Source organism: Bernardetia aquimarina, assembly GCF_042180575.1.
Taxonomy (GTDB): Bacteria; Bacteroidota; Bacteroidia; order Cytophagales; family Bernardetiaceae; genus Bernardetia.
This window is the reverse complement of the sequence record NZ_CP170094.1, coordinates 5,303,700-5,419,042: the sequence shown is the minus strand read 5'-3', so window position 1 is coordinate 5,419,042 and position 115,343 is coordinate 5,303,700. Positions and strand designations below refer to the sequence as shown.

General features: G+C 32.8%; 62 protein-coding genes (2 of these 62 cut by a window edge). 31 read left to right on the top strand and 31 right to left on the bottom strand.

What is annotated here, in order from left to right:
- The 3 genes from ACE193_RS23255 to ACE193_RS23245 all read right to left on the bottom strand — a co-directional run.
- Positions 1–636, bottom strand: the 5' portion of a protein-coding gene (locus ACE193_RS23255) for an AEC family transporter (protein ID WP_375560578.1). 312 nt of this gene lie to the left of the window's left edge; 636 of the gene's 948 nt are visible here — the first part of the coding sequence; the start codon lies at positions 634–636; its stop codon lies beyond the left edge, outside the window.
- A gap of 238 nt (positions 637–874) precedes the next feature.
- Positions 875–1,399, bottom strand: coding sequence for a hypothetical protein (locus tag ACE193_RS23250; RefSeq protein WP_375560577.1), 525 nt, complete (start codon positions 1,397–1,399; stop codon positions 875–877).
- A 54-nt stretch (positions 1,400–1,453) separates the two neighbouring features.
- Positions 1,454–2,086, bottom strand: coding sequence for a hypothetical protein (locus ACE193_RS23245; RefSeq protein ID WP_375560576.1), 633 nt, complete (start codon positions 2,084–2,086; stop codon positions 1,454–1,456).
- 426 nt (positions 2,087–2,512) lie between these two features.
- Between ACE193_RS23245 and ACE193_RS23240 the strand changes: the two genes are divergently transcribed.
- The 5 genes from ACE193_RS23240 (at position 2,513) to mltG (ending at position 6,015) form a co-directional block, all read left to right on the top strand.
- On the top strand, positions 2,513–3,100 hold the full coding sequence (locus ACE193_RS23240) for an RNA polymerase sigma factor (protein WP_375560575.1): 588 nt from the start codon (positions 2,513–2,515) through the stop codon (positions 3,098–3,100).
- A gap of 66 nt (positions 3,101–3,166) precedes the next feature.
- Complete coding sequence (locus ACE193_RS23235) at positions 3,167–3,676, top strand: hypothetical protein (protein ID WP_375560574.1); 510 nt, start codon at positions 3,167–3,169, stop codon at positions 3,674–3,676.
- A gap of 61 nt (positions 3,677–3,737) precedes the next feature.
- Complete coding sequence (locus ACE193_RS23230) at positions 3,738–4,214, top strand: hypothetical protein (protein WP_375560573.1); 477 nt, start codon at positions 3,738–3,740, stop codon at positions 4,212–4,214.
- A 169-nt stretch (positions 4,215–4,383) separates the two neighbouring features.
- Positions 4,384–4,875 (top strand): YcxB family protein, encoded by a 492-nt coding sequence (locus tag ACE193_RS23225; RefSeq protein ID WP_375560572.1) that lies wholly within the window; start codon positions 4,384–4,386, stop codon positions 4,873–4,875.
- A 60-nt stretch (positions 4,876–4,935) separates the two neighbouring features.
- Entirely contained in the window at positions 4,936–6,015 is a 1,080-nt protein-coding gene (gene mltG / locus ACE193_RS23220; protein WP_375560571.1) for an endolytic transglycosylase MltG, read from the top strand.
- Between the two features lie 167 nt (positions 6,016–6,182).
- Here mltG and ACE193_RS23215 read toward each other — a convergent pair whose 3' ends face one another.
- Positions 6,183–6,893 carry a M24 family metallopeptidase gene (locus ACE193_RS23215; protein WP_375560570.1) on the bottom strand — a complete coding sequence of 237 codons (711 nt, stop codon included), beginning with the start codon at positions 6,891–6,893 and terminating at the stop codon, positions 6,183–6,185.
- 442 nt (positions 6,894–7,335) lie between these two features.
- On the opposite strand from ACE193_RS23215, the gene ACE193_RS23210 reads away from it, so the two are divergent.
- On the top strand, positions 7,336–9,378 hold the full coding sequence (locus ACE193_RS23210) for a SpoIIE family protein phosphatase (protein ID WP_375560569.1): 2,043 nt from the start codon (positions 7,336–7,338) through the stop codon (positions 9,376–9,378).
- Positions 9,379–9,880: 502 nt separating this feature from the next.
- Positions 9,881–10,729, top strand: coding sequence for a hypothetical protein (locus tag ACE193_RS23205; RefSeq protein WP_375560568.1), 849 nt, complete (start codon positions 9,881–9,883; stop codon positions 10,727–10,729).
- A gap of 497 nt (positions 10,730–11,226) precedes the next feature.
- On the opposite strand, the gene ACE193_RS23200 is transcribed toward ACE193_RS23205, so the two are convergent.
- From ACE193_RS23200 to ACE193_RS23165, 8 genes are all read right to left on the bottom strand, one after another.
- Positions 11,227–11,493, bottom strand: a complete 267-nt coding sequence (locus ACE193_RS23200; protein ID WP_375560567.1) for a hypothetical protein — start codon at positions 11,491–11,493, stop codon at positions 11,227–11,229.
- Positions 11,494–12,966 (bottom strand): RHS repeat-associated core domain-containing protein, encoded by a 1,473-nt coding sequence (locus ACE193_RS23195; RefSeq protein ID WP_375563379.1) that lies wholly within the window; start codon positions 12,964–12,966, stop codon positions 11,494–11,496.
- A gap of 117 nt (positions 12,967–13,083) precedes the next feature.
- A complete protein-coding gene (locus tag ACE193_RS23190; protein ID WP_375560566.1) occupies positions 13,084–13,497 on the bottom strand; it encodes a hypothetical protein in 414 nt (137 codons plus the stop codon).
- A 46-nt stretch (positions 13,498–13,543) separates the two neighbouring features.
- A complete protein-coding gene (locus ACE193_RS23185; protein WP_375560565.1) occupies positions 13,544–13,858 on the bottom strand; it encodes a hypothetical protein in 315 nt (104 codons plus the stop codon).
- 24 nt (positions 13,859–13,882) lie between these two features.
- The gene (locus tag ACE193_RS23180) at positions 13,883–14,311 is read right to left on the bottom strand and encodes a hypothetical protein (RefSeq protein ID WP_375560564.1); all 429 of its coding nucleotides are present in this window, start codon (positions 14,309–14,311) and stop codon (positions 13,883–13,885) included.
- Between the two features lie 219 nt (positions 14,312–14,530).
- Entirely contained in the window at positions 14,531–14,959 is a 429-nt protein-coding gene (locus ACE193_RS23175) for a hypothetical protein (protein WP_375560563.1), read from the bottom strand.
- Positions 14,960–14,971: 12 nt separating this feature from the next.
- Positions 14,972–20,947: a DUF6443 domain-containing protein gene (locus tag ACE193_RS23170; protein ID WP_375560562.1), complete on the bottom strand. Its 5,976-nt coding sequence runs from the start codon at positions 20,945–20,947 to the stop codon at positions 14,972–14,974.
- A 73-nt stretch (positions 20,948–21,020) separates the two neighbouring features.
- On the bottom strand, positions 21,021–24,620 hold the full coding sequence (locus ACE193_RS23165) for a hypothetical protein (RefSeq protein ID WP_375560561.1): 3,600 nt from the start codon (positions 24,618–24,620) through the stop codon (positions 21,021–21,023).
- 478 nt (positions 24,621–25,098) lie between these two features.
- Here ACE193_RS23165 and ACE193_RS23160 point away from each other — a divergent pair, with 478 nt between their 5' ends.
- Entirely contained in the window at positions 25,099–26,619 is a 1,521-nt protein-coding gene (locus tag ACE193_RS23160; protein ID WP_375560560.1) for a magnesium chelatase, read from the top strand.
- A 71-nt stretch (positions 26,620–26,690) separates the two neighbouring features.
- Positions 26,691–27,719 (top strand): aldo/keto reductase, encoded by a 1,029-nt coding sequence (locus ACE193_RS23155; RefSeq protein WP_375560559.1) that lies wholly within the window; start codon positions 26,691–26,693, stop codon positions 27,717–27,719.
- A gap of 101 nt (positions 27,720–27,820) precedes the next feature.
- Here the strand turns inward: ACE193_RS23155 and ACE193_RS23150 are convergent, their stop codons facing one another.
- Positions 27,821–33,886, bottom strand: coding sequence for a T9SS type A sorting domain-containing protein (locus ACE193_RS23150; RefSeq protein WP_375560558.1), 6,066 nt, complete (start codon positions 33,884–33,886; stop codon positions 27,821–27,823).
- 283 nt (positions 33,887–34,169) lie between these two features.
- Positions 34,170–46,988 carry a BspA family leucine-rich repeat surface protein gene (locus ACE193_RS23145; protein WP_375560557.1) on the bottom strand — a complete coding sequence of 4,273 codons (12,819 nt, stop codon included), beginning with the start codon at positions 46,986–46,988 and terminating at the stop codon, positions 34,170–34,172.
- Between the two features lie 654 nt (positions 46,989–47,642).
- Between ACE193_RS23145 and ACE193_RS23140 the strand changes: the two genes are divergently transcribed.
- Positions 47,643–54,665: a BspA family leucine-rich repeat surface protein gene (locus ACE193_RS23140; protein WP_375560556.1), complete on the top strand. Its 7,023-nt coding sequence runs from the start codon at positions 47,643–47,645 to the stop codon at positions 54,663–54,665.
- Positions 54,666–54,830: 165 nt separating this feature from the next.
- Here the strand turns inward: ACE193_RS23140 and ACE193_RS23135 are convergent, their stop codons facing one another.
- From ACE193_RS23135 to ACE193_RS23105, 7 genes are all read right to left on the bottom strand, one after another.
- Positions 54,831–55,697: a hypothetical protein gene (locus ACE193_RS23135; RefSeq protein WP_375560555.1), complete on the bottom strand. Its 867-nt coding sequence runs from the start codon at positions 55,695–55,697 to the stop codon at positions 54,831–54,833.
- Between the two features lie 269 nt (positions 55,698–55,966).
- Complete coding sequence (bamD, locus tag ACE193_RS23130; protein WP_375560554.1) at positions 55,967–58,243, bottom strand: outer membrane protein assembly factor BamD; 2,277 nt, start codon at positions 58,241–58,243, stop codon at positions 55,967–55,969.
- Positions 58,244–58,373: 130 nt separating this feature from the next.
- The gene (gene pruA / locus ACE193_RS23125; protein WP_375560553.1) at positions 58,374–60,068 is read right to left on the bottom strand and encodes an L-glutamate gamma-semialdehyde dehydrogenase; all 1,695 of its coding nucleotides are present in this window, start codon (positions 60,066–60,068) and stop codon (positions 58,374–58,376) included.
- A gap of 132 nt (positions 60,069–60,200) precedes the next feature.
- Positions 60,201–61,100 carry a glycosyltransferase family 2 protein gene (locus tag ACE193_RS23120; protein ID WP_375560552.1) on the bottom strand — a complete coding sequence of 300 codons (900 nt, stop codon included), beginning with the start codon at positions 61,098–61,100 and terminating at the stop codon, positions 60,201–60,203.
- A 262-nt stretch (positions 61,101–61,362) separates the two neighbouring features.
- Positions 61,363–63,099, bottom strand: a complete 1,737-nt coding sequence (locus ACE193_RS23115) for a DUF6029 family protein (protein WP_375560551.1) — start codon at positions 63,097–63,099, stop codon at positions 61,363–61,365.
- A gap of 103 nt (positions 63,100–63,202) precedes the next feature.
- Positions 63,203–64,741: a S41 family peptidase gene (locus ACE193_RS23110; protein ID WP_375560550.1), complete on the bottom strand. Its 1,539-nt coding sequence runs from the start codon at positions 64,739–64,741 to the stop codon at positions 63,203–63,205.
- Positions 64,742–65,165: 424 nt separating this feature from the next.
- Positions 65,166–66,569 (bottom strand): cyclic nucleotide-binding domain-containing protein, encoded by a 1,404-nt coding sequence (locus tag ACE193_RS23105; protein WP_375560549.1) that lies wholly within the window; start codon positions 66,567–66,569, stop codon positions 65,166–65,168.
- Positions 66,570–66,741: 172 nt separating this feature from the next.
- Between ACE193_RS23105 and ACE193_RS23100 the strand changes: the two genes are divergently transcribed.
- The 6 genes from ACE193_RS23100 to ACE193_RS23075 all read left to right on the top strand — a co-directional run bounded on the left by ACE193_RS23100 (position 66,742) and on the right by ACE193_RS23075 (position 76,883).
- Complete coding sequence (locus tag ACE193_RS23100) at positions 66,742–67,566, top strand: Nif3-like dinuclear metal center hexameric protein (RefSeq protein WP_375560548.1); 825 nt, start codon at positions 66,742–66,744, stop codon at positions 67,564–67,566.
- A 140-nt stretch (positions 67,567–67,706) separates the two neighbouring features.
- Entirely contained in the window at positions 67,707–69,059 is a 1,353-nt protein-coding gene (locus ACE193_RS23095; RefSeq protein WP_375560547.1) for a stage 0 sporulation family protein, read from the top strand.
- 43 nt (positions 69,060–69,102) lie between these two features.
- Positions 69,103–69,441, top strand: a complete 339-nt coding sequence (locus ACE193_RS23090; RefSeq protein WP_375560546.1) for a carboxymuconolactone decarboxylase family protein — start codon at positions 69,103–69,105, stop codon at positions 69,439–69,441.
- A 201-nt stretch (positions 69,442–69,642) separates the two neighbouring features.
- Positions 69,643–70,359, top strand: coding sequence for a hypothetical protein (locus ACE193_RS23085; protein ID WP_375560545.1), 717 nt, complete (start codon positions 69,643–69,645; stop codon positions 70,357–70,359).
- Between the two features lie 200 nt (positions 70,360–70,559).
- Positions 70,560–74,579: a PAS domain-containing protein gene (locus ACE193_RS23080; protein ID WP_375560544.1), complete on the top strand. Its 4,020-nt coding sequence runs from the start codon at positions 70,560–70,562 to the stop codon at positions 74,577–74,579.
- Positions 74,580–74,741: 162 nt separating this feature from the next.
- Entirely contained in the window at positions 74,742–76,883 is a 2,142-nt protein-coding gene (locus tag ACE193_RS23075) for a 7TM diverse intracellular signaling domain-containing protein (protein ID WP_375560543.1), read from the top strand.
- A 162-nt stretch (positions 76,884–77,045) separates the two neighbouring features.
- On the opposite strand, the gene ACE193_RS23070 is transcribed toward ACE193_RS23075, so the two are convergent.
- Positions 77,046–79,700: a M14 family zinc carboxypeptidase gene (locus ACE193_RS23070; protein ID WP_375560542.1), complete on the bottom strand. Its 2,655-nt coding sequence runs from the start codon at positions 79,698–79,700 to the stop codon at positions 77,046–77,048.
- 335 nt (positions 79,701–80,035) lie between these two features.
- On the opposite strand from ACE193_RS23070, the gene ACE193_RS23065 reads away from it, so the two are divergent.
- From ACE193_RS23065 to ACE193_RS23050, 4 genes are read left to right on the top strand one after another with little or no spacing between them, the layout of a single operon-like run.
- Positions 80,036–81,505: an AAA family ATPase gene (locus tag ACE193_RS23065; protein WP_375560541.1), complete on the top strand. Its 1,470-nt coding sequence runs from the start codon at positions 80,036–80,038 to the stop codon at positions 81,503–81,505.
- A gap of 3 nt (positions 81,506–81,508) precedes the next feature.
- Positions 81,509–82,072, top strand: coding sequence for a hypothetical protein (locus ACE193_RS23060; protein ID WP_375560540.1), 564 nt, complete (start codon positions 81,509–81,511; stop codon positions 82,070–82,072).
- Between the two features lie 28 nt (positions 82,073–82,100).
- Positions 82,101–85,859, top strand: a complete 3,759-nt coding sequence (locus ACE193_RS23055) for a hypothetical protein (RefSeq protein WP_375560539.1) — start codon at positions 82,101–82,103, stop codon at positions 85,857–85,859.
- Between the two features lie 39 nt (positions 85,860–85,898).
- A complete protein-coding gene (locus ACE193_RS23050; protein WP_375560538.1) occupies positions 85,899–87,803 on the top strand; it encodes an AAA family ATPase in 1,905 nt (634 codons plus the stop codon).
- A gap of 29 nt (positions 87,804–87,832) precedes the next feature.
- Here ACE193_RS23050 and ACE193_RS23045 read toward each other — a convergent pair whose 3' ends face one another.
- The 3 genes from ACE193_RS23045 to ACE193_RS23035 form a co-directional block, all read right to left on the bottom strand.
- The gene (locus ACE193_RS23045) at positions 87,833–88,615 is read right to left on the bottom strand and encodes a hypothetical protein (protein ID WP_375560537.1); all 783 of its coding nucleotides are present in this window, start codon (positions 88,613–88,615) and stop codon (positions 87,833–87,835) included.
- Positions 88,616–88,699: 84 nt separating this feature from the next.
- Positions 88,700–89,494 (bottom strand): queuosine precursor transporter, encoded by a 795-nt coding sequence (locus ACE193_RS23040; protein WP_375560536.1) that lies wholly within the window; start codon positions 89,492–89,494, stop codon positions 88,700–88,702.
- A gap of 78 nt (positions 89,495–89,572) precedes the next feature.
- Positions 89,573–90,487, bottom strand: coding sequence for a ribonuclease Z (locus ACE193_RS23035; protein ID WP_375560535.1), 915 nt, complete (start codon positions 90,485–90,487; stop codon positions 89,573–89,575).
- A gap of 502 nt (positions 90,488–90,989) precedes the next feature.
- On the opposite strand from ACE193_RS23035, the gene ACE193_RS23030 reads away from it, so the two are divergent.
- From ACE193_RS23030 to ACE193_RS23020, 3 genes are all read left to right on the top strand, one after another.
- Positions 90,990–91,223, top strand: coding sequence for a hypothetical protein (locus ACE193_RS23030; RefSeq protein ID WP_375560534.1), 234 nt, complete (start codon positions 90,990–90,992; stop codon positions 91,221–91,223).
- 356 nt (positions 91,224–91,579) lie between these two features.
- The gene (locus ACE193_RS23025) at positions 91,580–95,230 is read left to right on the top strand and encodes a T9SS type A sorting domain-containing protein (RefSeq protein WP_375560533.1); all 3,651 of its coding nucleotides are present in this window, start codon (positions 91,580–91,582) and stop codon (positions 95,228–95,230) included.
- A 221-nt stretch (positions 95,231–95,451) separates the two neighbouring features.
- Complete coding sequence (locus ACE193_RS23020; RefSeq protein ID WP_375560532.1) at positions 95,452–96,465, top strand: aspartate-semialdehyde dehydrogenase; 1,014 nt, start codon at positions 95,452–95,454, stop codon at positions 96,463–96,465.
- Between the two features lie 129 nt (positions 96,466–96,594).
- Here ACE193_RS23020 and ACE193_RS23015 read toward each other — a convergent pair whose 3' ends face one another.
- Positions 96,595–97,035 (bottom strand): YybH family protein, encoded by a 441-nt coding sequence (locus tag ACE193_RS23015; protein WP_375560531.1) that lies wholly within the window; start codon positions 97,033–97,035, stop codon positions 96,595–96,597.
- 150 nt (positions 97,036–97,185) lie between these two features.
- On the opposite strand from ACE193_RS23015, the gene ACE193_RS23010 reads away from it, so the two are divergent.
- The 3 genes from ACE193_RS23010 to ACE193_RS23000 are packed head-to-tail and all read left to right on the top strand — an operon-like array spanning position 97,186 to position 98,497.
- Positions 97,186–97,551, top strand: a complete 366-nt coding sequence (locus ACE193_RS23010) for a DoxX family protein (protein WP_375560530.1) — start codon at positions 97,186–97,188, stop codon at positions 97,549–97,551.
- Between the two features lie 59 nt (positions 97,552–97,610).
- On the top strand, positions 97,611–97,985 hold the full coding sequence (locus ACE193_RS23005; protein ID WP_375560529.1) for a hypothetical protein: 375 nt from the start codon (positions 97,611–97,613) through the stop codon (positions 97,983–97,985).
- Complete coding sequence (locus tag ACE193_RS23000) at positions 97,982–98,497, top strand: hypothetical protein (protein ID WP_375560528.1); 516 nt, start codon at positions 97,982–97,984, stop codon at positions 98,495–98,497. Before ACE193_RS23005 ends, ACE193_RS23000 begins: the two co-directional genes overlap by 4 nt.
- An 86-nt stretch (positions 98,498–98,583) precedes the next feature.
- Here the strand turns inward: ACE193_RS23000 and ACE193_RS22995 are convergent, their stop codons facing one another.
- Both ACE193_RS22995 and ACE193_RS22990 read right to left on the bottom strand, forming a co-directional pair.
- The gene (locus tag ACE193_RS22995) at positions 98,584–100,704 is read right to left on the bottom strand and encodes a BatA domain-containing protein (protein ID WP_375560527.1); all 2,121 of its coding nucleotides are present in this window, start codon (positions 100,702–100,704) and stop codon (positions 98,584–98,586) included.
- Positions 100,705–100,867: 163 nt separating this feature from the next.
- Positions 100,868–101,800, bottom strand: coding sequence for a right-handed parallel beta-helix repeat-containing protein (locus ACE193_RS22990; RefSeq protein ID WP_375560526.1), 933 nt, complete (start codon positions 101,798–101,800; stop codon positions 100,868–100,870).
- Between the two features lie 243 nt (positions 101,801–102,043).
- Between ACE193_RS22990 and ACE193_RS22985 the strand changes: the two genes are divergently transcribed.
- The gene (locus tag ACE193_RS22985) at positions 102,044–103,261 is read left to right on the top strand and encodes an ABC transporter permease (protein WP_375560525.1); all 1,218 of its coding nucleotides are present in this window, start codon (positions 102,044–102,046) and stop codon (positions 103,259–103,261) included.
- Between the two features lie 237 nt (positions 103,262–103,498).
- Here ACE193_RS22985 and ACE193_RS22980 read toward each other — a convergent pair whose 3' ends face one another.
- Entirely contained in the window at positions 103,499–103,954 is a 456-nt protein-coding gene (locus ACE193_RS22980; RefSeq protein WP_375560524.1) for a hypothetical protein, read from the bottom strand.
- Positions 103,955–104,292: 338 nt separating this feature from the next.
- Here ACE193_RS22980 and ACE193_RS22975 point away from each other — a divergent pair, with 338 nt between their 5' ends.
- Positions 104,293–107,937, top strand: coding sequence for a helicase-related protein (locus tag ACE193_RS22975; RefSeq protein ID WP_375560523.1), 3,645 nt, complete (start codon positions 104,293–104,295; stop codon positions 107,935–107,937).
- 47 nt (positions 107,938–107,984) lie between these two features.
- Complete coding sequence (locus tag ACE193_RS22970; RefSeq protein WP_375560522.1) at positions 107,985–108,404, top strand: hypothetical protein; 420 nt, start codon at positions 107,985–107,987, stop codon at positions 108,402–108,404.
- Positions 108,405–108,667: 263 nt separating this feature from the next.
- Here the strand turns inward: ACE193_RS22970 and ACE193_RS22965 are convergent, their stop codons facing one another.
- A complete protein-coding gene (locus ACE193_RS22965) occupies positions 108,668–111,214 on the bottom strand; it encodes a LamG-like jellyroll fold domain-containing protein (protein WP_375560521.1) in 2,547 nt (848 codons plus the stop codon).
- Between the two features lie 166 nt (positions 111,215–111,380).
- Positions 111,381–113,069, bottom strand: coding sequence for an AMP-binding protein (locus ACE193_RS22960; RefSeq protein WP_375560520.1), 1,689 nt, complete (start codon positions 113,067–113,069; stop codon positions 111,381–111,383).
- Positions 113,070–113,510: 441 nt separating this feature from the next.
- On the opposite strand from ACE193_RS22960, the gene ACE193_RS22955 reads away from it, so the two are divergent.
- Together ACE193_RS22955 and ACE193_RS22950 are read left to right on the top strand one after the other, a co-directional pair.
- Positions 113,511–114,911, top strand: coding sequence for an FAD-dependent oxidoreductase (locus ACE193_RS22955; RefSeq protein ID WP_375560519.1), 1,401 nt, complete (start codon positions 113,511–113,513; stop codon positions 114,909–114,911).
- Positions 114,912–115,013: 102 nt separating this feature from the next.
- Positions 115,014–115,343 carry the 5' portion of a PLDc N-terminal domain-containing protein gene (locus ACE193_RS22950; protein ID WP_375560518.1) on the top strand. It continues 78 nt past the right edge of the window, so 330 of the gene's 408 nt are visible here — the first part of the coding sequence; the start codon lies at positions 115,014–115,016; its stop codon lies beyond the right edge, outside the window.

Below are 115,343 nucleotides of genomic sequence, written 5' to 3'. Positions count from 1 at the left end.
AGCCAAAACTACTAAAGGAGCAGCCAATTTTATCAAAACATTTTCTAAAACAGTTCCTACTTGTTCTAGTCCATTCATATCAAGAAATAGTTTTTCTATTCCACCAAAAGGAATCAAAAGCAAAGCCACCAAAAAAGCTATAAAAGGAGGAAAATAAACCAGTTTTTGAAAAATAAGTCTTGATGTGGGTTTGTCGCCTCCATAATTCATTGCCACAATTACGCCCACAGTAGCCACCACCAAAAACGAACCTGCTTGGTCGCACACAATGGCATATTGCAAAGGTTGTTTTGAATTATACAAAAATTCTAGAAGAGGAAAACCCACAAAAGAAGTGTTACAAAGCCCACATGCCAAAACTAGACAACCTTCTGTTTGTCTATTCCAGTTGAAAACCTTCGCCATTACTTTGAAAAACAAAATGCTTAATCCAAAAACTATCCATGCCATAAGAGCCAGCCAAATAAGAGAGATAGAAAATTCTAATTTTGGAATATAAATAAGCGCAAGACAAGGCAGAGCGACCCAAATAATATAGGTATTTATTCCTTTGTGTGTATCTTTTGGAAAAATAGGAATTTGTTTGAATACAAAACCTAAAAACAGACAAGCAAAGATTAATAGAAGGTTTTCCAATGTGTTTTTTGTTAAGATTTATACAAAACTAAGCATAAAAAAGCCTTAATTCATTTTATTGAAATAAGGCTTGTGTTTTTTAATAGTTTTTTTGAAGTTGTTTAAGAATATTCATTTTTCCATAGAATTAGATTTGCAAACCCAATTCTATGGAAAAACAACATTGCCTTTGTTGGTATTTTAGCGTAGCGACCCCAACAAAAATACGTACAAAACTCATTCTTAAACAACCTCTCTATTAGATTCCCATTAATGGACTACCATATACTGTGGTTTGGTCATAGAGTAAATCGTGGTCATAATGTTTTTTAGTACGACCAATATAAGGTTCTAAATGAATATCTGGATGTTTCGAATAATATCCGTGCAACAAGTATTCATAATCCATTTTGATATCAGAGCCATCATAACGAGGATAAGTTACAAATGCTTCTGCATCGATGGATTGCACATTTACAGTTTCTGCATCATGGTCAAGTGTTGCAAGTCCGATTGGAATAAGAATATATAAATGACTTTTGTTGTCATTTACATGAATTTCTTGGATTTCGATATCCAAATAGAGTATTCTTTCAAGCTCTTTTGAAGCTATAAGTCCTCTTACTTTTCCAATTTCTAATTCATTGTTTGCCATTACCTTCCAACCTACTACATTATCATAACCATCAGCTACTTTGTAGTTATCAAGGTTTTCTAAGCGTTCTAATGTAAGTTCTTCGTGAAAGTCCGTAGTATCTACGGTAATATTTTTGTTCTTTTCCATAATAAAAGTATAGTTTAAAAAATGAGATAATAAATTTGAATCAACTAAAAGATATTATTCCATAGCTAATTGTTTCATTACAGAAGCTGTTTTGTCGATAAAATCTTGTACATCAGCTTTCTGTTCCAATGTCAAAGTATTTGGGTCAATGTCTTTTGCCTCTTTCTTTAGGCTCTCATTCATAGAACCATCAGCAAGTTGATTCAAAGCACCACTTACTTGCAAAAATGCGTTTCTGATGTGGTCTGCATGGTCAGTTTCTTTCCAATTTTTTTGAATTTCATCTGCTGCTGTATCCAATTTTTTATGTAAATCTTGCACATTCATTTGGTCAGCCATTCCTCTTTTGATTGCAATAACCTCTAAAGCATCTCCCATGTGGCGAAGCGCATTAGCTGTATATTCGTGATGAACATCCATCTGAGTAGCTTCATATTCTCTGTTCTCGTTTGCAAATGCTATAAAAGTATTTACTTCGGCTGGAATCATTTCTGTTTCTACCACAACAACTTCATCAGGAACAATTTCGTTTTCATTCATAGTTATCTCATTAGCTATTGCTTCTTGTTCGGCTTTATTTCCATAAAAAAATGCAAAATAAACACCTGTACTTACTGCTAAAAGCAATAAAAGACCAAGTAACCAAGGAATAATCGGGGTTTTCTTTTCAATTTTAATTTCTGCCATAATAGTTTCTAGTTTAAAAAGTTTAGATTAAAAAATAAATTTCAATTACTTGAAATTGGTTAAATTCGTTACTTATATAACATACGTAATTATATTTTGTTTAATAAAATTCAAATTTACAGTTAATTACAATCTGTTTTATTAGTCAATAAAATTATTTATTTCTGATAAAACTTAGAATAATACCAGTAAAAACATATTTTTGACTATAAATGGTCTGTTCTACGAGACTGACCTATACCATCTACTATTTTTGTCTAGTAGTATGCTTTTTTGATAAAAAAATGTTCATTTGTATCACACAGAAAAAAAATAATTTCTAATTAAACCTTTGCTATTTTTTTGTATCTAATATGCAAAAAGAAATCAGAAAACACTTTATTTGTACTGTTTTCATCAAACCAACTAACCTTAATCTATTTTTCTTTGTCAGAAACAGCTCAACCCAGTCAGGCAGAACAAGAACAAAAGTGGATTCAACAATTACAGAACCCACAAACAACTTCGAAAGAACGCACCATTGCTTTTGATGGAATTATGCGTCTGCACCGACGAGCCATTTATTCTCATATTCGAAAAATGGTAATTGATGCTGATGATACTGATGATTTGTTGCAAGAAGTATTTGTAAAAGTGTGGAAAAACATAGAAAAATTTAAAAATGAATCTAAACTTTATACATGGATTTATAGAATAGCAACCAATGAAACGTTACGTTTTCTAGATAGAAAAAAGAAAAAACAAGGACTTCCAATGAATGAAACCTCGGAGCAGCTTATGCAAAACTTAGAAAGTGATGAGCAGTTTTCAGGAGATGAAGTACAGTTAATTCTTCAAAAAGCAATCTTGACTTTGCCTGACAAACAGCGTTTGGTTTTTAATATGAAGTATTTTGATGAGATGAAATACAACGAAATTTCGGAAATAGTAGATACTTCTGTGGGAGCTTTAAAGGCTTCTTATCACTTGGCAACCAAGAAAATTGAAAGTTATTTGAAAGAAAATTATCAATAAAAAATACTGTAAAATACACGTCAGTGCATTTGAAAAAATATTCAGAATAATTAAATAAAATTTACAATGAAATTAGAAGATATACACAAAAAACAACCTTTTGAAATGCCTGACGAAGCGCATTTTGATAGTATTTCTAGTAAAATTTATGCTCAACTAGAAAAGGAAGAACAAAATAAAAACTTGAATAAAGAAGCTAAATCAGTTTCTATTGATTCACAAAAGGCTAAAAATACTAATTTTTGGGTAAGACCTCAAATTATGGGAATTGCTGCGACACTTCTTTTACTATTTATAGCCATAACAGGAATTTATACTTATTCTTCTAAATCAAATATAGATTCTCAAACTACTTTAGTGATGGAAAATAATCAAAATTCAAAATTAGATTTTTCAAAAATTCCGACCGAACAAATCAATGATTTTTTATTAAATGAAGATATTTCTGAAAATGAATTAGTGAGTTTTATTCCTCAAAATTCTAATTTGGAAAGTAATAGTCTTTTTGAAGAATCTGATTTGAACTCTATTGATGCTGAGTCATTGGATTTGATGTTAGAAGAGGAATACCTGTAAATACAAATTGTGAATTATAAGTAGTAAATTAAAACTCAAAAAAATAAACAATCAAACCTATATGAAAACTAAATTTTATACCTTATTCATTTTATTCTTCTGTTTTTCTATTTCTGTTTTTGCTCAAAAGGGCAAAGGTCATGATATAGAAATGAGTGAACAATTAAAAGCGATGCGAGTAGCCATGATTACTCAAAATCTTAATCTTTCATCAGAAGAAGCAGCTAAATTCTTTCCTATTTATAATGAATATTCCACCAAAAGAGAAAGTATAAAAAAACAACTCAAACAAAACCGAAGAGAAGGAAGAAACCTAACAGGCACAAAACTAGAAACATCTTTCAAACAATCATTTGAACTAAGAGAACAAGAATTAGCCTTGGATAAACTCTACTTCGAAAAATTCAAAACTGTTGTTCCAGTAGAAAAAATAATGGAATTATACCGAACAGAAAGACAGTTTAGAAGAATGCTTTTAAGAGAGCTTTCGAAGCGAGGAGGACACCACCCTCCAGACGACGAAGATGAAGATAATTAACTTTTTAACCCATGAATAAATTCGTGGGTTTTGTTTTTTATGTTATTTTATCCTTAACTGATTACTATTTACTGATAACTGGTAACTGATTTAGATTATTTTACTTAATTTTGCATTCAAATTAAAATAGTAATTCAACTCACAAAAAATTCACTACGAATTCATTTTTATGATTGTAAAAACAAAAAAATATAAAATCGATCCTGATGTTTACGTCAAAATTTCATTTGTAAATGCCCTCAAACACTGGTGGTGGGTGTGGTTTATTCCACCTGCTATTTTTCTTATCTTTCTTGCTTTTGGTTTGTGGGGATGGGGTTTAGGCGTTTCGCTTGTTCTTTCAGGTTTGTATCTTCTTTTTTGGTATATCCAATTTAAAGGACTTACGATGCACGAAAAATCCAAACCACTTTTTGACAAATATGCGTATGACATCAACAGTCAGCGAATTATGATGATGGTAGATGCCAAAAGAGGCTCTGAAATAAAATGGGACAAAATTATTAAGGTAGAAAAAAGAGAAGATGCTTTTGTTCTTTATCTTTCAAAATACGAATTTTTGTATTTCCCTTTTACTATCTTCAAATCTGAAAATGAAATCAAATTTGTAGAAACAGTTATCCGTCGCAAAGGGTATTTGAATACAGAGATTAAAAAATAATTATAAAAAAAAGACCCTAAGGGTTTCTGAAAACCCTTAGGGTCTAAATTATATATCAAAATGGCTACTTCCAAAAAAGAAAATTCTGATAAAAAAATAAGCACAAAATACAAAGTCTTTTTAGGGCTTTTTGCAGGTTTATCTGTTTTTATTATCGGCACAAGTTATTATATTTATCAAATGGCTTATACGCCAAATGTTCTGACTAGCAAAGGAGCAAAAGAGCAGGTTTTGTACATCCCAAAAGGAATGAGTTATGATGTTCTTGCCAAACAGCTTCGTGAAGACGGAACGATTCAGCACCCTGTCGCTTTTGGTGTCTTTTCAAAATGGATGAATTATGTGGACAATGTAAAAGCAGGTCGTTATATTCTTACTCCAAAAACAAATACGATTGATTTTGTTCGTCAGCTTCGTTCTGGAGCTCAAGCTCCTGTCAATGTTACTTTCAATGAAAATTTACGTTTTTTACCAGAGCTTGCAGGAAAAATAACAACTAATTTGGCTATTGATTCGGCAGCATTTGCGAATTATTTACAAGATGAAAGTACAGCAAAAGAGTTTGGATTCGATAAAGATAATTTTATTTCGATGTTTATTCCTAATACGTATGAAATGTATTGGACAGATTCAAAGGAAGAAGTTGTCGAAAGAATGAAAAAAGAATATGATAAATTTTGGACAGATGAGCGCAAAGAATTAGCTAAAGCACAAGGACTTTCTCAAAAAGAAGTCGCTATTTTGGCTTCTATTGTAGATGCAGAAACTCGTTTTAAAGATGAAAAACCTCGTGTTGCAGGTGTTTATCTCAATCGTTTGGAAAAAGAAATGTTACTTCAAGCTGACCCAACACTTGTTTTTGCTCACAATGATTTCACAATAAAAAGGGTTTTAAATCGTCATAAAGAAATTGAATCTCCTTTTAATACCTACAAATATGTAGGTTTGCCACCTTCGCCTATTCGTTTGCCTTCTATTTCTGGTTTGAATGCCGTTTTGAAACCTGAAAATCACGAATATATATTTTTCTGTGCCAAAGAAGATTTATCTGGTTACCATGCTTTTGCCAAAACAAATGCAGAACACGAAGCAAATGCAAGACGTTATCATAATGCTTTGAATGCTAGAGGAATCAAGTAATCAGTTATCAGTTATCAGTTATCAGTTATCAGTTATCAGTTATCAGTTATCAGTTATCAGTTATCAAAAATTACTTTCTAAATTGATTGTTTTTAATTTCTCGTCTTTTATGAAAAAAATTCGTAATTCGTAATTCGTAATTTATAAAGAAATTAACTGATAACTGTTTACTGATAACTGCCAGTAAGTAGTTGCTCATAAAACCCACCAATTCCCAATTCTCTATCCACTAAATGAATTTCTAAGATAAAATTTCTAGTATTTCCGTCTTTATCTTTACTCAACATAGAAGAATGATTTTCTGGGTGGATATAAAGTGTTTTGTCTTCTTGTTCTAGTTTTTCGTGTGGAAACTGTCCGACAATATGTCCAGCTATTTCTCCTCCAAACTCCCAACCAGCATCATTCGCCATTTGAGTTGCTTTTTGATAAAGCTCTGCGCCTGTGATTTCATTTCCTTTTTCTACTTGTTCCAAATACCAGTTTCTGCATTCATCCCAAATTCTTTCTACATCATTTTTGAGTTTGAGTTTTTTTGGATTATTTCCAATTACATAGGTTCTTCCCAAATCAGCTTCCCATTCTTGAAAAATAGGACCTAAATCTAAAAACAAAATATCATCTTCTTGCAATCTCAACAAAGGTGGGTTTTCGTAGTAGGGCAAAAGAGTGTTTATTCCTGCCCTTACGATGCGTGTATGCCAATGGCGAGTAGTTCCGAAAAGATTGTTTGCTAGTTCATAGATTTCTTGACTTAGTTCTTCTTCTGATTTTCCCGTTTGTATGAGTTTTCGTTTTTCTATTTCAGAAAATAATTGAATTGCCTTTTTTTCGGCTTCTATTAGTGATTGTAATGGAGATTTAGTAATAGATGACATAAAATAAATGAGTATATGTTTTTAAATGAATAGCATTTTTTTGATTAATGGTAAAAATACGCTAATTGAGCGAAAAATAGAACCTTTTGGTATAAAAACTATTTTTTTTTAGGGAATAGGCACGAATTTTCAGTATAATTAGGAAATAAACTCTTTATTCTTTGGAATACATTTCTCAACTATACAAGTAATCATCTATTTTATAGCTCTTTGACTTCTATTTTTTAAAATTCCTTGTGTTTTTTGATAAATTTTACGGATATTGCATAGTCATTTGCCTAGCTCAAATAAAAACTAGAATAAAATCTATTCCGTGCTATAAATTGCTTATTGATTTTATGGAAAAGATAATAAAACACTGTTTTTTATCGTTCTTGTCTTCCTAGTTTAGAACCAGAATAATCCGTCCAAAAAAATTGCTATTATATTGCCTTTTTGAATAATGAATATATATATAAAACTTGTATTACTTTGTCTTTTTATGGTTGCTTTTACAGGAGGAACTGTTTTCTACTTTGTAGATCTTGAATCACGAGAGACATTAGAAAGACAAATTACAGCACGTATCGAAAAGCAATCTTCTTTTGCTATTAGCAATATTGACCGTTTTATTTATGAACGTGTTACAGATATTCAACAGCTTTCTCAAGACCCCATTCTTGCAGACGAATCAATCAATCAAGCTGAACTTACTGACCGTATCAAAGAACTTCAACTCAAAAATGGAATGTACAAGAGTATTTCATTTTTTGACCCTACTCGTCTTCGTTTGGCAGACTCTCGCAATCTAAATATTGGAAAAATACATGATTTAAGTACTTACTGGGAAAAAATAGACCAAGGACAACAAGAAGTAACGATGGATATTTCGCCTTCTGCTTCACTAGGAATTCCTGTTATGCACTTTGCAGCCGTTGTGAGAAGTGATATGGGTACACGTGTAGGTACAGTTGTTACTCGTGCAGATTTATCTTGGATTAATAGTATTTTTGAAGAATCTATTGCTACTGACTCTTTAATGAGAAATGCAGATATTGACTTGTTAGATAAAGAAGGAACAATTTTGTATTCAAATACCAACCCTGAAGGTGTATTAAAAGAGAAATACCATAACATGGAACGACTTGCTTATTTTGCAGAACATGATAAAGAAAAATACCATGTCTTTGGAGATAAAATCTACTTTTATACGTTAGAAACAGGTTATTTAAGTTATGCTGGTAATAATTGGATTCTTTTAATTGCCTTACCAAAAGATGTTGTTTATGAGCCTGTCTATGATTTACGTGAGAAAATTGGATTTACATTAGGTCTTGTTATTTTAGTTGCTTCAATTATTGCATTTATTGTGGCTCGCCTTTTGGCAAAACCTATTTTGAGCCTTACAGCATCAGCAAAAGAAATGGGAGAAGGAAACCTAGAAGCAGTTCCAAACATAAAATCAAAAGATGAAATAGGAAAACTAGCGCAGAGTTTTGGACAAATGGCAAATAAACTCAAAGCCAAAATGAGAGAACAGGATGAACTAAATATAGAATTAGCTGCTATTAATGAGCGTATAGAATCAAAATATGTACAAATTAATGAGCAAAAAGTAGAAATTGAGCTTTCCAAAGACCAAATTGAGATGCAAAATAGTGCGCTCGGTGAGGCTTTCAAGGAAATTGAAAAACAAAACAAATCTATTACTTCAAGTATTCATTATGCCGAGCGTATTCAGCGTTCGACTCTTCCAGAACACGATATTTTTAATAAATATTTTCCTAATTCTTTTGTTCTTTACAAACCTCGTGATATTGTTTCGGGTGATTTTTATTGGTTTGATGAGATTAATAGAGATGGCAAACGTTATTTATTGATTGCTGTTGGAGATTGTACAGGACATGGAGTTCCAGGTGGTTTTATGTCTATGCTTGGAAATAATTTACTGACAACCGTAGTAACTATTGGAGGACAAATAGAACCTGCTATCGTTTTGGAAGAAGTAGATTATGATATTAGAAAGGTATTGCACCAAGACGAACACTCTGACAATAGTCAAGATGGAATGGAAATTGCCTTCTGTACGATTGATTTGGATACTCTTAAAATGAAATATGCTGGAGCGCACCGTTCTTTGTATTTCTTTAGAAATGGAGAATTTACTGAAATAAAAGCTGATAGAGCCTCATTGGGTGGTGTTAGTAGAATTCGCAAAAAAAGAAAACTTGCAAATCTACAACTTACAACACACGAAATACAACTTCAAAAAGATGATATTTTTTACCTTTTTTCTGATGGGTATAAAGACCAATTTGGAGGAGAACTTGGACGTGTTTTTTCAAGTAAACGTTTTAAAAATCTTCTTTATAAAATTCATCAAAAGCCCATGGCACGTCAAATGGAAATATTAGATGAAGAAGTAATGGCATGGAGTAAAATTTCTGACCAAAAACAAACTGATGATATTATAGTAATGGGTGTAAAAGTCGGAGATTTGGATTAAATAATAATTAAAAACTCATTTTTTGTTCCTATTCACTATTAATTTAATAGATATTTAATCATCTTTTGTCGATAATATAGCTTATTACACCTTTAATAGAAAGAATATTTCAAGCCTTTTTGTATAAATTAGCTATTTGGCAAGACAGTTGTAATATAGGTAGTAACTTTAAAAATTTAATTAAGCAAAACTCACAAAATATCATTTATCAATTTTATTGATTGATAAGTTATTTTTAAGACAAGCTGGAAATAAACTAAAAAGAAATAGTTATTTTTATAATTTTCAAGTAGTTTCTTAATAGAATAAAAAATTGGTAATGTATTTGTATATTCTCTATATATTCCTTTAAATAATATAAGAATTTATTAAAATATATCAAAAATATATTCTCCATCTTAATTCATTCTAATTAGTTTACTTTAGCTTGATTCTACTAAAAATAAAACAAGTTAATTCCAAAAATAATCTTTATTCTAAACTTTAAAACCGTATAGCCATTATGACAAAAGTATATGCTGGTATTGTAGGCGTTATTTTCTTGATGTTCAGCACTGCTGCAACACTAAATATGAGCCCAAAAGATGATTTTATCAAATCAATCATTGAATCGATTCCTAACCCATTAGAACTTACTACTCTTATCAAAGAAACAGGTACAGAGTATGTAAAAAGTGAGCTTGCAAACTCTTCTTCTGCTAGTAAATACACAGATAGTTATGAGCGTGCGCTCAACTTGGGTGTATATGGTACAGACTTAGGTTTCGCTAGTATTTACAACAAAAACCAAGACGTATTAGATTATCTTTCTGCTATCAAAGAACTTGCAAACGGTCTTAATATCGGACAATTCTTTGACGCTGAAACATTAAAAGACCTTACTTCTAATAGCGATAACTTAGAAGAACTTATCCGTAGTTCTACTCGTAACTTACAAGACATCAACGAACAACTTCAAACTGAAAAGCGTGAACACTTGAGCGTTTTGTTTGTAACAGGTGGTTGGATTGAATCTACTCATTTGCTTGCTGATATGCACAAAAAAACGAAAAATGCCAAATTAAAAGAGCGTTTGGCAGAACAGAAAATGGTTCTTGACCGTCTTATGATGGCTTTAGATGCACACAAAACGCAGCCTAAATTCAATTCTCTTATTGCACAACTTAAAGAAGTGCAAAAAGTATATCGTAATGTAACAGAAGAAAATACTGAAGTAACAAGTGAAACAGTAATTACAGAAAATGGTCCTGAAGTAAGAACTACTGGTGGAACAACTTATACAATGAGTGACAAACATGCTGCTGAACTTGGCGCATTATTAAACGGTATTCGTGGTGGATTTGTAAAGTAATCTTCAAATCAAGCGTTTATCCTCATTAAGATAAAAATAGAAAAGTCTATCAAATTAGTTTTTGATAGACTTTTTTTTGTGTAAAATTTTATCTAAACTATTTTGTTTTATGGGTTCTACAATACCAATTACAAATCTAATCAATTCGTTTGGCGTAGCCCCTCCAAGTCGATTTGATTCTGTGATTCCAACATGGTAAAATTTAGGCAGTAAAAAACAGACTTATTCTAATTTAAAATTGTCTTTTTTTACATTGATAAAATCACGTTGTAGAAAGTCTGCGACTACGACCTATCAGTTTATCAAATCCTTCACCTTTGTTGGTCTTTAACTTCGGCAACACCGTTGTGATGAGCAACAAAAAAACATTCCTACAAATCTATAATTTACCACGCAAGACCATTAACAAAAAATAAGTCTTTTGCCTTAGTTCTATCTGTGATAGTAACGGCAAGCCGAAACTAAACACCAACAAAAAAGCAAATTTAACATTTTTTCTAAAGGATAGGCTTGGTTTTACCATAGAATTCTGGGTAATAATGATTTTCTTGAACGACTACGGCTTTTGTAGCCTCTGTTTTTTCAATAATAAATTCATCAAAATAAACTTTATCAGAGCTAGAGTTATCAATGTAAACAGATAGATTTCCGTCTTGTGAAATATCAAGATTAGAAACTAATTTTTCCCAAGATACAGCCGAAGAAATAGTTAGTTTTTCTCGTTTCTCAAAGATAAGACTATCTGTAGAATCTCTTAGCTCCAATCAATAGTGTTCTAAATTCACTTTACTTTTCTTAGAAAGTTTCAAAGGACACTTTGTAACTAAGTTATTGTTACTATCTAAAGCATAAAGTTTCTTTCCTTTGATAATATAAGCATCCCTCCCATGTACACTAGTGTTTTTAACCATTTGCATAATATCCTCTTCTTTTTCTAATAGAAATAAAGGAGACTCTAGTATAAGTGTATCTTTATGTACCTTCCACTTACCACTAATTTTTTTAGGAGCATATATAAAACGATACGTAAAATTGCCATTTTTAAATATTTTTAAATATAAGCTTGGTTCTCCGTACAATAGGCACAGATCTGAATAATATCTGTCTGTACGCATTCTCGTACAAGAAAAACATACTAAAATAATTAATATATAATAATAAAAAAATTTTTTTTTCATGATGTATTTATTTAGGATAATAGTAGTTCCATTAACTCTAAAGGCATGTTTAAATACTCTTGCTATTCTTTGGAGTTCTTTTTGAGGATTAGAGCTATTTATAGCACTTTGAATCTCTGGTATATTCTTATAGGAATACGGTCCAGTAGCTAAAAAATCATAAGTTGGAGAGGGTAAATTATGTAAACCATATGCACTACCTCCAAAAATTGCTTGTCTTTCGTAGGCTTCTACCTCGTCATGTCTGTCATAAAGTAGATTAAAATAAGAAGAAATATGTGATATTTCTCTTCCTACACTAAAACTTCCTGTTTCAAATTGATAGGCATGTTTTAATTCATGTGCAATCAAACCTACAGAGGCAGATGATGTCAGTTCTATAACTACTGTTCCTGTGTTAAGGTCGAATCCTGTTAATCCTTTATTATCTAAAGAATTATTCTGCTTAAAATCATATACTTGAGAGGACGCTTCTAGAGTATTAAATTCTGAAATTATTTCTTGAGAAGTCGAAACTACGTCATTTAATTTCTCTTTTCTACGAGATAAGCTATTATTTTGGCGTGCTAATTTACGTTCTAACCTTTTTTCTCGTCTACTACCAGCTTCTGCTGTTGCTAATTTTCCTTTCGTATTATTAATAGAATTTTCTTTTTTAGATACTCTATTTTCCTTATGTTTAATTCTACTATCTAATTCAGAGATAACTTTATCTACTAAATTTCTTAACGCATCTGTAAACTCATTTCCATCTATATCAAGATTAGAAACAGGATTATTCCCTGCATAATGATAAGTCGATTGAGAAATATATTTTTCAGCCATTCCATCGATTCCGTGCCATCTACCCAACTGAGTATCCATATTACGCCACCCATAATCTGTCCAATACAACCCAAAAGATTCCTCTTTTTCCTTACCATTGTATTGAAAACGATGCTCATCTGTATTACCTAAACTCTGCAAATCCAGCTCCTCAATCCCTTTCATATTCATACCAAAAGGATAGTAATGGTTTTCCTGTACAACGACTGCAACGGTAGCCTCTGTACGTTCTATTTCGAAGTTATCAAAATAAACTTTATCTGAACTACTATTATCAATATAAACTTTCAGATTGCCATCTTCTGAAACATCAAAATCTGAAACTAACTCTTCCCAAGCTATTGCAGAATGTTAAAAATCTTTTTGTAAATCACAATCCGAGCTAAGAAATGATATGTTACCTATGAAAATAGGTGAATTTGCATAAGTATGTTCAATCAACTCTGTACTCCTCACTTGTATTAGACCAGAATTAGAAGTTGTATCATAAATATTAAATATAACATTATCTCCTGTTTTACAATCAGCATTTTTAAAACTAAAAAACTTGATAATATTACCTGTAACGATATTTTTACAAATATATTGGTTATAGACTAAGGAGTCTTCAACCTTATCAACCTTAAAATCTACAATCTCATAAACTTTACACCTATTATCCAGTAACTTATACTTTATAATAGATGAAGGAAAGGAAACAATTATAGTATCTTCTACACAAGAAGCAAGAATAATTATTATTAAAATAAAAAAATATTTTTTCATTTTTTATAAAATTTATAATAAAAAACAATTTATATAAACTAAAATATTAAAAACTTACAAAAAAAACACTTGCTTTTATTTGGTCGCCTTTTTTGACTTTTATAGTCTTCGAAATGGCTTGTTTAGAGTTTTCTAGTTCTGCCGAATAATGTCCTTCTTTGTCTTTTTGGTCGCTTCGTGCTGCTGCTACATTCTCAAACTGTGCTTCTTCTTTTTGTGCGCTGTCGGCTTCCATTGTTAGAGAAAAACGCTCTCTTTCGCTGTCTTCCTTCGCTTGGAAAGCTACACGTAAGTTGCCCAAATGGTCTTTGTAGTGGTATTCATACGTCCAAACAGATAGAACACCAAATACAAAAACCACGGCTGGAAGCCGAATACATAGCCGTCACTTGGCTTGAGACAAGCGACAGCCATTTTTTTTATTCTTTTTCCGACAGCCGAGATGCAGCAGGGGAGGTTGTATAGTTTCTGTTCGGGCAGGTGTTATTTCTGGATTTAATGGAATTTCTATTTCTTGTTGGGTAGGATTGGTATTTATACTACCAGCAACCACACCACCAAGAGAAAGTAAAACATCTTTTTTTGCTTCTGCAATCGCTTTTGTTGGGTCAGTTTCAGCAATGGCTGGGTCGTGTGTCGCAAAAACACTCGCCTTTATTTTATCCCCTTTTTTGACAGTTATTGTTTTCGAAATTGCTTTATCTGCATTGGTAAGTTCTGCCGAATAATGCCCTTCTTTGTCTTTTTGGTCGCTTCGTGCTGCTGCTACATTTTTAAATTCGGCTTCTTCTTCCGTAGCTTTTTCGTTTTCCATTGTCAAAGAAAAACGCTCTCTTTCGCTGTCTTCTTGTGCTTGGAAGGCTACACGTAAGTTTCCTAAATGGTCTTTGTAGTGGTATTCATACGTCCAAACAGATAGAACACCAAATACAAAAACGACGGCTGGAAGCCGAATACATAGCCGTCACTTGGCTTGAGCCAAGCGACAGCCGTTTTTTTATTTTTTTTCCGACAGCCGAGATGCAGCAGGGATTTACTTATTTTTTACTAATACAAACTCTTCTTTTTCGCAATCATACTTAAAAGTGAATGACTCTCCCCCTACATTTACATAATTTAATCCTCCTCTCTTGTATTTAACAAAAAAATCTACTATGTCTATGATAAAGGTGTCATTTTCAAATCTCACATGTTGTATAACACTAATAACAAAAGATTTTTTCTTTGCTTTTTTTACTATGTTTTCGCTATTTAGAATAACTATATTAAACTCTTTAATACTTTTGAGTGTAAGAAGATTAGGTTTGTTACTTTCTTGTACATATATACACCCTTTTTCAAGAACATAATTTTTTGATAGGTATTCAACATGAGAAGATATACTTGTGTCATATGGATTTAGAGTTTGAGCAATAGTTAAAGAAGGAATAATAAAAAGAATGATAAAAAATAAATGTTTCATAATAAGGTTAATTTAATCTTGTTTAGGTTGTACAAATCTTTTAAAAGGTATAACAGCTTGAACTCCATCAGAATTATATATATAGACTTTGCCACTTCCTCTTCCAAATACATAATTTGTTCTCCCTTCAGCTCCTGATATATCTTGTGGAGAAGGGTTTTGAGTAAAACTATATGTATTAGGAGTACTACTACTTATTGTATTGAGATCAACATTATCTGTCACAGTACCACTTTGATGACTATGAAAAACAGATTTAGTTTTAGAATTTGATGTTAAAGGTACAGTAGCGGTATTTTTATATTTAGGGCTAGTTACCTCCCCTGGCTCAGTTGGAACAACTTCACCATCATTTTGAACTGTTCCTCCATATTCCCTATTATTTGCATCGCCTGTACCCCCACTTCCATCATCTTGAGAAACTATATCTGCCATTGCTTGTCTTGTTTCTTGCGATCCTTCTATTTCTATAGAATTATCATATGCTATACTGTTCTTTTCAAAGGCATCTGAATTACCAGAGTTAGCTTTTATAAATTTTTCTGTTTCTTTTACTTTTTTCTTAGACAATCCAGCACCCTTCACAGTAGTACCATCTAAACTTACAAATGCTTTTGTTTTAGTCTTGATTACATATACTTTTTCATCTGGTTTTCCATCATTACCAATAATATTGCCTTTGCTATCTAAAAAATCTCCAGCCAAACGTCCATCCAAATCCACAAAACGAATAGGATTATTCAACATTGCAACATAAGAAGAGGTAGAAACAAACTTCTCAGCCAAAGGATCAACTCCCCACCAACGACCAAGCTGTAAATCTACATTTCTCGCCCCATGGTCATTCCAATAAAGACCAAAAGATTCCTCTTTCTCCTTACCATTGTACTGAAAACGATGCTCATCTGTATTACCTAAACTCTGCAAATCAAGCTCCTCAATACCTTTCATATTCATACCGAAAGGATAGTAATGATTCTCTTGAACTACAACAGCAACAGTAGCTTCGGTTTTTTCAATAATAAATTCATCAAAATAAACTTTATCAGAGCTACTATTATCAATGTAAACAGATAGATTTCCATCTTGTGAAATATCAAGATTAGAAACGAGTTTTTCCCAAGAAATAGCCGATGAAATAGTCAGTTTTTCTCGTTTCTCAAAGATAAGACTATCCGTAGAATCTCTTAGCTCCAAAACTAACTCGCCTTTCGGTACAAAATAAGTATCAGGTTCTAAACCTTTTGCTTTTTTGGCTCGGTTCAATGCTCGCAAGTTACGGATTACTGGTATAAAATCCAATAGATTTAATTGTACTTTTGGAGGTTGTATAGTTTCCGTTCGGGCTGGTGTTATTTCTGGATTTAATGGAATTTCTATTTCTTGTTGTGTCGGATTGGTATTTATGCTACCAGCAACCACACCACCAAGAGAAAGTAAAACATCTTTTTTCGCTTCTGCAATCGCTTTTGTTGGGTCAGTTTCGGCAATGGCTGGGTCGTGTGTTGCAAAAACACTCGCTTTTATTCTATCGCCTTTTTTGACTTTTATAGTCTTCGAAATGGCTTGTTTTGAGTTTTCTAGCTCTGCCGAATAATGACCTTCTTTGTCTTTTTGGTCGCTTCGTGCTGCTGCTACATTTTCAAATTCTTTTTCTTCTTCCGTAGCTTTTTCGTTTTCCATTGTCAAAGAAAAACGCTCTCTTTCGCTGTCTTCTTGTGCTTGGAAGGCTACACGTAAGTTACCCAAATGGTCTTTGTAGTGGTATTCGTAAACAAAATTTCTTTCTTTTTTTACGATTCTGCCCTCTGCTGTGCCGAAAAAGGCTAGTTTCAACTCTGGATCTGTACTGTTTTGTTCGTAAATAAAACCGTTTTTGTAATACGTAGTACGCAACGTAACGCCTTGTTCTACAATCTCACTTTTTAGTTTTATTCCTGCTGCATCATACGTATTGATGATTTCATTTCCTGTTTCAAAAACAATTCTTTCAGGTAGATTTAGATGATTATAGATAATCTTAGCAATACCTTTATTATTATCAATAAGTAAGTTTCCATTTTTATCATAACCATAATCAGGTGCAGAACTTTGGTTGTTATCTTGAAAATCGCCTGCTATACCAGAGTTTTGACCTGCGCCATCTGCTACATCCATCAAACGATTGCTACGAATTCCGTTTCTGCCTACACTATACGTATAGTACAAATCGTCTATCTGACCGTATTGTTTGTCGATTTGAGTAGGGTCTTCTTCTGAAATTTTCATCTCTAAAAGTCCATTACGAGCCAAACTCAAAATATTTCCATTGTGGTCGTAATTGATATTTTCGACAGAATAATCTTCACCTTCATATTTTGAAGTTCCATCATTGAAATATTTTGCTCCTTTCAAACGGTTGAGTTTGTCATAATCAAACTCATATCCACGCTGTACAGCATCTGTAACCGTTTTCCATTGTACTGCACCAATATTTCCATTATACTGGTTAGCTTCATCGTAATAAATTTGAAAAGCAAATAATTTGCTCTCTTCGCTTTGTTTTATGTTTTCTAATTCATTGATATGCGTAAGCCATCCTCTGATATTATACTTAAAAGTAATATCTTGTAAAGGCGTTTGTCTATGCAACCCTTTGCCTTTTACCTGTCCTACTTCGTTGTAACGGACATTTGAAAGCAAAATCGTTTCTTCTTGATTTACTCTGTGATAGGTTTGAAGCAAACGTCCTGCGTGGTCGTATTCAAACTTTTGTTGTACCACAACTGGCTCAATCTGACTTTGGTGTTCTTGATACGTATTCAAAACTTTTCCACTAAAATCATATAGATTCGTCATAATATCCCAATCGCCACCTGTTTGTTGCGTCTGTGTTTGGATAGAACGGTGGTAGTCATCGTAATAAATCACACTCGCCAACCACTCACCATTATCATCCAAAACTCTCGTTTTGCTTACTGTGGTTAGTCCTCTAACGGTTGCAGCTTGTTCTTCTTCCAAAACTAAAGGATTTGATGCAAATAAGAAATTTTCTGCTTCTGCTTCTTCATCAAAAATATCACAATAGCCATCGTAATAAATTACGCTAAGTACTTCTTTTGTACTTTCCAAAATAGGAAAACTGATATTTGAATACCCAAAAGGAACATCAATTTCTCTATACTCATACATATTTTGTTCGTCTTGGTCTTCAATTTCGCTTTGAAGTTCTGCTACTGTTTTGTTAGACGAATACAAACCAGACATTACAGGACGATTAAGAGCATCATATTTGGTAAATGTCCATTCATTTTGTTTCATCTGATTTGGCGTTTGTGCCAAAATCATTCTATCACGCTCATCATAGATAAAAGTAGATTCTCCTTCTTGCCCCGGAATCCATTTTTTGTGTACTCTTCCTCTTCCATCGTACTGATAAGAGAATGTCCAGTTTGTTACTTCTTGTGGGATAAGATATACTACTTCAATGCCATAGCGATTTTTTACACCTTCTGGCTGAATGATAAATTGAGGTTTTTTGAGGAAACGTTTGTGATAAACATAGTAGGTTTCGACAGGAGTTGCTGTGTTTTCCTCACTTCCTCTCTTTTTAGGGTCTTCTTTAGGATCTTCTTTAGAAGCTTTTCCCATTTCAGTACGCTGCAAAATAAGTCTTCCTAATTTGTCGGTAAACTGCCATGTTTTTGTTCCATGTTCATCTTGCGTTTCATTTACCCAAAGCTCGCCATCTGCATAAAAATTATCTGACATTAATTGTCCAGAAGATGCATCATAATACCATTGATGAACTACATCTGCTATTGTATTTGGTCTTTCAGATGCTTTTATGGTATTTCCAGTTTGCAAACTATATGCTTCTCCTTGTGCTGCTTGTTCCAAAACACGGCTGTATGGAGAGTTTTCAAATACCTTTTCTGAGTATGGAATTTTTGTAGTTGCATAATCTGCTACTGGGTCAAGATAAAAAGCTGCTTGCTCAGTCGCTGCATTTTGTTGGAACGGATTACTATTATTTGTTCCTGTGTGAGGTAAAAACCCTTTCGGCATTCGTCCAAACTCATCGTATTCTATGTGCTGAATGATATTATTTCCATTTGGAGATGCTTCTAGTTGTACGGTTTGCTCGTCTCTTCCCAGTCCATCAAAGAAACCAAAGGCTACTGCTTTTCCATTGTTATTGATTGGTAAAGCGTCAATCTCTGCTTGTGTTTTGACAGGAGAAAGCATCGTTTCCGAACGAATATAATTTTTATCATAGTCAGGATTCGGAACACTATAATTTTCAGTAGGAATAGGCTCAAGAGTTTGGTCTTTGAATGGAGAACAGAAAACTACATCTCTTTCTATTCCTAAAAGTGCATGTACTTGTTTTGATACCTCACAAACTCCATTAGAAGCTACAAGTGTATAAGTAGTGTTTTCAGTAGGTGTTTGTGTAAAAGTAGCTCCTGTTCCTAATTGCGTTGTTTGAGTCTCATCATACCATGTATAAGTAACTGGTTCTGCTGAGGAAGCTGTGAAAGTTACGTCTTCTCCTAACAAAAAGTAGGTAGTTTCTGGAGTTACATCTACATTTAATGCAGGCGCAACTGAAAGAGTTATTTGGTCATACGTTTCATTTCCACAATTATCTATACCTTTCAAATCCACGACAGTAGGCATTGTAACAGACATTTGCACATTTTGAGACGTGCTAAATACTTGACCATTCACGCTCCACTCATACGAGTTTACTCCATTTCCATACAACCAAAAATCATTTCCACTACAAACTGTTGTAGATGCTGTAGAAATAGAAACACCTCCACTAGAAACAATTACCCCTCTACTTGCACTAAACGAACAGCCATTTTTTGTGCCTGTTACTTGTACCACAACACTACCAACAGGTATTATGGTAGCACCTGTTCCTCCTCCAGAAATAGAACCATTTCCACTAACAATCTGCCAAGTATATGAAGTTTGAGCATCTCCTCCCACTACTGACATATTTGCAGTTTCTCCAAAACAAATATGTGTTCTATCTACGCTAAGACTAAAAGAAGGAGCTTGACCTACAGAAACGGTTGTAGAAGTTGAAGCACCTGCTGCGTCAGTAACTGTAATGGTTACATTTCCTGCTGAAGTAGGATTTAGAGTAGCAAAACCAAAAGTTCCATTTTGAGAAGCTATTGGAATACTAGCCGAAAATGAATAAGGAGGTGTTCCACCACTTGCATTTGCTCCGATAGATTGTCCTGTACAAGCATTATTTGCACCAATGGAAAGAGGTGCCCCTGTTACTGTAACATTAGTAGATAAACTTGTAGAACCACAAGGTGTAGTTATTTGTACAGAATAAGAAGTATTATTCGCAGGCGAAACAGTAATACAAGAACTTGTTGATCCCCCTGGACTCCAAGAATAACTTGTACCACCACTTGCACAAAGTGTTGTAGATTGCCCTGATTGGATAGTAACAGGATTTGTAACTGTTGCTGGAGGATTTACTTGGATAGTTACCGAACTTGTAGTTGTACAGTTTCCACTTGTACCTGTAACAGATACAGTATGTGATCCTGCACTTGTGGGTGTAAAAGTAGCCGTACTTCCACTTCCACTAGCTCCTGTCCAAGAATAACTCGTATATCCTGATGCTGTGAGAGTTACTTGTTGTCCAATACAGGCTATGGTAGTAGATGGTGATATGGATACAGGAGCGCAAGAAACTTGTACTTGAAAAGTTGCTGATTTTCCACAACCGTCATTTACAGAAATGGTATGAGTTCCAGGTGTTGTCCAACAGACTTCTATACTAGATGTATTTGTAGTCGTTCCAGCTATTGTTCCACCTGACGCACCCCAACTAGTAGTAACACAAGCATTTCCCCAACTTCCTAAGGAGTAAGTGCTACATTGCGCAACTGTTCCAGTAGAAGAACCATTAATTTGAGCAGAAACGTGAAAGAAAACTAAAAATGAGAATAGTAACGTTAATAAATATTTCATTGTAAAATCAGATAAAATAGTAAATACAGTTTTTTTGAATGTTTTTTAAGAAAGCTCTGTGAGCTTTTCATTTTTAGTTTCCTTTATATTCGTAATCGGTACGTTTAATAATATTTCCTTCTTGGTCACGTATTATATGTAAGCGTTGTAGTTCATCATACTCATAAAAGGTAGAGTTATGATTGACATTTGTTTCAGAAGTAACTCCAATAAGAGGTGTATAAGTACGTGTAATCATGTGTGCTTCTAGAGGATGTAAACGTACTTCATCTATTAAGAAACCATCTTGCCCAGAACCACTTCCAATTATAACAATACTTCTTTCAGTTTCAGTTTCAAGTCTAAATTCTATATGTAACCATTCATTGGGGGAATTAAAAGTTTTTGTTTTATCTAAAACTGTAATTGTTCCTTTACCTTTTACCCACACAGAAAAGAGATACTTGCCCCTTGGTAAATTATCTTTTACATTAATAAAATCTAATAACTTAAAACTTTTTGTTCCTGTACGTGCCTCTGAGCTATTTCCACCTTCTTCCTCAAAAGATGTATGAAAGATTTGGTCTTGAGAAGCATTTATCACTTCTGCAATAGGATAAGTATTTTTATATCCCCAAATATAAGATTTATGTACATCTTTTACTTTTCCAAACTCTAATGGGTTTCCAAACTCATCGTATTTGTAATATTCTAATCGTTTTTCATAACGAGAGTCACTCAGAAATTCTCCTTGTGCATTAATAAAAGAAGGAATAAAATTTACTATTCCATCGTCTGAAACAGCAGAGTTTGCTTCTAATTGATGTATTTCTTTCAAATGAGGTTTGTCTGAATTATAGACCATTCTTTGAGCAGAAATAGTCTTTTCTTGATTTGTTGAGTTATCTAATTCTGTTGTATAAGTTTCGACAGCAGCACCTACCACATTTTTATCTTGCAGATAATAAATACCTTTACTCACATTATCAGAAGTAGGCAATACATTCCCATAATCAAGAGGGTATTTTGTATAGGTAATTAGCGTTTTTCCATCTACTATCGTTTCAGTACGAATGGGCAAGGTATGGCGAGCATCTTCATTATAGAAATAATTTGTAGTTTGTTCTTTTAGTAGTTGGGAGTTATTTGGATCATATGTTTTCTGGGTAGTGCTATATAGGCGTTGCCACGATGATATTGTTTGATAATTCACATAGGCAGCAGTACCTGATGCTCCAGACCCTAATACTCTTTCTATCTTTATGTTCAATACTTGTTTAGTGCCACCTTCCTCATAGTTATTAGTTGTTTGACTTAATAAATGATACTCATCACTGTCATCTTTTGAATAACTCTCTGTAGATAGTAGTTGCCCTCTATGAGACTCGTATGAAGTTATAGCAAAAGGTTGCTCATATAATTCGTGTTCTACTAAAATATCCTCAGTAAATGAATAATTATTAACTACTTTTCCGAGTTCCTTATTCAACCCAGTATAAGTAGTTACTCTTTTATACCCTACTTGTCCTCCTTGTGTACTTACGATTGGATAATGACTACTAGAAGACAAAGTAAATCCCCAACCTCTACAAAAAGGAAAGTAAGAAGGAGATTTTACATTCCTCAACTCACTTGCCATTTTGCCACTACTTGTACCATTTTCAGCTTTATATTCATATTGTTTAACAATAGGATCTGAAAACTCATTAGCATAAGATTTTATTTCTTTTATTCTTAATCCTCCAGCCATTTTTTCTTGTGTGTAGATCCCTTCTTCCCAGTTATAGTTTATCGAAAACTCCCTAACTTGTGTTGGATATTCATCATAAACAATATTACAAATGAGTTTATAAGTTCCATTTTGTAATTGTACATAGCCTGCTTCTTGACGTATAATAAAAGGAATAAATGTAGGGTCTGTTAGACTTTCAATTCTTACTTCTACTCCACAAGTAAGAGTACCAAATCCATCTGAACAGTTCAGTTCGCTAATATTCCAATATAAGGTTGTTTTATGTATTCCTTGTGATGGTTCAGGAACATCATTTATCTCAAAAATCTGCTCTGTAATAGGGTTCAAATTATCTTCTATTACGTTCATTGTTTCACTTTTATAAACATGTTCATTTCTATATCCTAAAGGAAACTTATCTATATCTGTAGTAGTATTTGCTTCATATTCAAATTCTGTAAAACCTCCTGTAGGATAAATTATTTTTTCTAATATCCCTGCTTTCATATACTCTTGACTAGGTAATCTATTTGCACCCTTATCATATACTACACTAACATCAGATACTCCAGGGAAGTATACTTCTACTTTTGGTATTAATGTTAATATATCTATCCCATCATTTTCTCTTCTTCCATTATAAAACCCCCAAAAGTCCATTTGACAAGAGAAGCGTTCAGGAAGTGGAAGTGAATTATATTGGAAAATATGAGGAGGTAGATGCAAACCTTCATTACTTTCTTGAATTTTATCTAAACGTAATTTTTTTGAACGTTGTAAGTCGGATTCAAATACTCCATCGTATTGACTCAACCCAGCAGAAGCAAAATAACTATAAGACAAATCAAATTCTTTTATAGGCTCGTTATTATTATTACTAACTATGATTTTAGTCAAAGCATTTGCAGCATTTCCTCCTCCATTCAACATGGAGTTTAAATCATCTCTTTCAAAATTTGCTGTAAATTCTACTTTTTGATGTTTGCTGACTATTGATTCTAAAATTGGAGTCTCTGCCGATGATCCCGTGGAATATCTCTTGAAACCGAAGCCATTACTACCACAATCTAATGATTCTACTCTCTTTGTATATTTTTCTCCACTTCTATATTGACTTTGAGATTGTTCTATTCTATAATTAAACTCTATCTTACTATTTTCAGTTACATCTTCTATTTCTGTAATGTACCAAGCTGAGATTATACTACGACCATTATCGTCAGAAAGAGTACTAGTAGCAAATTCAATAGCTGATCTACTTCCATCTTTGGTACTTCCAAAATAATATTTATTACCACTAGCATCAGTCAATATCCAAGCAGATGCATAATTATCTACCTTTTCCACTTTAAAATCTTGTTTGTTTGTAAACAAGATTTCATTATTTTCTCCAAAAAAGAAAGTACCTGAAATACCATTTATATTATATATATATAAATCCGATTCTATATCTCTACTACCCCAAATCGCATCTTGCATTAGAGGAATACTTGTTTGACCTCCTCTAAGAATACCAAGTATATTACTTCTTCTTTCCATATCAAACTCATCAGGAATTCCCCTTACCTGTCTAGTAATAACTCCACCTGCATTCAAACTCCAGCCTAAACCAACCCAACTTGCTATCTCTTCTACACGCACACCACCTGCATGATAACTCAAACTAATAGGCAAAGAAAGACTACCATCTTGAATAGAAGTAAGTGGAATAGAAATTTGTGGAATTCCTGTGTATAAACCCACAGGTACTTCTCCGTATTTACCTAAACTAGCTGTATTAGGAGAAGGGGGAAAGATTTTTACTTCTAAAGGATCAGGTTCTGCACCTGTTGCACCTCCACCACGCTGTGCATTTGCAACTGTGTAAAAAGATACTAAAAATACAATAAGAGAGAGTAGGTAATTCTGAAATAATTTCATGGTCGTGCCTTTACAAATAAAAATAGAGTTAGTTGAAGGCACAAATGTATTACATTATAAATCAGCTTCAAACTCAATAGCAAAAATAGATATAAAATAGCTTTTTTTAACAAAATAATAATCTAAAAAACCCACTACACACCGAATTTTACTTTACATTTTTCTAAAATATCAGAACTTCATAAAAAAACATATTTGCGTAAAGTTGCATTTTAATCAGTTTTAATTAAACTATTTTGAAATAAAAGTTCTAAATAAAAATTACTTTTTACAACTGGTTTATTTTTACTCTTTTTTGAATTTCTAAAACACGTCATTATTTACAAAAAAATAACTTTTACACTTTATTTTTGCTATTGAAATAGTAATACTAATCGTAATCAATGAACTATTCCATTAGCCTATTTGGTAGGTTTTTTCGTGCAAAATTTTGTCTAAACTATTTTTCAAACGAATCGTTCTTAGAGTTTTAAAGCAAGAATAAAAATTACTTTTCTATAAAAATATTTTCTCAAAATATATGGCTTACAACGAACTAAAAAGCAATCAACTTTTAGAACTCAAAACTATTAAAGACCTCAAAAATGCAGGTTATCAGTCCAAAACAATTAAAGAAGAATTAAGAGATAATCTAATCCAAAGCCTACAAAATAATGGAAACCCATTTGAAGGTATTTATGGATACGAACAAACAGTTATTCCAGATATAGAAAGAGCTATTCTTTCACGTCATAATATCAATCTTTTGGGACTTCGTGGACAAGCAAAAACTAGAATTGCTCGTTTGATGGTCGGTCTTTTAGATGAATATATTCCTTTTGTGAAAGGTTCAGAACTCAACGACGACCCTCTCAATCCTCTTTCACGCTTTGCAAAAGATTTGATTATAGAAAAAGGAGACAGTACAGAAATTGAATGGCTTCATAGAGACGAACGCTACGCCGAAAAACTAGCAACTCCTGATGTAACCGTTTCAGATTTGATAGGCGATGTCGATCCTATTCGTGCAGCAAATTTGAAATTGAATTATTCTGACGAACGAGTAATTAATTTTGGTCTTATTCCACGTTCGCACCGTTGTATTTTTGTAATCAATGAACTTCCTGACCTTCAAGCACGCATTCAAGTTGCTTTATTTAATATTTTACAAGAAGGAGATATTCAGATTCGTGGTTTCAAATTGCGTCTTCCTTTAGATATTCAGTTTGTATTTACTGCCAATCCAGAAGATTATACCAATCGTGGAAGTATCGTAACTCCTCTAAAAGATAGAATTGGAAGTCAGATTATTACACATTATCCGACCACTTTAGAGATTAGTAAAAAAATTACGCATCAAGAATCTAGGCTTGCAGAAGAGCAAAAAGAAAAAATACACGTAGGCGAAATTGCAACCGATTTGGTAGAACAAATTTCTTTTGTAGCAAGAGATAGCGAATATGTCGATGAAAAAAGTGGTGTTTCGGCTCGTCTGACCATTTCAGCGTATGAAAATTTGGTTTCTGCTGCCGAAAGAAGAATGCTAATTAATAATGAAAAATCTACTTCTGTCAGAATGAGTGATTTTAGAGGTGTTGTTCCTGCCATTGCTGGTAAAATAGAATTGGTATATGAAGGCGAACAAGAAGGAGCAGGAATTGTAGCCGAAAGTTTGATAAATAAATCTATTCGTGAGCAGTTTTTAAAATTCTTTCCAGACCCAGAAAAGCAAAAGAAACTCAAAGAAGATGGCTTATATTATATGATGCTCAAATGGTTTGGCGATGGAAATACAGTTGATATAATGAATGATGCTTCACAAAAAGAATATGAAAAACAGCTCAAACAAGTTCCTTTATTAGAAAAAATTATAACACAAAAACATCCAAAAGCAAAAGGCGATGAAAAACTCTTTTTGATGGAGTTTTTGTTACACGGTTTGGCTGAATATTCTGCTCTCAATAAAAATGTATTGGCAAATGGTCTTGTATTTAAAGATTTATTTAGTTCTATGTTTTCGATGCCTGAAAATGATGACGATGATGAATTTGATGAGTATTAGGAGTCTAGAAATTGGAAATTAGAGAATACATTTAACTGCTTTGATTTTAAATATTACAAAATACAACAATTATGAATTACAAACTTTTTGGAAAAAGTGGTTTACGTGTATCTGAACTTTGTTTGGGTACAATGACTTTTGGCGAAGAATGGGGAACAGGTGCAGATAAAGAAACCAGCAAGAAAATGTTCGAAACATTCGCTAACGCAGGTGGTAATTTTTTAGACACAGCCAATCGTTACACAGAAGGAACAAGTGAAAAATATGTAGGTGAATTTATCCATTCGGATAGAGATTATTTTGTTTTGGCTACAAAATATACACTCTATGATAATAAAAAAGACCCAAATGCAGCAGGAAATCATCGTAAAAATATGATGCGTTCTATTGAAACAAGTTTGAAGCGTTTGAATACAGACTATATAGATTTGCTTTGGGTTCATATGTGGGACGGAACAACACAGGAAGAGGAAATGATGCGTGGACTTGATGACCTTATCAGTAGTGGAAAGGTTCATTATATTGGAATTTCGGATACGCCTGCTTGGGTAGTTTCGAAGGCAAATACATTAGCTCATTTTAGAGGTTGGTCGCAGTTTGTGGGCTTGCAAGTTGAGTGGAGTTTGATAGAACGCACCGTAGAACGTGATTTGATTCCGATGGCTAAAGATTTTGAACTTGCCATTACTCCTTGGAGTCCGTTGGGTTCTGGTATCTTGACAGGAAAATATAATGACAAAATGATTGAAAATGGTCGTCTTTCATCTGAAAGTGTCAAATACAATGAGCATAATCTAAAAATTGCTAAAAAAGTAGTAGAAATTGCTAATAATTTACGAGTTTCTCCTGCACAGGTTGCACTTGCTTGGCTCAAAACACAAGATTCGTGTTTTTCTAAGGTAATTCCGATTATTGGAAGCCGAAATGTAAATCAATTAGAAGATTCTTTGGGTTGTTTGAAGGTAGAACTTTCATCAGATATTTTAGAAGAGTTAGATAAAGTAAGTGAAATTGATTTGGGTTTTCCTCATAAATTTTTGAAATCTGATAATGTTCAAAATCTTGTTTTTGGAGATAATAAAGATAAAATTATTCGATAGACAAAACCATTCATTGAGACTCAAATGAAGTTCATCAACAAAGAAAAAGCTCCCTTATTCTGCAAAGAAAAGGGAGCTTTTTGTATAAACATTTTACTTATTTACTCCACAATAATCGCTTTAGAATAAGTGTTTCCATTTTGATTAAAATGAATGAGATATATTCCTTTCGGCTGATTTTTGAGGTCAATGGTAAATTTCTGACTTCCTTTTTCAAAAGTTTGTGTTTTGATGCTTCTACCGATGCCATCAAAAACAGTTACTTGCGTATCTGCTGATAAAGAAGTTCCAAAACGAACATTGAAAATACCTGTACTTGGATTTGGATAAATACTAAATGTATCTTTTTCTAGTTGAGTTGTTGCTTGAATTTTGTTTGGAATTCTAGCACCACTTCCACAAAAAGAAACTACAAAACTACCTGCTGATGCATTTGGTGTATGAATCGATACATCACCTACAAGTGCATCCATAATCGCTGATTCTTGATGAATAAGAACATTATTTTTGAAATATTTAATCATATTTCCATCTCTTGCCACACTAAATTTATCCCCTACTTGATAAGTTGTACTTCCACCTGAAGTAGAGTTATAACCTGAATAAGCAACACCACTTGAAGAAAGATACCACGCATATTTGATGGAAGTATAGCTTGCAATCGTATTTGGAATAGCCAAACCAAACATATAAGATGCCTTTTGAGCAACTGTATTGAGGATAGAACCTGAACTACTGGCTGCTAACGTATTACTCGTTGTTGCGCCTGCTGACCAAGAAGCTGCAGATGTACTTTTAGTAACTGTTGAACCACTGACTGAAACCTCTGTTTGATTCACAAAAGTATTTTGGTAACTCAAAAAGACTGTTTTAGTCAATGTTCCATAACTACCTGTCGCTGTTACTGTATAATAGCCTCCATTAGTTTGAGGACTCAACGTTGCTGATGAACTTACTGTGTTATTTGCAGCATCTTTCCATTCATACGAAGTAGCAAAATTACCTCCACTTAGACTGGCTGTTGCACTTACACCAGCACTAGGACAAGAAGCAGCAGAACTTGTTACATCAATAGATAAAGGACAATCCGTAAACAAGACTTGAGGTAAAACACCACTTCCTGTATGCATAGTTACATCAGCAAGTAAACTTGAGTTACTTGGTGTGCTACTTGTATAAAAAGAAGAACCATTTTTGGAATAATGAATACTACTTCCAGAACGTTCTATTTTGAAAACATCATTGGCTTGATAGGTTCCAAAATTACCTTTAAAAACACCTTTTTCATAAATGGAAACACTACCTGATGCTGCCAAGTAAATTGCATAATCAATAGAAGTATAACCTGCACCACCTTCTGCTTTAGAAACGCCTATCATATAAGATGAGTTTGGTTGAGCAAGGAATAAAATACCTCCATTTCCAGCAAAAGAAGTTGTAGAGTTTGCAGAGCTACTCCAGTTATTAGAAGTACCTGTTTTCTTTAAATTATCTCCTTCTTGAGTAAAATCTGTCAAACCTGTCCAACTGAGAGATGCTCCTACTAAATAAGAAGAACTATAATCTATTCCTCCTTTTGAAAGTGTAAGTGTATAGCCATTGGCTGGTAGATTGGATATATCTTCTGTGCTAACGGTTGAAAATCCAGGAGCTGACCAAGAATAAGTAAAACCTGTGCCTGTTACATCAATACTACCTAAACTAGAACCACTGCCACAATCAAAATCAGTAACAATAGCCGAATAGGCTTCTCCTCCTGTTGTTCCACAAAATGAATTTTGTAAAACTCCTGCTGTCCCATTAAGTGTATGAATGGAAACATCAGCTACCAAACGTTCTCCTGTAAACACTGCAGACTGATAAACAACAACTTCATTTTTATAGAATTTGATTTGACTTCCCTCTCGTCCTACTCTCAAATTATCGCCTACTTGATAAGCTACACCTGCTCCTGATTGAGCATTATAATTAGGATAAGCAATCCCACCTTTTGAAACATACCACGCATATGTAATGGAAGTATAGCTTGCATCTGTGTTTGATTTGGCTAAACCAAACATATAGGAAGTGGAAGTGGAAGTGATTGTGTTATTGACCCATCCATCTACTGTAGGACTCAACTGTTGGGTAGAATTAGCTCCACTTGTCCAGCCTTGTGTACCTGTTTTGGAGACAACATTACCTACAACAGAAACATTATTTTCATTTTCCCAAGTAATGATATTACCAATAACGACAGATTTACTAAGAACCAAACCAGCACTTGCAATAGTAGCTGTTACTGTATAAGTGCCATTCGGTTTGCCTGTGATACTAGCTGTAGTTTCTCCACCACCTGACCAACTATAGGTAACAGGAAGAACTTCTCCTACTAAACTTGCCACTGCACTGCCTGAAGTAGTAGCAGGACAACTATTTGAAGTCGTAGAAACGACTAAAGAAATAGGACAACTCGTAAATTGAACTTGAGGAATTGATGAAGAAGCATTGTGTAGAGTAGCACTCACAAATAAATCTGTACTTTTAGCATTGGTCTGAGTGCGAAAAGGAACACCATTTTTAGAGTATGTAATGGTTGTGCCACTACGAGTGATACGGAAAATATCGCCAGATACATAATTACCATGACTTCCTATATAATTTCCTTGTTGATAGACTTCTACTTCTCCCAGTCTATTTAGATAAATAGCATATCCAATATCCGAAAAACCAACAGTATTATTGAGATAAGAAAGACCAACAATATAGGAGTTTGTTGTTTCAGAGGCTGTAAATACAATACCTCCATCACCTATTACTCGTTCTACTGAATTTGCATCACTATCCCAACCTGTAGTAGCTCCTTTGACTAATTCTTTCTCTGCATTCACTGTAAAATTAGTCAAATCTGTCCACGTCAAATCATAGCCTACTTCATAAGTCGCTGTATAATCAGTTCCACCATCACTAATCGTAACTGTATATTCGCCTGCTGCTAATCCAGAAATATCTTCTGTCGTTGCTCCTGTATTCCAAAGATAAGTAGGACTTCCTGTGCCTCCTGTTACTGTTAAATCAATAGCTCCTGTGCCTCCTCCAGAACAGCCTATACTTGTGATGGTCGAAGTGAAGGTAGGAGGAGTTATAGTAGTTCCTGCTTCTCCAGTACCAGTTGTTTCAAATGTATTTGTTCCTGCACAATCATTGTAAGCATAAACTCTAAAGAAATATTGTGTACTAGGGTCTAATCCTGTAACTACAATATTAGGGTTAGTAGAAATACCTGCATAAATAACCTGTTCCCCTGCATCATTCCAACTCAAATCTGCTGTTGGAAGAGAAACTGCATTCGTAGGAGCAGTAAAGCTATTTGTACTATTTATTTTAATGACATAACCTGTTGCTCCTCCTGTTGGTGCATCATAACTTACAATATCTAATGTACTAAGTGTTGGGTTATTTCCTGCTAATAAAGTTGTAACCTGTGCTGTTGGGGCAGTACAAGCAGAAAGTGTCGTAAAACTAATTTCATTTCCATAAGAAGTTCCTTCGCTATTAATGGCATACGAACGAACAAAAACAGTAGTAGCAGAAGGTAATCCTGTTACATTTTGATTGAAAACTCCTGTTCCTGTTCCTATTTGTACTTTATTATTTGAAGTAGTAGGTGCTGTACTTGTTCCCCACACAATGCCTCTTTCGGTTACTGTTGCTCCTCCATCATCTGTTACATTTCCTCCTAAATCGGCTGTAGTGGCTGTTACATTGGCTTGGGCTGTGGTGGTTACTGTGGGAGGGGTAAAAGCTGCAAATTCTAAATTGTCAATTCCTACATAACTTATACTTCCTGTAGTTTGAAATTCTAGTTCATCAATAGTGAAGCCTGCATAGATGTCCATATTAATAAATGTAAAACCTTCATTTATAGATTGTTGGTCATTAAGTTCAGCAGATAAAATGGTTCTTGTAAATTGAGTTACACCATTATTCTTTCCTCGCACAATAACAGTTCCGTTAGTTCCATTGACAACACAAGTTTCTGAAGGAAATAACCAAAAACTTTGTGTGTAAAATACACTACTTCCTCCAATTAATAAGCTGGCTGTTAAGTTACCTGTTGAATTACAATTTGCTACATTATCAAAAAGTTTATCACTTCCTCCAATTCCAAAACCAGCAAATTCAGTTATTCTGAATGTATTTGATGTAAATGAAAAATTTTGGTGTGTGACAGCATTCGTAAATGTTAAGTCATTATTTGTAAAAGATTCGAAGGTTTCAGTTGTGGAAGTAGCTGTTGATGGATAAACTCCTATCACTATACTAGAAACTCCTGATGATACCATTCCATCATTTGTATTTATGGCAATCGTATGTTGTCCTACTGATGAGGAAGGATCAAAACTAGCTCCATTGAGTGCAGCATTAATATTTACCAAAGAACCACTTAGGGTTAAATTTGCTGTATTATTACCTGAAACAGTTAGCCCAGTTGTTGTAGATAAAGAGAATGTTCCCCCACCTGTTACATCAATAGCAACAGTTTGGGCATTTCCTTCTCCATCTGAAATACTAATTAGATTACTATTGCCACTATTAAATGTAATAGAAGTCGCACTGTTAGTAGATAAATCTGTATCTTGTAATGTAATGCTAGGTGCTGTATTAGGAGCAAGTGTCGTAAAACTAATCTGATTGCCATAAGAAGTTCCTTCACTATTAATAGCATACGAACGAACAAAAATAGTTGTAGCAGAAGGCAAACCTGTTACATTTTGATTGAAAACACCTGTTCCTATTCCTATTTGTACTTTATTATTTGAAGTAGTAGGTGCTGCACTTGTTCCCCAAACAATACCTCGTTCTGTTACTGTTGCGCCTCCATCAGAAGTTACATTTCCTCCTAAATCGGCTGTAGTGGCTGTTACGTTGGCTTGGGCTGTTGTGGTTACTGTGGCTGGAGAAGCAGGAGCAGAGAAAGTTCCTGTTGAATAGACAATTACGTTTGGTGTGCTTTGTGTTGCAACTGTCATCACTTCATTACTATTGTTAAAACCAACTCCTCCTCTTCCATATGAAAATCCTAATCCTGCTGTTGTAGTATTTGTGTATGCCGTTTCTTTTGCCCAACTACCTCCTGTTGCTGGTAAAGTAGCTACTCTTAAAAGATCATTTCCTGTATCATCAACATAAACTATAGATATGTGATTATTATTATTTATACTCATATCAATAGTGTATCCAATTGACCCATTATCCACTAATGTTTTTACCCAACTACCTGTTGCCTTAGAAGCATACCATAAATCATTAGTTACTCTATTTACATAAGCAATATGAGGTTTATCATTACCATCTATTCTAATAGCATTTACATCAAACTCTTTTACACTAGCAGTAGAAGCATCAACTTCTTCAACAGCCCAACTTCCTGAAATATCAGTTGCATAATATAAGTCTAACTCCGTTCCAGTGTCTCGTTGATAAGAAACATGTGCTTTATCGTTAGAGTCAAAAGCTAAATCTGTAAGTGATATCAGACTTCCACCACCTGTGATTGTTTCTACATCTGTTAAATCAAAAGAACCACCATTTTTTTTGGCATATATTACCTTATAGGTACGTGGAGCATTAGCATCTGAGTATTCATAAACAATAGAAGGATTATTATTACTATCTACAGCAATAGAAGGCCAAGCACCACTAAGCCATCCATTAGGATTAGTATAAAGTTGTACCTCTAAGAAACTCCAAGTAGTGGTACTACGGTCATAAAAACCATAATAAATACCTCGTTCTTGTCCACAACAAGAAGCGTCTTCTTGTATTTGCAATGCTACATGAATATCATCATTAGCATCAATTGTAAAAGAAAATCCATAAAAGTAATCTACTAAAGGATCTCCTATAATACCTTTAGTAATTGAAGTAAGTGAAGACCAATTAGTTCCATTCCAAGTATATATACTCAACTGTGGATTAGTAGGTCCTGTGTCATTAATCCAAGCACTATGAAAAGTTCCTGTAGGTCCAGTTGCGACAGCACTTACAGTTGAACCAGCAGAAGCATTGCCAGAAACAGTTGCTACACTGCCAGTATTCCAAGTAGTTACTTGTGCATTTGTATTAGAATAGAATAATAGCAGAACTAAAATTCCAAAAGTTTGTAGTAGTCTTATTATTTTCATATTTAAAAATAGGATTTATGAATGATAGAAAATGAATTACTTAGTTGCCATGGTTAATAAGCTAACAACTGTTTATAATTTAAGTAAAAAAAAGTGTTGCTCTAAATTTTTTCACTATTAATTCAACATAAAATCAACATTTCTTTTTTTAATTCTAAAAAAACAAGATTCTCTACTACTTTATTTATTTTTTAACAAGCATTGCAAAATACCTTGCCTAATAATAATCAAGTATTTGTAAAATTTCTCTCATGTTGAAGTATGTATTACACTACATAAATTACTATTCTTCTATGAAAAACTTACGGAAAGCCAATCCATCTTTTGTTTCAATTTGAATATAGTACATTCCACCTGTTAAGTTAGTTGTATTTACTTTGTAACGAGTAGAAGAAATACGTTCTGTTTTGAGAATTATTTTTCTTCCAATGGCATCAATCAATACAAAAGTAGGTTCACCATTTGGTGTACTTGTTCCAAAATCAATAAAGAAGTTACCCGTATTTGGATTAGGAAAAATATCTACGTTTCTTAATTCTATCGGTTCTTCTATGCCTGTAACTTCATCTGCTGTAAAGATAATTGTTTCAGAAACCGAACTACAACCTGATTCTGTCAAAACAAGCAAGCTATACTCACCTGTTTCTGTTGGTGTATAAGTTCGTTCGAAAGCATTTTCAATAGGAACACCCTCTTTTAGCCATTGATAAGTAATAGATTCTTGACTATTTAAGGTACTTGTCAAAACATTTTCACTTGTCAGAACAATACTAATTTCAGGTTGAGGAAGAACTTCAATTTCTACTTCATTCGAAAGAGCTGTACAACCATTTACTGTCAAAATTTCGGCTGTATATTTTCCTGCACTTGTAACTGTATAGCTTCTATCACTTGCAAAAGCCAAAATAACACCGTCTTTTCTCCAACGAATTTGTTGAGGGTTTGTAAAATCCTCATTGATTTCTAATTTCAAACCAAAAGGCTGACCTTCACAAAATACTGTTTGGTTCGGTGGATTGATTTCAAAATTTAATCCTGCTTGACACTCTACATTGAGCGTAATCGAACGGCGTTGTAAAGTCAAATTTGGTAACCTTGGGTTCGTAACTTGTGCTGTATAAATTCCTACATCATTATTACTTACTCTATTTATTGCAAAATTTTGAGTAGTCGCAACAGAAGTTCCATTTCTAAACCATTGATAATTATTTCCACTTCCTTGTGTCTGAACTGTAAATGAAATAGATGAATTTAGAATTGCTAAAATATCTTCTTCTTCATTAATAGGAGCTTGTGGTGCATAATCAAATACAGAATAACTTCGGTTCGAATAAGGTAATAAATCATCAAATTCTAATTCGTTTTCAGATATTTTAAATATTGACAAACTACTTAGTTGCAAAAAGCCTGTTGGTAAAGCAGTCAAATTATTTGTATTCATTTCAAACTGTGTCAAACGAACTAAGTTTTGTACATCAGTAGGAATAGTTGAAATGTAATTTCGATTTGCATAAAACTGAATGAGTTTTCTCAGATTTGTAATGGAATTTGGCAAACCTAAAAGTTCATTATCACTTGCATTCAAGACTAAAAGTTCACCCAAATTTCCTATACTTTCAGGAAGTTCTATAAATTTATTATCATTCAGATATAAGTTTTGAAGACTTTCTAAATTTCCTATTTCATCAGGCAAATTAGTGAGATTATTTCTTGATAACCATAGAGCTTGAAGATTAACAAGATTTCCAAATGAAGCAGGAAGAGTCCCTTCAAAATTATTTTTATCTAAATCTAAATAAGTCAGTGTAGTAATAGCTCCAATAGAAGCAGGAATTTGTCCTTCTAAATCATTATCAAAGAAACTCAAATAACGTAACTCAGAGAAAAAATCATCATCAAAAACATTCGGTAAATTTCCACTCATATTACGAGAAGACAAATCTAATTCTCTTATTTTATCTCCAATAACTGTAACACCTTCCCACGTAGCAACAGGGTCTGTCAAAACCCAAGGGTTCGTCCAACCAGTACCTCCTGTTTCCTCAAAAATAGTTACTAAAGCAAGTGAGTCAGTAGGATTTACAAAACCTTGAACTTCCAATGTAATCGGACTTCGTTCTAATGTAAGCCTAGTAGCAACTGTATTGGTTATCTCACAAACATAAATACCTGCATCAGAAGGAACAGCACTAGAAATAGTATAATTCCAGTTTGTTGCTCCAGCAATAGGATTTTCATCTTTGTACCATTGATAATTATTAAAATCGCCCTCTGTTTGAGAGTTAAAGGTAATAGATTCAGTTTGTCTGACTCTTTCAGTACGAGGAGCATAAATTTTGCCTTGTGGAGAATACGTAAAATTAGGAATTGCTCCTACAAAATCTTCTGCTGATTCAAAATCAAGTCGGTTTGCTCCAATATTCAATGAAAAATCAGATTCAGTGCGTCTAGCCAAATTCAGAACTGAAGAAGGAAGTCTCCCTGATAGATTATTGCCAAATAAATTGATAGAAGCAACTTTACCACAACGAACACCTATACCATTCCAAGTAGAAACAGGTGTATTCAAATCCCAACGATTAGTCCAAGAAGAACCACCCATTTCGTTATACATCTGAACTAAAATAAGAGAATCAGAAGGAACAACATAATACTGTTCTTCAATAGTAACAATTTGCTCGTCGGTAGCTGTATTTCCTGCTGAATCTATTGCTGTCCAAGTAACAATAGTTTCGCCAATAGGAAATTCTGAGGGAGCATCATTGAATACTCTAAACAAACAATTATCTGAAACTCTCGGAGTTCCTATATCTAAGCTATCTCTTGTAGAAGTACAACCGTACAAATTAGTCGTTTTTGTAATACTTTGAGGAGCTTCAATAGTAGGACTTTGATTATCTGTAACTGTAACAGTAAATGTGTTTGGTGAAGAAGTATTACCATTTCTATCTGTTGCTGTCCAACTTACAGTAGTAACTCCTATATTAAAACGAAGTGCTTCTAAAGAAGACAAATCTCCTAAAGTTGCTCCACTAACAAGATAACGATATGAAGCTACACCACAATTATCACTTGCTGTTCCGTTTGGAATACGTGTAACTGCATTTGTAGTTCTATTTGTATAATAACAATTTGTTGCATTGGTACTTCTTGTGAAGTTGGGCATTGCTGTTAATGTAGGAGGTTCTTGGTTATCAACTACTGTAATAGTAAATGTACTTGAAGATGAAATATTACCATTTATATCTGTTGCCATCCAAGTTATGGTTGTTGTTCCTTCATTAAATACTTGGTTTTCTAGTGTAGAAACCGTTCCTGTTGTTGCACCTGTTAATACATACTCATACAAATCAATACCACAATTATCACTTGCTGTTCCGTCAGCAATATAAAAATTACTCGTCGATATATTTTGGAAACTACAACCTTGATTTGGTGATAATGTTACGCTTGAGATAGGTGTTATAGTTGGTGCAATATTATCTTCAACTGTAACCGTAAAATCATCTGAGTTGGAAATATTTCCACTTCCATCTGTTGCTGTCCAAGTTACCGTTGTGATTCCACTATTGAAAACGAGGCTAGATAAATCTGAAAATGTTCCACTCGTTGCACCTGTCAAAACATACGAATAAGAAGAAATAGAACAGTTATCAGTAGCAACACCATTTGGAATATCTGTATTGGTAAAGGTACAACTCCCAGCATCTACATTTCTTGTAAAATCTAATTGTGCTGTCAGCGTTGGTAGTTGAGTATCATTTACAGTAACTGTAAATTCATCACTTGTAGAAATATTTCCACTTCCATCTGTCGCTGTCCAAGTAACCGTTGTTGTTCCAACATTAAAAACTTGACTTGTCAAATCTGGAACTGTTCCTGTGGTTGCACCTGTCAGAACATAAGAGTAAGAAGCAACGGAACAATTATCTGTTGCAACTCCATTTGGAATATCTGTATTTACAAAACTACAATTTCCTACATCTGCATCTCTTGTAAAGTCAGCTTGAGCTGTCAGCGTTGGTAGTTGAGTATCATTTACAGTAACTGTAAATTCATCACTTGTAGAAATATTTCCATTTACATCTGTCGCTGTCCAAGTAACCGTTGTTGTTCCACTATTGAAAACAAGAGTAGATAAATCTGAAAATGTTCCACTCGTTGCACCTGTCAAAACATACGAATAAGAAGAAATAGAACAGTTATCAGTAGCAACACCATTTGGAATATCTGTATTGGTAAAGGTACAACTCCCAGCATCTACATTTCTTGTAAAATCTAATTGTGCTGTCAAGACAGGAAGTTCATTATCTTCCACTGTAACCGTAAAATCATCTGAGTTAGAAATATTTCCACTTCCATCCGTTGCTGTCCAAGTGACTGTTGTGATTCCACTATTGAAAACAAGAGTAGATAAATCTGAGAATGTTCCACTCGTTGCACCTGTCAAAACATACGAATAAGAAGAAATAGAACAGTTATCAGTAGCAACACCATTTGGAATATCTGTATTGGTAAAGGTACAACTCCCAGCATCTACATTTCTTGTAAAATCTAATTGTGCTGTCAAGACAGGAAGTTCATTATCTTCCACTGTAACCGTAAAATCATCTGAGTTAGAAATATTTCCACTTCCATCCGTTGCTGTCCAAGTGACTGTTGTGATTCCACTATTGAAAACAAGAGTAGATAAATCTGAGAATGTTCCACTCGTTGCACCTGTCAAAACATACGAATAAGAAGAAATAGAACAGTTATCAGCAGCAACACCATTTGGAATATCTGTATTTGTAAAGGTACAACTCCCAGCATCTACATTTCTTGTAAAGTCTAATTGTGCTGTCAAGACAGGAAGTTGTGTATCGGCATCTCCTATTCCTTCAATAGCAAAGTCATATATTCCTTCATCACTATCATTATTAATTACACTTACAATCGCATTTCTAGTTCCTGTTGCAGAGGGTTCAAAAGTAACTGTAAAGTTTTGACTACCACTTGCAGAAATAGTTATGGGTAAAGTAAAACCACTCAAAGTAAAGTCAGCAAAATTTGTTCCTGTAATAGTAATATCACTTACTGTTAAGTCTGCCAAGCCTGTATTTTGAATAGTATATGTTTTAACTATTGTATTTGTACCACATTCTAATATGCTTCCAAAATCTGTATCATTGGCTGTACTTGTAATAGTTGTTCCACTGGCAATATCATTTCCGTTTCCTTGTACGTTTATTTCTGGGACATTTGCTACTGGTAGAGCATTAGAAAAAGGAGAGGTATCTCCAGTTGCTCCATCCGTAGCTGTTGTTGTTATATTATTTCCAATAGTAAAGGCTCCTGAATATGTCCAACTTGTTCCTGTTGCTGTTACAGTTCCTAAGTAGGTTCTACCTTGTGCTTCACCTGTATTATTTTCAAAAACTTCAATTATATCTCCTGATTCCTCACACGTTCCTGAAATAAGTGTAGGAGTAGCAGAAGTAATCATAGGAGCTTCTTTGTCATTATTTGCTGCTGGATTCAAGATAATCCCATCATCAAAATTATTGTATATAGAATTATGACTAATAGTATTTTGAATAGAACCTCCATCTACATTAATCCCAAAGCCACTAAAATTACCATTATTAGCAATAATATTGCTTCCTGCTGCTGTTCCATCTCCTATGTTATTATTTGTTCCATCAGTATTAATGTGAATACCATCTACACTATTCCTCAATGAGGTTGTTCCATCAGCAGCTACACCAATATAATTACCTAGTATAGTATTATCTGATGATGCTGTTCCATCTATACGTACTCCGTGTGATAATGCTCCAGAAATAATATTTCGTTCTGCTGGGTTGAGACCACCAATCATATTATTAGCACTATTCTGCATGACTAAAGCTCCACTGGTAGCTGTAGCAGGGTAAGAAGCACTGCCTTCTGCATTTACTCCAATATGATTTCCTTCTACTATATGTCCTGCTGTTCCAGAAAGCCATAAGGCAGCCAAGCCACTAGAAACACTTTGCTCTATGGATACCCCTTTTATAGTGATACTAGAAGCACCTGAAAGACGTACATTATTATTAGATGGAGGAGTGGCTATTTGTATTTTTATATCAGCAGGAGCAATGTTTGTAGCAGGTTCTGAGTCAAAAGCAGAGTAACCATCTATTAGTACCTCTCTTGTAAAATGATTCATTACTGAAGATTGTATCGTCCAAACGCTAGTACCTAAATCATAATTAGTGTCGGTAGTAGGAATACTAAAATCAATATAGTTTTTACCTGCAAGTCCGTTTGCTTGTGTAATTACCTCTCTTAAACTCTCTGCACCAGCATCATTTGTATTTTTTACTCGCAGTGTCCAAAGTGGATCATTTCCATCTGCTCCTGCTGTTGAGCCTAATGTTCCTATATTAGTATTTACTGATAGGTCATCTACTGTTTGTCCTGTTCCTTCTTCAAAATTCCAATAGGCTGCCCCTCCGTTTTCTGTGTTAGTTGCCATATCAATTTGGATTTGAGCAGAAGTGCGAACAGAGTTAAAAATACGTATTTGGTCTATTTGTCCTAAAAATGGTTCTGTTCCAGCTAAACTACCAATATATAAAACTGGACTTGCAACAGAATTAATTTTGGATGCAAAAGTAGTAATTGGAGTAGAATTGCCATCAATATAAAGATTTATCGTACCAGCATTATCATCTACAAAAGCAAGATGATGCCATTTGTTTTTTTCAAAAGTATGAGCAAAATTGAAATGAGTAGTTCCGTCAAAAAATGTTACACCACTTCTGTCAGCATTCAAGTAATATGCCCACTTTGTTGTAGAGAACTCTACAAGTCCTACTAGAAATTGCCTATTTGCAGCAGTAGTAAATTGAGGCTTTACCCATAGTTCAACTGTACCTTGTGTATAGTCTATTGCAAAACCAGAAGTAACTTCGACATAATCATCCACCCCATCAAAATACATTCCCTTGTTTCCGATAGGCTGAGTGGGGATAGGAGGTGTGGTTACAGGTATAGCAGTAGAAAATTCTGAAGTACCATTAGTAGGATTTGTGCTTGTTGTGGTAACCTCATCATTTAAAGTAAAAGAACCTGTCAGCAACCAAGTATTCGAACTGACTGTAGTTTGTCCAATATGAGTTACACCTTGTGCAGTCGTACTTATATTATCTACATATACATCTATTATATCACCATCAGCACAGGGGTTACAATTACCCTCTATTAAAACTTCATTAGCTGTATTAATAACTGGGGTAGTCTGGTTGTTATTTCCATCAGTATTCAAGTTGATACCAATTCCATTATTATAAATTTGATTATAACGCACTACTTGATTATCTGTATTAGCAGCAACTATTAAAACTCCTGTAGCATGATTGGCAATAATATTTCCTTCTGCTGCACTAGTTCCTCCTAATATATTATTAGTTGTGCCATTCGTAAGCAAAACACCTATAGAAACACCTAAATCAGAAGAGCCATCAGCTCCTACCCCAATATTATTTCCTTGTATGATAACATTTGAAGATCCTGTATTAGCAACTGACATAGCTCGTCCTGTTGTAGAAGGAGCAGAAATAATATTAGTATGTTCTATAGTATTTCCACCAATCATCATGTTAGTTCCACTACCTACAAAAAGACCATTTGTACTTCCTGTGGCACTAGCTAGTAAGTTGTTACCTGTTTTATCTGTACTAATATAATTACGTTGTATATTTACGTTATCAGTTCCTCCAGATAAAGAAAGTCCCGTTCCAATATTACCCGAAATTAGATTACTGAACTCAGAACTAGTTCCACCGATTTGATGATTTATGCCTCCTGAAATTCTTATACCTGAACCATTACTAGAACTACTACTTCCTGTAAAATCAGTACCAATAAAGTTTCCATAGATATTTACTGTACCACCATTTATTGAAATCCCCTCTCCTCCAAAACGATTAATGACTAACCCCTGTACGGTAGCATTTACATTAGTGAATGTTAAACCAGTAGTAGTACCACCTATTGTACTTCCTTCTATTTCTATTAGGGGTTCTGCATTCGTACCACCTGCAACTGCATTTGTATTTACCAATGAGCCAAACTGTGAATAACCATCTATGAAAATATCTTCTGTAATGGTTGGTAATGCACTAGCTACTGGAGATATAGTATAAGGAGGTGTAGCAGTCGGAATACTAAAATCAATATAATTTTTCCCAGCAAGTGTATTAGCATCATTAATGACATCTCTAAAACTCTCTGCACCACTATCATTTGTGTTTTTTACTCGTAATGCCCAAAGGGGACTGTTTGTAAGTGTACCATTATGTTGCGTTGTGTTTGTTTGTCTATCTAATGCATTAGCTCCTGTTCCATTTTCAAAATCCCAGTAACCTAATAAACCAGTAGTATTTATAGCAGTACTTGCCATATCAGCTTGAATCTGTCCTGCATCACGAACACTAGTAAATATTTTAAATTCATCAAGTTGCCCTTCAAAAAGCTGACCATCATTTATAGTTAAAGCACCAGTAGTACCTGCATTTCCAAGAGGATCATTTGTAGTTGCGACTGATGCTACCTCCATGCCATTAAAATAAATTTTGGCTGTGGCATTCCTTTGATAAGTACAAGCAATATGTGTCCACTCATTTAATGGAAGTTGGGTGGTAGTTGTAAAATTGACATTAGTCCCTGATGGTATATTTAAGAATAATCGAACTGTTCCATCTCCATTGATGTGTATTCGTTTATCATCTATACCTCCTCCAACTCTTCTAAATAATCTTGCATTAAGAACATGCCTTTTTGGTTTTACCCACATCATGTAAGTAACCTCTGCACCAACATCAAAGGCAGCAGTAGGAGGTATAGATATTTGGTCATCCACGCCATCAAAATACATTCCTCGGTTTCCAATAGGCTGCGTAGGAAAACAAGAAGCATCTATTGCATCGCCTGTGATAGTCCAGTTATTAGGAGCTGATGTAATCGTATTATGAGCTGCAACAGCACAGTAAGTACGCCCTGCTGCTCCTAGTTGTACATTTGGAGTTAATGCTTGTCCTGCCCAGCCTATGAGAGTAGCATCGTAAACAAGTTGATCCATTCCACAATTATTAAGCATATTTTCCATACTCACTGGAGTAGTTATTCCTGATATATCCCAGCCTCCTAAATTTTGATTAAAAGCAGAAGCGTCAAGAAACATTCCATTCATTTTGGTTACTGTTGTTGTATTCCAACTCAAAGGATTTGTACTTGCACCACTTGCTTCTCCATTATTAAATACATAGGCTTTTCTAAACATATTTTCCATATTTACAACTAAGTCTGTATCCCAAGTTCCAATATCTTGATTAAAGATAGAAGCTTGGTCAAACATACTTTGCATGTCTGTTACTGCTGCTGTCGATGTAAAATTCAGAGGTTGATTAAAAACAGTTGTATTATAAAACATGTAAGACATACTTCCAACTAATCCTGTATTCCAGTTTAATGGATTACTACCTGTATTGCCTATATCTCCATTATTGAAAGCAACTGCATTATTAAACATATTAACCATCTCGGTTACTGCTGCTGTATTCCAGCTTCCAATATTTTGATTGAATGAACTTGCTGATCTAAACATATTGCTCATTTGAGTTACTGATGTAGTATTCCAATTATTCATATTTGGATCTCCAACAAAAGAAATACAATCACTAAACATTCTATTTAGGTTTGCTCCCCCCCCTAAATTAGGTGTATTAGTAGCACCTGCTCCAATAGTAGTCAGATTAGAACACCCATAAAAAGCATATTCCATACTTGTCCAAGCTATATCTCCCCATTGTTCGATGGTTTGTAGTTTTAATTTATCTCCACTATTATTAAAATAAATACGTGGAAAATCTCCTGTGATAGAAACTGTATATGTACCCTCATTTCCTACACCATAATCATGAATAGGATTTAAAGAACTACCTAATCCGTTATAAGTGTCAGAGTTACTATCTCCCCAATCTACAGTAAAGTTATAATTTGTATTAGGCTCTAAAGGAATAAGTATCTCTGTTGCACTAGTCGTGCCTGTATTATCTGTTTTCCATGTAGTAATGAAAGGATTTGAAGGTGGCACAAAAACAGCAAACGAATAAGTCGTATTTGCAGTTAATGATTGTGAGGTCGTCGATGCTGTCGTTAAACCAGCAGTAGCTGTTATATCTTGATCTATTACACTACCTAAACCATTGTCATAATATATACCATGACTAGAGAGAGCGACACCTGTTGTATTATAAATAGCTGTGTTACTAGTCCAATTTGTAAAAATAGATGCATTAGCAGCAATAGTAGGCGTAATCTCTGTAATCACTTTTATTGCTCCCGTATTAGCAGCGAGTGTGGGTGTCCCAGAGAGATAGTCCCTTGCTTTTACTTTTACAATACCCATATTAGCACTAACACTAACAGTAGTAACTGTATAAGTATTTATAGAGTATCCTACAGGAAAAGCCCTTGATGCTGAAGGAATCGGACGCTGAAATGTTCCTGTACCATTAGTAACAAAAAATGAATTAGCACTAAAGCCGAATAGTCCTACATCCACCAAGAAGTTTTTATCTTCTAATACTACTTTTGTTCCTGTACCCCCAAAAGTTACATCATTCTCTACTGTAGTCAGCGATGGAACGGTTGTGCCTGTTAGAGTAATTTCGTTTGCAGCAGGGGAAATAAAATCCACATCATAAAAAGTAGTGTTGTTGGCTCCTCCTATCGTTTGAGATGTTCCAGTCCCACTAAATGTTACTTTACCATTTCTTGCCTCAAAAGTTCCGTTGTTGCTCCACTCTCCCTTAATATCAATAGCATAGTTATTTGTATTATCTACATCAAGGGTTACACTATTATCTATTGTCAAGTTTCCATTAACAATAATATCTCCACCCAAAGTCTTTGTACTTGCTGTGGAAACTTGCAGATTGTGATAAGTAGAAGATTTTACAGTAGCAGCTCCATTTCTAGTATATTGTACCAAACTATTATTTCCAGAGGCATCTAATATACCTGTTGCCATCAAAGAGTTTCCATCAGCTCTCAGAATTCCATTTGCTCCTAACGTGATTTGAGAAGTTCCATCAGTGCCGTTTATTCTAGCGTTACCTATATAGTTTACTTCTCCTGTAATAGTAAGATTAACACCAGATGGAATAGTAAGTTGGTTTGTGGATGTATTTATATCTAAAGGCTGAGAACCTGAAACAGTTTGAGAGGCAAGAAAATTAATATTCGATAAGCCATCCATATCAAAAGTACCATTGTTTTCAATTCCACTACCAAAATTAAAAGTGGCATTAGATGGATTAAATTGGAAAGTACCTCCAGATGCAACCGTTACACTACCTACAAAATCATATGTTAAGGTTGATGAGTTACTAGTGGAAAGTTCACCAAAAATATCTGTTGTTCCATTAATAGTTAGAGAAGAAGAAATATCAAAAATAGCATTTGTATTAACTATTAAGTTCCTATTTATAGAGGTAATGCCTGAAAGTGACTTTGTACTTGTTCCAGAAATGGTAAGGTTTCTATAATTACTTCCAGTAAAAGTCGTGGGTATGCCATAGTCAGTAGTACCATAAAACTCTATCAATGAACCAGCATTTGTAATGAAAGTATTTGTAGTAAGGCTAGGAAGTGAACCACTAGCTATACGAAGGGTTCGTACTCCAACAGCAGCATTTGTAGAAAGTTCACTGATTGAATGTCCTGTGGTATTTCCAAAATCTAAAATAGCTCCTTGATTAATTTGAATAGAATTAGCTAAAATATTATTTACATTTACAGTTACCTTATTTATTCCAGTAGTAGCAATGATAATATTTGAGCTTGACGTAGGTACAACTCCACCTACCCATGTAGTTCCATTATTCCAGTTTCCTCCTGTTGCTGTTGAGGTAAAGGTAGAAAATATATGAGTTGAAACTACAATTTTATCATTATTTGTGTGCGATACAATATCAAGTCTTCCATCATTATTCATATCTGCAATCTCTACTCTTTGCGTAGCTGATTGTCCATTGCTTATTTGTATAATTCCTCCGAAATTACCTGCTCCATCTCCTAAACGAGCCTTTACGGGCGTGCCTGCATAATCTGTAATTAAAAAATCAAGATGGCTATCATTATTAAGATCGGCTACACTAATATCTCTTGAGTCTGTACCGATAGGAAAGGGGGCAAATGTTGGGTTGAAGTAACTAGCTCCGTTATTGGTTGTGCCATAATGTATAGTAACTTCATTTCTATTGACACTCCCAACAATAAGGTCTAGATTACCATCACTGTTAAAATCTCCAGCTTCAAAAGTACTCGAACCCGTATTTGAGGTGGTAATGGTATGAAGATTAAAATTTGTACTTCCATCATTTTCAAGATAACTAAAATTAGCAGCACTACTTGTACCAACTATTATATCTAAAAAACTATCATTGTTAAAATCTCTAACCAATACTCTATTTGGTTGATTACCCACATCATAACGAGCAAAATTAAGAGAAAAAGAACCATTACCATTTCCTAAATGAATATTTATTCTATCTCCACTACTATGTGATGTAATTAAATCTAAATTACCATCATTGTTAATATCAACTGATGTAACCTGAGTAGGTACATCACTAGGGGGTGTCATAGAAATACTTGCTTCACTTTGAAACGTTCCATCTCCATTCCCTTTATAAAAAGATAAAGTGCTACTATTTGGATTAGCTACTACTACATCTGCTAAGCCATCATTGTCAAAATCTCCAGCTGTTAGAGAGCGTGCATTAAAATCTGCAGCTACTGTAGGTGTTGCTACTACATTTAAAGTAGTTCCGTTATTCAGTCTTGCCTCTAAAGTCCTTGTAGCACTTCCAGAAACAGTAACCACGTCTAAAAGTCCATCGTTATTCAAATCTACTACTGCCATATCTCTCTGATTAGCCGTATTGGTATAAGCAGTATGTTGATAATTAGTACCCGAAACAGGAATTTGTGCCAACAAACCATGCCCAGTCAGTAACAGCAATAAAAAAAGAAAAGAAAAAAAACGGAAAGCAGTAAATATATTTTTCATAGACTATTATAGGGTAAGTCGAAATATTTTTATTTTATAAGTAGATACAAGTTACCTATTTCGACGCAGTAAAGAAATAGATAGATGAATAGAACGTGTTGATTTTGTGTTGATTGTAAAGAAATAAACCCTCAAATAATACTGAGTAGTACAAAAATATGAATTTTTGATTACAAAACAGCTTATTGGTTCTACTTTGTTAATACGCAAGGCAAAATATTAAGTTTTTGTTTTTTTAAGAAAATGCGTTATAGTTGAGACATGAATCCATATCAAAAAACAAACTACTTATGTTTATCTGATATTTTGATTTCAAATTATCTATTATCTAGCTTCCAAACTCTTAAGATTTAAATAGAAAAACCAAGTGGTTACGAACCAATGCAATTATATTTCAAACTCTATACTAAAAATCATTTACGTACCATTTTTACTATAAAACAAAATTATTTTGCTTTATTAAAAATTGTGCTTTACCTTTGCAGTCTTATAAAAATCTAACTGTCAGTTTATTAGCTTATGTTTTATTCATTTGCTATATATTTTTGATAAAAACAGTCAAAAAACCTTCTTTATTTTATCAATCTGCTTATTGATAGTTTCTTAGATAAAAACACCTTCAATTTGAGGTTAGTTACAACCACACCTAATTCAATGAAAAAAAATCTATTCTTACAAATTTTGGTAGCCGTATTTTTTTGTACTCTACCGATGGTTTCGTTTGCCCAAACCACAGGCGACTTCCGTACCAACGGAGCAGTAACATTCAACGCTCCCACCAACTGGCAACGCTACAATGGTACAGACTGGGTAGCTGCTGCATCTGCACCAACTTCATCAGACGGAGCAATTTTGATTAGTGGCTCACACACAGCACAAGTTACTACAAGCATTACACTAGACCAAGTTTCAGTTGATGGAATCTTGCAAATAAATAACGGAGCTACTCTTACCCTTGCAGACGGTACAGGCGATGACCTTTTTGTTAGAAACAGACTTTTCTTTCAAGCAACAGGAACGATAGCAGGAGCAGGACAGCTCGTTTTCTACAAACAAGCCATTATCAAAACGGCAAATGTAGGAGGTATTTCGGCTTCTATTACAAGCACAACACCTACTTTTACAGCAGGAGTAAGCTATGAGTTTAATGGAAGTACAGCACAAAGCACAGGTTTTGCAGGACTTACAATAGAAAATCCTCTACATTTCAAGTTTGAAAATACAGCAGGAATTACGATAGATGCAAACCTAACCATCACAGGAACACTTACAAGCGACAAAAATGTACCCATTACGATAGGCACAGGCGTAACTTCATTTACAGCCAATGCCATCTACAACGGAGGAAGTTTTGATAACTGCGTAGGAGCGACCATTACACCAGCTTTCACAAGTGCAGACTGGGCAAGTCCGAAAGGAGTTTATCAAAGCAATGATAGCAGCGAACCGACACTAGAAGCTACTTCTATCCATACCAACAGCGACAAAACCACAGCACACATCTACTGGATGAAAAGTGGAAATGGAAACAACCGTATTGTAGTCTTGAAAGCAGGTTCGGCAGTAAACGCAAGCGCACCAATAGACAACACCACTTATACAGCCAATACAGCTTTTGGAACAGGAACAGCCTTAGACGGTGGTTTTGTAGTCTATAATGGCGAAGGAAGCCAAGTAAATATCACAGGACTGACCGAAGGAACAACCTACCACGTAACCGTATTCGAATACAATAAAGATTGTGGCAGCAACCAAAACTACAAAACAGGAACTCCACTAACGACTTCTTTTGTAGCAAGTGAAAGATCATTTCGTACTACGTGGATTACTACGGATGGAGCAACACCTAACACTGGAACAATTACTATTCCTACTACTGGTGGAGGGTACAATTATGATATTACTTGGACAAACCTAACCAATGCAGGAGTAGGAAATGGTTCTGCCACAGGAATAACTACTAATAACTATCAGATTACAGGATTAGCAAATAATGATACTTACGAAATAGCCATTACTGGAGCTTTTCCTCGTTTTTATGTAGGTTTTTTGGCTAACTCACAAGAAAATAAATTAAGAACTATTGAAGAGTGGGGAAGTCAAGTTTGGTCTAGTATGAGTTACGCATTTAGTGGTTTCTCAAACCTTACTTATAATGCTACTGATGCTCCTAACTTAAGTGGAGTAGCTGATATGTCCAGTATGTTTAGTGGATGCACTAATTTTAATGGGAATCTCAATAATTGGAACACACAGAATGTGACTAATATGAGTTATATGTTCAGAATAGCTACTAATTTCAATCAAAGCATTAGTAGTTGGAACACACAAAACGTGACTAATATGAGTTATTTATTCCGAAGAGCTATTAACTTCAATCAAAGCATTGGTAGTTGGAATACACAAAATGTGACAGATATGACTGGAATGTTTGATCACTCATTTACCTTCAATCAATCTATTAGTAATTGGAATACACAGAATGTAAATTTTATAAGTAATATGTTTGCTTCAGCTGACTCCTTTAATCAACCTATTGGTAATTGGAATACACAAAATGTAATAATTATGAATGGTATGTTTGATGGAATTGGAGCATCAGTTAGTATAACTCCCTTTAATCAGGATATTAGTAACTGGAATATATCAAATGTAGTTGATATGAGTAGAATGTTTACATCTTCTGCATTCAATCAAAACATAGGTAATTGGAATATTAGTAGTGTTACAAGTATGAATAATATGCTTGATTACTCTGGTCTAAGCCAAACTAACTATGATGCAACCCTCACAGGCTGGGCAACACAAACTGTAAAACCAAATGTACTACTAGGAGCAGCAGAACTAAACTACTGTGCAGGAGAAGCAGCAAGAAATACACTTACTTCTGCTCCTAATAACTGGGTTATTACAGATGCTGGGCTTTTGTGTCCTGTAAATTATTATGTAAAAGAGACTGGAAATGATACTAATACAGGAACTGACTTTGCCAATGCTTTTGCTACTCTACAAAAAGCTCTTTCTGTTGCTACTGTTGGTTCTAAAATCTACGTAGCAAAGGGAACATACAAGCCTACACAACAGTACGATATAGCTACTGGCAATCCTACAACAGGAGAACCAAGAAAAGCAACCTTCAAAATACCTAATGGTGTAGAAGTATATGGTGGTTTTGCAGGAACAGAAACAGGAGCAATTACACAAACTGTTCTAGATGCTCGTGATTTTACTACTAATACTACTATTTTGAGTGGAGATTTGAATGGAGATGATCAAGTAAACAGCCCTCCTACTGATTGGATAGACTATATCAACTATGATGAAAATGTTTATCATGTTGTTTATACTAAAAATGTATCCTCTTCTACTCACTTAGATGGCTTTTCTATCACAGCAGGAAATGCTAATGACTTTTCAGTAGATAGAAACTTTAGTGGAGCAGGTTTTTATAATGATGGAGGTGGTACAGGAAATTCATCTACTCCAAGCATTGATAATTGTAATTTTTACCAAAACCTTGCCTTTGATAGAGGAGGAGCATTAAATAACAATGGTATAGATGGAGGAAATGCCAGTCCATATATTTCTAATTGCAAATTTTCTCAAAATATGGGTAACCAAGATGGAGGAGCAATAGAAAATAATGGTTTAAACGGAGTTTCAAGTCCTACTATCATAAATTGTGCTTTTACACAAAATATGTGTAGAATAAGAGGAGGAGCTATATATAATAATGGTAGAAATGGTATTTCTAGCCCTACCATAACCAACTGCTTCTTTGTGAAAAACACAACTATTGGATTTAGTGGAGAAGGAAGTGCTATATTTAATGATGGAAGTAGTGGCACTTCCAATTCTACGATTACAAATTGCTCTTTTACAGAAAACGTAGGTGGTGGAGTAATAGTCAGTTATGAAAACTCCAATACTATAATTCGTAATAGTATTTTTTGGGATAATAGCACACGTACAATGCGTTCTTGGTGGAATTTTGGAGGTACGACAGATGTTTCTCATACTCTAGTAGAAGAAGCTAATCAGACTGTAATAACTACTAGTGCTATGGCTGGTACTACAGTAGGTGCAGGAATGATATACAATCAAAATCCAAATTTTACTTGTGTTGCTAGTAATGATTTGCATTTGGTAATTGGCTCTCCAGCAATCGATACAGGAGATAATGGTAGTATTCCAGCAGGAATTACTACAGATTTTGTAGGAAGTACACGTATTCAGAATGGTATAGTAGATATGGGAGCATTTGAAGGAGGAGTACCTTTGAATGATTCAGAAATCAATCTCCAATCCAACAGTACAGATATTGCAGATGGAAGTACTACCCTCGCAATAGCAAATAACACAGACTTCGGAAATGTAACTACAAGCAAAGTAGTTACTTACACCATCCAAAATACAGGAACAACAGACCTTACTATTTTTTCTATTGATGTAACAGGAACAAATAATACTGAATTTGTAGTGAGTGGGTTTACTCCTAATGCAGTTATTACAGCAGGAAATGATATCACTTTTAATGTTACTTTTACACCTGCTGCATTAGGAATAAGAACAGCAACAATTACAGTTAATAGTGATGATTGTGATGAAGGGGTTTATGATTTTGCTGTAGAAGGAGCAGGCTCTATTGCTACTCCTATTACTTTATCAGCTACTATCACTCCAGTAAGCTGTGCAGGAGGCAGTACAGGAGCTATTGATTTAACAGTAACAGGAGGCACAGGAAGTGCTACTTACCTTTGGAATACAGGAGCAACGACAGAAGATATTTCTGGATTAGCAGTGGGTGAATATACAGTTACGATTAGTGATGGAGGAACTGATTATACAGCGACTTATGAAGTAGGTTATGACTTAAACTGGACAGATTTGACTAATTTTACAGTGAATGCAGAGAAAGAGTTAGTCAAAGGAGCTACTACAGGTTGGGATAGTGATGCAAGTTCAGTAGAACGAGTAATAGGTGATGGAGGTATTGTATTTACAGCCTCTGAAACAACAAACTCTTATATTGTTGGTCTTTCTTATCTCAATAATAATGTTGGTTATTCGGATATTGGATATGCTATTTATCTAAATAGACTGGGAGAAGTAGAAGTCTATCAACAAGGAAATTATATAGGAAGTCATGGTAATTATGTGTCTGGCGATATTTTCCGTATCACTCGTAGTGGCACAACCATTACATACTCTAAAAATGGTGTTCCTTTTCGCACTCAAACCAATGCTAAAAGTACAGATTTATTTGTGAGTGCTACTATGTTTAATGCTTCTTCATCAATTCCTCAAGTTCAATTTACGAGTTGTCCTATTTCCTTAGTAGTTTCTACGACTTCAAATAGTTGTCCTGCTACTACTTCAGGCAGTGCAGTGGCAAGTTTAGTAGGAGAAGTTCTTCCTGTTACCTATAGCTGGTCAGGTGGTGGAGAAACTACAGTTAGTATCACAGGCAAACCGAATGGCACTTATACAGTAACAGCTACTCTTGCAAGTGCTGGTTTGGTTCTTACTAAATCTGTCGTTATTGGTAATATCATTACTTGGGAAAATGAAAGTAATGTTTCTGTTGTAGGTAATGTTGTCTCCAAAACAGATACACAAGGCTGGACAAGTGGAGCTAATTCTACCCAACAGTTGAGTCCTACAGTAGATGGATGGGTCAATAACACAATCACTTCCACTTCCACTTCCTATATGTTTGGTTTAGCCAAATCAAACACAGATGCAAGCTATACTTCCATTACATATGCGTGGTATGTTTCAAAAGGTGGGATTGCTTATCCTAATTATAATGCTCAATCAGGAGCAGGTGTAGCTTATCAAGTAGGCGATAATTTGAGAGTAGGACGAGAGGGAAGTCAAATCAAATTCTATAAAAATGAAGTTGTTGTTTATCAGTCTACAGTAAGTACAGGAGAACGTTTGGTAGCTGATGTTTCCATTTATACACTTAATGGGACAGCAGGAGTTTTACAAAATTCATTTTGTGGAACAACAGGAGGTGAAACCTATTCGTCTGTTGTTACCAATTTTGATTGTGGCAGTGGTTCTAGTTTAGGTAGTATTGATGTAACAGGCACAGGTTTTACCTATTCTTGGTCAGCTCCTAGGTTTTCAACCGTTAGCACAGAAGATATATCCAATCTACCAGCCAATGGCTACACACTTACACTTTCAAAAGGAGGAATAGATTATAGTTCTTCTTATTTAGTAGGAGCATCTCTTAGTTGGACAGGTTTGACAGATTTTACTCAAGAAGGAGATAATTTAAAGAAAACAGGTACTTCTAATAACTGGAGTAGCTCTGCAAATTCTACGGTTTCTTTTGAGGGAGATGGAGGTATTTTATTCCTTGCTCAACCAAATGCATCTTATATGATAGGTGTTTCTAAAGCAGAAGGTGGTGCAGGTTATACTTCTATTGATTATGCAATTTACTTGGCAGCATCAGGTAGTGTTTCCATTTATGAAAAAGGTGTTTTTAAAGGTAATTTTGGAACTTATCAAGCCAATGATGTTTTCAAAATAGAACGTTTTGGAAGTAGTATTCATTATTCCAAAAATGGTTCTTCTTTTTATACAAGCAGCACCAGTAGCCATTCAAGTTTACTTGCTGATGTGAGTATGCATACAGGAAGTGGTATTTTACCTCAAGTCTTGTTTACGGATTGTCCTTTATCTATTGATGTAACAAGTTCTGCTGCTTCTTGTCCTAGTTCTGGTGTAAGTGCAACAGCCAGTCTAAGTGGTGGTGTTTTTTCAAGTACTTATGAATGGAAAGATGCTGCAAATAACACAGTAAGTTCATCAGCAACGTTGAGTCCTCAAACAGATGGAGGATATTACACCGTTACAGCGACAGGTAGTTATGGAACATTGACTAAAACAGTCTTTTTGAGTTACCAAAATACTTTTGTGAATCAAACAGAGGTTTCAGTCAGTGGTACAACAGTCACTAAAAGTACATCTACAGCTTCTTGGTCAGCAGGCGCAACAACAAATACGTTAGCAGCAAGTAGTTCAGGTTCTATCCTCAATACAGTTGCTCAAAAGGCATCTTATATGTTTGGTTTGGCTATTCCAAATACGATTGCAAGCTATACTTCCATCAAATATGCGTGGTATCTTACTCCAAGTGGTGTTGCTTATTCAAGTTATAACTCTACTTCAGGTGGAAGTACAACTTATCAAGTAGGGGATAAATTTAGTGTGGCAAGAGATGGAAATATGATTAAATATTTCAAAAATAATGTTCTTATTCATCAAGAATCAGCGATTATGGATGCACTTGTAGGTGATGTATCGATTCATACACCAAATGCATCAGCAGGTAGTTTTGTCGTTTCTTTTTGTGGAAGTGGTGCTAGAATTCCAAACAAAATTCAAGCAAATGAAACAACAACGGATGTAGAAAAAGATACATTTAGTATTTATCCAAATCCAAGTACAGGTATTTTCAATGTTCGTTTTGGAACTTCTTTATCAGCAGATACACAAGTAACTGTTTTTGATGGCATCGGTAGAAGCATCAAAACACAAACTTTCGAAAAAGGAAGTCAGAAGTTTACCATTGACCTCAAAAATCAGCCGAAAGGAATATATCTTATTCATTTTAATCAAAATGGAAACACTTATTCTAAAGCGATTATTGTGGAGTAATTGTTTATTCAAACTTTGAGAGTCTTTTAATAAAAGCTCTCAAAGTTTTAGACATTTATTGATTTTTTTTTCACTAAAAAAAATCAATACAAAAAAGAGTTTCACTATTCATTCTTAGAATAGTAAAACTCTTTTTTTATAAATCTAAATTAATTCAGAATAAATTTATTCTGCTGCCGTTTCAGTTTCTACTACTTTAGGTGTCGCAACATCTTCTTTGCAGTTGTCTAACATAGACTGGAACATTCCTATAATATCAGTAAGCTCGTTTAAGAAAAAACGGTGTGGATGAATTTGGATGGTATCACCTTCCAAACGCAAAAACAGCCACTGTTCACCTGTTGTTACACATCCATAAATAGTTGTAATATTATTATCTTCACGCTCATTAAAAATATCTGCTGCAATCATTTGGGCCACACATTTTCCTAAGCCTAAATCAAGGTTATTTTTGTAAGCCTGTACAATAGACATAACTGGCGAAGAAATAGAGTAAGACTCTGCTCCCATTGATAAAATAATATCTGAAGGACCTGCCAAACCTTCACGAGGCTCTACATTAAAATACTCTCCCGAATAAATCGTAAATATACGTTCGGTACGCTTGCGAAGCTCTAAAAGAATAGGCATCAAAATAAACTCTGTACGTGCTTTTTCTGTCTTGATTGGCAAATCTGCCGTAATTTCCATTGTTTGTTTTAGCCATTCACTTGGCTCAATAGGAGTAATTCCTTCAAATAAATCTTTTTGTACTTCATTGAGATTAAAACGTCTTTTGATACGGTCAAAACTGAACTTATTATAGTTCATGAATTCTCTTTTGTTGTAGCGAGAATAGTTGTTGTGTCCTCCATTTGAATTGTTGTAGTTAGAATTATGTCCGTTACCACGCTCGTTGTGGTTAGAATTATGATTTGAGCCTTGGTAACCTCCATTAGAATTATTAGAGGCACGAGAATTAGAATATGAGGACTGTTGATGAGAATCTTCTTCTTGATTTCTTGAACGATTTGGATACTTAGGTGTTTTCATTATTATTTGTTCGATATAAATACTAGTACTATTAAAAGTAAACTAAATTGATTAAAATTACTATATATAAAATAAACTTAAATTAAGCTGATATGCTTCTTTTTTTTGAACTAACTATTTTCTAACTGTATAGGATTTGATAGATTCTATATTATTTTTTTACTCCTTCTAGTATAATGAATAGATTAAAGGTTTCCAAAAATAGTGAAAAATTATATAAAAATAAAAATTTAATTAAAAAGATAGATTTAATCATTCTCATTTTCTATTTATCCACCTGTATTTGTTTCTGTTTCATCTTTAGATTCTTGCACAGGGTTTTCTTTTAATTTTTTATCTGCTACTTCTAACAGTTTTTTTGCATATTCTTGTTCTTTACTTCCTTCATATTTTGAAACAAAAGTATTCAATTTCTCTACATAAATGGGCAGAGATTCTATATGAGAAGCACTCATAATTCGAAGTAATTCTATTTTTGCATTATAACTGTTTTGAGGATAATCAGTTTGGATTTTCTCTAATTTCTCAATCGCTTTTTCATAGTTTTTAGCGGAATAAAGCTCATAACTTTCTTTATACAAACTTGTAACAATCGTATCATTAACAGCAGCTTCCTCTAAATAATTAGGGTCAGAAATAAGTTTTGCAAAAGTAGATTCAGGATACTTTGATTGTAAGGTATTTTCATAACTAGCTACATCACACTTTTCTAATGTTTTGTTTTCCAAGCATATTTTACGAAGCAAAAATAATGCTTCTGGAATATTTTTGTTTGTAGGAAAATCTTTAATAAAACGTTCAAAAGTAGCTCTCGCATTTTCATTTTCTTCAAGCTGATAGTGATATACTTTGCCAAGCTCAAATAAAGCAACCTCAATTTCTTTCTCTAAAAGTGTAATTTCTTCTTTTGTAGTCGGAACTGTTTTCAAACGTTCTTCTACTCCTGCAACGGTTGCATACAGGTTTTCTTGCTCTGTTTTGCTATCTACCATTGTTTCTGTTGGATTGGCTGTATTATCGATAGCACTATTTATTTTATTGCTTCTTCTCCAATTATCTTCCAAAGGTCTGTTTTTCCATACTCTTACAAATGTATTCTTTCCTTGTCGAACTGCTTGTTCGTTATAAAAATACCATGTTTGAGCAGGATTAGATGTATTTGCAAATGGATTTGTTGTTCCTTGATTGACTAAATTTCCATTTTTGGCTGCTTTTTCGGCTGCTGCTATTTCTTTATCTATTTGTGCTTTTTCTTCTGCTATTTGCTTTTCAAAATACTTGACTAACTCATCCTGTGACATTTGAGAAAGTTCTATTTTTGTATCTGCTTTCTCCAATACATCATACTGCTCAAAAAATTGGTTCAAAATCTCTCCTCGTGCAGCAATTTTATCATAATTACGCATTTCTTCTGTACTGATTGCGAGTGCAGAATCATAATATGAATTTGCTTTTGCATACTCACTTTCAGCATAATAAAGTTCGCCCATTCTAACATACGTATAAGCTCTTTGAGCTGAATTAGTAGAAGGTTGATTCAAAGATTCTTGCAAAAGATTTATTGCTTCTTCTGTATTGCCTCGCTTTTGAGCAAAACCAGCCATTTCATAATAAATACGGTCTTTGTATTCTTCATTTTTTTGGTCTTTGAGCAATTTTTCAAAATATTTTTGTGCTTGTTTTACATCTTCTGCACTCGTTCCTGCTACCTGTGAAGCATTGAGTTGAGCATTAAAAACCATTTCATATTCAGGGTGTGCTTTTATACTTGCTTGATAATTTTGATATGATTTGCTATCAAACTTCTTGATATTTATTGTTTTGTCATCAATGCCTTGTTTGGCTTTATTCTGATAAACCTGTCCCAAAATAAAATGATAACGAGCTTTTTGAGTTCTATTTTTCACATAAGGCAAGGCAAGTTCTAAATAGGCTGCTGTTTTGTCAAAATCATTTATACTTCTATAATAATGAGCTGACACCAAATAAAAATCTCTAATATTTTCTTCTGAAAATTTATCGCCTTCTTTCGAAATATAATCCATCGTAAAAGAAGCTTGATCCAAGTTTCCACTTTCAATAAACGAGCGCATCAGCCAAATAAGCGAAGCATGACGAATATCTAATTCATTACTATTTCCATTCAAATATTTAAAGGAATTAATAGCATTTCTATAATCTGCTTGATGCAAACGAGCTTTCCCAATCAATAAATAACTATCATCTGTCCAGTCACTTTCTGGGTGGCGTTGAATGGGTAAAGAAGCCTTTTCGACAACATAATCTAGCTCACCCTTAAATCCTCCCATCGAAACACTATCGATTGGAGGCAAGACTGACAATACATTATTAAAATCACTTTTTTGTTGAATATATGTATTCTTATACACTTCATTAAAACGCTCTTGTGCCAAAAAATAGGCATTGTAGCGAGAAGCTGTATTTCTGTAAAACTGGCAAGAAGTAATGCCATTAAATAAACAAAATACAGAAATAAGAAATAATAAACTCTTAATTATTCTTTTTTGAAATGTTGCTAAATTCATTTATCGCTTTAATTATAATTACAATTATTTTCTATCAAAATTTGTGTATAGTTTATTTCATTCAATTATTTTTATCATTTATATTTAAACCTATAAGGTTGTGAAAACCTTATAGGTTTAGAAAATTAAATTACTTCTTTACTTTTTCTTTTTTATCCTTTTTTGCTTGTCCATTTGATTCTTTTTTTGCTTTTGGCTCTAATTCCAAAAATGGATATTCATAGCTTGTCGGAGCATTAAACGTTTCTTTGATTGTACGAGGACTTACCCAACGCAACAAATTCAGATACGAACCTGCTTTGTCGTTTGTTCCTGATGCTCTTGCACCACCAAACGGCTGCTGACCTACCACTGCACCTGTTGGTTTATCATTGATATAAAAATTACCTGCTGCATTTTTGAGTTTTTTGGTAGCTAATTCTACGGCTGTACGGTCATGAGCAAAAATAGAACCTGTCAAAGCATACGGAGAAGTTTGGTCTGTAAGCGTAAGAATATCCTCAAAATCATTCTCTGGATAAACATAAATTGTCAAGACAGGACCGAAAATTTCTTCACACATCGTAATATATTTCGGGTCTTCTACTTTCAAGACTGTTGGCTCAATAAAATAGCCTTTTGATTTGTCATAATTTCCACCTGCAATTACTTTGACATTTTTGTCTTTTTTGGCGTTGTCTATATACTTAGCAATTTTATCAAATGATTTCTCATCAATGACAGCATTTACAAAATTACCATACACTTCTGGCGAACCTACTTTGATATCAGAAAGCATGTCTGTCATTCTTTCTTTTACTTCCTTCCAAATATTTTGAGGAAGATAAGCTCTTGAAGCAGCCGAACATTTTTGTCCTTGAAACTCAAAAGCACCACGAACAAGTGCAGTAGCTACTTGACCAGCATTTGCAGTATGATGAGCCACCACAAAATCTTTTCCACCTGTTTCTCCTACAATTCTCGGATAACTCTTATAGTTTTGGATATTTTTGCCAATTTCTTTCCAAATTGTTTGGAATACACCTGTACTTCCTGTAAAATGGATTCCTGCAAAATCTTTATGATTGAAAATTACATCGCCTGTTTCAGGACCATCTGTAAAAATAAGGTTAATTACTCCGTCTGGCATTCCTGCTTTTTCGAAAACCTCCATAATTACATGAGCAGAATAAATCTGAGTAAATGCTGGTTTCCAAACTATAACATTTCCCATAAGGGCAGCCGAAGCTGGAAGATTTCCTGCAATAGCCGTAAAATTGAATGGCGTAAGCGCAAAAACAAATCCTTCTAAAGGACGATATTCTAATTTATTCCAAATTCCATCAGATGAAACAGGTTGTTTTTCATAAATCTCTTGCATAAAATAAGCATTGAAACGCAAGAAATCAATAAACTCACAAGCTGCATCGATTTCAGCTTGATAAGCATTTTTAGACTGACCTAACACAGTTGCTGCATTGATTTTAGCACGATATTCTCCTGCGATAAGGTCAGCAGCTTTCAAGAAAATAGTTGCACGGTTTGTCCAAGGCAATTCTTCCCAAGATTCTTTTGCTGCCAATGCTGCACGAATAGCTTGCTCTACATGTCCTTTGTCACCATAATGAAAATGACCTAATGTATGCTTGTGGTCGTGAGGAGGAGAAAGACGCATTTTTTCTTCTGTACGTACTTTTTGTCCACCAATCGTCATTGGAATATCTAATTCTTGACTACGTAATTCTTTAATCGCTTTTTTGAGTGCTTCACGCTCTGGAGAACCTGCACGGTATTCTAAAACAGGTTCGTTTTTTGGAAAAGGAATAGAAAAAATGGCATTTTGCATATTAAAAATTGCTTTATGTTTGTTGTATGGAATTATTTTGTTTCTATGATTTATCGATTTATTAATCAGATAAAAATACGATAGAACAAAAATACAAATACTATTTGAGAATTGGTAATTTTAAAGAAAACACTAAATCCGTTTATAGTTTTTATATTCTCCTATTCTCCAGCCTGTCCATTTTTCTACCCATGTCAAGAAACGAACCCGAAGAGTATAGTTTTTCTTTGAAATATCGTGTTCGAACGTCCAATTCATTTTTTGTATTCTTTCTTGAATTACTTTTGGGTGTGTTCCTTCAAATTTTTTGAGTGAATCTATACCAGAATAATCAAAGGTTTGCATTGCTCCAAATTTATTATCTACCCATTCTTTATCTTTATAAAGACTATTAAATGCTTTCTGCTTGGCAAGCTGTTTTTGAGGAGGACGCACCCAACCATAATGATATATGTAAGCATCTATATGTTTTACTTTTAGAATCGTATTCGGTTTTTTTCTAAATCCTTGTGCATCTCTAAATGAAAAAATATCTTCTCTTGCTTTTACCACCCTAATTTCTCTACGATACCATTTTCTTGAATCACCTACATAATCATACGAACCATAAAAATGCAAATAATTAAGTAAAAGCCCTTCTACTTTTGGGTCATCTTTATACTTTTCCATTGCATCTTTGATGTTGGAAAGGTATTTTTCATGAACTGTTTCATCACCTTGAATATAAACTGCCCAATCTGTTTTTGTACCATTTATTTTATCATTTTCTAAAATTTTGGCATAAGCTTTATCTGTTTCGGCAGCCAAAACTCGCCCTCCTTGTTTTAGAGAATCATCCCAAATACTATTATAAATTTTTACTTTATTTGTCTTTTGAGCTAAATTTTCAATCAATGCAAGTGTATCATCATCAGAATTTCCAACCATAATAACAAACTCATCACAAAGAGGTAAAACTGATTCAATCGCTTGTACAATAGGATAATCTAAAGCAACTGCATTTTTGATAAAACTAAAACCAACAACTCTCATTTATTTTATTTTTTTGTATAAAAAATATTCCCCAAAATTATGAATTTAATTATAATTTTGAGGAATACTAAAATTGTATTCTGAATTAAGACTTTCGTGCAACTAATCGCTTACCAAATTTTATTTTGATTATTCCTTCGGTACTGCCCTATCGGGCTGACCTAAGTGATGAGATAAGGTCAGTCTCGTTAGAGCAGACCGACATAAACAAAATATTCTTCTGATAAAAAAATCATTTGCCAAAGCCCTATAAATAAACAATTTAGAATGTACTTGTCAAAGAAAAACTAAGACCACTTGAAGCAGGAACAATACGGCAGATTCCACCTACACATAACAGACCAGCACGCTGTCTTCCATAACTAAGTCCAAAACGAGATGCTCCTTTTACATAACTTGCTCCAAAATCATAATAATGTTTTGCTTTTGGTTTTCCTGCTCCTGTTCCTACATAATTCATTTCATTAGACAAATAGAAAGAAAAATTTGATTTTATAGTTGTTTCTAAAAGTCCATACACCCAGTTTCCAAAATCCTGTTCGGTAGCTAAATGTTGAACCTCAGAACGGAAAGCTAATTTTGAACTGTGTTTGTACTGAACATCAGCCACAACAGTATGCGATTTTACAAGTCCAAACCCTGTTCTTCCTTCAATTTGGTCTTTATCATATTCTAAATACGCATAAGTGAAAATAGCTTTCCATTTTTTAGATAGTTTTCTATTAATTTCTATATTAAAATCTTGATAATAAGTTCGGCCACCTATAGCAAAAAACTCGGCTGTGTATCCTTCATCTGTTGCTACTTCTTTTTTATCTAAGTTTCTAGCTGTGGCAAAGTTTAATGAAATACTTGTACCATACTTCCCACCTAACTTAGAACCTCGTTTCAATGAATAAATAAGTTCTGACTGAAAACCCCATTCTCCTAGCATCTGAACAGCATACGGATACAGTGTAAGCAATCGATAAGTATGTTGTTTGGTATTTGCAGGAACAAAATTGATATAATAGACATTATCAATCGCTGTTCTTTCCGAACGAAAATCTAAATTATCGATGCGTTTTGCAGAAACAGAAAATCCTAATCTTGGACGAGAATATTGCATATTCATCAAAAAACCTGTTCCTGTTTTATCTATATAACTATTTACTTTTGAAGGGTCAGAAGCCTTATACACATACTCTACATTCGTAGAAAAACCTCCTTTATTAAGAAATAATCTGCCTGAATAGGCATCTACATTTCTATTGATATACTCAATCGTTCCTAAATAATCTTCGTATTTACTGACAAAACTTCCTGATAAAGTAACAGATAAAGGATTCAAAATAGGTGTTTGACTCTCTTTCTCTTCTTCGGTAAGTTTTGGTTTGAAAATTTCGTGTAAATAAAGCTCTAAATCTAATCCTCTCACGACACCAGCACTAAGTCGGTTTTGCTTTCCAAAAGAGTTTGTTTCATCAATCGTAAAACCATTTCTTTGCCTTCCAATAATTCCAGTTGCTCTAGCTTTTCCATTAAAATCATATTTTACACGAAGTCCATCAATAGAATTATCAATACCAATAAAACGATCTTCTTGCGCTCTCAAAATCATTCCACTTCCAAACTGCTCATACAAATTTCCGACAGTTACATCTAGTCCTTTCAAAGTATAACCCATATAACGCCTCGCAATTCCTGTTCCTCGCATACTTGAAGGATAGCCCAAAAGTGCTGGTAAATAGGTTTCATAACGAACTCCTGCACGAAAATTTCCACGCTCATAATTAAGAGTAAAATAATTATTGAAGCCTATTTTTTCTAAAGGAACGGCTGCCCCAATAATAGAATCTTCTACATAATATCTAAAATCAGTTTGTACACTTCCTGTAAGAGTTCCAAAGTCTATATTTGAGTTTTGATTATCTTGGTTTTGTGCAACTAACGGATTGATAATCAGAAAGAAAAAAGAAACTAAAAAAAGTAGTGTTGTTTGGTAGTAATAGTTTGACATAGCAGTTGATATAGGGATTAACAAAATTTTTGTGCAATCTACCAAATACTTTTCAAAAATAACATCTTTTAGTAATGATATTTATTGATTAAGGAATAAGACACTACTTTTGATTTTCTTCACTTTCTTCATTTTCTTCACTTTCAGTTTCTTCTACTTCTTTCTTGCCTTTTTCTGTTTGCTCTATAATTTTTTTTGCTTTATCAAGAGCTTTATCTTTTCGTGCAATAAAGTCACCTAAAGTTTCTTTTTCTTCAACATTTGGCTCAATTCCTTCATCTTCTAGCTTGTATATTGGGTATTTACCAACCAAAGGAATATCAATTTGTATATTCGAATTAGGAAGATTGAGTACAAAAAATCGTTCTGCTGTAAACCCTTTTTTTGTTCCTCCAGTAGTCGTTCCGATAAGTGTAGCAAAGTTATTTTTCTTACAATTTTCTACTAACTCAAAAGCATCTGCACTCACTTTTCCATCTATTAACAAATAAATTTTTCCTTTATAAGCTGTTAGTTTTGAAAGAATAATTTTAGGTTCATCAGGTGTACCTTTCAAAACTCTATAATTTTCATTCCAGCGTTTTGTCCAACTAGATGACTTATAATTTTTCTTATTCGAAGTAGTCAAATGAATTTGCAAGCTGTCATTTACTTCATTATAAGCGACATATGATTTTTTAAAAACAGGTTTCCAATCTTTATTTGCTATTTTTCCCATTAAAAACTGGGTTACTTCTTTGTTTCCTCCTTCATTTCCTCTGACATCTATAATCAGATGAGGAATTTTCTGTTTGTTGATTTGATAAAAAGCATCATTTAGATACCTTTTCCAGTCATAAGAAAGTTTTTCTGTCTGAAATGTTCCTAATTCCAAATAGGCATATTTAGTATTTAGTTTAAAACTCCACAAATCATCATAATTTTGTGTCAGCAAAGGAAAATACTTTTCAAATTCATCTTTTCGTTCCTCTTTTTTTAGAAGCTCAATAGTCATTGTTTCAGTTGTTTCTTTTCCATTCTTTTTTACTTCTACTTTTATTTCATTTTCTAGTTTATAAAGCAAAGGAAAGTAATAATCAAAATATTCATATTTTGAAGTCAATGTTAATTCTACATCTTTTAATTTTTTGATTTGTCTATCTCCATCCGTTTTGATGTATTTAGTAATATTCTGAAAAATAATATCCGAAGAATTACCGTTTATAGACACAATTACATCACCTTTTTTGAGCTTATCCGAAACAGATTTATAAACAACCCATTGATTTTCTATAATCTTAAACGTAAAAGGCAATAGCTTTTTTTGATTATAAAGCGTATCAATAATTTTATTTTCTTGATTGAATGGATTAATGCCTGTATGTCCACATTTTATAGCAGCCGTAAATTCTGAAAAAAGTAAAAGCGTTTCTTCTGCTGTTTTATCCTCTGAAAAATCAGTTAGTAATTTTTGATATTTCTCTTCTAAAGCCATTGTATCATTGTATTTGTACAAGGCTGGATGCAATTCATTGAGCGCATTCCAAAGTAACTCTGCATCATCTTGTAAGGCTTGAAAAGATATAGTTTCTTGATTATTTTGAGCAAAAGCAACAGAAATAAAACAAAATTGTAGGCAAAAAAATAAAATGAGCTTTTTCATGGGAGTTTAATGATATGGTAATAATATTTGTTGGTAAGAACACCACAGCCGTAAGGCTATTGAGAAATTTTGCCCTCTACTCCGTTAGGAGTTTCATATTGGTAGATAAAAACAGAAAAGTTAAAAATCATTTACTCCGTAGGAGTTGTATATTGGTCGCATTTTGTATTAAAAATTTTGAAACCTACCAATATGTAGTTCCTAACGGAACAAAATACACTCTTTCTTTCTTATTTTTACTACCAATATAAAGTTCCTACGGAACAGAAAGACAACTAAAATTTTAACCTTACGGCTATGGTGTCCCCACCAACAATGGCAAGGAACATAAAAAAAATAAATGGTAAAAATACTGATAAGAGCTAAATGGTAATCATAATTTTTAATTAGCTACGCTGACTTATAATCCGTAATTGATAAAAAATTAAATAATCGTCATTTTCTTATCAATTTCTAAAGCCATTGCTTCTTGTTGCAGTTCTACTTTTAGCATTTTGATATAATCTACTACTTCGTCAAGGTATTTATTCATGTCTTTTTGAGTAACATAGGTATGAACAACATACACTTTTTCATCTACCAAACCTGCTTTTTCGCTATTCCAAACGCCTTTTGCTTCTTTGCTTGTTGCTCCTCCAAAACGTTCTGCCAAAAATTTGAGTGTTTGTTCGACATACTTAGTTGTATCAATCGGTTTATCAACTGAGATAGTAGAAGGAATAAAAACGCCTATTTGATGTGTTCGTTCCAAACGGTCTATAATCGAACCTAGCATTTCTTCTATCGGACGAGGAATTTTATAGTTTGCGTCTTCCGAATCTACAAGTAAAGGCAAATCTGGAATATAAGGAACATCAAAATCTGAACCTCCTTTAATTTTTGTTTTCTCGTGTTCTGGACTACAACGATTGATAATAGTAAAAATGGTAGCCTCATCACTTCGCACATGGTCACGAATTTGTTTTTGTAGTTTTGGGACAACATGCATTGCTTCCTCCAACGGTGGGGAAACAATAATAATCTGATTGACAAACTCCAGTAGCATTGCCAAATTCTCATCAATATAAGTTTGATTTTTTAGGGTAATAATAATATTTTCATAATCTGACATCATTGTATCTAAAAACAAAGTCAGACGAGCAGAAAGAGGTAAATCTGTATTTTCATCTTGAGAAAGCAAAATATCATATCCTGCTGTATGTTTGTAAATCTTTGCTCTTTTACGAATATTCAAATCCGAAATCAAATTTTGAGGTGTTGGATATTCTGTATAAACGGTTGTTTGTTTGGTCTGTGCGTGTAAAATACGAGCCAAAGAGTTTCCAATATTCGTTCCTCCTGCGTTTGGTGTAAGACTAAAAACCAAAATCAAACGAGCCTTTTTTGATGCTCTTGTCTGTCTTCGATTTGATTCTACCAAATATTTCCCTAACATTTTACAAAGACCAATTCCGATTTGAGGATAATCGTACATCATCTGTATAAAATCATCTCGCTGAATAACCAATACATCAACATCACTCAATGCCGAAACGGTAGCCGAACGAGGTTGATTTTCTAATATTCCTACTTCTCCAAAGGTATTTCCTGCCATTAGATAAGCAAAAATTTGTTCTTTTCCACTTGCAATAATTTTCTTTACTGCCACAATTCCGTTGATAATCAAATACAAACTATCACTTGCCTTTCCTTGCCAAACAACCGTTTCATCAGGAAAAAACTGACGCATTTTTGCTTTTGCAGCTATTTTTTCTAATGCTTCTTGAGGAAGGGAAGTAAAAAGAGGAGATTGTTTGAGCGATTCTACTTTATTAATTCTATCTATCACAGCAATATTTTTTTTAAACGGTTGGGTAGGAATACAGTTGATTGAAATGAATTTTAAAGTTACTATTTTTCTTAATAAAATGGTAGAATTATTTTTTATGTTTGTATTTTAGGCAAAAATGAAACGACTAATCTAAGCGTCTTCGCTTGAATTTTAATATAAAAATAAAACAATGACTTATACTTTTTCTCAAATTACATCTTACTTAGAATCTATTGCTCCCCTTAATTTTCAAGAATCGTATGATAATTCTGGACTTTTGGTGGGAAATCCGAATACAGAAATTACAGGAATTTTGGTTTCTTTAGATACGATTGAATCCGTTATAGAAGAAGCAAAAGCAAAAAACTGCAATCTGATTGTGGCACATCATCCTATTATTTTTAGAGGCTTAAAAAGCCTTACAGGAAAAAATTATATCGAAAGAACAGTCATAAAAGCCATTCAAGAAGGAATCGGAATTTATGCCATTCATACTAATTTGGATAATGTTCAAAATGGAGTAAATGCTAAAATAGCCGAAAAAATAGGACTTATTAATACACAAATTTTATCTCCCAAGCCTACTATTTTTCATAAAGGAAATAATGAAACTCAAAATGTAGGCTCTGGAATGATTGGGGAATTATCAGAAGCCATTTCTGCCACTGCTTTTCTAGCAAATCTCAAATCAAAAATGAATTTGCCTTTGATAAAACATACTAGCTTAAAAAACTTCAAAGATAGAAAAGTGAAAAAAATTGCTATCTGTGGTGGTGCAGGAAGTTTTCTTTTAAAAGAAGCTCTCAAAAAACAAGCTGATTTTTTTATTACAGGAGATTACAAATACCACGAGTTTTTTGATGCTGAAGATAAAATTGTGATTTGTGATATTGGACACTATGAAAGTGAAGTTTTTACGAAAGATTTATTAGTTGATTTCCTTCAAGAAAAATTTTCTGATATAAAAATTATAGCTTGTGAAACGAATACAAATCCAGTAGAATATTATTTTTAAGAAATTATTAGGGAAAAATTTGTAATTTTGATATAATATAACTGGTTCAAGCGTCGACGCTTGAACCAGTTATGTAAAATTTTCCTAAGAATTTCCACGCAAAAAAATAATTATTTCTTTGCGTCAAAATATATATAAAAATGAGTTGTAATTCATGTGCAACGAATGCACAAAAAATAGATACAGAAAATGAACAAAACGAAAGTAATGAAGAACCAAAAGGCTGTAAAAGCAATGGAAATTGTGGTACTTCGGGTTGTAATCGTCTAAATTCGTTTGATTGGCTTTCTCAAATGGAACTCCCTGATACAAAACCATTTGAAATTGTAGAAGTAAAATTTAAAGGAGGCAGAAAAGCCTTTTGTAGAAATATAAATAACATCCATTTAATTACAGGTGATGCTGTAACATTGGAAGTAGAAAGAGGTTTCCATGTAGGTCATATATCTTTACAAGGCGAACTTGTGCGTCTGCAAATGCGAAAAAAACGCATCAAAATGGACGATGAGAGTATTTGTAATATTGAAAGAAAGGCTACACAAAACGATTTGGACAAGCTCATTGAAGCTAGAAATAGAGAGCTTCCAACAATGTACCGAACACGAGAAATCATTAACCAAACTCATTTGGCAATGAAACTCTCTGATGTAGAATATCAAGCTGATTGTACAAAAGCAACTTTTTATTATTCGGCAGATTCAAGGGTAGATTTTCGTGAACTTATCCGAATGTTGGCAGCAGAATTCAGAATTCGTATCGAAATGCGACAAATTAGCCTCCGACAAGAAGCCAGCCGAGTAGGTGGAATTGGTGTTTGTGGACGTGAACTTTGCTGCTCAACGTGGCTTTCAGACTTCAAACCAGTCAGTACAACAGCTGCACGTTATCAAAATCTTTCTTTGAATACATCCAAACTTTCAGGGCAATGTGGAAAATTAAAATGTTGTCTTAATTATGAATTGGACACTTATTTAGATGCTCTTAAAGACATTCCAGAAGTAAAATTTTTGCGTACACAAGAAGGCGAAGCACAATTACAAAAAACAGATATTTTCAAAAAACTAATGTGGTTTAGTTATAACTCTGAGAATATGTGGTATGCTTTGTCTATCGAAGAAGTAAATACAATCTTGAAACTCAATGAAAAAAAAGAGTTTCCTCCCTCACTAAAACCATCTGAATGGCTTTCAGAAGGCGAAACATTAGACACAACACTACAAGACAATCATATTATTGATGCCGAAGAGTTTGAAAGAAATGTAAGACGAAAAGCTGAAAATGGAATTTCTCATACAGAAAATGTTCGCAAAAAAAGAACTCGCACACGAAGACCACGAAAAAAAATTTCTAAACCAGAAGAAGTAAATACCTCTTCAGCATCAACTCTTGAAAGCAACAAACAAAATCAAGCAAACAAACGCAAAAAAAGAAAAGGTAATCCTTTAAGACAAAGAAAAACACAAAATGGGGAATCAAAAAATAATCAAAATTAATTAATTTTCTAGTAATGACTATTAAATAACCACTATCAAAAAGATGAATCAAGTAGAAGAATTCAATGCCTATCGCAGTAAAATGAATGAAAAAATTATGGCTGCTGATAATAAAGTATTAAAACGTATTTTCAATTTAGATACTAATGCGTATGCAGAGGGAACACTAGACATCAAAACAAAAGAACTTATTGGGCTTACTTGTTCGATGGTTTTGCGTTGTGATGATTGCATCAAATATCATTTAGGAAAAGCAAAAGAAGCAGGAATTTCAGACGAACAAATCATTGAAGCAATGGCAATAGCTAATCTTGTAGGAGGAACAATCGTAATTCCACATCTTAGAAGAGCAATGGAATATTTGGAAGAACTGAATAAATAATTTTTTCCTACTAAGGAATTGAAATTAAATAACATACTCATTTAAAAACAACAAATTATTGATATTCAGCGCATTACATTCATAATTTGTAATTATTCCTAAGTAAAAACCTATTTTGAATAGCATTTTAAAATAGGTTTTATTTTTTAATCCAATAAAATAGACATCACAAAAAAACTATCAAATAGTTGTATTAAATTTATGAAGACAAAAGTTTTTAATCTATCTTATTATTTTTGGTTTTTTCTCTTATTTATTATTATTCCTATAAGTTGTGCATTATTTGCAGAGGGGATTTTAAAATTATTTTTTCTTAAAAATCAATATCTACTTTCTCTTTTTCAGAATGGAAAATTAGATTATGGTATATCTTATTATATTTCTTTAGCTTTAAGTTTGGTAGCAACTATGTTAGTAGTTGTTTTCTTAAAAAAACGTTTTATGCTTTATGAAATAGAGAAAAATAATAGTGGAACTATTTTTTGGATTATCAATGCTTGTTATTTACTTACCCAACACATACAAATGTATTTCTTCGAAAAATGGTGGAAATATGATAACTATACTCGTTTGAGAAGTATTGATAGTAAATTATTAGAAAATGCACTAGCAGATTATAGCAATCTATATGTCTATATTTTACCTCATTTATTGAATGCTTTTTTTCTATTTTTTGCTATTCAATTACTAATATGGATTTCAGATATTGAAGAGAGTTTCAGAACAGTTCGTCTTATTTTAAGAAAAGTGTTTTTTACAAAAGAAGAACTAGAAAAGATAATTGATTACAAAATAGATGTTCCCATAGGCAAGGAAGAAGAATTTAAAAATCAAAAAGAAGTTTTTTTGAATCAGAAAAAATATTTTACTTACTCTGATTATAAGCATTTTATAAAAAAAGTCCAATTAGAAAATTAAATAAGGCAAAGTACACGCACTTATACTATAAATAAATAAAAAACATCTCTTTAAAATGCTACTTTAGCACAAAAAAAATGCTTATATTGGCTATATATTTGTGTTTCCCTATCCATACAGATACAAAATTCTACTTATTTTCCCCTTTATCTTATTCTATATTGACTTTTCAAATAAATAAGATAGCTCTATAAAGATATATGCGTTATTCCAATACACTCAAATACGCCATCGGTGGGCTAGTATTTGGTTTGTTTTTCCCTTTATTTGCCCTAATACTTGATGGATTCTTCTTTAAGCAACTTGCTTTTGGTTGGGATATAATTATTCAACTCCATAAACTCAATCCAATTCACTTTGTAATTGATTCTGCTCCTTTAGTACTAGGAGGGGCTTTTGCATATATGGGTTCTTTGAGAGACAAACTGATTGCTAGTTATGAACAAAAGGGAATCAGCTCAGAACAGTATGAAAAAGAAAACAATGCAATTCTAAAAAAACTACGAATTGGAAATATAGCTGCACCACTTATTATTACAGTTCTCTTATTAGGAAGTTATTTCGTTGTTCAAAATTTTATATCTGACCAGCAAAATGATGCCCCTGTAATCAATACGTCAGGAAGACAGCGCATGTTGAGTCAAAAAATAGCTAAAAGTGCTTTATACATAGCTACAACAAACTCACAAAGCGAAGAGCAAGTTCCTTATATAAATGCTTTAGATATAGATATAAAAGAATTTGAAACAGCACATCTCAATTTAATAGGAAAAGAAAATACATTACCTTTTAGTAAAAATCATATTAATTCTGAAGAGGTAACCCTTTTATATAATTCTCTTTCCCCTTATTACAATGGAATTTTGGCAGGCGTAGAGCAGCTTTTAGATGCCAATAAAGTCGCAGACCTAGAAAGTAGCAGAAATAGTATGCGAGATGCGATTCAGAAAATAGAACGCAATGAAAGAGCTTTTCTTCCTATAATGGATAAAGTTGTGGTTACTTATAAAGAAGAAGCACAAGAAAAACTAACTTATATACAAATAGCACAGTTTGGAGTGATAGGCTTTCTACTAGCTTTTATTTGGTCTATTTCATTTTTTGTTTTAAAGCCAATGGTAAATCAAGTAAAAATGGCTTTTACAGATGTCGAAATTGCGACTAGAACATTAGAAGAAAATAATCAAGAATTACAAGCATCAGAAGAAGAGTTACGACAAAATTCTGAACAAATGAAAACGGTAAATGATAACTTAATTAATTCACAGAGAGAACTAAAAGTCTATATTAATAGAGTTTCACAAGCCAAAGAAATGGCAAAATTAGCTGCTTATGATTTGGATATCAAAACTAATGAAATCACACACACAGAACACTTAAATACTCTTTTAGGAGTTGATAAAAATGTCAAAATTGATAGTCAATTCTTAGAAAATGTTATTCATTCTGAGGATTATCCAAAACTATTAGAAAGTCAGAAAAAAGCCATTGAAAATGAAGAAGATACTTATTATCGCTTGCGTATCAAAACTGATTATTTTAAAGATTGGCATTGGTTTCAAGGCACTACTCATGGTGTCTTTAATAAAAGAGGAAAGTTAAGTTATGTTGTTAATAGCTTGCAAGACATTACAGAAAGCATACAAAAAGAACAAGAAATAAAAAGATTATTACAAGAAGCAAGCATACAAAACCAAGAGTTACAAGCCTCTGAAGAAGAATTACGTCAGAATACAGAGCAATTACAGCTTATCAACGATAACCTTTTTGTTGCACAGCGAGAGGCAGAAGAACAGCGTATTCTTCTTAATCGTGCAGAAGAAATTTCTCAAATAGGAAGCTTTGAGGGAGATTTAAAGGCACGCTCTTATCATAATTCCAAAAATTTAGCTCTTATTTATGGCTTAGAGGGTGATGAAATGAAAAATGTGCAAAAACAACTAAAATATTATCACAAAGATGATTATAAAGAATTAGAAACAAATTCTCTACTGTTAATGCAAGGATTAAAAGATAATTTCATTCAAATTGCTCGTTTTAAAGGGCCAAAACATACTGAATGGAAATATTTAAAATTAGAAGGAACTTTAATAAGAGATGTTACAGGTAATCCAGAAAGATTGTTAGGGGTAGTTCAGGATATTACTCAAATTACATTACAACAACAAGCATTAGAACAATCTCAAATACAACTAGAATCTCTTAGTAATAACTTACAAGGGATTATGTATCGCTCTTTGATTGATGAAAATTGGACAATGAAATTCATTTCTAAAGGAGTCGAACGCATTACAGGTTATGCAGCTTCTGATTTCTTAGATAATAAAGTATGTTCTTTTGCTAGTATTATTCATCCAGATGATAACTCTACTAATGAAGAAATAACTCAAGCTATTGAAACAAAACAACCTTATAAAATAGAATATCGTCTTATTCATAAAAATGGTTCTGTTATTTGGGTAGAAGAAACAGGACAAGTAGTTGAAGATAAAATCAATAATATAAATTATCTTGATGGTATCTTGATGGATATTACACAAAGGAAACAAGCTGAACAAATCATAGAAACCCAAACTCAAAAACTACTTACTTCTCAAAAAGAATTAGAACAACAACAGCAAATGCTTACTGATGCCGAAAAAATGGCAAAAATGGGAAGTTATGTTTGGAATCTTCATACAAGAGAAATTAAACACTCTGAAAATCTTCCTGCTATTTATGGATTAGAAAAAGATACTATTGTCAATCAAGTCGTATTTCACTCTATTATTCATCCTGATGAAAGAGAATCTCATCAAAACATGATTAATGAAGCAATAATGAGTGGGCAAAAAGAAGTCTTTACAACTTACAGAGCAAAGCCTCCTCATTTACCAAAAGAACCTTGGAAGCATTATCGTACTTACTCTATTATCAATTATAACGAAAATGGTGAACCAACTACATTGATAGGAACAGCACAAGATATTAGTGAAGAAGTAACACAACAAAAAATACAGCAAGAACTTCTCAATTATGTAAAAGAAAACAAAGAAAATCTAGAAGAATCTCAACGTATTGCTCAAATTGTGAGTTATGATATGAATATCACAACCAAAAAAGTAGAGTGGTCAGAGAGTTTTGATAAAGTATTTCAAATAGAAAACCATCAAATACCACAAGATACTGCCATATTTCAAGAATGGATAGAAAAAGAAGATTCAATTTCATTAAATCAAGCATGGACAGTAGCTGTAACAAAAAAAGAAGAATTTAATGCCGTTTATCGTATTCATACACCAAATAAAAAAACTTTTTATGTAAGAGAAAAAGGCTATCCTGTTTTTGATGAAGAAGGAAATCTTATCAAAATGAAGGGAACACTTCAAGATGTAACTAAATCTGAACTTGCTAAAAATAAACTAGAAAAAACGTCAGCTCAATTAGAAAAACAAAATAATAATCTTGTTTCTAGTATCAATTATGCACAGCGCATTCAATCAGCCATGCTAGGAGGAACACAAGATTTGAAACAGATATTCGAAGATGCCTTTGTATTCTTTGAGCCAAAAGATGTAGTTTCAGGAGATTTTTATTGGTACAATGAAATAGGAACTCGTAAAATTGCCGTTGTAGGAGATTGTACAGGGCATGGAGTACCAGGGGCATTTATGTCATTACTTGGAACTACACTTCTAAATGATATTATTCTTCAACAACAGGTTACGACACCTAGTAAAATCTTAGATTTTATGCAAAAAGAAATAAGAAGGATTTTGAAACAAGACACCACAGGAAATCGTGATGGGATGGATATGGCTGTTGTTGTTGTTGATAAATCTGTCGGAATGATGGAATTTGCAGGTGCAAAAAGCCCTTTAGTTTATATACATAAAAAACGCAAAAAAGGTGGTGCAGATGCAAATCTAACTCTTATTAAAGGAGATGTACATCCTATTGGAGGACGAACACAAAAATTTATGGATATAGAATATACAAACCATATCATTGAATTAGAAAATGTAGAGGCATTTTATATTTATTCTGATGGCTACCAAGACCAATTTGGAGGAGAAGAAGGACGAAAATTTATGTCCATCAAATTTAGGCAACTCCTATATGATACACATAGTACTTCTATGCGCCATCAAAGAGTTTCTCTCAAAAGAAATCTAATGAACTGGACAGGAACAGAACACGAACAAATTGATGATATTTGTGTAATGGGAATTACAATATAAATTCCAAACTAGAATAATCAATAAAATAAGTAATTAGAATTACTTATCTAGGGAATAGATGCACAAAGAGGCAAGTAGGTTACTTTATCAAAACTTGAACAAAGATGTTTAAGATAAATGTAAAATTTAGTACCTTTATGCTTCAATTTATTACTACTCCAAATGAACGTTTATTTTTCTTACATCAAGAAAAAATTTGTATTCTTTTTACTTATTTTTTTCTACTGTCTCAACACATCTACTCTTGCTCAAAAAATAACTCTAAAGAATGAAAAGCAGATTTCTAGTCTAGGAAATTCTCTTTATTATTTCATAGATTCGGAAAACAAAGGTTATTCTATTGAAGACATAAACAAGGTAAATTTCAACAAAAACTGGATAAAAAATCAATCAGAACACTTAAACCTTGGCTACCTCTCTGTTCCTATTTGGCTAAAAGTAGAGATAGAAAATAAATCAAAAATTGAGGATTGGCAATTTGTTTTGGATATGCCTTTCACAGATAAAATTGATTTTTATCAAGAAAAAGAAGGACGTTTAATTCATCACTCTCAAACAGGTTGGCTATCTACTTATCACTCTCGTGGAGAGATAAAAAATAATGGTTTTTCTTTTCCTTTACACCTTTCTTCTAATGAAAAGATAGTTTGTTATTTGCGTATTCGTTCTGATTATCCTGTTTTGTTACCTATTTCTATCCTTCCAAAATCAAAAGTACATCAAGAGGGAAAAGATAGTCATATTGGATATGGTATTTATTTTGGTATTCTGTTGATAATGATGTTCTATAATCTAGTTATTTTCTTGATAATCAGAGATGTCAATTATATTTATTATGTATTAACTATCATTTGTACTTTCTTGACTTTTGCTGGAGTTAGTGGCTATTTATTCAAATATATTTATCCAAGTTTTCCCGAAGCGAATATATATTTTATTCGTGCTGCCATGATAGGTACTGTCATTACTACCTCTATTTTTACTATCTACTTTTTAGAATTAAGGAAGTATCATACTTGGTTGTTTCGTTATTTCTTAGCAGTCATTTTTCTTGCTATTGTAGCATTTATTATAAATTATGCAGGATGGACAGGAGTAGTAAATGCAGTTACTAAGTTACAGGCTTTTTCTCTTTTGGCTACTGGAATTTATTGTTGGTATAAAGGAAATAAATTTGCTCGTTTTTTTGTATTAGCTTGGGCTTCTTATCTGATAGGGGGACTTATGATTACACTTCGAAATAGTGGAACACTACCTATTAATTTTTGGACAAATCACGGAGCAGAAATAGGTTCAGCCTTAGAGGTTGCATTGATTTCTATTGCTTTAGCTGATAGATACAGAACGATAAGAAGAGAAAAAAATATAGCAACAAAAAAGGCTCTACACTTAGAAAAGCAATCAAAAGAGCAGTTGGAAACAAAGGTAATAGAACGTACACAAAAACTAAATGAAAGCAATGAAGAATTAGCCCAAATCAATGAACAATTATCAAGTACACTAGAAACAGTAGAAAAACAAAAAGCAGAAATTGAATCCAAAAGTGTCGCTCTTACCAATAGTTTGAATTATGCAAAGCGTATTCAAGAAGCTGTTTTGCCTTCTCAAAATGAAATTTGTGCTTATTTTTCAGATTGTTTTACACTTTACTTGCCCAAAGATGTAGTAAGTGGCGATTTTTACTTCTTTTTAGAAAAAGGTAATCATACATTTTTAGCTGTTGCAGATTGTACAGGGCATGGCGTTCCAGGTTCATTGATGTCTATGATAGGAATTAATCTATTGCGTGAAATTATTATAGAAAATAATTATATTTCTCCTGCTCAAATTCTGATAAATTTGCATCAAGAAACAGTATCACTACTAAAACAAAAAGAAACAGGAAATAAAGATGGAATGGATATTTCGCTTTGTGTTATTGATAAAATAAATAATAAAATGACTTTTGCTGGAGCGAAAAACACTCTAATTAGCATTAAAAATGGTGAAATAACAGAATATAAAGCAAGCAAATTTAGTATTGGAGGTTCGCTCAAAACAGAAGGAATCAATTTTGAAGACAAAATAATAGAATTCGATAATCAAACTTCTTATTATATGTATTCAGATGGTTATCAAGACCAATTTGGAGGAGAGAATAATAAAAAATTTATGCGTAAAAATCTAAAAAGTCTTTTACAAACAATCCATCAGTTACCTTTTCAAGAACAAAAAGAAATTTTGGAAAATACAATTATAAAATGGCAAGAAGTTGCTCAAGCCTCTCAAATTGATGATATTTTGGTAATGGGATTTAGAATATAATCAGTTATCAGTTATCAGTTATCAGTTATCAGTTATCAGTTATCAGTTATCAGTTATCAGTTATCAGTTATAGCAAATTGCCTATTACATGTATTGTTTAATAAAAAAGCAAGTATTTTCTAAGATAGGAATACTTGCTTTCCTCTGTATTCAAACAAAAATTTATTCAAAAAAGATAGCATTCACAAAAAGACGATTTGTACCATACCAAAACGCTCTAAAATTAGGATTATCAGCGAAAACAACAAACTTTCCTTTTCCTATATTTTTTGAAATAATAGAAACACTATTTTGCAATTTTTCTTTATTCAAATTAGATAAATAACCACTTACAATATTGCTTTCTGGATTTAAAGAATAAACAAGTGGCATTGTATAAGGATTTTCAGAATAATCTAAAAAGATACTATTATCTTTAAAAATACGTATTGTTTCAGATTCATACCCAAAAGCAATCGGATTCGAAAGGTCTAATTGTCCTTCCAAAATAAGCCCTCCAATATAATTCGCACCTCTATCATTATCTCTATTTGAATAGTTAAAACGCTGTTTTTGGTCTGAATTACCTTGATTAGAAAATTGTTTTTGATTCAGATTAAAATAAGAACTTCCCTTCAAAAAATTAATTGAAGAACCAATCGCAATCAAAGTACCTCCATTTTCTGTCCAACTAGAAAGTGTATTTGGATTAAAATTTTGAGGATAACCACTCGGCAAAACAATAGTCGTATAATCGTGCAAATCAATTTTTGAAAGTTCACTTGCTTCAATCAGAGAAACTTTCATTCCATAACGAGCATCTAATAAATGCCAAATTTCGCCTGCCTCATACGAATCCACACCTTCTCCTACAACAATCAAAACTTTAGGTAATTTCAGAGTTTGAAAACTTGGACTTCCCAAATCAATTCCATTGTCTGTAAGTCCAGTTTCTAAAGAAGTAATTTTGATAGAATGATTTTGACTTGCTTCTTTCAATATTTCTACTAAATAATCTCCCTCTTGTTGATTTTCAGGAGTTTTGACAAAAATAGTTCCTCTATCAAAATCTACCTTTTTATCACTTTCTCCTTCTTTAAAAAGATAAGAAAAAGGTTCTTTACTCACTTTGATATTCAGATTATTTTCTAATAATTGATTTACTAATTTTGGTGCATAATAATTTTTCCAATCTATCAAATAACCAATTTCACTTTTTTGTAATTCTTGATTTTCTTTATTGAATTGTTCTGAAAAATAATCAGCATTTATTTTTTCTCCTTTTAGATTTGAAAGTTCACTTTGAGAAAGAATTTTTTGTTCTAATCCAAAAGAATAAGAGAAAGTCCAAGCCGAAACGTCATAAAAAATGCTGTCTTTAAATGTCTTTGGCGTATCAAAAATAGCTTTTACTAATCTTCCTTGTGTTTGATTAACTGGAATGACAACCGAATTTTTATCAGAAAAAGTAACTTGATTTTTAGCATTTTGATTTTCTTTTATTTCATTTTTATTTAATGTATAAAAATCAATTTGATGTGTTTCCAAAACTCTCAATAATTCTTCAAAACGTGGAATATCTTTTTTTCCTCCAATCAAATAGCCTTTTTCAGTAGAATTTTTAGCAAAATCATTTACTGTTTTATAAAAACTTTGTTGATAATCTAAGAGTTCTTTTCTAAGATTTACGGCAGCTTCTAGCGTAGAAAGCGAAGTAGTGAGTTGGTTTCGAATCGCAAAATCAAAGGTAATAACTCCATTTTCGCTGTCTTGTGCGTGTCCTCGTGCACTCGCCTGTTCGAATAAAATCCCTACCGAACCATTTACATCTGGATACGTAGAGCCTTTTCCATAATAAAAATCATCAAAACTCTGTTCTGTATAATAAAGCGAACCAATATTATCTAAAAATTTGGCGTGAAAAGTTCCAATTTTGGCAGTCAATTCTTGATTTTTTTGTGGGGTAATCGGATTTGTACGTTGAGGAACTCCCGGTTGAAAAAAGAAACTACTATTTGTTCCCATTTCGTGGTGGTCTGTCAAGATATTTGGCTTCCACTCATGAAAACGCTTTAAACGTGCCTTGCTTTCTGGCTGTTGAACAGGCAACCAATCTCTATTCAAATCAAACCAATAATGATTTGTTCGTCCCATTGGAAAAGGCTCATTTGTTTCTCTACGATTTGGGTCAGTTACTTGCGACTTACTTTTGTGCATATTTACCCAACTTGCAAAACGATTCAAACCATCAGGATTAAAACTTGGGTCAAGAATAATAATGGCATTTTTTAATTGATTTTCAATTTCCTCTCCTTCAGCAGCAGCCAAATAATAAGCATACAAAAGAGCTGCATTACTTCCACTCGCTTCATTTCCATGAATGCTGTATCCTTGCCAAACCACAACAGGAAGATTTTCAGTAGAAATGGTAGAACTAGAATTTGTTAGTTCAAGGTGTTTTTTTCTAATCTCTTCTAAATTTGATTGATTTGTAGGATTTGTTATAATAAGTTGAATAAGTGGACGCTGTTCGTGCGAAAATCCGATAGTATCAATACTAATTCTGTTGGATTGCTGTGCTAGAGTGTGTAAATAAAAGAGAAGTTTGTCATGCGAAACGTGCCAGTCGCCAATTTCAAAACCTAAAACTTGCTTTGGAGTAGAAATAGCAGGATTGAATTTTAATTCTTGATTTTGCTCTTCATATTGTTTTTTGAGCGTTTCGAAATAATAACTTTCAATTTTTGAAGTGTTTTGAGCAAAAAGTGAAGCATTAATAAATAAGATAAATAAACAGAGTAAAAAAAAAGATAAAATAGGGGATAATTTTAATTTCATTAGTTTGAGGGCTTTTTAGTAGAAAAATAATCTGAAATGGAAATTTACTAAAAAAATGAAAGGTAAATTTGAGTTTGTAGTCTTGTTATAATTTTTTATAACTTGATTAGAGAAGTTTTTGAAACTTTGTAAGTAGTTTTTTGGTAATCCAAAACAACTCTGACAATAGTTGATTAAAATATCATTAAATTTACACAAGAAAAAAATGTAGCTCACTCTTCATGAGAGCATAATAAATGGTTTTTTCGAAAATACAAACCAAATCTTATAAAAATAGTATTTGTGTAGGGACAATGCATGCATTGTCCCTACTGGAATGCAAAACAAAAAAAGCAATGATACTAACCATAAAAAATCTAGGCACACTCAAAGAAGCAGAAATAGACCTTAGCAAAGACCTTATTTTACTGTGTGGACATAATAATACAGGGAAAACTTATGTGGCTTATGCGATTTATTACTTCCTAGAAAATGATAGTGCGCTAGAGTATGATGAACTAGTAGAAACTTCTAAATCTGTATTATTCAACTTTAAACAAGAAGACATAATATCCCAATCGAAAAATTTGATAAGTTTAGATTTAATAGGTTTTATCAATAGTAACCACAGTTTTATAGAAAAACTTATAATTGACAAAAAGAAAGCATTTCATAAATATGTTTTTCCACAAAAAAATTTGAACCCTAATTTTAGATATAAAATTCCACAGGGTAATAGTTTAGAGAAAATAGTTTTAGGAAAAGAAACAAGTATTGTAGTAATAGGTAGCACAAATATATCAAAGAAAAATAATTCTAAGGAGTTAAGAATAGAAAGTAGCATTCATAAATCAGCTAGTGATTTTATAAATTCTATCAAAGATGGTAAACTAATCAATAGTTTTATAAAAATTTTGCTGTATGATATACTAGGATTTAAGTCTGAAAATTGTATTTACCTTTTTTCCTCCGAACGAGCAGCCATAAACATTTTCAGTAAAGAATTAGCATTAAATAAAAATCAGTTTTTTGATAAGATACTAAAAACTAAAGGAGAGGAGAGAAACAAATTATTACATTTTGCAGAAGAAAATATAAACCGTTATCAAAAACCAATAGCAGATGAGTTATTAATAGCAGAGGATTTATTACACCTTCAAAATAGAAAAAGTGATTTTGAATTTCTAGCCATTGAATTAGAAAAAAGTATTTTAGAAGGAAAAATAAGTGTGGGGCAGTATGGAGGATTACAATATCAACCAAATAATAGCTCTGAAAATACAATTTTAGAAATCTATCAAACTTCTTCTCTTGTAAAATCGCTTGCTTCTCTTGTTTTCTACTTGCGTCATTTAGCAAAGAAAAATGATTGTATTATTATCGATGAACCCGAGCTAAATCTACACCCAGATAACCAAATTTTGGTCGCTCGTTTTTTGGCTCGTTTGGTCAATGAAGGTTTTAAAGTGGTGGCAAGTACACATAGCGATTATATTATTAGAGAATTGAGTAATTTGTTGATGCTTTCTAATAATTTCAAAGAGAAAGAAGAATTAATGAAAACGTATGGATATAATGAAAACGAACTTTTAAAAAATGAAAATGTAGGCGTTTATTATTTTGAGAAAGGAAAAAATACGGCTGTTTCTGTTCCTCTTTTAAAACGTGGAATTGAAATAGATTCCATTGATTTAGTAATAGCTAACCTTAATGAACGTTCAGACGATATTTATTACACTTTTTTAGAGTCTGATGAAAATAAAAAAGCAGAGAAAGAAGAAGCCAAAAAAGCCGAAGAAAACCTAAGGAGTAAATCTAAAATCTAACTAATGGAAGATATAAAAAAAGCTCTTGAAGCTCTGATTTGTGAAGAAGTTCGAATCAATTTTAATGAAGAAAAAAAATCAATTAAAATAGAAGAAGAACAAAATACAGGTTCAAAACAACTCCGTTCAGTTACAATAAAAGGAATTGATGAATGTTTTTTGGCTTTCAAATTAGACCATCCAACCAATAAATTTTTAGGGAAATTATTCAATGAAATAACAGATTTGAATAAAGCTTGTGATGCTATAATTTTTTGTAGAATAAGAGATAAAAACTATGTTTTCTCAATAGAGTTAAAGTCAAATGAAAATTCTGGTATTTATCAAAAATTTAGAAATAGTCAGATTTTTATAGGTTTAATCAACGGAATTTCGAAAATTTACTTTGATGTTGAACAAGATTTTGAAAAAGACTTCGAAGCTATAAATATACTTTTTGATAGAAAAACAACTGATAAAACTATTGCAAAAAAGTCGTTAAAAGACATAGAATATTTTCATCAAGGTTTAAAGCTACAAGATAGTCTAGTTCATATTCATCCTTTTATCTCCCAACAAAACAAGTAAAAAAGCTCTCAAATCAAGAAAATGAAAAATGCGTTTCCTCTTTTTCCTATTATTTTTTTTCCTATTTATTTCCACAAAAACCGTTTTTGCACAAACTCAAAAAAACGACACTGCAACCGATTCCTTAAATTCGACAAACTCAAGTTCATTCTCTCAAAAAACAAAATGGATTGCAGTCAGTAAAAGCAATAATTCTTATACTTCTTTTTGGCTCAAAGAAATTGATTCTCTTCCTCCAATTTCCATTCAAGTTTTAGAAACAAAACCTCAGCTTTCAGAAAATCAACTAAAAACTATAAAAGCAACTTATGACTTTGAAAAACAGATTATTTTGTTTGATTCAGTTTCAAATCAAAATATTCAATTAGATTCTATCAAAATATCGTATCAAACCATTCCTTTTAAGATAAAAAACTGGACTTTCAAACGCTCACAGGAAGAATACGAACAGGCAGCAATGCAAAACTTCATCGATACAGTTGATAGAAAAGCCGAAAAACAGAATGTAATTACAGAAGAAAGACAAGAACTTTTTAGCTCCAATCTTCAAAAAGCAGGAAGTATTACTCGTGGTGTTTCGGTGGGAAATAGGCAAGATGTGTTTGTAAACTCAAATCTAAATCTGCAATTAGAAGGAAAACTGACTGATGAAATAGAATTGACAGCCATTATTTCCGACCAAAATGTTCCCTTTCAACCCGAAGGAAATACCCAGCAAATCCAACAATTTGATAGAATACAGATACAACTTCGTCATAAAAATGCTTCACTTACGGCTGGAGATGTAGTTTTGAAACAAGGAATAGGAAACAATTCGCCTCATTTTATGCGATTTTATAAAAATGTTTTGGGAGGAGTTTTGCAAACTAATTTTCAGAGAGATTCTACTTTTTCTACCCAACAAAAAATCGGTTTGGCTGCTGCAAAAGGACAGTTTCAAAGTTATCAACTTCCAGTTCAAGAAGGCGTACAAGGTGCTTATCGTTTAGTTGGTGCAAATAATGAGCGTTTTATTATCATTCAAGCAGGTTCAGAAAAAATATTTTTAGATGGTCAACTTTTGCAGCGTGGTTTTAATTATGATTACATTATTGATTATAATACTGCCGAAATTACCTTTAATCCTCACGTTGTGATTACGCAATTTTCTAGGGTTCGTGTAGAATTTGAATATACGAATCAGTTTTATAATCGGACGATTTCGAATTTGGGGGCAAGTGTAAATTTTACAAGTAAGAATAAAAGTCTAAATCCTAAAAAGCTAAAAAAATCATCTTGGAATGTCTTTATAGAAAACTATTCTGAAAGTGATAACGAAAAACAACCTATTAATTTTGATATTTCAGAGGAAAGACAAACACTTTTAGAGAATATTGGCGATAGTTTGGATTTAGCCATTGTGGAAAGTGCCGAAGAAGTAGAAAATTTTTCTGTTAATCAAATTTTGTATGTCAAAAAAGATACATTGATAGATAATTTCTTTTATCAGATTTTTGAGAGAGCGACTCAAGACAACGAAAATCAAACTTTTTATACCGTTTCTTTTACCGAAGTGGGACAGAATAAAGGCGATTATGTTTTGGGAGAAGCCGTTGCAAATGGAAAAGAATATGTTTTTGCAGGAATTAATCAAGGAAATTTTGCACCAATTAGACAACTTCCTGCCCCAAATTCTAAGCAACTTACCAATACAGGCGTTCGTTTTTCTCCAAATAGCACTACAAGTATTTTTGCAGAAGCAGCTTTTTCGAAACGAGATAAAAATATTTTTTCAGAAATTGATAGTCAAGACGACAAAGGAAATGCTTTTTTTGTGGGAATTCATACCAAAGAAAAGAAGTTTGAAAATGGTTTGTTTAGAAAAAATTATAAACTAAGTTATGGAATTGATTATGAATTGGATAATAAAAACTTTGAACCCATAGACCGTTTTAGAAATATAGAATTTGATAGAGATTGGACACTTCCTACTTTTTTTGGTGCATTGCCAAAAGGACAAGACCAAATTTTACAGGCATTTACGATTATTGAACAAAATGTAAGCAACAAGTTTGAATATAATTTTACGTACAGAAACCGAGAAAATGCCATTACAGGACAGCAACACAAAGTTATTTTCAATAAAAAAGTAGGCAAATTTCAACTTTCTACAAATGGCTTTTATTTAGAAGGAAAAAATCAATTACAATTTCAGAATAATAATGCTAGTTCTTTTTCAGATTTGAATACAAATTCTAGTTCTCAAAATTCTATTATTTCATCGATTCCAAATAGTCAAGTTGCTATTTTAGAAATTCCTCAAAACGTTTCTTGGCTGCGTTATGATGCCGATTTGCAGTATCAAAATAATTACATTATTCCTGCTTATACGTATTCAGTTGATAAACAGACTTTTAAAACACAAGATTCAGTTACTTCGTCATTGATGAATTACGAGCAACACAAATTTTATCTTTTTCAAGGAGATAGTAGCAAAAAAGCAAATTATAGAATTGAATATGCTTTAAGAGAGGATTTTTTACCTAAAAATGGAGTTATTCAATCTTATACCAACTCACAAACGGCACGAGCAGAAGCGACATTAGACTTTGAGAGAGAAAAATCAAATCAAAAACTGACTTTTAATTCTACATATAGAAAATTAGAATACAATCAAGAATTTTTGGATACGCTACAACTAGACGATACTGAAACGCTAATGGGAAGAATTGACTGGCGAAGTGATTTTTTTGAACGTGCTATTCGGCAAGAACTCACTTATTCGACAGTAACGGGGCGAGAACCAGCGAGAGAATTTACCTTTATTCAAGTTGATGGAACGCAAGGAACGCACACTTGGCGAGATGATAACGATGATGGAATCCAACAATTAGGAGAATTTTATGAAGCGATTAATCCAGATGAACGAAATTTCATCAAAATTTTTACACCAACAAGTACTTATTTAACTGCATTTTCTACTGATTTTATTTATAAAATAACGCTTACTCCTCCTAGAAAATGGAAAAAAGCAAAGTTTATTAAAAAATCCTTACAATTATTTTCTATGGTTTTTTCGGTTCAAAATTCTGTCAAAACTACGGAAAGTGATTTTGAAAAACGGTTTCTTCCTTTTGTGCAGCGCAATCAAGATAATATTTTGAGTGAACAAAGTTCGCTTCGAAATGTCTTATTTTTGAATAGAACAAATCCACGTTGGGGAGGAGAATTTCGCTATACATTAACGAATCAAAAAAACCTTTTAGCAGGGGGATTTGAAAGTAAAAATGTAGAGGAATATGAAACTATTTTTAGGTTAAGTCTTTCAAAAACGATTGCTTCAAAGTCTAGTTTTTTGATAGGGACAAGGAGTAATGCTTCTGATTTTTTGGAAAACAGAACTTATAATTTAGAGCTTTTACGCCCACAACTAGAACTCGCTTGGCAACCCACAACGGCATTCAGACTAACAACAGCCTACCGTTTTGAGCAAAAACAAAATACAATAGGAGAAGAAAACGCACAAATAAATGAGTTTAGAAGCGAACTAAGATATTCAAAAGTAGGCGATAGAGTTTTCAATGTTCGTTTCAGGTATCTGAATATTGATTTTGAAGGAGAAAATAACACGCCTGTCAGTTACGAACTTTTGGAAGCCTTACGAGCAGGTCAAAACATAACGTGGGATTTGAACTTGCAACAAAAACTTTTCAATGGTTTGCAGTTGAGTGTCGTTTATGAAGGTAGAAAGTCGGAAAAAACTCCTGCTATTCATATTGGTAGAATACAGGTTACTGCGCTTTTTTGATATATTTGAGAAAAAATTTAACTACAAAAAATAAAAACTATGATTACAGCTATAAAAATTGATGAAGAGAATTTTAAATTCTATTCTCTTGTACACGAACAAGAAGAAGAAAACAAAGGATATTTAGATAACCTTTCTAAAATAAATATTTTTATTGGAGAAAATAACTCTGGTAAGAGTAGATTTTTGAGGGAGTTTTTTTACGCTAAAAGTTTGAAATATAAACAACATCTGATTTCGGAAAACCTGATTGAAAAACATGAAATTTATAAAAAACAAGTATTAGATATACTCAACTCTTATGATAGCAATATACCTGAGGAAGTAAATGAAATAATGAATAAACTACGCATAGAGTCAATACCTATAGAAAGTTTACGAGAAATTGAAGGTTTAACAGATGACTTAAAAGTGTTTTTGGAAAATAAGCGATTTAATGACTACTCTTCCTCGCCTTTTGTAATTGAAGGAGTATCGAAAATATCAAAAGAATATCTTACAGATATAAAATATATATTAGAAGAGAGTGGAGGTTTTAATGACAGAATTTACATTCCAATACTTAGAGGATTGAGAAATTACGAAGGAATATTTAACGAAGATACTCCTGCCACTTCTGTACAAAAAGATATGTATAAATGGAGAACAAAGAAAGATTATTTTAAAGAAAGCGATGAAAAACTAAATGACAGAATTTTCACAGGTTTGGGTTTATATGAAGACTGTAAGAATTTATTATTAGGAGCAAAAAAGGATAGAGATAAAATCAGAAAATTTGAGGAGTTTCTTAGTGAATGTTTTTTTGATGGAAAAGATGCAAACCTTATTCCTAGCATAAAAGATGATATTTTACATGTACGTATTGGTAATGAAGAATTTCCAATTTCTCAATTAGGCGATGGAATCCAATCAGTAATTATTCTAACTTATCCCTTATTTTTCAATCAAGGAAAACACATGTTATTTTTCTTTGAAGAACCCGAACAATGTTTGCATCCAGCTTATCAGCGTGTTTTTATGGAAACATTGATGAGAAAAGAATTTGATACTTTTCAGTATTTTTTTACTACACATTCCAATCACCTTTTGGATATTACACTAGAGATTGATAAAGTTTCAATTTATACCTTCAAGAAAACGAATGATTCAATGGACAATCCGACCTTTGAAATTGAGAATGTAGATAATGAAAATACAGATATTCTTAGGCTTATTGGTGTGCGTAATTCTTCCGTCTTTTTATCAAATTGTACGATTTGGGTAGAAGGAATTACAGACCGAATTTATATGAGAAAATATTTAGAGGTTTTCCAAGAAGAAGAAATAAGAAAAGCAAAGGAGGAAAAGAGACAAATAACAAACTACTTAGAAGACATACATTATTCTTTTGTAGAATATGGAGGCAATAATATCACACATTGGTCTTTTTTGGAAGATGATGATAATGATGATACTATTTTGGTAGATAGATTGTGTGGAAAATTATTTTTAATTACTGACCAAGATGGTGCAGAAGAAAAAGAAGATGGTACAACAGAAAAAACAGCTAAAATTAATAGATTTGAAAAATTAGAAGAGAAATTAGGTGAGCGTTATTATTGTCTCAAAGCTAGAGAAATAGAAAATATACTTGCTACTGATGTTTTGAAAAAAGTGGTTAAAAGTTATCAACCAAAAGATAATACTAAACTTAAATTCAAAAAAAATTTTACTTATGAGAATTATAAGAAGAATGAAAAAATAGGAGAATTTATTAATGATAATATAATAGGCTGTACAAGAAAAGGAGGTTATGCTGCTCCATCAGGAACTATCAAAGGAAATAAAGCAGAATTTGCCAAAAGAGCAGTAAAAGAAATAAATTCAATAAATGATTTATCAGAAGAAGCTAGAGATTTGACTGAAAAATTACACGATTTTATTAGTGAGCAGAATAAGAAATAATAGGGGAGTATCCCATAAAGTGTGTAAGTTTAAAAAGCCACAGGTGTTTTCTTTTTTCTTGTCAAAAAATTATAACTAAGTCCGAAAGAAACTAGAATATTTACTTGTCTATCATGACCCTTATCTAAAATACTATTATCTCTATACCTAAACATCAAATTCCCACTATATGTCGTTTGTAGTATAAATTTAAACTTCTTAAATCCTATTTTTTGAGTAAGTGTAGGTTCTATAATAAATGCTTTATTGTTTTGTTGAAGATATTCTACTTCATTTACACTATTGTAATCTAGATTCCCTCTTATGTTGCCATACTCTAGGAAAAAAGATTTCATAGAAAAAGATAATGAATGGTATTTTGTTACTATACTTATCGTGGGGTCAATTCCATAAAAACGTAAGTCAGTAGATAATCTTTCATTTTGCCTTAGAATTATTGTATTCATATTTCCTCCCCCAATAATTCCCCAAATAGCTAAATTGAATCTTTTGTCCTCAAAGGTAGTAATATAACCCAGTCCAAATTCATGAATCTGTCCAGAGTTTCTTGGTCTATTTCTACTAAAATCATCATTAAAACGGTAAATAACACTATTCGTCTTTGCTGCAATATGATTTGTAAATAAATAGGAAGTGTGCAAACTATACTGACTTGCCGAATCTCTTCCTGCTGTGCTTATTCCTAACGAAACAGAACCTTCTCCCTTTTCTTGTAGTGTAGGAACGTTATTCATATTCGGAATATAATGCACTGGCTGACAAGCACTAAGAATGACAATACTAAAAAGCAACGAAAACAAAACAGATTTCATAAAAAATATTGAATGTTATTTTTATAAATTTTAATTTATTTTCCTTACGTTCTTACATCAATAAGTGCTGCAAAACTCTTTTAATTATTCGAATAATTCTGAATTACTTGCTTCTTCTATCATTTCGGTAGCTGTCTGTTTTCCCAAATAAGAATCTATCAAATAATGAACAACATACAGAACAGGAGTAAGTAAAACAGCAACAGAAAATTTGTAGATATAATTGATTATTCCAACCGAAACCACTTGATTAAAGCTCCATTTTGGACTTCCAAAGAAATAAAAAGCAATAAAAAGAACGACAAAACTATCAATGAATTGAGAAATGAGTGTCGAACCTGTCGCACGAAGCCAAAGATTTTTACTTCCTGTAAATTTTCTAAGCCATTGAAAAGCTACTACATCAATAATTTGTCCTAATAAAAAAGCCGTTAAAGAACCAATAATGATTCCCATACTTTGAAGAAAAATACGATTAAAAGCCGTATTTATATCTAGTGGATTATTTATGTTTACCCAAAACTCGGCAGGAGAAAGTCCAGTAACCACCCAAATCATAAAGAAAGAGTAGGCAATAAAACCAGCCGTCAGAAAAGAAATTTTCCGAACTCCCTTTTTGCCATAATACTCATTTATAATATCTGTCAAAATAAAAACGACAGGCCAAAGCATTACACCAGCCGTAAGATTAAAATCAAGAGGAGAATCCCAAATAGGTAGTTTTATTTGAGCAGGATTAAATCCAAGTGTATTTTCTAATGAAAATATTTTTGTACCAACTACTTCAGCAATCAAAGCATTTGTCAAAAATAATCCACTCAAGAAAATATATAAATTTTGTTTTTTTTGATGTATTGGGTTGCTTTCTTTTTTTTTCATTTCAATCTTTCCAAAAATGTAACCTAAAGTTTATCGATACAATTATACTCACTCTAAAGGGCAATTTACATTCTAAATCTATTCGTTTACAGGAAATGTTTCGCCTTCAATAGCTAAAAATGAATTAGAAAAAACGGCTTGTGCTTCTTCCAAAACAGGCGATAAATCATAATAACGAGTAGAAAAATGACCTAAAATAAGTTTTCCAACATTTGCTTCTTTAGCAATCAGAGCAGCTTGTTCTGCTGTCGAATGGAAGGTTTGAGCAGCACGTTTTTCGTGTACTTGTGTAAAAGTCGCTTCGTGATACAATAAATCTACGTCTTGAATAATTTCTATTAAAGAAGAAGGTAAATAAACAGTATCCGAACAAAAGGCATAACTTCGTCTTTTATTTGGTGGATGCGTATAATCTTCATTTTTAAGAATTTGATTATTATATTCAAAATCTTCTCCCTTTTTTAAGGCAATTCGTCCAGCAACAGGCAGGTCAGTTGGAATTTTTTCTTTAATTAAATTCTTATCTTTAGGTTTCTCTCTAAATAAAAAACCACAACAGGGGATTCTATGCAATAAAGGAATTGTATGTACCGTTACTTTTTCGTCTTCAAATAAAAAAACTGACTTTTCTTGATTTGTTTCTACAAAATGAAGTGGATAATTGAGAACTGCATAAGAATATTTAAGCTGCAAAATAATAATTTCTTGTAACCCTTTGGGTCCATACAAATAGAGAGGTTCGGTTCTTCCACGTAAATTCATTGTATTTAGAAGTCCCATAAGCCCTAAATAATGGTCGCCATGAAGATGGCTTATGAAAATAGCGTGTATTTTATTTATTTTTACTTTTTGTCTAAATAACTGTATTTGCGCTCCTTCGCCACAATCAATCATATAATATCTATGATTGATACACAAAACTTGAGAAGTTGGAAAACGCCCGTGTGCAGGAATGGCAGCATTTGCACCTAATATAGTAAGCTCAAAAATCACGATAAATAAAATTTGTTACAAACAAATGAAAAAATAAGAAATTAAAATAAAGATAAAATAAATACTAAAAAACACTATTTATTACGAATAATTTCTATTTTATCTAAAACACAAAAACCAATAGAGAAGGCAAAATACGAATAAAAATTTATAATAGATGAATTCAATTTGTAATAAAATATTTTGTTTCAGATTTAATTTGAAACAGAAAATAAAAAATTCTATCTTAATTTTGAATTCATTCTTTGTAAATTGAAATTTCTTTAATAATCTTGTATTCAAATTACTTAATTTTAACGTGAACTTGGTATTTAAACCTCTCTTTTGAAGGTATCGGATAATTTACCTGCTAACTGTACTGACACCTTAGAGATGTCCGACAGAAAATAATAATAAATATCTAATAGAGTTCACGTTTTATTATTTCCCCTAAATTATTAGTGATTAGTTTCTAATAATTTGTATTCTATTTTCAACAAAAACACTCAAAAAACCTACTTTTATGTTATTAAACAATTACAATTCTCAAGAAAATTTAACTTCTATTGAAGAACCATCTTCATTTTTCACTCAAAATTCACCTTCAACGGCTTGGAGCATGAAAAGTCAAGGTGATGATGATGATTTTAACTTAGATGATGATTTTTCAGATATAGACTTAGACCCTGACTTTGATGAATTTGATACTGATTTTGATGAATATGATGATTACAGTTCAGAAGATGATGAGTTTTAATTCCATATTTTATACAAAAAATAATCAAAATAAGTAAATAGTAAGCATGTAAAAGCGCATAAATTTAAAATCTTTTTGGCAATATGTTAAAGAGATTTTTTTTTAAACTAAAAAAATTGTATTATTATTTACTAAAAATGCTAAAATGCTATTCAAAATCAAATTAGATTTCTCTCTATAAATTTCCAATTATTAGAATATTTTTCTAATATAATAACTAATTGTTGCTAATTTATTTGGTAAAATACAATTTGACTACTATCTTTACATTTAGAGAAACTCAATTATTAAAATTCCTCCGAATTAATTCAACAATCAAATAAATAACTCAATTTTATTTTAAATTTTATATAATGATGAACAAAAAGTACCTTTTAGTCGGTGCAACAGCTCTCGGGCTTAGTGCAGGTATTTTTGGATATTCTCAACTCAACACATGTTCAGTTGATTTATCTGAAAATCAAGAAACAGGCATAAGTGCAGAAGAGTGGGCAAAAGAATACGCAGCTAAAAAAGAAGCAAAGCGTAATAAAAAAGGATATGTAAAAACCATGGAAATCTCTGGTTATTTTAAATATCTAAATGATATACGTACAAAAGATGGAGAAAAATATCCTTCTTACTCAAATGGATATACTCAATTAGAACTAGAAAAAGCATTATCAAACGTAAATAGTAAAGCTGCTCGTACAGAAGCATTTACTTTTGATGAGCGTGGACCAGGAAACATTGCTGGACGTACTCGTGCTGTACTAGTTGATAAAAATGACCCTTCTAATAATACTTGGTTTATTGGTACTGCTGGTGGTGGTATTTGGAAAACTGAAGATGCTGGTGCTACTTGGGAAGATAAGTCAGGCAACATGGCTCACTTAGGTATTACTTCTATTGCTCAAGCAGCTTCTAACCCTGATATTATGTATGCCACAACAGGAGAAACTCCTTTTGGTGGTGCTGGTATTAATGGTGGTGGTGTATTCAAATCTACTGATGGTGGAGACACTTGGAATCGCTTAACTTCTACAGTTCCTCGTGTAACTGATTTTCTACACGCAACTCGTGTTATTGTTTCGCCTTCTGATCCTAATTTGGTATTAGTAGCTTCTGCTTATAATCCTTATTTAGCAAGTGGTATAGATCCAGAGAATAACAGAACTTCTTATATATTACGTTCTACTGATGGTGGTTCGTCTTGGACACCTGTTCATAGCGATACTCAACTTCTTCAACAAATAATAGCAGAACCAGGTAATTTTAATAACATGTACACTGTTGGAGCTGTAGTAGGTAGTCCTACTCTATGGCGTTCTACTGATGCTGGTCTTACTTGGGAAAGAACTAAAATGACTTCTATTGCAGCTGTAGAAGATACAGATGGTGCTGGCATCGGACGTTCTGAATTGGCTATTTCGCCTTCTAATCCTGCAGTAGTATATGCTTCTGTAGAAATATCAGGTGGGGGTTCTCGTCTTCTTGTATCTCCTGATAGAGGTGTTAGTTGGAGAATTGTAGAGGAAAATGGTCGTCAAAAAAGTCAAGATTATTTACTTCAAGGTTTTTATGACAATGCTATCGTAGTAAATCCAACTGATGAAAATACAGTATATTGGGGTGGTGTTGATTTATGGAAAGCGACAATTACTCCTGCAAATACTCGTACAGGTCCTCGTCAGTTCTTAGGTGCTGACCTTGAAAACATGAATTGGCTTAGCTTTACTAATGTTTCTGGTTTTACACTATTAGGTGGTCAACTAGAAGTAAATAATCCTAATGAAGCTGTAACCGTAGAAATCAGATATGGTGCAGGTAAATCTCAAAAAGCACACCGTTTTGTAGCTGGTGGTGGTGGTGTAGGACCAGGTGTTCCTGCTAATCAGTACATTTATCAAGATTATGTAGATGTTCCTTTTGAAGTATGGGATGTAGAAAACAATCAACAACTTATGTTTTCTTTCCGTGATAATCAAGATGATGGTGAGTTTTCATTTACAGCACGTGATGAGGCTAATGACCCAGATTATCTGAATGTTCGTGAATATATGTTTGTGAATGCTATTCCTTACGATGCTACCACTCCAAGTTCTTTGATTACAGTACCAGGAGGACATGAAGCAAACCAAATTTATTTCATATGGCCATACTTAACAGAGGGGGAAACATTTGATCCTAACCGTACTGCCACAACTCGTCTCAACTATGGTGGAGCTACTTACCAAAATAGTACAATGACACGCATGACTCACGGTCGTGGTGGTGGAGGTCCTGTATTGGGTGATGAATTACACGTAGATCATCATATGTTAGCTTTTGCTGGTGATCGTCTTTTATCTGTTAATGATGGAGGCTTAGGTTATTCTGATGACTTAGGTGGATCTTGGGAAGAAGTAGATGATAAAGGAACTAATAACATCACTACTACTCAATTTTATAGAGTTGATAGACATCCGACTGATAATATCTATGTAGCTGGTGCACAAGATAATGGTTCATTGATATCAAATCAATCTAACCCAACTGCAGCAGGAGACTATAGAGAAGTTCTAGGTGGTGATGGTATGGAATGTGTTTGGCATGCAACAAACCCTGATTTAGTACTTGTTTCTTATACAAACAATGATATTGCTCGTTCTACTAACGGAGGGCAATCTTTTACAAGATCATCTAATGGAATCAATGAAACTTCTGATACTAATGCACCTTTTGTTACTCGTTTAGGTTATTCTTTATTAGCTCCAGATGTTGTATTTGCAGTAGGAGCTAGTGGAGTATTCAAATCTACAAACTTTGGACAGCGTTGGAATAGAAAAGCAATATCTAATGAACTTTGGAACTATAGTGGTTCTGCAACAAATGTATATCCTTCTTTAGCAGATCCAGATATTGTTTGGGCTGGTGGTGGAATGTCTGCTGATCGCACGATGTTCCTTTCTACAAATGGTGGAGACACATTTACTGCACTTCCTAATCCTATTGATATCGGAGTAATGTCAGGATTTGCAACTGACCCAGAAGATCCAAATACAGCATATATGCTATTTGGACAAGGTGGAGTAGGTAAAGTATGGCGTACAACAGACTTAGGACAAACTTGGAGAGAAATTTCTGGATATGGTTTAGGAACTACTAGCCGTACAGGATTCCCAGACGTAGTACCATTCTCAATGGTAGTATGGGGTGATACTCTTTTTGTAGGTACAGAAATTGGTCTTTTTGCTTCTTATGACAATGGTACTGCTTGGGAAATCGTTCCTGAATTCCCTTCTGTTGCTGTATTCAGTCTTGTAGTTAAAGAAGAAGACGGACAGCTTGTACTTGGTACACACGGACGTGGTGCTTGGTCTTCTGATATGGGTATTACTTATAACCGTGATGGTGATGGTGGTGGCGAACCAACGCCAGGTAGTCTTACTGTAAGTACAACTAGTGTAACTACTTCAGAAGATGGTACTACTGCTACATTTACTGTAAAATTAGCTTCTGCTCCTACTGCTGATGTAACTGTCACTGTTGCAAGTGGTGATGCTACTGAAGGTACTGTTGCTCCTGCAACTCTTACATTCACATCTGCTAATTTTGCTGATGCACAAACTGTAACAGTTACAGGTGTAGATGATACAGAAGTAGATGGAAATAAAACATATACTGTTAGTCTTACTGCTGCTAGTTCAGATGCTGCATACAGTGGCAAAACAGGTAGTGTAAATGTTACAAATACAGATAATGATACAGATGGTGGTCCTACTGGCATTTTAAATCCTACTGATGCAATCAGCTTGAAAGTATATCCAAATCCTACTCAAGATAGAGTACGTTTTGAATTACCTAAAGTAACTGGAAATTATGATGTTCGTGTTTATACGATTACAGGAAAAGAAGTATTACGTACTTCTAACCGTGGTGGTGGAAATATGGAAATCAATATCCAGAAATTTGTAGGAGGTACTTATATCTTGAAAGCTGTAAATGGCGATAAAGTATATGTACAAAAAGTAGTTCTACAAAAATAAGTAAAAACATAAATAGAATTACAAATGATTGATTCTAAATCATCATTTTATCTATAAATTCAAAAAAACGCTTTCTTAGAAATAAGAAAGCGTTTTTTATGCTTAGTTATCTGCAATAATTCAGAAAAATTAAATTCTAAAAAATCAAAATTTCAAACAAATTCGATTCTAAAACCTTATTTTTGTTCTATCTATTTTATAATCATCAAAACAAATATAAAATGAAAATTGCTGTTGTAGGAGCTACTGGACTTGTCGGAACTCAAATGTTACAAGTTTTAAAAAATCGTAAATTTCCTGTTTCTGAACTAATTGCTGTGGCTTCGGAGCGTTCGGTAGGAAATAAAATTGAATTTGATGGAAAATCATATCGTGTACACAGTATGCAAGAAGCTATTGAGGCTGTTCCAGATATTGCTATTTTTTCGGCAGGTGGTTCGGTTTCTTTAGAATTTGCACCTAAATTTGCAGAAAAAGGAACAATCGTAATTGATAATTCTTCGGCTTGGAGAATGAATCCAAATTACAAATTAGTCGTACCAGAAGTAAATGCTCACGAGCTTCATGATCTAAACGAAAATAATAAAATAATTGCTAATCCAAACTGTTCGACCATTCAAATGGTAGTGGCTCTTAATCCATTACACAAAAAATATAAAATCAAACGTGTAGTTGTTTCGACTTATCAATCTGTAACTGGAACTGGAAAAGCTGCCGTCGACCAACTTATGAGTGAACGAAAAGGCGAAACAGGAACTAAAGTTTATCCACATCCTATTGACTTAAATGTTCTTCCTCATATTGATGTTTTCTTAGAAAATGGATATACAAAAGAAGAAATGAAAATGGTTTTGGAAACCAAAAAGATTATGTGTGATGATTCTATTGGTGTAACAGCTACGGCTGTTCGTATTCCTACCATGGGAGGACATTCAGAAGCTGTCAATGTGGAATTTGAAACTGATTTTGATTTGAATGAAGTACATGATATTTTGAAAAACTCAGAAGGAATTATTTTGCAAGACGATGTAAGCAAGAATGAATATCCAATGCCGATTCATTCAGAAGGAAAAGATGAGGTTTTTGTAGGAAGACTACGAAGAGATGAAAGTCAAAAAAATACGCTTAATATGTGGATTGTGGCTGATAATCTTCGCAAAGGAGCTGCCACAAATGCCGTTCAGATTGCCGAATATTTAGTAAAAGAAAATTTATTAAAAACAGAAGCAGTATAAAAACAGGAAAAGGGATTTAAACGCAAATGTTTAAATCCCTTTTTTATTGAATTTAATTCTGACTTCTAAAATCATACTTCTGAATTGGTTTTACTTCTGACTTCTAAAATCATACTTCTAACTTTATTTTCAGCTAGAGTGGTCTGCAATAATAACCCATTTTTTATTTATTTTTTCCCAAAGCAGTGTAAAATGTCCTTCTAAATCTTCTTTTTCTTCTCTTTTGAGATGCCATTTTCCGATTACAAAAATGTGTTTTTTGTCTAATTTTTTCATAGAAAGAATATCAAATTTTAGTTTTCCCATTGTTTCTACATCAGGATAAGATTTTTTATAGCGTTCTAAAGTAGCCTCATATCCATAAGTAATTCCATTTTTTCCAATAAATTTGAGTGAATCCGATTGCCAATATCCATTCATAAAACCATCTAAATCGCCATTATTCCACGTATTTTGTTGATTTTGAAAGGTTTGCATAATTTCTAAAGCATCTTTCTGTTTTACATCTTGTGAAAACAGATTGATAGAAATAGAAAAAAATAAAATAAATGTTAAAAATAATTGTTTCATTTGTCAAAAAAACAGGGAATGTAAATGATTTTCCTAAAGATAGCATTTTTATATAATTTTGATAGAAATAACACCACCTTATAGTTCAAAAAAATTCTTATATTGTATTTATAATTCTCTCTAAAAAGTATTTAATGCTCCAAAAAATTCATGCAAAAGACAGTTGAAGGTATTTTATCGATTGTGGTGGCTGTTATTCTTCTTCAAACACTCTATTTCAAATTTGGTGGCGCAGAAGAATCTGTGTGGATTTTTACTCAACTTAAAGCCGAACCTTCAGGCAGATATTTAGCTGGTTTTCTTGAGTTTATTGTAGCTATTTTGATTCTTATTCCAAAAACTCGTCGTGCTGGAGCTTTGGGTGCAGTCCTAATTATGCTTGGAGCGATTGCTTCTCATATTTTTGTTTTAGGAGTGCGTGTACAAAATGACAACGGACTTTTATTTGCCTTGGCTTGTATTACACTTGCTTGTGCGATGAGTGTTTTGATTATGAGGACGATTAGGAAGAGGTAATATCAACCAAAGTTTAAATATACTTTTAAAATAAAAACTAAAACTGTACAAAAATCTAAATGGCTTCAGAAAGTTTAAACAGAAGACTAATGCGATTCTCCCAAGATTTATTTGCTAAACATAAAAGGTCAAATAAATTACCTGCTACAATTATTGGTGTTGAGTATCGAAAAACACAAGTGGTTGACCATAGTGGAACATATCCACAACCCATTTGTAGTAAATTAGAAAAAGAATTAATAAAAATTGCTCCTCTAGGTGCTAAGGGAATTGATAATTATGTTGGTTGTTGTTGTGAGGTTAGGGCATCGAATCAAATTATTTTATCGCATCCCATCGTTCCAATTAAGGATTTAAAGTTTACAAGAGCCATTAGACCACGTACTGGTCAAAAAATTAGAAGATGTCAAAATTGTAGACAAGTTTTTGGATGATAGATTTAGATTTTTCAGAAGAACAATACTTCTTAGATATAAATTGGTATTTTGCTGACCGTTTCAATCGCCTATGCGTTGTTACATCAGGTGGTGGAATATTGCCAAGATTTCTATTTGATCAAGAAAATCAAAATGACAATTTTCATAATATTGTAAATGACCTTCCTGAAATATTTGAAAGTAGGCGAAATGAAAATATTTCAAACTTAATTGATAATTTGGAAAGTGATGATTTAAATCAATACTTCCAAGACTTTGACTCTTTAGCAAAAAAAGGATTTTATGTTTATGATAAAACAAATCTTTCAAATTCTGAAGATACAAATTATGTATTAGTTGCATATCCAATATATAACTCTAAAACTGATACTTTTCCAATAAAACTATATGAGTTGGATATGATTCCCAAAGTAAATCAACCATTGATTTCAAAGACAAATGAAAACTTTAGTAAAAAAAATTTTAGAATCATTGACTTAGTGTCTTTATTAGATAATCAACAAAAATAAATGTCTACTACTAACAACCAACTATTTGGCTTAATTTGAAGATCCTTTTATATTTAAAAAATCGCCATTGTATTGCCAAAAACCAACTACTCCGAAGCCCTACTAAAAATCCTAGCCAAAACCACCTCCACAAAGACAGCAACTAAAGCAGCAATTATAAAATATCTCCACAAAGGAATAGTTGAATTTTTTTCTTTAAAAGTAGTTGCAAAGTCTTTCGCATCTTCTCCTTCTAATGAAAAAATCTGAACATTAGATTTTTCTGCCCACGCTTTTGTGAGTTCTTCCTTTGTATGAAAATCTAAATAAGATTCTTTTCTTGAATAATTGAAGGCTAATAAAGTTTCTATCTTTTGAGTTTGTTTGTTTCGTAATTGATAAGCACCAGCTTTAAGCGACGAACGAGGAATTTCGAAAATGATTTTATTTCCAGAAATACGTTGAGCAGGAATAATTCCTTGAACTTTTGTAGAATTTTGATTTGTATTTTCTTGATTAACTAGATTTTGATTGATAGAAACTAATTCAAAAACACTATTTTTTTGAAGTGAATCTAAAGACAAAATAGCCGTTTGTTCTTCCAAATTATAAGCTAATAAATCAGCTTGTGACAAACTACTAAGCGCAATTTTGTACATCGTCGGAACAAAAAGTGCATGTTTTCCAAATCCACTCCAGTTGTTCTCCAAAGGCGCAGCACAAACAAAAACATTTCCTTCTGCCGTCTGTTGGCGCATTAAAAAGGGCTGTCCGTTTCTAAATTTCAAAATAGATTGTCCAGATGAAAGACCCGACCAAACGCTCGTTGCGACAGGCATAGACATAGAAGGCGAAATTTGCTCAAAAACTCCTTCAAAAAACGGTTCATTTTCAGATGGAGGCAAAAGCGATAAACCCACACCAGCCTCTGCATTCATTCCACGAACAGAAACTCCTAAAGCAGAATTAAAATCAGTTGGTTTTGAATTAGGAGCAGGAAAAACCAAAACATTTCCACCACTAGAAAGAAATTTTCTCAACGCTCTTTGCAACGCTTCATCAATAGAAGATATTCCTTCCAAAACTACCAAATCTGTATTTTGAAGAACATTATAATCCAAATTTTGAGTAGAAGTAGCCGAAAAAACAAAGAAATCAGCATTTGTAAAAACATTTTTGATATAAGTCTGAGCTTCACTTTGCTTTTCAAATATATTTAAAATATTTATTTTTGGTGCAATTCTTAGCGTAAAAAAGTAGTCATTATCAAACAAAACAGGATAATCTTCAATACTTATTTTTGCTGAAACTGTTCCTGTTGTTTTGGTAACTGAAAAATTCATTTCAATTTCTTTCGAACTCTGCGCTGGCAAACTTACCACACTTGCCGAAACTTGATTATTATCTATAAAAAGCTGCAAACTCTTATTTTCTACAGATTCTGTTCCTAAATTTCTAACACGAATTGTTATATTTTGTGGTGTATTGGGCTGTACAAATGGATTATCTAACCAAACCGAATCAACAAGTAAAGTCGACGTTTTAGTAGGCGAAACTGGCAAAACATAATAATTATAAGCAGAATCAAATTCTATTTCGTTTAGGTTTGGAAGGGTATTTTTTTGAAAATCAGAAACCCAAAAAATATGTCCTCCTTTATTACTATTTTGGTTGGCTTTTGATTCAAAAGTTCGAAGTTGTTTTTTATAAATCTCTGAAAAACTGCGATTAATTCCACTAAAATCAATGGTAGAGAGTTTGTCCGTAATATTCGTTTTGGGGTAGAAAAAATTAGTATTTCCTTCAAAAGAATTATCTAAAAGCTGAAAAGTAGCTGATTTGGGAAAAAGTTCTGGAATAGTTTGGGTATATGTCGCTCCCAAATCTAACAGTCGTTTGTTGTCTTGTTCATTTTGAAGACTAAAAGAATTATCCAAATAAATCGAAACTTGCTGACTAGCAGAAAGTGAAGAAGAATCGGCATTTTGAGAAGGCAAAATAGGACGTGCAAAAGCCAATACCAAAAAAGCAATAAATGCCATACGAGCAAGCATTATCAAAATATGTTTCAGACGATTGCGAGATTTAGAAACCTGTTGAACTTCTTTTAAAAATTCGACATTGGTAAATAATACTTTTTTCGGACGTTGAAAGTTGAAAAGGTGGATAATTATGGGAATAATCATCAAAGACAAAGCCCAAAGAAGAGAAGGATTGAGAAATTGCATATTTTGTTATAACCAAACCCTAAGAGCCTTGAGAAACTCTTAGGGTTTTTATTTTTGGAAATACATTTTAAATTAAAAACGAATTTACATAATTATTAACTAACTATTTCCTATAAAACTATAAAACTGCTTTATTCCAGTCAAAGGTAAGTCATTTAACCTATTATTTTTTGAATTTCCCTTTTGTGAAATCATTATGATTGATTTCTGTATTTTTGAGAGTGAGTGCATTAGCATCATTACAAAGATAATCGGCTGCGTTTGCTTCTACAAAACAGTTTTCTAATACAATCTTGTTAGATTTAGTTACTTTAAAAACCGAATAATCTGAATAAGAAGTAGATTCTGCTGTACGATTTTTTTCAAAGGAACAACCCTTAAAACTCACATTAGAACAACCTGTTATATTTACCAAATCATATTCTTTATTATCTTCAAAAACACAACCCTCAAAACGAATATTTTCTGAGCCAGTAAGTGTCATGATAGAATAAGTACAACTTCTGATAAAGGAATTCGAACAAACTAAATTCGTTACATTATCTGTCGTAATTCCTTCAATTCCACTTCCATACATCACTGTATTTTTGATAAAAAAATTATCTGTATTTACTATTTTAAAAACACCTCCAACACAACTTCCTTTACTTGCTCCATGTCCTGCATCTACATTTTCGATAGTAATCGTATTACACCTCTCAAAAGAAAGAACATTTCCATATTCAGGCTTTGCATACAAACGAACAGGCGTATCGCCCAAACCGACAATTTTGAGATTTTTTACATCATGAATCAGTAATTCATAGCCGTCATACACCTCTACAAACTTATAATTTGTGCCAGAGCGATTAGGTTGAGCCAAATCAGAAATATGAAAAGAATGTCCTTTGAGCTGAATGGTTGTATTTGATGCAATGGCATTTAAAAACTCTTGAACTGTTGTAACCGTAACCGTTTTTGGTTTTTGGTTCGTTTGAGCAATTACAACACCTTTAGTAGAAATTTCTTTTTTTGGAGCAACTTGTGCCATTGACTGACCAGAAAAAAAGAAACTAAAAGCAAGTAAGAAAAATTTTATTGAATGTTGAGTTTTCATAAGAGATAAAGTTTGGAGTAAGTAATTTAAAAAATAAATTTACGAATTAATTATGTATTTATAAGAAATTGAAAGTCAGTGTAGGGAAAAGGGTGCATAACAAATTGTCGTTTTTATGTAGGGAAAAGGCACGCCTTTTCCCCAACAGTAGCATATTAATAAAAACAAATTGCAAAACCATAAGCAGAACTGTATATTTGTTTTTAGTTAAAAATAGCATAAACAAAATCCATACAAAATACAGTGAATTTTTCGCTTTTTATAGCCAAACGCATCCGAAGTCAGAAAGGAAGTAGTTTTTCGAAAGTTATTACACACATTGCTATCGGAAGTATTGCGCTCGGAATTGCTGCCTTAATTATTTCAATGGCAATTTTTGAAGGCTTCAAACAAACTATTTTGGATAAAATAGTGAGCCAAACAGGACATATTCAGATTCTTAAATTTGATATGAATAATTCTTTCGAAACAAGTCCACTTTCCACACAAAGAGAATTTTACGAAGAATTAAAAAATCAAGAATATATTTCTCATATTCAACCCTATACACAAAAACCTGTTTTGCTTCGTACTGATGAAGATTTGATGGGGTTGGTTTTGAAAGGCGTTGATAAAAGTTATGATACACTAAGTTTTAAGAAAAACCTTGTCGAAGGTCGTTTTATTGCTTTTGATACAAGTAGTTATTCAAAGGAAATTATTATTAGTCAAGATACAAAAGATAAATTACGCCTTAAAGTTGGGGATGATTTGCTTGCTTTTTTCTTGCAAGACCCACCAAGACAACGAAAACTAGAAGTTGTGGGTATTTATCAAACAGGAATTGAAGATTTTGATGAGCGTTTGGTGTATTGCGACCAAGGACTTTTGCAGCGTCTGAATGACTGGGGCGATACGCTTGTCGGTGGTTACGAAGTATTTTTGAAAGATTTTGATGATATAGATATTTTTTATGACGAAGTAGAAGCCAATAGTGATTATGATATGTATCTTCAAAAAGTAACCAATACCTTTGCTCATTTTTTTGAGTGGTTTTCGATGGTAAACAAAAATGTAACTATCTTTTTGAGTGTTATTCTGTTTGTTGCTCTTTTCAATGTTGTTTCTGTGCTGCTGATTTTGATTACAGAACGTGTCGTGATGATAGGAATGTTAAAAGCTCTTGGTGCAACAAGTAGTCAAATCTTAAAAATATTCTTTCAAAATGGCTTAGTTATTCTTTGGAAAGGAATTTTGATAGGAAATATAATAGGAATTTTATTTTGTCTTATTCAAGATACTTTCAAAATCATTCCTTTAGACATCAATACCTATTATATGAGTAGCGTTCCTATTTCATGGAATATTCCTTTGATTTTGATGCTCAATTTTGTGATTATTGTTTTAGTTCTTTTTATTCTTTGGATTCCTTCTATTTTTATAAGTAGAATAAAGCCTATTAGAGCTATACGATTTGATTGATTTTACATTATTTTAGAATAGTGTAACCGACTATTTTTCAAAACCTCATTGTGATGGCTTCATTTTAGTCTTAACGACGGTTTGTTTTGCTCTATCTCAACCGTCAACAAGATTTTACTGTCGTTGAAGGCAAAAAGTAGGTACAGTACATAGTTGGAAACTCAATATATAACCCTAATTTGGGAAAGTCAAGCTAGGGCTAAAGTTTATAAAAACATAACTATTTTTAGATAATATTTATTTATTTTCCATATCATCTAAGTTAGATGTTTTTTCAGCATTACTAGAAATGCTCAAAACCCATTCTCTTGCCTCTTCTTTATCTTTGAAGGACATTATAGTAACTATTTGGTTGGATGACGTATCTTCCATAAGTTGCTCTATAGCAAGGCTTGCTATAAATTCTTTACTCATGACAACAGCTACTTTAGTCAAACCTACTTCTGTAGAAGGAGTTATAATAGTTTGGTCTGTCCATTCTTGTATTGTTGGAGAAGCTGTAAAAAGCAAACTTTGAGAATTCATGATTGCTCTTTTAGGCTTTAATTCTAAGGCAAAGTTCAAATAATTTAAAAGTTCTTCTTTGTATTCTTCGTCTGTAATATTCTCTGTTGCAGGAAGCCAAGTTACTTCTATCAAAGAATCGTCTTTAAAAAATTCTAGACGCAAAAAAACACTCTCATAAACAATCATAACATAATAATTTTAATTAAAAAGTAGTAAATTCTATTTGATATGACAAAAATCGTGCGTTATAATTTAATTTCCTCCAACAAGATGTATCTTTTGATAAATAGTTATTGCTTGCCTTTACCAAAGATTTATATATATTCAAGCCCCCCATCTGGCGCAAGGTTCTACCTTGTGTCAATTATTTTGTCAGCATATGCTGACGAAAAAACCAGTACAAGATAGAATCTTGCACTAGCACACCTCAACTCATTTCTAAAATTTTATGCTATATTTGGAATACAAGTTTAAAGTTCATAATCATTACAGCAAAAAGAATTCAACTATTGTCTATTCATCTAATGCAACACTATTCAGCAGGTTATACCAACACAACAAATCATTTTGTGATTCAGAATTTACCTTTTTTTTCTCAAAAAGTGGTTGAGGAAGAAAAGACTAAGTTTGCTTTTTTATTGCGTTTTTTACAGCGTAGTTTGGTAATGCCCTTGCCTGTGGAATTGGCTGAGAGATTTAATACACAAGACAATCAAACGGAAAATTATATTCCTCTTCTTCCTTTGCAGATTTCAGAAAAGAATAAATATATTCCAAAATGGAAATTTGAAGAGAAAACCCAAAAAACTACTTCTGAAAAAGCAATGACTTTGTTTTTGCGTGAACGCTTACAAAATTATTTACCCGAATGGGGATTTTTAGAGTGTCTATTTTTAGCAAATGCTCCTTTATCAGATGTTTTACAGCAAGAAATAGCTCAAGATGATATAAATGCAGAATTAAAAAATGCAGTTGTAAATTTTTATTTACCGATTGCAGAACTTGCTGTTTTGATTGTCGATAGTAGAGAGAGAGAAATACAACAGAAAGTTGAACAAAAACTGCGTTCGAAGGGAATTTATGTAGTAAGTTTTACAGCTGAAGAAATTATAGAAGAAACCGATTTGATTCGTGAAAAAATGGAATGGATTCGCCACCAAGTAGAAAAACCTATTTTTTCGAATAAACTCAGAGAGTGGAACAGAACAGCAACCAATCAGCCACGAGAAACAATTATTCAACAAATTTGGTGGAAGGCTGCCCTTATTCGTATTCAAATTCTGACGGCAGAACTTCTTTTTAGAGGAATTTGGAAAGTAAATCCTACAAATAATGATAAAAATAAAGCATGGAAAGCCGTTTTTTTGATGCGAGAAAAAGAACAAATTCCTAAAGAAATTATAGAATTGGCTATTCAAGATATTCAGAAATTGGTGGTAGAACTTTTTCCTAATCTATCAACAGATTTTCCTCAAATTGCTATCACTACTGTTTTTTCAGAAAACGATTTAGCAAATCAAGAAAATAAAAGTATTGATAACAAAAATAATAATGAAATACTAAAAATTGATTTTAGCATTCTGCATCGCTGGACAGATTCTGATAAGAATAAAGATTGGATAAAAATTAGAAATGATTATGCAGAAAATTATCGTTTTTCGTTTCATTCCGACGAAGGAAAACCGTTATCCAAACAGCTTCCTATTCTTTCTCATTCATTTTTTAAAATTAATTCTAAGAATACTTTTCATAACTGGAATTTTGATGATAATAATGATTTAAAACGTTCTGAATTTTTATTTCATTCTATTTCTAATAAAAGAGAAAATACATCTTCTTTCCTTCAAATTTTGCTTGCCAAAGCCTTGAATGGGCAGTCTGTTTTGGCAAATCTTCCTTTAGAAATTGATTCTAGTTTTATTTTTGGTTGGCTTTCTGTTTTGCAATCTTCGCCTTCTCTTCTCATTTGTGCTTCTACCGATGCTGCGTTGGATAAAATGGAAGAACTTAGCAAAAATGGAATTGATAAAGTTACGATTTGGCATTCCGAAATGAGCAGTCAAGAAGTAAGACAAGCACAAAATTTAATCAAAGAAAATAAAGTTTTTCTACTAATTCTGACAGCCGATTTATTAAATACAACACGATTTATAAATTTTATAAATAATGAAGAAGGTAAGAAAAACGAAAATGATAAAATAAATTGGGCATATTTTTTAGTGGATGAAATTCATCGTTTTTCGGAGTGGAGTCCACAACACAAAGAAGAATATATTGCGCTAGAACGCATTTATTACAACTATTTTTATAATGATTCTCACAAAACACCTTTTGTATTTTTGTCGAACTTTTTGGATAAATCAGTTTCAAAGACAATTCAAAATACGTTTAAGATAGAAAAGAATAATTTTTATGCTGCTGTGAGTTCGTCTGATTATGTAGAAAATAAAATATCGAATTTTGAATTTATAGAAACTGAAAACACCTATTCTGCACTTGTAAACATCCTCAAAAAGATTCAGAATAAAGAAACTAAGCATCCAAATAATACAGGAGTAATTTTTACTTCTGGCGTAAATGGGAGTACAGGTTCTTATTTACTTTCCGAACGTTTGGAGTTTGATTTGAAACGAAAAATATATCCGTATTCTGTTGAAATCCCGAATGATTCGCATGACGATAACGAAACGCATTTTACCAAACGCACTTATTTGAGAAATGCGCTCAAAACTTCTCAAGATTTATTGGTGGCTTCTACTTCTGCCCTTAATTCGGGGATTAATTTAGAAAATTTAGATTTTATTGTTCAATACGGTTTACCAAAATCATTGACAGAACTACTAGATATTTCGAATAGAACAAAGAAACCAACTGCCAAAACTTATATTATTTTTCAGAAAGAAAAAGACGAACAAACGCTTCTAAATCTTTTTAAAGATTCAACAAAACTTTCTGATATTAGAAACATGCACAGAGAAGTGAGTTGGCTGGGTGGCGATATGTACAGGCATTTATTGGAATGGGCTGCTAAAGTCGAACCTGTAGAAGAAGAAGTAGATTTTATGAAACAGTTTTATGACAAATATTGCTTGGTTTCAGAAACAGAAATTGTTGATAATAAACAAGATAAAGAAAATACTCCTGCAATTATAAAAATATCAGAAGTAGAAATTTCAGATTTAGATTTCAGAGTTTTTTCTCAAAAAGTAAATAGAAAACTAGCCGTAGAGCGAACAATTATTCGTTTTTATCAAATGGGAATTTTGTCTAATTGGGAATATTCGACACATATTTCAAACACAAAATTCAAAATTTGGGTACAAGCTCACGACCAAACTAGCGTAAGAAAACATATTTTTGAGATTATCCAAACACATCAATCTGACTTTGAAATTCATAAAGACGAAAAGTATTCAACCATTTTTTCGATGAAGAATTATTCTATTTTAGAAAAATACAGCTTTTTATTTTTACAATGGATTCACGAAAATAGCATTTATCATCTCAAAAATAATTTAAAAGAAGTATATGATTATGCTAAAAGTCAAGTAAAAGAAAATCAAGCAAAAAGTTTGATTTTCTCAGAGCCGTTTCTTCATCATTCTTCTATCAATCGCCTTCTTTATTTCACAGAAAAAGACAATACAGAGAATAATTCATTTTCTAAGACAGAAATAAACTGGGTTTTTGAAGAACTTGAAAAAATGAACGACCTAAATAATGACGAAAACAAAGAATTAAATTTAGATTTTATAGAAAAATGGAGAAAAAGAATTAATCAAAATGATACAAATAATACCGTTTTAGATTTTTATAAAGCTGTTTTAGAGCTTCATTTAGAGATATTTGATTCAGAAAATGCTCCCAAAACTTTATTCCATTCACTAAGCAATTTCTTAAAAGGTAAAACAAATGATGAAAATAAAGACTATTTTATAGAAAAATTTCTATCTTTTGGAAATAATTTTTCTGAACAAGCAAAATCGTATTTATCAGAAAGTATTTTGAAAAATGAATTTGCACCTAAAACAAAACATAATTTTCAAGACAAACATCTGCGAGCTACTCAAATTTATGCTAGTTTAAAGGATATGTATAGTCTGAATTTTTTACTTCAAAGTGAAATCGAAAAAATGAAAATAATTCAGTTTGAAGTTCAAGAAAGTTAGGTAGAAAAATAGATTAATTACAATTCTCAAAAAAACTGCTCTTTGTAATGGAAACGATTGAAAATCCTTATGCCATCTTTGATTATTCTAATTTCCCTTTAGTACATATCAAACTCACTAATGCAGAAATTACTGACCAAAATTTTCAAAATTATGTAGATGAAGTAGGCAAAATCTATGAAAGAGGACGGTATGCAATTATTTTGGATGCAACAGATACACAATATGTAGCTTCAAAATATCGTGTTATTCAAGGAAATTCACTCAAAGCAAATAAGAAAACAGTAGAGAAATATTCTATCGGAATGGCAATTATTGCACCTTCTATTTTACAAAGAATGCTTTTAGAAGGAGTTTTTATGATAAAACCCTATCCAAGTGAAGTGAAAGTTTGTAAGAATCCAGAAGAGGCAAAAAATTGGATAAATGAACTTTTGGAGAAGGAAAATACTGACACAGAAAATTAAATAATAAAATTCTGATGTTACGCAACAGCAGTACTTTTAGTTTTAATGTTTATCAACTCTTGGTATGCTGCTTTTAGAGCTTTAACTGATGTTAAGCAACGATAATTTTTTTTTGCAAATTTCTTGCATAAATAAACGAAACCTACGATTTTAATTGTGGGAAAACAGGCGTAGAATAGCAGAAAACAGCATGTTTTATTCCCCATAACTAAAGCTATGGGTTTCGTTTTTTGATTGCATAACATCAGTTATTGAAAAAAAAATTATTCTACTACAACTTTTCGTGTTCCAATAATTTTTTCTTTATTATAAATGGCAATAAAATAAATACCAGCAGCTCTATTACCTAAATTGATTTCAATAGGAGTATAAATATTATTTGTTTGAATAGTTCTGACAGCATTGCCCAAAGAATTATAAACTATAATTGAGCTTACTTTTTCTTTTTGGCTATCAATGTCAATGAAAAAACGACCTGTTGAAGGATTTGGATACAGACTAAAATTCAATCCCATTTTATTATCATCAATTCCTAGAGGAGGAATAGAATCTGTTGGTGTTTCTACAATAACAGGAGGATTCTCAAAAGAAATAAGATAAGAAGTTACTATCAAATGTGGATTAAAGCCATCATCACAATTATCACAAGTTACTCCTGTAACACAATCTGGATTATTAGGATGACAAAAATCTGTATAACTCTCATCAAACATGTATTTTAGTGTTACACTCTCTTGATCAATAAAATCTTCCATATTATAATCAAAGAATTGAGCAATCGAACCAGGACACCAACCTGCTCTATCATACTGCCAAGTTCCTTGTTGTCTTCTACAATTATCTGGATTTGGATTACAATCATTCCAATTATTTTGTTCAAAAGTCTGTACGCCATTTACCCAAATATGATGCGTATTTTCTTGAAATTCAGCAGCATTTCCTGTATTATTTTCTCCCCATCCATGTCCAGATGAAACCAATTTTATTTTTGCACTTTTTGTACTATCTGGAAAATTGAGTGTCAATTCTTCAGTAGGTTGTAGATTTGCCATGTCTCCAAATTGATAGGTCTGATTCCATAATTTTTGAATAGTGCTATATGGATTTTCAGGAGTTCCACCTTGATAAGTTAATTCTAATGAATACAAAAAACCATTTCCTTGTGTTGCTAGATTAACTCTAAATTTTGTTTTTCCTTTGAGTAAAGAAGCAAAATCTGTTAAATCAATTTCACTCTGACAACTCACACCATAAGGCGTTAAATATCTGATTATTTCATACCATTCACCATTTTTTCCTTGTGCTTCAATAGAGGAAACTCTATCCCAAGGGTCACAACCACCAGTAGGACAATCTATAAATAAATTTCCTGTGATTTTATCAAAAGCACCAATATGACTAGGCAAATCTGCTTCTATGGTTTTAGAAGGGAAGTCAGCATTTACCCAAACATCTTCCATCGCAGTAAGGTATGTTTGTTCACCTATATCATCAGTAATAACAAAAGTATGAGTGATGTTATTGACTGCTCCAAAATTATTTTTTGCTGCTATTTTTATTTCTTGTTGTCCATAAGAAGTTGGTCTCCACCACCCTGTATAAAAGCCATTTCCATGATTGGTTAGTGTTATATTTTTACCTTCTATTTCTACTAAAATAGAACTAACAGAAAATAAATCAGGATATTGAATACTTGCTTTTAGAGTTACTTCAATAGGAATAAGAGAAGACATATAAACATATCCTCCCAAAGGATGTGTAATTTCTATATCAGCCAATACTTGTTCTGGGTTTAGCACTTGAAAACTTACAAAAGCATCTTCAGCAGCATCAAAAGTACCATTTCCAGCCTGACTTGCTTTTACAAGCACTTCTCCAACTTGTCCAGTTAAGGTTATTATATTACCTTCAACAGTTGCAGGTCCTGAAACTATTTCAAAAGAAATTGGTAAGTCCGAGTTTACACTTGCTTGTGCTTCAAAGGGAGTATCAGTAGTTAATTTATTAGGAATAGGCTGAAAATTAATGACTTGAAAATCTGCTGCTATTGTACCACTAAAATTAGACTCCTCTCCAAGTAATGCAAAATTATGAAGTTCAGAACTTCTATTTACTTGGTCATTTTTAGATAAAAGTTGAGAAATATTTGTATTATTTCCTGCTGGTGTTCCTTGATTAAATTTGTAATAAACTTCAAGATTAGCTTCATCTCCTACCAGCTCATCATTCATCATAGCTTGTATTTCTGTTTGTGTAAGTGCCTTACTCCACAATGAAACTTCATCTGCCCTGCCCTTAAAAACAAAATTAAGTCCTGATGCAATAGCTTTTCCAATAGATAAAGGTCTATCAAAAGAATTAAAAACTCCTGAGGCTGTACTGCTTCCTACTGAAGAACCATCAATAAATAACTCTACCGTAGTTTGATTAAAAACCCAAGCAATATGTTGCCATACTCCTGCTTGTATAGTACCTGCTGGTGCTTGTACTTGATGCAAACCTGTACTAGTAACAACTCTACATTCTAGCTTTCCATTGTCAAGTTGTATAAAATACATTTCGCCATCTCCTGTTCCTCCTCCTCTAATACTCATCATTCCTTGTCCATAATTTAATTGGTCAGTATAAAACCAACCTGCCATCGTAATAGTATTCAAACCACCAATGTATTGAGCTGCATTTGGAAGTTCTGTGTAATCATCTACTCCATCAAAATGTAGATATTGGTTAGATTGAGCATAGGTAAATGAATAAGTAAATAGAAAAAAAAGAATAAAAGCTGTGAATTGTCTCAAAAAGAACTTTTTCATAGTAAAATTTATATAGTTGAGATAGTAAAAAAATTATATATAAGGTAATTTGGTTTCTTGCTGCATTAATCGTTTGATTATAAGCTACTGGTTTTAGACTCTAAATTTAAGCAAAAAAAAAAGCGATACGGTTTGTATCACTCTTTTTGTTTTATTTTTTTTTAAATTAAACACTTGCCACTTTGTCTTTTTCTGCATCTTTCAAGACACGACGCAAGATTTTTCCTACATTTGATTTTGGAAGTTCTTCTCTAAATTCATAATGCTTTGGAACTTTATAGCCTGTCATATTTTCTTTACAGTATTTTTTGATTTCCTCTACAGTAAGTGAATCATCTTTTTTGACAATAAATACTTTTACAGATTCGCCCGATTTTGCATCGTCCACACCAATAGCTGCTACTTCCATTACTTTCGGATACATTGCAATCGTATCTTCAACTTCATTTGGATAAACATTAAAACCAGAAACCAAAATCATATCTTTCTTTCTATCCACAATTTTGAGGAAGCCATCTTCTTGTAAAATAGCTACATCACCTGTTTTGAGCCAACCATCTGCACTCAAACAGTTTAAGGTTTCCTCAGGCTTATTCCAATACCCTTTCATTACTTGAGGTCCTTTTACACAAAGTTCCCCAGGATTATTAAATCCTTCTACATCATTTCCGTCATCATCAATAAGTTTTATTTCTGTACTTGGAAGAGGCATTCCGATTGTTCCAATTTGTACTCCTCCAATAACAGGATTACAACTTACCACAGGCGAACATTCTGTAAGTCCAAACCCCTCTACTAAGGAGTTCCCTGTAACTTCTTTCCATTTTTGAGCAACAGAACTTTGTACAGCAGTTGCACCAGCAACAGCCACTTTGAGTCTTGTAAAATCAACTGTATTGATATCTGGATGATTAGCAAGTCCATTGAAAAGCGTATTTACGCCTGTCATGATTGTAATTTTGTGAGTTGCCATTTCTTTAATTAAAGCAGGCAAATCTCTAGGGTTTGTAATCAAAACATTGCTACAACCATAAGCAAAGAAAATAAATGTATTTACTGTAAGAGAGAAAATATGATACATCGGAAGAGGAGTCAAAACTACCTCTTGCCCTTCTCTAGCAAGTGGCTTCATCCATTCTTTTATCTGTTCAGCATTCGCAATTACATTTCTGTGTGTAAGTTCTGCTCCCTTTGCTACACCTGTTGTGCCTCCTGTATATTGAATAAATGCATTATCCGAGTTTTTTACTTTGACTGGTGTAAATGGATACTTTCTACCTTTGGCAAGTACATAACGGAAAGGAATTGCTTTTGGTAAACTATAAGATGGAACCATTTTTTTGACACGCTTCACTACAAAATTAGTAAGCGAACGTTTAAACATTCCCATCATATCACCTACTTCTGTTACAATAACAGTTTCTATATTTGTATGAGGTAATACTTTTTCAATGCTGTCAGCAAAATTTGCCAAAACAACTACTGCTTTTACATCAGCATCAGTAAACTGGTGTTCCATTTCACGAACTGTATAAAGTGGGTTTGTATTGACAACCACCAAACCAGCACGAATAGCACCAAAAAGTGCAATCGGATACTGCATTACGTTAGGCATCTGTATCGCAATTCTATCTCCTTTTTTTAGGTTCGTTTCATTTTGTAAGAATGCTGCAAAATTAGCTGAATAATTACCAATTTGCTTAAAAGTCATTTCTACACCCATGTGAATATAGGCTGTTTTATCTCCATACTTTTCTATACTTTCTTCAATTAATTCTATTAATGAACCATATCGGTCTGGGTTAATGTCTTTTACGACTCCTTCAGGATAATGTTCTTTCCAAATTGCTTCCATATTGCGATGATTTATTTTTTGTTGTGGGTTATTTTACGTCGTATTTACGATAATACAAACAATATTCTTATTTTTTTGGGAAAAAGCAAATGATTCTTATGCTTTTCGATTAATTTAGTAATGAAAGTCTGAATTTAATCTTTTTTGTTTAAAATAGAAACATAAAATTGAGTTTGATAAACTAAATTGCGTATCTTTTTTATATGGAACTTGACATAATACAGGGTTTTCTTATAAAAAATATTTGGTCTCTTTTTGTATTTTAGACCTCTACTTTCAACTTGTAGTTGTTGGTGTCGCTATCACAACAACGGCATTTTTCTTTTTATTAAGAAAACCCTACTTAAAATTATAGTAGAAACTACGTTACAGACTAATTTTTCAAAAAATCTTTCCTTAAATTGTAAATTATTTTCTAAAACTAAAAAAACACATAAATACATGTCTTCAAAAGTTACTTTAGTGGGTGCTGGTTTAGTGGGTTCTTTGCTTTCTATTTTTATGGCAAAAAAAGGACACCAAGTAGAAGTTTTTGAGCGTCGTCCAGATTATCGCAAAATTGGTGCTGTTGGTGGTCGTTCTATCAATTTGGCTTTGAGTGAAAGAGGTTGGAGGGCTTTGAAAGAAGCAGGAATCGAACAGACAATCAAAGATATTGCACTTCCGATGCGTGGACGAATGATGCACGACACGGAAGGAAATCTTACTTTTCAGCCCTATGGAAAAGAAAACCAAGCTATTTATTCGGTTTCAAGAGCAGTTTTGAATGAGGCTTTGATGGATGTAGCTGAAAAACAACATAATGTAAAATTCAATTTCAATCAACGTTGTGAGGATGTAGATATAAAAGAAGCAAAAGCTACTTTTGAAAATGAAGAAGAAGATAAAAATAATACCGAAAATTATAAAAGACAAACCATAAAATCAGATATTATCATTGGTGCAGATGGTGCTTTTTCGGCTGTTCGTGGACACATGCAAAGAATGCCTCTTTTCAATTATACACAACATTACCTTCCTCATGGTTATAAAGAACTTCATATTCCTGCCAACGAAGACGGAACTCATAAATTATCTCCTGATGCCCTACACATTTGGCCTCGTCATAGTTTTATGTTGATTGCCCTGCCAAATATAGATGGAAGTTTTACGTGTACACTTTTTTTGCGTTTTGAAAGTGATAATAACAAAGAAGCCTTTGATAAATTAAATACAGATAAAGAAATAATGGAGTTTTTTGAAACTCATTTTGCTGATACAATTCCTCTTATGCCTACTTTATTGGAGGACTTTAAGCAAAATCCTACTTCTTCTTTGGTAACCATCCGTTGTTCTCCTTGGGCGTATGAGGGCAATGTTTGTTTGATTGGAGATGCTTCTCACGCTATTGTTCCTTTTTATGGACAGGGAATGAATTCGGGTTTTGAGGATTGTTTTTATTTCAATGAGTTTATGGAAAAACATTCTTCTAATGGAGAAATTGATTGGAAAAAAATGTTTGAAGAATTTCAAAATGAACGCATTCCGAATGCAAATGCCATTGCAGATTTAGCCATTCAGAATTTTATCGAAATGCGTGATAGAGTGGCTGACCCAGAATTTTTGCTTCGTAAGAAAATTGAAGCTAAATTGTATGAAAAATTTCCTAGTCGTTGGATTCCTCAATACACAATGGTAACATTTAGTCATCTTCCGTATTCGTATGCTCTTAATACAGGAAAAAAACAAGAACAAATCATGAATGAAATTATGAAAAAAGAAGACATTGAGAATAATTGGCAGAGTTTGGACTGGGAAGAAATTGTAGAAAAATTACACAATACAGTTGAATCAAACTCTTAATCATATCTACATAAATTCTAACTTTTCATTAAAATTCTACGTATAAAAGCATACAAACAATTTTGTTTGTCGTATTACTTTTATTTTAACAAAAAAAAATTAATGAGCAAAAGCAAAAAAATTTGGTTAGGTATTTTTACATTTTCTCCACTGATAGTAACCATTTTAGCTATCGTAACATTTATAGGTGCTTTTATGACCTTTGCCTCAACAACTTCCAATCAGCAAAATCCACCAGATGATGTTATAGGACTATTTTTTGGAGGTTTCTTTGTCTTTTTTGTTCTGATTCTATTAGCTTCTTTGGCTGACTTAGGAATTACGATTTATTATATCATTGATATAGTCAAAGATGAAAGTGTTGATGAAACGGAAAAAATTATTTGGGTTTTAGCTCTCTTTTTTGGTTCTTTTATTAGTACAGCAGTTTAT

Coding starts and splice junctions, on each gene's coding strand:
- ACE193_RS23250 (WP_375560577.1), bottom strand. CDS start 1,399: ATGGAAAAGAACAAAAATATTACCGTAGATACTACGGACTTTCACGAA.
- ACE193_RS23245 (WP_375560576.1), bottom strand. CDS start 2,086: ATGGCAGAAATTAAAATTGAAAAGAAAACCCCGATTATTCCTTGGTTA.
- ACE193_RS23235 (WP_375560574.1), top strand. CDS start 3,167: ATGAAATTAGAAGATATACACAAAAAACAACCTTTTGAAATGCCTGAC.
- ACE193_RS23230 (WP_375560573.1), top strand. CDS start 3,738: ATGAAAACTAAATTTTATACCTTATTCATTTTATTCTTCTGTTTTTCT.
- ACE193_RS23225 (WP_375560572.1), top strand. CDS start 4,384: ATGATTGTAAAAACAAAAAAATATAAAATCGATCCTGATGTTTACGTC.
- mltG (WP_375560571.1), top strand. CDS start 4,936: ATGGCTACTTCCAAAAAAGAAAATTCTGATAAAAAAATAAGCACAAAA.
- ACE193_RS23215 (WP_375560570.1), bottom strand. CDS start 6,893: ATGTCATCTATTACTAAATCTCCATTACAATCACTAATAGAAGCCGAA.
- ACE193_RS23210 (WP_375560569.1), top strand. CDS start 7,336: ATGAATATATATATAAAACTTGTATTACTTTGTCTTTTTATGGTTGCT.
- ACE193_RS23205 (WP_375560568.1), top strand. CDS start 9,881: ATGACAAAAGTATATGCTGGTATTGTAGGCGTTATTTTCTTGATGTTC.
- ACE193_RS23190 (WP_375560566.1), bottom strand. CDS start 13,497: ATGAAAAAATATTTTTTTATTTTAATAATAATTATTCTTGCTTCTTGT.
- ACE193_RS23180 (WP_375560564.1), bottom strand. CDS start 14,311: ATGGAAAACGAAAAAGCTACGGAAGAAGAAGCCGAATTTAAAAATGTA.
- ACE193_RS23175 (WP_375560563.1), bottom strand. CDS start 14,959: ATGAAACATTTATTTTTTATCATTCTTTTTATTATTCCTTCTTTAACT.
- ACE193_RS23170 (WP_375560562.1), bottom strand. CDS start 20,947: ATGAAATATTTATTAACGTTACTATTCTCATTTTTAGTTTTCTTTCAC.
- ACE193_RS23160 (WP_375560560.1), top strand. CDS start 25,099: ATGGCTTACAACGAACTAAAAAGCAATCAACTTTTAGAACTCAAAACT.
- ACE193_RS23155 (WP_375560559.1), top strand. CDS start 26,691: ATGAATTACAAACTTTTTGGAAAAAGTGGTTTACGTGTATCTGAACTT.
- ACE193_RS23150 (WP_375560558.1), bottom strand. CDS start 33,886: ATGAAAATAATAAGACTACTACAAACTTTTGGAATTTTAGTTCTGCTA.
- ACE193_RS23145 (WP_375560557.1), bottom strand. CDS start 46,988: ATGAAAAATATATTTACTGCTTTCCGTTTTTTTTCTTTTCTTTTTTTA.
- ACE193_RS23140 (WP_375560556.1), top strand. CDS start 47,643: ATGAAAAAAAATCTATTCTTACAAATTTTGGTAGCCGTATTTTTTTGT.
- ACE193_RS23135 (WP_375560555.1), bottom strand. CDS start 55,697: ATGAAAACACCTAAGTATCCAAATCGTTCAAGAAATCAAGAAGAAGAT.
- bamD (WP_375560554.1), bottom strand. CDS start 58,243: ATGAATTTAGCAACATTTCAAAAAAGAATAATTAAGAGTTTATTATTT.
- pruA (WP_375560553.1), bottom strand. CDS start 60,068: ATGCAAAATGCCATTTTTTCTATTCCTTTTCCAAAAAACGAACCTGTT.
- ACE193_RS23120 (WP_375560552.1), bottom strand. CDS start 61,100: ATGAGAGTTGTTGGTTTTAGTTTTATCAAAAATGCAGTTGCTTTAGAT.
- ACE193_RS23115 (WP_375560551.1), bottom strand. CDS start 63,099: ATGTCAAACTATTACTACCAAACAACACTACTTTTTTTAGTTTCTTTT.
- ACE193_RS23110 (WP_375560550.1), bottom strand. CDS start 64,741: ATGAAAAAGCTCATTTTATTTTTTTGCCTACAATTTTGTTTTATTTCT.
- ACE193_RS23100 (WP_375560548.1), top strand. CDS start 66,742: ATGACTTATACTTTTTCTCAAATTACATCTTACTTAGAATCTATTGCT.
- ACE193_RS23095 (WP_375560547.1), top strand. CDS start 67,707: ATGAGTTGTAATTCATGTGCAACGAATGCACAAAAAATAGATACAGAA.
- ACE193_RS23090 (WP_375560546.1), top strand. CDS start 69,103: ATGAATCAAGTAGAAGAATTCAATGCCTATCGCAGTAAAATGAATGAA.
- ACE193_RS23085 (WP_375560545.1), top strand. CDS start 69,643: ATGAAGACAAAAGTTTTTAATCTATCTTATTATTTTTGGTTTTTTCTC.
- ACE193_RS23080 (WP_375560544.1), top strand. CDS start 70,560: ATGCGTTATTCCAATACACTCAAATACGCCATCGGTGGGCTAGTATTT.
- ACE193_RS23075 (WP_375560543.1), top strand. CDS start 74,742: ATGAACGTTTATTTTTCTTACATCAAGAAAAAATTTGTATTCTTTTTA.
- ACE193_RS23070 (WP_375560542.1), bottom strand. CDS start 79,700: ATGAAATTAAAATTATCCCCTATTTTATCTTTTTTTTTACTCTGTTTA.
- ACE193_RS23065 (WP_375560541.1), top strand. CDS start 80,036: ATGATACTAACCATAAAAAATCTAGGCACACTCAAAGAAGCAGAAATA.
- ACE193_RS23060 (WP_375560540.1), top strand. CDS start 81,509: ATGGAAGATATAAAAAAAGCTCTTGAAGCTCTGATTTGTGAAGAAGTT.
- ACE193_RS23055 (WP_375560539.1), top strand. CDS start 82,101: ATGCGTTTCCTCTTTTTCCTATTATTTTTTTTCCTATTTATTTCCACA.
- ACE193_RS23050 (WP_375560538.1), top strand. CDS start 85,899: ATGATTACAGCTATAAAAATTGATGAAGAGAATTTTAAATTCTATTCT.
- ACE193_RS23045 (WP_375560537.1), bottom strand. CDS start 88,615: ATGAAATCTGTTTTGTTTTCGTTGCTTTTTAGTATTGTCATTCTTAGT.
- ACE193_RS23040 (WP_375560536.1), bottom strand. CDS start 89,494: ATGAAAAAAAAAGAAAGCAACCCAATACATCAAAAAAAACAAAATTTA.
- ACE193_RS23030 (WP_375560534.1), top strand. CDS start 90,990: ATGTTATTAAACAATTACAATTCTCAAGAAAATTTAACTTCTATTGAA.
- ACE193_RS23025 (WP_375560533.1), top strand. CDS start 91,580: ATGAACAAAAAGTACCTTTTAGTCGGTGCAACAGCTCTCGGGCTTAGT.
- ACE193_RS23020 (WP_375560532.1), top strand. CDS start 95,452: ATGAAAATTGCTGTTGTAGGAGCTACTGGACTTGTCGGAACTCAAATG.
- ACE193_RS23015 (WP_375560531.1), bottom strand. CDS start 97,035: ATGAAACAATTATTTTTAACATTTATTTTATTTTTTTCTATTTCTATC.
- ACE193_RS23010 (WP_375560530.1), top strand. CDS start 97,186: ATGCAAAAGACAGTTGAAGGTATTTTATCGATTGTGGTGGCTGTTATT.
- ACE193_RS23005 (WP_375560529.1), top strand. CDS start 97,611: ATGGCTTCAGAAAGTTTAAACAGAAGACTAATGCGATTCTCCCAAGAT.
- ACE193_RS23000 (WP_375560528.1), top strand. CDS start 97,982: ATGATAGATTTAGATTTTTCAGAAGAACAATACTTCTTAGATATAAAT.
- ACE193_RS22995 (WP_375560527.1), bottom strand. CDS start 100,704: ATGCAATTTCTCAATCCTTCTCTTCTTTGGGCTTTGTCTTTGATGATT.
- ACE193_RS22990 (WP_375560526.1), bottom strand. CDS start 101,800: ATGAAAACTCAACATTCAATAAAATTTTTCTTACTTGCTTTTAGTTTC.
- ACE193_RS22980 (WP_375560524.1), bottom strand. CDS start 103,954: ATGATTGTTTATGAGAGTGTTTTTTTGCGTCTAGAATTTTTTAAAGAC.
- ACE193_RS22975 (WP_375560523.1), top strand. CDS start 104,293: ATGCAACACTATTCAGCAGGTTATACCAACACAACAAATCATTTTGTG.
- ACE193_RS22970 (WP_375560522.1), top strand. CDS start 107,985: ATGGAAACGATTGAAAATCCTTATGCCATCTTTGATTATTCTAATTTC.
- ACE193_RS22965 (WP_375560521.1), bottom strand. CDS start 111,214: ATGAAAAAGTTCTTTTTGAGACAATTCACAGCTTTTATTCTTTTTTTT.
- ACE193_RS22960 (WP_375560520.1), bottom strand. CDS start 113,069: ATGGAAGCAATTTGGAAAGAACATTATCCTGAAGGAGTCGTAAAAGAC.
- ACE193_RS22955 (WP_375560519.1), top strand. CDS start 113,511: ATGTCTTCAAAAGTTACTTTAGTGGGTGCTGGTTTAGTGGGTTCTTTG.